This is a genomic window from Thermosynechococcus sp. PKX95 (assembly GCF_031583295.1).
In the GTDB taxonomy this organism is placed as follows: domain Bacteria; phylum Cyanobacteriota; class Cyanobacteriia; order Thermosynechococcales; family Thermosynechococcaceae; genus Thermosynechococcus.
The window spans coordinates 1426812-1538462 of the sequence record NZ_CP134171.1; the positions used below are offsets into that span (position 1 = coordinate 1426812).

Genomic DNA, 111651 nt, shown 5'->3' on the forward strand with positions numbered 1-111651 from the left:
GTGTACGGAGGGGGAGATTCGCATCCACAGTGTGCGCTTGCCGGGACTGATTGCCCATCAGGAGGTGATTTTTGGCGCACCGGGGCAAATTTATACGTTGCGCCATGACACCAGCGATCGCCAGTGCTATATGCCGGGGGTACTGCTGGCAATCCGCAAAGTACGGCAGCTCAAGCGCTTGATCTATGGCTTGGAGAAGCTGCTCTAATTTCGCTTTAACTTTAGACTTCGGGTGTTTGCTGCAACAACCAAAAGCCTTGCAGGGTCTCCTGTTCTGGTCTTTCCTTCACGGCAATGAAATGCAAGCCTTGGCTTTGGGTACAGGCGTCCCTAAAGGCGGCCAGTTCTTTCTGAATCTGGGGATTGCGGCCACTGATGAGTACCCAGCGATCGCTGGCTCCCGTTTCCAACACTAGCAACGGCTGAGGTTCTTCCTCAAAACTCAAATAGGCCGGCTCTAATCCCGACAGCCAACCCGCCAAGGGCAGTGCGCGCTGCGAATAGATAATTAACCCCGGCAGTAGCGTATCGTCACTGAGGGTCAAAAAGGGCAGTGGGGGTACCTCACCAAAGGGCAGTTCCCATTCACCAGCCGTTTTAATTTCCCCCAGAGGAAGACCACTGAATTGCCAGCGATCGCCCCTCAGGGCTGGTGGTAAAGGTTGAGGCGCAGGGAGGATCAACTGGGGTGGCGTTGCCAGATCGGCTTGGTAGTTGGGTAGGGTTGGATAGAGGTTTGTGGCGCGATCGCGCAGCCAATCATAGAGGGCAAACGTGCGCCGACTGGGCACCATCACTAATCCTGCCGCTTCTCCCCCCCGCGTAATAATGCTGGTCATGGCTCGGCGGAAAAAACGTACCCGATCGGGTTGAGCACTGTTTGCCAGTCCCAGTTGCTGCCGCCATTGATCCATGGCTTCTTTGAGGGCAGCTTCTAACCAGCGGGCATTGGCTTCAGCTCCGGCACAAGTTTTGCTGAACTGAAATTGTTGCTGGCGATCGCAAATCAGCAATTCCCAGATTTTTTTGTTGTTTTCATCCACAAGGGGACGGGAATAAAAATCCAACTCCCAGATCGTATCCATTCACACCTAGAGGAACGTTACCCGCAAACTTGAAGCTATTTGCCTTTCCTAGGATAGGCGGTTTTGGCCGTCAAGGTAAATGTATAACCCGATACAGATTTTCCACTGTGAGAACTGGTGCAATCAAAGGTTAATTGCGGGTCAATGCTTTGCTCAGCTCCAGCCAAACAACAGCCAGATCACTTTCTGGCGCGATGGTGCCGCAACTGCGATTTCTCCTCCGCTGAACTCATGTGCAACTCTACTCCATAATCGTTGAGAATGAAAGCGATGTCCAAGTTAAAACTGAAACGTGCGAGACGGCAAAAGCGCCCGTTACGCAACCTTGACCGGCAGCCCAATTTCCGCTGGCGATCGCCAGCCCTTGTCGCCTGCATTCCCCTAGCTTTAATCATTGTGGCTGTTTGGGGAGTGGCTGCTCAGGCACAGGATGAACCCCTCACCCCTGAAACAGTTCAAGGCGTACTCAACACCATTTGGGTACTCATTGCAGCCATTCTGGTGATTTTCATGAATGCTGGCTTCGGCATGTTGGAAACTGGCTTCTGCCGCCAGAAAAATGCTGTCAACATTCTTTCTAAGAACCTCATTGTTTTTGCCTTGGCCACCCTTGCCTACTGGGCGATCGGATTCTCTTTCATGTTTGGTACCGAGGGCAATGCTTTTATTGGCTTGGGGGGCTTTTTCCTCAGTAGTGAAAACCCCGAAACCTACGGTCTTGATCCCTTTCCGGAGGGCTTACCCATCGCTGTGGCCTTTCTGTTCCAAGCTGCCTTTGCAGGAACCGCAGCCACCATTGTTTCTGGGGCAGTGGCCGAGCGGATCAAGTTTGTTGACTTTTTGATTTTCAGCCTCCTGCTCACTGGTATCTCTTACCCCATTACGGGTCACTGGGTTTGGGGGGGTGGCCTTCTCAGCAACATTGGTTTCCTTGGCCCAGATATTGCCTTTAAGGATTTTGCCGGTTCAACGGTGGTTCATGCCGTAGGCGGTTGGTCGGCACTGATGGGCGCTGCGTTCCTAGGACCACGGCTTGGCAAGTATGCCGCAGATGGTACGCCTCGGGCGTTGCCCGGCCACAACATGGGCTTTGCCATGCTGGGGTGTTTGATCCTCTGGATCGGCTGGTTTGGTTTTAACCCTGGTTCTGAACTGGCCGCAAATGAAGCTGTACCCTACATCGCAGTCACAACAAACTTGGCGGCGGCAGCCGGTGGGGTTGCGGCAACAATTACCGCTTGGCTAGCCATTGGTAAACCTGACCTCTCCATGATTATCAACGGTATTCTGGCGGGATTAGTGTCCATTACAGCACCCTGTGCAGGTGTGTCTTACTGGAGTGCCGTGATCATTGGTGCCATTGGCGGTGTGATTGTGGTCTATTCTGTCCTTTTCTTTGACCGCATCAAAATTGATGACCCCGTTGGTGCCACCTCTGTCCACTTGGTCTGCGGCACTTGGGGTACCTTAGCTGTTGGCTTGTTTGACAAAGAGTTAGGCTTGCTCACCGGCCACGGAGTGACTCAGTTGATTGCTCAGATTATCGGTATTTTAACAGTCGGTGGCTTTACTGTACTGCTGACCAGTATCTTTTGGCTGGCTCTGAAACAAACGCTTGGCATTCGTGTTTCCGAAGAAGAGGAACTCAAAGGCTTGGACATCGGCGAGCATGGCATGGAAGCCTACAGCGGTTTCTTGAAGGAGTAACTCGCCTGCCAATAAGTTTGGGGTCGTACCACGCCGCTGAACGATCCCATTGCCCTAGGTGGTTTTTGCTGTCCTCAGCGTTTGAGGGCAGTTTTTTTCTAACTTTGCAGTGATATACGCTACGCTATAGCGGCAGTACATTAGGGAGTTTTGGATGAGCGATCGCGCCATGGCGGTACGGGTGCGACAACACGTTAACCCTCTCAGTCAAAAGTTCCAGCAGGACATTGCTGTTCCCGATTGGTCAACGATTTACGAGCAACCTTCGCAGCCTTTACATCTCGATATTGGCTGTGCCAAGGGCACGTTCTTGTTAGAAATGGCAGCACTGTATCCAGAGCAAAATTTTCTGGGTCTGGAAATTCGCTACCCGCTGGTGGTGGCAGCCAATGAGCGGCGCGATCGCCAGCAACTTCGGAACCTCCACTACCTTTGGGGCAATGCCAATGTCCACTTGGGCAAAATCCTCCGCGGACTCCCCCTGCACACCGTCACGATTCAGTTTCCAGATCCGTGGTTCAAGCGCCGTCACCATAAACGCCGCGTCGTCACCCCTGAACTGGTGGCCACCCTTGCCGAACTCCTGCCCGCTGGTGGGCGTGTTGTCCTTCAGTCAGATGTCTTTGAGGTGGCTGAATCAATGGTGCAACAGTTTCGTGCCCATGCCGCCTTTAGCTCAACCTGTACCGATTGGTTACCCCAGAGTCCTTGGCCCGTCGCGACAGAACGGGAAAAATGTGTCCTCAGTAAAGGATTACCCGTTTACCGCTGGCAATTTGAGCGGTGTGCCCTCTAACTGGCTTTCAAATACTGCTGCCAAGTAGCGACAATTGCTGGGGAGCCGTACCAAGGGGCATCGGGGCGATCGCGCAAGCGACTGCGAGGCGCATGGAGCACATCTTCATAGACCAGATTCTCTGCCCCCTCAAGGTGGGCTGCTGCCACCGGTGTCACCCCATCTCCCCAACAGGCACCCTCGCCACAGGTGAGTTTATAGCTTTGATACGTAAACCAATTGGCAAACGAACCGCGTGGTGTGCCATAGATGGCCTTGCCCGCCAGACAGACATAGCGAATTTTGGGGTAATAAGCGCCGGGGTAGGTGGTGTTCACAAAGTCAAGATTGCGGCGCGTCCAACGCTCCTGACTCCGATGGGGAGTACCCAACGTGATTAGCGTGTGCACCCATTTGTGACCCGCCCAAACTTGGCTCTCATAGGGTTGATCCCCTAGGTAAATGCGGCTAATCCAGCCCCCCGCTGAGTGGCCAATGAGATGCACGGCGGACGCCCCTGTTGCATTCAGAACATGCTGAATGGTGGTATCCAAGGCCTGTAAAATTGGCGCCACCGATCGCCCCCCCAACGTGGGAAACCACGAGCGTACCCTGAGGGGCACCACCTCCGCCACAAACCCCAATTGCCGCAGATAATCCCGCAGTGGGTAGTACTCAGGGGCAGCCGCTAAATATCCCGGCAAAATAACGACAGGCAACACAGGACTAACTTGCTTGAGGCGTCGCCGGGAAGTGTATCACATTTGGATAGACGGAAATCATTAGCCCCTCGCGAGCCAGCAGCGTCTGCGGAAATCGTGCCCGTGCCAACTCACCAATGCGATCTAGACAGTCATCATCATGGCTAGGGTCATGGTGAAACAAAATCAGTTGCTTGACCTGGGCGGCTTGGGCAAGCTTAACCGCCTCCTGCCATGTGGAATGCCCCCACCCCACCTTGCTCTGCTGCGGGTGATAGTATTCTTCATCGGTATAGGTGGCATCGTAGATCATCACATCGGCGCGATCGGCCAAGGCAAACGCCCCCGGATGCAGCTGATCAGGCAAATGCTCCGTGTCTGTGATATAGGCCACATGGATACCCTGCCAACTCACACGGTAGCCCACCCCCCCACCCGGATGATTCAGGGCTTCATTACTCACCACCACACCGCCGCCTAGGTGTACCTGTTCGCCCGCCTCCAAGTCATAAAAACGCAAATCTCCCCCCATAATCTGCAACGGGACAGGAAAGTTGGGGTGCAGCATTTGATCATTCAGTCGTCGTTCAATGCCCTGACCATTTTTCCCCGGCACTGCGTAGATATGGAACTGATTCCCCGGTACAAAGGCGGGCTGAAAGAAGGGAAAACCCTGAATATGATCCCAGTGGGTATGGGTAAAGAATAAATGTGCCGCCACCGGATGTTGACTCATTAAGTGCTCCCCCAGAACCCGTAAACCCGTACCGCCGTCAAAAATGATGCGTTGACCATTAGCTTGAATTTCCACGCAGGGAGTGTTACCGCCATAGCGGACAGTGTGGGAACCGGGACAGGGAATACTGCCGCGCACGCCCCAAAACCGAATGGTGAGTGGGTTGAACATGGGCATATCGCAAATCTTGATCGTAGTGTGCCACAGAAAACACGCTTGACTTGTGATATGGATCATCCTCCCCCTGTGACGCTAGGAGTTGATAGAGTGGGGGCTAGCCGCCACGAAGGTTGGTGAAAAATTTTTTCTAAAATCTGCAAGGTGAGTGCATATTTGTAAAAACGCCATTGGATAAATGAATAGAGGGTTGTAACAGGAGGATGGATGAATAATGAGGAGTGAATAAAACAGGCAGTCACGTTTCTTCGTACGGTTGTCCTTTGATTGATATCTAGTGAGAGCGATTGATGACACGCCAACCCTGCGATAAACTCATTGCTTTGCTCCGATTTGACGGTTCCGATCGCCCGCGCTGGTATCGAGATCGCCAACTACAGGCCTACTTCACAGCAGCGGGGTACAACCTCGAGGAGCCAGAGCCGACGGCTGTCTTCCTCCTCCAAAAATTACAGAGTCAGCCGAACCATGATGATGCCCAGTACTGGCAGCGGGGTCTATTTTGCTATCTCCAAGAAACTAGTTGGTCTGTAGCCATGACCCTGCGGGAGAAACTGGGCGGGATGCATCAGGTCAGTGACTGTTTTCAGCAGGCTTGCTGTCTCACTAATGATCCCCTCAAGTTATTGAGCAAATTTAAGCCCGAGCGGGGTACGCGGCTATCCACCTATGCCTATCTCCGTATCTATGACGGTGTGTATGCTGCGCTGGTGGGGGTTCGGAAATCAGATTGGGGTCTACTCAAACACAGTGGTCTGCGTTCTCTCTCCTCAGCCTTGGGGAACCAAGGATACACAGAAGATCGAGTTCGTCAAGTCTGTGCCCTTGTCGAATTGTGGCAGGAGTTGGCGGATCAGACCACTGCTCCCGATCAGGCACTGCTGGCTCAGGTGGCTAAAACCTATCGTCAATGTTGTCCTGATCTCCCCGCTGTAACCCCTAGCGAAGTTGAAACCCTGCTCCGCACAGCGATCGCTGCCTTGCGAGCTTATCGCCAACCACAGGTGGTGAATCCTGCTGAGCAAAGGTTTTGGGACACCCTAGAAGGAGGAAATACGCCTTGGGAAGCAACCCTGAAACAGGAAGAACAGGAAACCCTTAAACGGGTCTTTGAAATGATGAAAAATGCGATTGCAGCACTGGATGACACTAGTCGTCAGGTGTTTTGTCTGTACTATTGCGAGCAGGTCAGCCAACAAGCAATTGCCCAGCACTTAGGCTTTGCAAAACAATATCAAGTGTCTCGTGCCCTAGAGCGGATTCGTGGTCATTTGGTGAAAGCGCTACTCGCCGGCCTTAACCAACCTACGCATCCTCAACGCCTTAAGGAGGCAACAGTGGCTGTCAACCTGTGGTTGAAGGAGGGTTATAAGGTGTTAGCAGGGTCTTGTCAGCGGTGTGATCAGGTAGGTATGGCAGAACACTGTCGTTATGAGGGTGCATCTTGACTGTTTTGTAAACGGTATGAACTTTTGGGAGTTGTTGTACTTAGGTAAGGAACCATGACATCGCTATCACTTTCGTTTCTCACTGCCATAGATGCGCCACCGATGGCGCACACGGAACACGTTCACATTGATTTAGCAGATGCTGGCGATCGCCAGTGGATTGAGCAGATCACAGCGGCTGCCCGCGCTTACCGTCGTGGCAGTGTGCGAATAAATGCGATGGCCTATGTAGCCGTACGTAACTGGTTCGCAGCAATGGGCATTAGTGCCGACCCCTTCCTCTCCACCGTCGAACTGCCCATCTTCTGGGAGTTTGTCAACGGCACCCTCTTGACGACCGCCATTGGTCAAGTGTTGATTGTGCCTGATACTTCTATAGAGCTTGACGAGTGCCGCATTCCTCAGGAATGGTTGCACATTGCCGCTTGGAAACCCGATTACATCTTGGGCGTACAAGTCTTTGCCGAAGAAGCGCAGGTCAGACTCTGGGGCTATGCACCAAGCAGCAGTGTGAATCGTTCTGCCATTGATGCCTTGAGCCGTACCTACACCCTCGATCGCGAGGACATGATCGAAGATGTGCCCCTCCTCGCTGCCTTGCCGGCCTGCCATCACATCCCTGTTCCATCACCTGCCGCAACTGCGATTCCCACAGCCACGCTTCAGCAAATTGCCAGTGGTGAGATGCTCTTGCCCCGCTTGGTGTTGCCCCTAGAGGAATGGCTGCACATCATTGGGCAACCTCGCCATCGCCTTGATCTCTTTTTGGCCTGTCATCCGCAGCGGCTGAGTCTCTGGCTTTATGCCAAGACCAAGGGCGTGAGCAACCTGTTGGGTCAAGTGTGGCAAGACGTGCAGGAACTGCTTGAGGAGGGCGCGATGCTCAATCCCTATCTCAGTTGGAAGCTGGGCTGGACATCGCCAGAGTGGGCATTGCGCTCCAATGACACCTTAGAAGCCATGCAAGCTCAAGCTCAATTACGCCAAGCCTTGGAAACGGAGGATTGTCGCCAAGCGGTTGCCCTCCTCAAAGACCTGATTGCCACCACTGCCGATGAAGGATTGCGCTGGATGGCGGCAGAATATCTCCACGCTCAAGATGCCACTGCCCCAGAAGCAGGGGTGTGGAAAACTCGTACCGTGGACTTGGGTCTTGCCCTCGGCGGACAGTCCTTCGGCTTGGTCATGGCCGTACTGCCGCGAGATACGATGTCTGCCAATATTCTTGTGCGCGTCACTGCCCTCAAGGTAGGTGAAACGTTGCCCCCAGACTTGGTTTTGATGATTACTGAGGCCAATGGCAATACCTTTGCCCAAGTCACTAGTCGGCAGCAGGATCAAGCGGTGCAGTACAAGTTTTGGGGACAAATTGGCGAAACTTTTGGCATCACATTGGCCTATGGAGATGCTAAGATCACGGAAACTTTTGTTGTCTAGCTGCATTGGCTCTTTTTGATTGCCGCTGCGATGAAACACGTCTGTCTTGAAATCTACGGGGGTTGCCTTGAGCAGCATTCCTTCAAGGGTCGCCTATTATTGGGGACAGAAAGCCAAGTGGATGCCTATGGGGTGTATCCTGTAGAGTTTCCAGCAATGCCTCACCTTCCGCACCGGTATCGGCAGTGGCGCGACGCCTATCACGGCTATGCGAAGAATACTCGTCTGGGGGCTAGCGGTAACCAGATTACGAACATTGGTACTCAGCAACCCACCCTCCTTAAAGAGGTACGGCAAAACTACACTGACCTTGTGACTACCCTTGGCACGTGGTTGCACAATACGCGCATCAGTTATCTCTGCGAGGAACAGATCAATGAGCAAACTTCACTTTCTAAGGAGCAGACTTCATTTTTTGGCCTAGGCAACTTTATCTTGCCGCCGCCGATGAACGAGATTCACCGCATTTCTGTGCAGACAGATTTTGTTGAACTGTGGCACTATCCATGGCACGACTGGACACCGATTCGCCAACACAGCAATCTGGATGTGGTGTTTTCACCAATGGTGTATCAGTCCCTGAAGTCTTCGACAGCGCACCATGAGGGAGTACGGATTCTGGCAATTTTTGGCGCGAGTGGCGACCTTGATCTCAAGGGGGATCTTGAGGCTCTCAGGGCGTTACCCAATGTCGAACTCCACTGCCTGCGATCGCCCCAATTAAGTGAACTCTATTCCCTGTGGTGTCAGCCCTGGGACATTCTCTTTTTTGCTGGGCATAGTCAGGGTAATGGCATTATTATCAACAATGAAGAGGAACCATTACAGATTTACAGGCTTTATGAGACGCTTAAAACCGCAGTGAAGCAGGGGCTGCAACTGGCGATCTTTAATTCCTGCGACAGTATTCCCCTAGGACAGTTTTTGATTCAGTTGGGCTTGCCCCACGCGATCGTGATGCGCGAAGCGGTTCCGAATATTGCCGCTGAGTTGTTTTTGAAGTACTTTTTACAGAACTTTCACGGCGGTGCAGATCTCTATGCCGCTGTAGCTCAAGCGCGATCGCAATTACGCGAACTGAGTCGCTGTGATGAGTATCTGCCGGGAACGTCGGCCCTGCCCCTCATTTGCCGCCATCCCCAAGCGCGCTGCCCCCACTGGCACCATTTACGCCGATCAGAAGCCCCTGCTGTTACAGTTGGTGTGTCTGGGGGCGATCGCTCCTCCCCAAGGGTTTCTAAATTTCCCGCATTCCTCTACTGGTGTCGCTGGCAACTGGAACTGGCGCAACTCCTGCCCCACGCCCAAGATCCTAGTCGCTGGGTGACAGCAATTCCTGGGGGTTGCAGTCCCCAAAGGCCACAGCAAAACTACCAAGATGCCTTTGCGAATGTTGCCCACTGGGTCTGCGGCCTCGAGCGCACTATCGGTGGCTTTTCCCCTCAAGCGGAGTTGGCCTTTTTCTTTCCTGCCCTAGAGGCTGAGGCTCGGCAACTTCTACCGCGGATCTCTAGCCAACAGCTGCTGCCTTACTTGGAATCCTTGGTGGTGGAGCAGCGGGGTCTCCCCCGTGTCCGTGCCGCTTTTTTAATTGCGCAGCAATATCCCAATGTCAGCCACCTCAGTACAGCGTTTCAAGTTTTAGAGGATACCTTACGCCAAGACACCAAGCCCCAAGTGCGCGAAGAGCTATTAGCGGAGTGTCAGCAATTTCTCAAGGAGCTAGATGCCAAGCTGGTCAGGAGCGTTTGGGACAGCACCACGGGAGAGCGCCTACAGCAGTTTTTACAGCGGCTGCTCCATTATCCCCAACAGTCTAACCGCCTGAAACTGGCGATCGCCTCTGTTCTGATTACGGCAAAAGGCCGTTGGGCGGTTGAAGCTAGCAATGTTGCCCTAGAAATTTTTCGTAACTCCTCATACCTAGAGGATGTGATCCTTGCCAGTTGCTGTTTACACCAAGCGGGGGTGCGGCAGTGGGAGGTTGTTGGCCGACTAGAGCGCTATTTGGGCTTGGCCACGGTGCAGTCCCACCAGATTGCCCTTGCCGGCGCCCTTGGCATTGTTAGTCCGAATCATCCCCAAGCCATTGACACCCTTGAGTTAATCATTGAGCAGCAGGCCTACGATCTGGAAACATTGATGGCGGCGGTGCGGGCCCTTCACCGCATTTCCCCTGAGCATCCCCTTGTGTTGGCGACCCTGCGATCGCTCTTGGTCAAGGCGCAGGAAACCCAAGATATTCTCGGCTTTTACTATGGCCTAGCGGCTCTCGATGAATTGCAGCAGCCCCTAACTCCCTACATCTCAACTACAGTCATCCCGTGGGTTTGCCAGAAAATTGCGGTTTTTAAGGCGCAAGAAGAACCCTACCTGATGGCTCCCTATACCGTGCTGTGGTACTGTAGCCGCCATATTCCCTACCAAGAACTTGCAAATCTTTGGCAATAGTTAACTTCCCCGAAGGGGCGGGAGATCGAGCGCTTTCTGAGGATCAACCGTAGCGACTAAAGAAAAAATGGGGTCGTCGCAATGACTGACCCCGCCTGCCGATTCCTCAGAGAGGAGAACACTAAAACTTAGCCTAAGGCAGATGAGAAAAAATGTCAACAAGCTAGAAGAAAAAGTTTGCCCAAGATGCCGAGCACCCTCTTGCCCTGTCTCCCTCAGATTCCAAGCCATGGGCTTTCGCCCTAACCTCTGAGAAAAGTGACCACTGCTTTGGGGGGTGCTCAAGGTTGAAGAGTTGCTCAGCCCTCAACACCAATTGCGGGAGTAGCGTTGATCGAATTAGGGATTGTCCTTGCAATTCGGTGAGCTGATAAGATTGACCGACTACAACGCAAAGCACCACCTTTTGTTCTTCAGGGTCAACGATCCAATATTCAGGAATGCCCATTTCGGCATACTCTCGACGTTTTGTGTGATAGTCGCGATCGCGAAGCGCGCCCTTTGGGCGATCGCGATTCCCATTGCCCGGACTAACCACTTCTACCACTAAAAGCGGTGGGCGTTCGACGATCGCCGAAAGCGGATTTTGTTTGCGCAGAGCGTCCCATTCTTCGCGGTGCAAAATGCATAAGTCTGGTTCCCGTGATGTTCGCAAGCCAGTGCGCACGCCAATGCCACCGGGGAAAATTTCGAAGGGTAAATGATTCCCCTTAATTTCGTTTTCAAGCGTGGTGAATAAAAATCGGATAATTGCGATATGTAGGGGGCTACCGGTTGGCATGGTAATAATTTCGCCATTTTCTAATTCAATGCGATGATCTGCCGCATCATAATCAAGGAACTCCGCAAAGGTAACCTTTCTAACGGGAGTCTGAGTCATGGCTGAATCTCGCAAATTCAAACACAATTTTTAATGCCTAACTCCAGCCTAGCCTACCGGACTTGAGTCAAAGCTTAACTTCAGGCTAGGAGAGCAATTTCAGTTGCTGAATCACAGGTTCGGGCGTTCGCGCAGCGCGCCCTTCAGGCGATCGCGGCATCTCTGGAGTGTCTTGACTCTCTTCTTCAGAGTGGCCATTAAGGGTTTGGAGTGCCGCTAGCAGATCTTGGTGCAGCGGTTCAAGGTCAGGGTGATGATCCAGATAGAGTTGCAGGGCATGGCTGGGGTCAAGGCACTGTTCGAGGGCAACTTCTGGCAGGCGGGCAATGGGCTGGCTATTCACTAGTTGGGGCAGAAGGCTGACGCTGTGGGCACTCTCTAGTGCTTTTTGCAGCTCATGGAGGTTGATCAGGGGAATTTGATCGGGGCGCAGTTGATACATGACCCGCACCACAGCCCCGCTGATCTCCCCGCTGGCGATCGCCCCCAAGAGGGCGGCTTGGGGATCCAGTTCCAGCTCGGTTAAGTCCACACGAATGGTGCGGAAGGGGCGGGTGGGTAGGGGACAAAACTGAAATTCTGTTTTGCCCTTAGCAAGGTTCACTAAGACATAGCCCTTTTCTTCCCCCTCTTCACCAAAATCCACCCGCTCAATGCTGCCGGGATAGACCACGGGTGGATCGTGACACAGGACTTGATGGCGATGCACATGGCCAAGGGCAACATAGTCAAAACAGGGGCGCGCCAAAAAACTCAGGGGAATCGTAAAACCTTTGCCGGCACTCAAATAGCGTTCAGAGCCGTACTGGGCGGTGTCCACCATGGCATGAGCCAGTAAGACAGTGGGCAAGGCCGGATCAAGTTGGCGAATTTCCCCCTCAAGGGCAAGGCGCAGCCGCTCTAGGAGCAGTTGATGCACCTCCGCAAGGGAAAGGCCACTGGTTTCTGGCCGAGTGAGGAGCGTAGATCGCGTTAACCAAGGGAGGGTAATGACTTGAACACTACCCCGGCGAGTTTCAATGCGATGGGTAGCCAAGCGATCGCCCACGATAAAACCGGGCACCCCAAGGGTGCGATAAAGACTGAGGCTCGCGCCCCCCTGTCCTTGGGCGTGCTGATCGTGGTTGCCCACCAGCAAAACCGTGGGAATGCGGGCATCGGCCAAGCGGCGAAATTGGCTGGCAAAGGCTTCATGGACGAGAGGGGGTGGCGTGGCATCGGGAAAGGCATCACCGCCAAAGAGCACCAGATCAACGGGTTCACTGAGGGCACGGTCAATACAGGTGGCCAGAGCAGCAATAAAATCCTCAAGGCGCGTATTCAAGCCGGTGGCCGGGTTAATGTGGCCATGACTGAGGCCACTGCCCAGGTGAATATCGGACACATGGAGAATTTTCATAGCGATCAGGTGATGACCGTGGGGCGATCGCGCCCCGTTAAGCCTTGGATATTCGCCACTTCATTGGCCAGTTGAATTAAATCGGCGAGTGCTACTTGGGCATCGAGGTGCTGCTGGGCAGGATTGGGTTCAAAGCGCTCCAAATAGACCCGTAGTGTTGCCCCTTGGGTTCCCGTTCCCGATAGGCGATAGACAATGCGACTGCCATCCTCAAAAATCAGCCGAATCCCTTGATTTTGGCTGACGCTGTGATCCACTGGATCGGTGTAGCTAAAGTTATCGGCAGTGGCCACGGTGTAGGCACCCAAGGTCTGACCCACGAAGCTGGGCAGTTTTTGCTCCAGTTGGCTCATCAGGGTGTGGGCGCGATCGCTCTCAATGCCTTCGTAGTCATGGCGGGAGTAGTAGTTGCGGCCATAGGTTTGCCAATGGGCTTTGACAATCTCGGCCACGGAGGTTTGGCGGACAGCCAAGATATTCAACCAAAAAAGCACAGCCCAGAGGCCATCTTTCTCGCGCACGTGGTTGGAGCCAGTACCAAAACTTTCCTCACCGCAGAGAGTGGCTTTACCGGCATCGAGGAGGTTGCCAAAGAACTTCCAGCCCGTGGGGGTTTCATAACAGTCAATCCCCAGCTTGGCCGCAACGCGATCAGCCGCTTGACTCGTGGGCATCGAACGGGCAATCCCCGCTAAGCCGTCTTTATAGCCGGGCACCAGGGTGGCATTGGCGGCCAAAATCGCAAGGCTGTCGCTAGGGGTAACAAAACAATTAGCCCCTAAAATCATGTTGCGATCGCCATCACCATCGGAGGCCGCACCAAAATCAGGAGCCTGCTCGCCAAAGAGTTGCTGCACCAAGTCATGGGCATAGACCAAATTGGGGTCGGGATGACCACCACCAAAGTCCGGTAGCGGCACACCATTTTGCACCGTGCCTTGGGGTGCCCCTAGGCGTTTTTCAATGATCCGATGGGCATAAGGTCCCGTAACCGCGTGCATGGCATCAAAGACAAGGCGCAGCTTCCCGGTGCGAATGACCTCAGCAATACAATCAAAGTCAAAAAGAGTCTCCAGCAATGTTTGATAATCGGCGACGGGGTCAATGACTTCAACAATCATTTCACCCAAGGGAAACTCCCCAAGGGTGTGCAGATTCACATCGGGGGCTGTGTAGATTTTGTAGCTGGTGAGGGCAAGGCTCCGCTCATAGATCGCGTTGGTCACTTTCTCTGGCGCAGGCCCGCCATTGGCAATATTGAACTTAACGCCAAAATCTCCCTGTGGCCCTGCGGGGTTGTGACTGGCTGAGAGAATAATGCCACCGATCGCCCCATACTTGCGAATCACACAGGAGGCGGCTGGCGTTGAGAGAATGCCATTTTGCCCCACCTTGACCCGTGCAAAGCCATTGGCTGCAGCCATTTTGAGGATGACTTGGATCGCCTCAGCATTGAAGTAACGGCCATCACCCCCTAGGACAAGGGTTTGCCCCTGCGGTGCCTCAATGGTGTCAAAAATCGCTTGGATAAAGTTTTCCAGATAATGGGGCTGCTGGAAAACAGGTACCGCCTTACGCAACCCAGAGGTGCCGGGTTTTTGATCCTTGAAGGGAGTGGTGGCAACAACTTGAATACCCATTAGGAGGCTCCACAAGGGGACTGTCACTATAAGGGCAGCTTAGTCGGCTCCAGAATCGTGGTCAAGACCTTTCCATATAGTATGCGATAGTATGCCTTTGCCCTAATTGATTTTCTGAGAGACTTGTCATCGCACCTAGACGCTTGCTAGAATCATGAAGCACTTTCAAGCCGGGATAGCTCAGTTGGTAGAGCAGAGGACTGAAAATCCTCGTGTCGCCAGTTCAATTCTGGCTCCTGGCATCGCCGACAAGATGCGCCTCGTTTCGCTCCTACCGAGTGCCACAGAAATTGTTGCTGCCCTAGGATTGACACCGTTTCTTGTGGGGCGTAGCCATGAATGTGACTATCCGCCAGAGGTGAAGACATTGCCTGTTTGTACACGGGCAAGGTTAGATACACAGCAGTCAAGTTTAGCAATTGATCGGGCGGTTCAAGACCTCCTGCGATCGGCTCTGGGCATTTATGACTTGGAACTGGCGACCCTGCAAGCACTAAAACCGACCCACATCATTACCCAAGATCAATGCGATGTTTGTGCTGTAACCTTGGCAGAGGTGCAGGGGGCGATCGCCAGACTCTTTGAGCCACCACCGCAGTTAATTTCCCTCCAACCCCATTGCCTTGAGGATGTCTGGCAGGATATTCGGCGGGTGGGTCTTGCCCTCGGTGTCTCTCCCGACCCCCTACTGAATTCGCTACACACCAGAATTCATGCCTGTCAAGCAGGGGTGAGCGATCGCCCGCGGCAGCAAGTCGCGACCATTGAATGGATTGACCCCCTCATGGCCAGTGGCAATTGGGTACCGGAATTGATTGCCCTCGCGGGGGGTGAAAATGTCCTCGGTACAGCAGGAAAACATTCCCCCTACATTGAGTGGTCAACACTTCTGGCGATCGACCCGGAGGTGATCATTGTCATGCCCTGTGGCTTTGACCTCGAACGCAGCCGTCAAGAACTTGACCAAGCCTTGCACACTTATCCCCAGTGGCAGCAATTGCGTGCCCTGCAAACAGGTCAACTGTACATTGTTGATGGCAACGCCTATTTCAACCGCCCCGGCCCCCGCTTAGTGGATTCCCTTGAAATTCTTGTCGAGATTCTCCACCCACCCCAAGAACCAAAATTTCAAGGCATGGGTTGGCAACCCTACAGCCCTTTTCCCAAGGATGGCACACGCTCACAGCTGTAAAAGCCAGTGCCGGCAAGGATTTGATTTCCTATCCCCTATTTCAGCAAAGGGCGGCTGTACGCGCCATCAATCACAGGAGGATGGCACCAACGATAAATCTGAAGAAAAGATAAAAATTACCCGTTGCAGATTTGGCTATTTCGCCTAAGATGAGGGAAACTCAACTGATCTCATTGATCCCCTGCCGTTGTCCCAAATACATAAATAGGCAAGCTTCCTATGGCAATTGGTTATTTAGCGCTGGTTTTGCATGCTCACCTCCCCTTTGTCCGCCACCCCGAGAGTGACTACGTTTTAGAAGAAGAGTGGCTCTTTGAGGCAATTACCGAAACCTATGTGCCCCTGATCTGGATGTTTGAGGGGCTAAAGCGTGACGGCGTGGACTTCAAAATCACAATGAGTATGACGCCGCCATTAATTTCAATGCTGCGGGATCCGCTACTTCAGGAACGCTACGATCAGCACTTGGCAAAACTAGAGGAACTGGCAGAACTAGAGGTAGAGCGCAATACCTACAATGGCCACATCCGCTACCTTGCCGAGCACTATGCCCAAGAATTCAACCGCGTACGGCAGACATGGGAAAACTACGATCGCGACCTCGTCAAGGCCTTTAAGCAGTTTCAAGACACCAATAACCTTGAAATCATTACCTGTGGTGCCACCCACGGCTACCTACCCCTCATGAAAATGTATCCCCAAGCGGTGTGGGCACAACTGCAAGTGGCCTGTGAGCACTATGAACAAACCTTTGGCCGCCCGCCCAAGGGCATTTGGCTGCCAGAATGCGCCTATTACGAAGGCCTAGAGCGAATGCTGGCCGATGCGGGTTTGCGCTATTTCATTACTGATGGCCATGGTATTCTCTATGCCCGTCCGCGGCCTCGCTTTGGCACCTATGCGCCTATTTTCACCGAAACTGGGGTGGCTGCCTTTGGCCGTGATCATGAATCCTCACAGCAGGTGTGGTCGTCAGAGGTGGGCTATCCGGGGGCGCCTGAATACCGTGAGTTCTACAAGGACTTGGGGTGGGAAGCAGAGTACGAATACATTAAGCCCTACATCATGCCCAATGGCCAACGCAAAAATACGGGAATTAAGTACCACAAAATTACGGGTCGTGGCCTAGGACTGGGAGAGAAGCAGCTCTATGACCCCTACTGGGCTCGGGAAAAAGCAGCCGAGCACGCTGCCAATTTCATGTTTAACCGCGAAAATCAAATTCGCTACCTGCACCACCTAATGCAGCGTCCGCCAATTGTGGTCTCTCCCTACGATGCGGAACTTTATGGTCACTGGTGGTATGAAGGGCCTTGGTTCCTTGACTTTCTCTTCCGCAAGGTCTGGTTTGACCAAGACACCTTTGCCATGACCCACTTGGCAGACTATCTGCGCGCCCATCCCACCCAGCAGGTGTGCCGTCCGTCCCAGTCCAGTTGGGGCTACAAGGGGTTCCATGAATACTGGCTGAATGACACCAATGCTTGGATTTACCCCCACCTCCATAAGGCCGCTGAACGGATGATTGAACTGGCCAAGGGGGAGCCGTGGGATGAACTGAGTTGGCGTGCCCTCAACCAAGCGGCACGGGAATTACTCCTTGCCCAATCCTCAGACTGGGCTTTTATTATGCGGACGGGAACGATGGTACCCTATGCGGTTCGCCGCACCCGTAGCCACTTGATGCGCTTCCACAAGCTCTATGATGACATCAAGGCACAAAAAATTGATGCGGGTTGGCTGGAAAAAGTGGAAGCCATTGACAATATCTTTCCCCACATTAACTATCGGGTCTATCGCCCCTTGTAGTCGGGGCAGTGGTTAAAGAACGCCAAAGCCTTTGCGTTTCTTTTGCTTCTTGGGCTTTTTGGGAGCCTGAGCACGACCCCCTCGACCCATTGGGTTCATACCCGGCATACCCATTCCCGGAAAGCCCCCTTGACCCATCTGCTGCATCAGGGATCGCATCCGCTGGAAATCGCTGACCAACTTTGTTACATCGGCTACTTGATAACCAGAACCTTTGGCAACCCGTTCACGGCGACTGGGGGAGCTAGCGAGAAGTTCAGGATTGCGACGCTCTTCGCGGGTCATGGAGTTAATCATGGCTTCCGCCCGTTTGAGTTGTACTTCGCCCTGCTGGAGTTGCTCCGTTGAAATTTTATTCATGCCGGGGATGAGCTTCATAATTCCCGCAAGGGAACCCATATTTTTTAGTAGGCGCAGTTGCTTGAGGAAGTCATCAAAGTCAAACTGGGCTTCGAGGATTTTGCGGGACATTTTTTCGGCATCGGCCAAGTCCACTTCCTCTTGGGCTTTTTCGACAAGGGTGAGGACATCCCCCATCCCCAAGATGCGAGAGGCCAAGCGATCGGGATAGAAAGGTTGGAGAGCCTCGACTTTTTCACCAACACCAATAAACTTAATCGGTTGTCCGGAGACTTGACGCACCGAGAGAGCTGCACCGCCGCGTGTATCCCCATCCAGTTTGGTGAGAATGGCTCCCGTAATCCCCACCTGCTCATGGAAGGCACGGGTGAGGTTGGCCGCCTCTTGCCCCGTCATCGCATCTACTACTAAGAGGGTTTCGTGGGGTTGTACCGCATCTTTAATGGCCGCCAGTTCTGCCATCATCTCGGCATCAATTTGTAGGCGCCCCGCTGTGTCAATAATCACGGTATCCACACCGAGTTCCTTGGCTTTGGCCACCCCTTGGCGAGCAATTTCCACGGGGCTAACTTCTGTACCCATCTCAAACACGGGCACGTTAATTTGTTTGCCAAGGGTGACTAACTGATCAATCGCAGCGGGACGATAGACATCGGTGGCCACCAAGAGGGTGCTGCGGCGTTCTTTGCGCAGGTGCAGGGCGAGCTTTGCTGTGGCGGTGGTTTTCCCCGTTCCCTGTAAACCGGCCATGAGAATAATCGTGGGGGGTGGCTCCACGTGAGCAAGGGGACTGTGGGATTCCCCCATGACCTCAACAAGGGCATCGTAAACAATTTTGATAAATTGCTGATCGGGACGAACCCCGGCAATGACCTCAGCACCGATCGCCCGCTGACGCACATTTTCAATAAAGTCTTTAGCGACCTGGAGGTTGACATCGGCCTCTAACAGGGCACGGCGCACTTCCCTAAGAGCTTCTTGGATATTGTTTTCGGTAATTTTGTCTTGACCCCGTAGGGTTTTCCAAGCAGATTCAAGGCGTTCAGCAAGGGCGTCAAACATGGATTACAGCTCAAGGGGCAACAAGAATTTCATTGATCTTAGAGTATCTATCGTAGCAAACCGTCTTCCCCATACCGTCTTGGCTGCCGATTTAAGCAAGGGGCTGCGAGTTGCAATTTGTAGCAAAGTTAGCAGTGGTCGTCAACCGTATCCGCTAGGCTTTCACGGTAAGATAAAAACATTGGGGTTAGAGTCTTTATTTTTATCAGGTTCTATAAAGACGGCCTATTAAAGGCTCTGATCGGCGGGAGGTGTCCAATGCTTGTGATCCTCACCCAAAATCAGATTTTACCGTCACAGTCTGTGTGTCAATCCTGCTTGTTTGCTGATCGCCAAGGCAAACCCCGCTGGCAGGAGGGTCAGCTCCGTTGTGGGGCGCCTCTAGGGAGTACTGCTGAAGCGGGATGTCAACACTTTCGCTGTCAAATGGGGTTTCATTTAGTGGCGGTGTCAGATTTGCCGACTCCTCTCGAGCAAGACCATTGAGGGAAATCGCCACCAAGGAATATCAATGCTGGAATTTGAGAACTACGATCCGGAAGACTTTTACGACGAGTGGTTTCTAGCCAAAGGCCAACCACGACCTTTTATTGAACCGCTGTTACAACGGGTGCGATCGTTGCCAGCGGGAGAACTGCAACAGCGCCAAAAAACCGCCCAACAGGTGATGTTTAACATTGGCGCCACATTCACGGTCTATGGTGCTGCCGAGGGCACCGAGCGGATCATGCCCTTTGATATTCTGCCGCGGGTCATTCCCGCCCAAGAGTGGCAAGCCCTTGAACGGGGTCTCAAGCAACGGATTGCGGCGCTCAATACATTTATTGCTGATGTCTATGGTGAGCAAAAAATTATTAAGGATGGTGTCATCCCACGGGAAATCATTGAGTCGGCCAAGGGCTATCTGCGTCCCTGCCACGACCTGAAGCCGCCGGGGGGCATTTGGTGCCATATTACGGGTACCGACTTAGTGCGCGATCGCGATGGCACCTTCTATGTTCTAGAAGATAACCTGCGCTGCCCTTCGGGGGTCTCCTATGTGCTAGAAAACCGCCGCGTGATGAAAAGCACGTTTCCCCTTGTCTTCAAAGAACTGCACATTCAACCTGTGGACGAGTACCCCAGCCGTCTCCTAGAAACGCTGCTGAACCTTGCGCCCCCCGGCCTACCGGATGCGACCGTGGTGGTACTGACGCCGGGGATGTACAATTCCGCCTATTTTGAGCATTCCTTCCTTGCTCAGCAAATGGGGGTAACGCTCGTGGAAGGGCGGGATCTGGTGGTGGCTGATGGTTACCTACAAATGCGCACAACCAAGGGTCTGAAGCGCGTGGATGTGGTCTATCGCCGCATTGATGATGACTTCATTGATCCAGCGGTATTTCGTCCTGATTCGATGCTGGGGGTCAGGGGTCTGATGGAGGTTTATCGCCAAGGGCGGGTGGCGATCGCCAATGCCCTCGGAACTGGCGTGGCCGATGACAAGGTGATTTATGCCTATGTGCCGCAAATGATTCGCTATTATCTCGGTGAGGAACCCCTACTACCCAATGTGCCCACCTACCTGTGTTGGGAGCCACAACAGTTGGATCATGTGCTCAAGAACCTCGATTCCCTCGTGGTGAAATCTGCCAACGAGTCCGGCGGCTATGGCATGCTCATTGGTTGCCAAGCCACGACTGAGCAGCGGGCAGAATTTGCAGAGCGCATCAAAGCCAATCCCCGCAACTACATTGCCCAGCCCACCCTTTCGCTGTCGCGCGTGCCCACCCTGCTGGGGGATGAAATTGTCGGCTGCCATGTGGACTTACGCCCCTATATCCTGTACGGCAAGGAAATTTATGTCCATCCCGGTGGTCTGACGCGGGTGGCGATGAAGCGTGGCTCATTGGTGGTGAATTCTTCCCAAGGGGGCGGGAGCAAGGATACTTGGGTGCTTAATGATTAGAGCCGTCTTTTGGGGACAGGGGATGCTAGCGGTAAGGCACCACCTATGTTAAACAATTATTAGCTATTAGCCAACGCTGATCGGTGAACTTAGCCTAAACTTGCTGAGGTACTGAAGGAACTTAAGCACATGAATGAATTTGAGACATCCCCAACCACAGAAACTACCCATACGGAAAAGCCTATTTTTGAACCAACGCCGGCACCAGCACCCTTAGCGGAAGTAGAGTCTCAGCCAGCGCCGCCGAAAGTGGGCGGTCTCACGGATGAACAGTGGCAACAGGCTCGTGAAAAACTCTATTGGCTCCTCACGGTCTTCCCCGATCAGGTTAGTGCATTTGTGGGTGAATACAAGCAGCCCCTGCGCACCCTCCTCATCATTCTTGCCACCATTCCTTTTGTGGCACTAGCGGTCGCCATTTTGGAAGTAGTGAATGCCATTCCCCTCCTAGGCCCGACCTGTGAACTCGTAGGCTTTGGCTACACTTGTTGGTTTCTGTATCGCTATGTCCTCTTTGAGTCCGGTCGCCGTGAACTTGGCCAAAAGGTGAATGAGTATAAATCCCGTATCCTTGGGAATGAAGGCGCCAGTTCTTCTTAAGCGAGTTCATGCGCCTGCATTATCTCCAGCACGTGCCCTTTGAGACCCCTGCCTACATTGCCCAGTGGGCGATCGCCCGTGGTTTTGATTGGCAAGGCAGTCATCTCTATGCAGGCGAGCCGCTACCCGCATTGACGGAGGTGGATGCGCTGATTGTGATGGGCGGCCCTATGGGGGTACACGATGAGGCTGTTTATCCATGGTTAGGGTCTGAAAAGGCCTTTTTGCGCCAAGCGATCGCCAACGGGTTACCCATTTTCGGGATTTGTCTTGGTGCTCAGCTCTTGGCACAAGTCCTAGGGGCAGAGGTCACCCCAGCACCCACGAAGGAAATCGGCTGGTTTCCCATTGAACTGACAGCAGCCGCCCAAGCGCATCCTTGGTTTCAGGATTGGCCACCCCAACTGACGGTGCTGCATTGGCATGGGGAGATGTTTAGCCTCCCTCCGGATGCAATGCCCCTCGCCAAAAGTGCCACCTGTCCGCAACAAGGATTCTTGTGGGGCGATCGCGTTGTTGGTCTTCAGTTTCACTTAGAAGTGACCCCCGCTAGCCTTGGGGAGTTGATTCAGCACTGTCAGCATGAGCTAGTCCCCGGCCCTTACATTCAATCCGCCACAGAGATTCAAGCTCAAGCCGCGCAAACCGCACTCTTGACTCCCTATCTGGAACGTTTACTTGAGCGCTGGATTCAGTCGTGATCATTACCAGTCGGCAGAATCCCTTGGTGCGCTCGATCCGTAGGCTGCACCACCGCAAATATCGCCAAGGGCACTTGCTTTTAGAGGGGACTCATTTGCTCCAAGAGGCACTGGCAGCCGGCTATCGCTTATCAGTGGTTTGCTATACCAGCGCTTGGCAAGCAAAGCAATCGCCAACATTTTGGCAGCAGGTTGTCCATAGGAGCGATCGCACCGTTGAAGTCAGTGAAGAGGTACTGACTGCCCTCTGTACGACAACCACTCCCGATGGCGTTGTTGCTGTTGCCAACTATACACCCCTTCCTACCTTGCCACTCCAGCGTTTAGGTCTGTGCTTAGTCACGCTTCAGGATCCGGGCAACTTGGGAACGATTATTCGTACCGCTGCCGCCGTGGGTGTTGAGGGGCTATTGTTGACCCCCGATTGCGTGGACATGACCCATCCAAAAGTGTTGCGTGCCAGTGCCGGCCAGTGGTTTCGCCTACCGATGCAAACTGTTAGCGATGGTTTGGCCGCTCTCAAAGCCTACCAAGCCCAAGGATGGCAAATAGTCGTCACATTACCAACCGCGCCACTGATCTATTGGCAAGCGGATTTTCGTCAACCGACCTTACTGGTCATGGGAAATGAAGGCCAAGGGTTACCCCCGGCCTACCAAGATCTCACGTTTACGGCACTGCGGATTCCTCAGGAGCCAAATGTTGAATCCCTCAATGTGGCGATCGCCACAGCAGTGCTCTTGTACGAAGTCTATCGCCAACGCTGGCTGAACTAAACCACAAAAAAGTTGAGAACGCCTACCACTAGCACTAGGGCAATCCATAGCCCAGAGCCAAGGAAAATTAACTGCTTTGAGCGATCCCAATCTTGGGGAGAGGCGTAGGCCACTGGCACACCCACCACCATCACAAAGGAGAGGATGACAAGGGCAGCAAGAGCCAGTTGAAAGAGAATCGTCATTGTTGCTAACTCCCAAATCTTATCAGCGGCAATGGTAGCGAAGCGGCTACCTCTGAACTAGCATTATCCCCCATTTGTTGACCCTAAACTAGGCAGGAAAGCGAGTTCGTATCGCAACTATTGCCAGCCATGGGTCAGCCACGATCGCGGATCGACGCACTCACCATTGACATAGAGTCCCCAGTGCAAATGCGGCCCTGTGGAGGCACCCGTATTGCCAACGGTGCCAATGACTTGCCCTGCCTCAACCATTTGTCCCTCTTGGACGCGAATTTGATCGAGGTGCAGGTAAATCGTCAGCACCCCCTGCCCATGATCAATACCGATCGTGTTGCCATGGATGAGAAATCCTTGGGATTCTCGCCCCACTAAGGCCACTCGCCCCCGCTGCGCCGCTACTACGGGTGATCCCTTGGGGCCTGCATAGTCCAAACCACGATGGAAGTAGTCCTTGGCCAAAACCCCGTTGTAGTACCGCCGTACGCCGTAGGGTGTGGTCACAGGGCCACTGTTGGGGCGGCGAAAGGCACCTTGCCAGAGTCTTTCGGGGGTGACCAGTGCCTTAAAGGCATCCACGCGATCAAATTCCAAATCCGTTCCTGAGGCGTCTTTGCCCGGTGGGAGCCAAATCCTTTGCACAGGAAAGGAGCGATCGCCCACCCACAGAAGCATATTGCGGGTTTCATTTCCTGAGCGAACCACCAATGAACGGCGGCCGGGGGTCTGGAGTGGTGTTGTGGCCACAAAGGCACGCCATTGCTGTGGCCCAATGGAAAAGACCGGCAGCGCTTTGCCCGCCACCTCGACCGTGGGCTGTTCTGAAGCGTTGACCACAATGGCCAGCGTATCTCCCAAAACAGGGCGATCGGGACTGACGGTGACCGTAATTGGAATCGTAACTTGACTACTGGCGGGCAGAATGGTGGCAGTGATAATGGCAGGTACTAGCCACGGGAAAAGGCAATCGCGCATAGCGGCAAGAAACAATGAGCCTCTAGATTGGACACGCAAAAATGCACTGGGGTTCCAAGCAGGAACGAATGAGAAAAAGCCGCCAGTAAATTTACCGACGGCTGGATGATTAAAGCATCCTTGGGCGTAATTTAACGACGGCGGGGCACTTTGGCTAAGTAATCAATATCAGCGGCACGCAACTGCTGGGCATAGCGAGTCTTGGGCGCGATCGCTGCTGCCAAATCGCGGTATTTGCGGGGGTCGCCCTCCGGTAGCCGCCGCTCTTGGAACTTGCGATCGTAGAATTTCTCCAGCGTAAACCGCCAATCGGTGGTAGTGGTGCCCACTTTGTCGCGGTATTCAAAGCCATAGCGCGGCGTCACGAGGTTAAAGGGACGTCCCTCCATCCGCTTGCGCTGGTAGGGCACCGTAAAGTCACCAAAGGCATTGGTGTATTCCTCACTGTCGAGGAGGGCATCGACAAAGCCATAGAAGCCAAGGGTGCCGATTTTAATTGACCAAGCAATTTTTTCCTCTTCGTTGTAGGCACTGCGCCCCAAGAACCGCCGCAGGCACACATCCACCAAACGGTAGTTGTCGTTCACAGCCACCACCGTATTGTAGAAGCGCTCTGATTTGGCCAGACCGCGAATGAAGTCCCGCACCGTAATCACTCGGTTCACTAATTGGGATTCCAAGGTGATTTGACGGTTAAAGGCTAAGGTGGCATGCTCACTAAACACCTGCCGATAGCAGGCCCAGATCACCTCGCGGATTTCCGGGTAGGAGGCCGCATCCTCAAGACGATAGATATAGGGGCTATCTTCGTTTTGATCGGCAATGCCAAAGGTAGCGACGCGGTGGTTTTGAGTCGTCGGCTTGTAGGCGAGTAGAGGTAAGTCCATGGATCTCTCCCAAGTCAAAGAGTGAAACAATAGCTAGCGCAGCGGAAAGGTCGCCGTCGGGTTGATCGACGCCGGTACAGTCGGGCGATCGCGCCGCGTGGTATCGGGGATTTGCACATTGGCCGTGGACACTGGCTTGAATTGCACAGGTGTCACCTTGACCGATCGTGCCATCTCCAAGAAATTGCGAATGTCGCCCCACTTGTAGCGACTGTTCTCTAACTTATCGCGCCAGTAGTCACCATAGCGAGGGGTCACCAGATTAAAGGGGCGATCTTTATAGCGACGACGCTGGTAGGGCACAGTGTTATCGCCAAAGTTTTGTGTGTATTCGTCACTATCCACAAGGGTATCCACAAAGTTCTGCCAACCGTCGGTGGCAATGCGAATGGACCACGCCAGTTCTTCATCTTTGTTGTAGGGCGCACGCCCAAGGAGTCGCTTCAGGGCAATTTCCACCAAGCGATAGTTGGAGTTCGTCTCCACCACCAAGCGACGGAATGTCTCCGATTTGGCCAAGCCGCGAATAAAATCCCGTACCGAAATGGCACGATTGGCTAGTTGGGACTCCAAATGGGGCTGGCGGGTACTCTTGAGGACGACGTGCTCACTGAAGACTTGGCGATAGGCCGCCCAAATCAGTTCGTCAATATCTGACTGATCCACTACATCCTCAAGGGAATAGCGCCAAGGGGTGTCTTCATTGGGCACTTCATAGCCCGGTACCCGCTGATTTTGGGAGCTAGGGGCATAGCTCAGCAAGGGAATCGTCATGGCTTACACCTTTGGTTGAGAGGGCAAATAACGATAGGGCAACGCAACGGGCACAGGTTTGACCGGTGTCGGCGGTAGATCCCGCTCTTGGGCGGTGTTGGGAACCGTCACCAAACTGGAGGTGGCCCGTGCCACATGGCGTTGAGTATCGAGGGTAGGCACCACAATTGAACGCGCCATAGAGAGGAAGTTGGCTGGAATCGCGCCGCGGATAATTTGCTTGTCCAGTGGCCCTGCGGTGTAGTAGCGCACTTGATAGTAAGAACGACCACTGAGGGACATTTCCTTGTTGCGCCAGTAGTCGCTGTAGCGGGGATTAACGAGGTTAAAAGGACGCGCCATGCGCCGCCGCCGTTGGTAGGGGACAATATCGGCACCAAAGTTTTGCTGGTACTCGTCGCTGTCCACCAAGGCATCAATAAATCCTTCTAGGCCACGGGTGGCTAGAATAATCGACCAAGCAATCTGCTCCTGCTGGCCATAGGTGGGGCGGCCAAGGAATCGCTTGAAGGAGACATCCACGAGGCGGTAATTGGAATTGACGGCTGCCACTTGCTCGCGATAGACCTCGGACTTACCCAAGCCACGGATAAAATCCTGTACGGAAATGGCACGATTGCGCAGTTGGGATTCTAGGAAGGGCTGACGGTAGGAGTCCAAAATCAGGTGCTCGCTGAAAATTTGGCGATAGGCTGCCCAAATCAGGGCATCCACGTCTGCGGCATCGGTGGCATCGGTGAGGCGGTAGATGACGGGATCATCCTCGGCGGGGACTTCATAACTGACCACCCGCTGGTCAAGGGTTCTGGGCTTCACAGCCAGCAAGGGTAACGACATAACTTTCCAATCCTTTTAGGTGTGCATGGACAGAGAGTCCCTCTGGAGGGCAAGTTGACAACGGGAACGCACAACAATGTCGGGGTCGCGATCGCTCAAATGATTGAGGAGGAAACGCACCGCTTCCCGAAGGGCACGAGCAGCCGCCTGCTGATGCAGATGATCGAGGGCAACACCCACGGCATAGCGAACCGCCCAATCCGCTGCTTCACTGTTGCGTTGAAGAACTGTGAGTGCTTCCCTTAATTGAGCCTCTCTTGCCGTCTCTTCAGGGATTAACTGCCAGCGGAGCGTTCCTAAGGCCTTTGTGGCGGCGCGGCGAACACTGGGGGCAAAATCCGACTGCGCGGCAGCCAATAAGACCCGTAGGGCGGCAGGATGACCAATACTCCCCAAAACTCGCACCCCATAGGCACGGGCACCATAGTTGTATCCATCCAACTGTGCCAACAGCGGCTCCACAACAGCATCCCCAAGGGCAATGAGGCCTGCCACAGCGGCTTGGGCAGCAGCGGGGTTGTTGTACCCCAAAACCGCAATCAGCGTGGGAATAGCAGCGGTGTCTTTTTGCTGGGCAAGCTGAACCACCGCCTCGCATAGGGCAGGAGCAGAGGTGGCAGTCTCAACGGCATGGATATAGGGATGGAGATCACTCACAGCAGTTGATCCAATCCTTGAAAGAGGGAGAGGGTCTGTGCGGCTGGGGCGGCCTGCCGCAGTTGCTGGCTGAGGATGCCGTGGAGGGCAATGAGCTTGAAGCTCGCTTCAACACCCGCCTGCAAAATAGCCTCTGCTGCGGGTAGATAGCCCATCGCTCCCAAATCCAGAAGCGCTGTCCGTCGCAGTTGCACATCCTCACTGTTGAGAGCCGCTAGCAGGCGATCGCCATACTCGGCCGCTCCCGTGAGCTGAAAAAGTGCCCGCGCAGCGGCAAATTGGACTCGCGGCATTTCATGGGCCAAGAATGGCTCAATCAGGGCAATGGCTTCAGTGGCACCAAGGTGACCCAAGCTTTCAATCACGGCTTCCACTGGCTGCACCAGATGCGGGCGACCGGGGACGAGCCGCGCCATTGCCACACCCCCTTCTAGGAGCGATTGCAGGGGCGCGATCGCTTGGGGGTCTCCCAACTGACCAAGGGCAATGGCCGCCGCCTCACGGACATAAAAATCCTCGCAGCGCAAGCACTCAATTAATGCCGGTACGGCTTGGCGATCGCCCAACTTGCCCAAGGCACGGGCGGCATTCCGCCGCAGAGGGTAACCCCCCAATTCTGTGCGATCGGCCTCATCGGCCAAAGCAGCAATCAAGGCGGCCACAATCGCCTGCCGCTCCGCTGCCGTTGCTGTTTCTAGGCCAAACTTCCCCAGCCACCACGCCGCATAGTAGCGGAGACTGGTATCCGTCCCCTGAAGCTGCGCCAGCATTTGGGGAACCGTCAGTTGTACCGGTTCAGAGACCGCCGTCATTCCCTCTCCAGACATCAGCCAATTAGGAGGCGACCACGGGGGTAATGGAAACGATTTTGCCCCCCATGCGGGTAATGCGCTGCATCTCTTCATTCATGCGGTTGTAGGGCACCGTAATAAAGGTGCTACCGCTGCGCCGAATCGGAAACCCCATTTTGTCAGTTTCTTCGTTTTGACGCAGACCCACAACCTCGTAGCGGAAAACGCGAGCGCCGGAGGGGCTAAGGGCAGCACTTCCAGACGCAGTTTGACCAAACATGACACCTGACTCCCAATCTCAAAAGGACGCTAAACAAACATTCCTAGGCAGGATTGACACTGACAATGCGAGCACCCGTGCGCTGAAGCTGCTGCATTTTGCTCGACAGTTGCTCATAGGGCACCAAGAAGGCGGTACTGCTGCGGCGCACCCCCGGATAGCCCGGTTGGCGAATGCCCGCCACTTCAATGCGATAGACGCGGCCACTTTCACCAAAGGAACCACCCAAGCAAGCCCGTGGGGGAACATCGGCACTGGGGGTGTAGTAGGCAAAGGCCGTATCGCTACTCGAAGGCGGCACCACCGTATTGGGACTGTTGGTGGCCAGATCCCGCGCTAAACGGGACATGCTGCCTTCTGCTTGGGCGCGATCGCTATTGGCATAGCCACGATAGAGACGGAACATGCGGTTAAAGCCCACTGTTTTCTGACCCGGCTGGCTATTAAAGCCACGGTAATAGGGCACGACCCAATCCCCAAAGCTATCGGTGTATTCGGGGGAATCAATGTAGGAGTCAATGTCGGCATCAAAGCCCTCATTTTCGTAGAGATCCAAATGGAAGATTACTTCCGACTCGTCGTAGGGTGCCCGCCCCAACAAATGCTTATAGTTCAGTTCAATGACACGGGTTTGAAAATTGCCGTAGAGAAACTTCTCTTTGTATAGTTCCGACTTGGCCACTGCGCGCACAAACTCCCGCACGGTAATTTTGCCATTGCGCAACAGTGACTCCGCACTCACCAAACGCTCCGATGCCATGACATAGTCATTGCCCAAGACCTGACGGTAAACGGCACGGATGACAGTCTCTAGATCTTCCTCGCTCCAGTTGGCACGCAGCTCCACCCGCGGAGCATCACTGAAGGCGGAGGTACCCAAGCGCGAAGCAGCAGCAGTAATAGCCACGGTACAAACTCCTAAATATCGAGGGTACAAACAAGCCCGGTGCTGTAAACAAAGGGTCAGCCCAACGCCGACAACATCTGCTTACCTCACCGGGCAACGAAGGGAAACGCCTATTAGCTGAGGGCGTTAATGGCGTAGTCGATGTAGGCGTTGGCTTCCACCGCAGCTTGGCCCGTCAAGCCATGATTGGCTTTGATGTATTTCAGAGCTTCCACATACCAGCTTGGGGAGAGATCAAACGTGCTGTTGATTTCAGACAAGCCAGCGATGAGGTACTCATCCATCGGACCAGTGCCACCGGCAACGAGGCAGTAGGTCACCATCCGCAGGTAGTAGCCGATGTCACGGGCGCACTTGGCTTTGCCTTCGGGGGTCGAGGCATATTGAGAGCCTTGCATGGTGGTGGTGTAGGGGAATTTTTGGTACACCGCTTGGGCTGCGCCGTCAATCAGGCTCTGAGCATTGTTGGTCAGGGCGCGAGCAGCTTCCATGCTGGCCACAGCGCGCTTGAAGCGACCGTCAACCGCTTGCAGCTCGGTGTTGCTAAGGAAACGACCTTGGGTATCAGCGGCGGCAATAGCTTCAGTAATCGGCGTTTTCATGGATAAAATATCTCCCTAAAAAATGTGCGTGTTCAGAACGGTCAAAGTTACAAGACGGTAGCTGTGTCTTAGGCAACAGCGGCAGCGGCACGATCAAAGTAGCCAGCAATCTCAGACATCAGGGCGCTGCAATCGCCAGGAGTGATGCCATTGGGATCATTGGCGATCGCGATCGCGGCATCTTTCATTTTTTGGATAGCCACAGCCACGGAGGAGCCGGGGGTACCAAGGGCTTGGTAGGTTTCCCGCAGACCGTTCAAGCAGCGATCATCGAGCACGCTGGAGTCACCGGCCAAAATGGCGTAGGTCACATAGCGCAAGATGATTTCCATGTCGCGCAGGCAAGCAGCCATACGACGGTTGGTGTAAGCATTCCCACCGGGTTGGATCAGTTGGGGTTGCTCTGCAAAGAGGGCACGAGCAGCGTTAGCAACGATCGTGGAGGCATTGCTGGTGATGCGGTTGACGGCATCCAGACGCTTGTTGCCTTCTTTCACCAAGTTGGACAGGGCATCGAACTGGGCGTTGGTGAGGAATTCACCGCGGGCATCGGCCTGAGCGACAACTTTGGCAAATGCATCTAGCATGGATCAATTCTCCTTAAAGGTTGTTAAAGAAGTTAGAACTTCTTGACATTCCTGCCCCTAGCGGGATTGCAGGATTTTTATGGTGTTTTTGTGTCAACCCATAAAGGCTGTGTCAAGCAACCTTAGAGCGACCAAGCTGATCCTTGGTGTGGATATGTCAGGTCACGAACACCACAGTGGTGGGTGCCGGAAAGGTCGAATAACAGCCTGTGTTTCCCTAGGTGAGGTCAACAACCGTGCTGTTAAACCCTTCAGGTATTTCTTATACAATGCGGTGGGAAACCTGTTTCGCCGTAGTTATTAATTTGTAAAATACTTTTGTGAGATAAATTAAGCTTCCCGCGATCGCCATAAAATTGGTGCGATTTGTCCTAAGTTTTTCCTAAGTTTCGTGAAGTTTCTTTAACATTATTCTCAGGAAGTTACGATCCACATGAGTGAACCGTTGCAATTTAGCTTATTTGACACCCTCGCCCCCACCGAGGCCGAATCCCCGCCACCGACGCCTCTCGATGCTGCTACCTATGATCAAATTCCGCTGCGCGCTGAGGTGCCTATTCCCGCCGGTACCTACCGCGACTTGGAGGCGCTTGCGGCGCATTGTCAGCAGTGTCAACGCTGTGGCTTAGCGGCCACCCGTACCCATGTGGTGGTCAGCCGTGGTAATCCCGCCGCCAAGCTGATGATTATTGGTGAAGGACCGGGTCAAGCGGAGGATGAAACGGGTCGCCCCTTTGTTGGCAAGGCAGGGCAGCTCCTCGATAAAATTCTGGCTTCGGTCAATCTCGATAGTGAACGGGATGCCTATATCTGCAACATTGTGAAGTGCCGCCCTCCCGGCAATCGCGTCCCTGAACCCGCTGAAACAGCAGCCTGCCTGCCCTATCTGTTAGAGCAGATTCGCTTGGTCAATCCCCGCATTATTCTACTGGCGGGGGCAACGGCTGTGCGCGGCTTGCTCCAAGATCAGCGGGGGATTACAAAAATTCGCGGTCAGTGGATTGAATGGCAGGGACGCTGGTGTATGCCGATTTTTCATCCTGCTTATCTGTTGCGAAATAACTCGCGGGAGCCGGGCAGTCCCAAGTGGCTAACGTGGCAGGATATGCAAGCCGTGCGCGATCGCCTGCGCCAACTCGATGCTTAGATTACTCCTGACGGTGGGGATGTTCCTGCAAATAGCGTAGCCAAAGCTCCGAAAGTTCCCGCGCCTGTTGCTCCTTTTCGCCAACAATGTGGTACATTCGCCGCGGCCGACCGCGACCTTCCACCTTCTTCCAATAACCATCAATAATTCCCTCATCCTCGAGGAATTTGAGGGCGCTGTAGAGCACCGTATCGGAAAGGCGGTAAAGAGGATATTCGTTTTCAATGGCTTGAATCAGCGCCGTGCCATAGGAGTCCCCCTTTTCCACAAGGGTATAGAGCACATAGCACACCGCAACTTCCTTGCTCAGGTAAACGGGCGGTGGCTGGCGGAAAAAGGTGTAGATATCTTCCAGTTTCATAACCTTATCCTCAGCAATGGGCTACTGCTGATCCATTGACTCCCCAAAATTCCTCAGATCATGGAAGCGTCTGAATTCAACTCTGTTGCTCCAAACGATAGAAAACACAAATACTCCCCCCTTAATATCAGCACTTGCCTCTAGCCTTATATAGCGCATGAAAGTCACTAAGTATTTATCACTACCAAGACTACAATATTGTTTTACAACCCTTTCCTGAAATATAGGAGAAATAGTCTTCTCCCCTGTCGGCTTTCACGATTTTAAGCGTCTGCCGTCCTTGTAAAAAGGGCTGTACTTCTGATTTTAGGAAGTTTGAGAGAAAAGTGTTCCTTGCATCATAATTCCGCAGTTGGCAAAAATCAAGTCATTGACCTGTTGTAAATTGATTTCAAGGGTGATCAGCAGCAAAATTTCTTAACAAAAATTCACGATAAATCTGCCAGCGGCGGCCATTGTGCACCAGCAGTGTGAGGTGGGATACCCAACAGCGAGCCGCAAAGGATTGTGCTTGAAAGTCTGCCCAAGCGTGGCGAAAGTTGTCCTTGGTTAAATCACGAAAGGCGATCGTCATGTGGGGGGTAAAGGCATGGCGTTGCGTAGGGGGGAGGTGCAGGGGCTTCGCTACCGCTTTGACGAGATCTGCTTGTAGTGTCTTGAGGGCTGGGGTGGGTGCCACGTGAATATAAATGACTCGTGGGGGAAAGGCGGCAAAGCCATCGAGGATCAACTCCACTGGAGCGGCTTGCTGGGAAAAAGTTTCTAGAGCTTGCTCCAGATTTACGACCGCTGCATCTGGCCACCAAAAGGGGGGATAGAGGGTAACGTGGGGGGGAGAGCGCAGTGCCGCTTGGCTTTGGTAGCGATCGCAACAATACTGCTTGAGGCGGGTGACTTCCGCCTGAATGTCAGCATTGGGCAACAAAGCAATAAAGTAATGCCGCCGGTTCATTAGCGCTGTGCCACAACGGTCCAATGGCGATCGGAGGTGAGGGTGGCTTGCCACTGCTGCGGCGGCTGCGGCAAGGTTTTGAACAGATCCCCCATTTCCGTTAAGGTCAGTGCCGCATGGAGCGAATCGGCAAACAGTTGCCGTTGCTGGGGCGGGTCTTGACCCGCATATTGCTCAACCAAGGCTTGCAGTTCGGCCAATGTTTCTGGGCGATAAAGGTCACGGATAAACAACGTCCCTTGGGGACGCAGCACCCGCAGCATTTCGCCAAGGGCAGGCCGCGGATCCGCTAGGTGATGGATCAAGCTATTACTGATCACAACATCAAAACTCGCGTCGGCAAAGGGCAAGGCTTTGGCATCCCCTTGAATAAAGTTTAATTGCGGACTGTGGTGGCGGGCGATCGCCAGCATGGCTGGACTGAGGTCAATCCCTGTTAGTTGCCAATGGGGATAGCGTTGATGCAGCATTTGCAGAATCCGCCCGTTTCCTGTACCCACATCTAAAACTTTTAGAGGTTGCTCAACACTGGCTAAGACTGCGGCTAAATCTTCACAGAAGGCGGCATTAACAGCAGTAAAATCCATGGCGTCATAGGCGGCAGCCGTTTCTGGCGTCTCCATGACCTCAGGTTCAAGAATGCGTTGCAGCGGCATAGGCTATAGACCCGTCGCCGATCGCCCCTGCTTGGGTAAGCGCACAAACACAAAGTAGCTCAGATAGAGCATATAGATGACAAGGGCAACGGCGGCAAAGAAGCCAAGGGTACCGGCGCGGGCTTGGGCATGGAAAATATCTTTGAACATCAGGGGTGGCTCGAGCCAGACTTGGCAACTGGGGGTCTGAACGGCACCAGCGACAAACGCACAGGGCAAATAAAAGGCCTGACCAATGGCGGCAAGGATACAGTAGAGCGTGATTGCCCAGCGCCAGCTACTAAAGACCTGACCAATCAAATCTTGGCGATCGCTAATTTCCTCATTGAGATCCACCCAAAACCAGAGGCTAATGGGAATCAGCACCAAGGCCATAAATCCGGTGACGTAGGCCACTGGCCACTGCGGCATCATCAGGTACACCGTAATCGCCAATAGACTGGCCACCCGCCAATAGATAATCAGCAGTTGGGTAATCGCTGGCACATTTTTAACCGTTGACCACAGCAACAGGATCAAGGGAATAATTACAGTAAAGAGCACCGCAAGGCGGTAGTCCATCCACACGAGCGATCGCAGAAGTTCCAAGGACATGGCAGGCCACAGACCCAAGTGCAACGGTTCTATTATTAGGGATCGCCTTCCCAAGGCACAAGGCTAGAGCGATCGCACTCGCTCATACCAACGCATCAGAATGGCTGCTAACTTTTGCGAATCATGGCGCACGGTTGGCGTGGATTCGTCCATCACATCCGCAAGGATCAGTCGACAGTTTTGACGGGTCAGGGCTTCCCGATCAATAGCCACAGCGGTACTTCCCTGCTGCCCATAGCGTTCAAGGTGAGCGGCACTGGGGGGGTATTTTTGCACCAGCACCGCATCAAACAGGCGATCGCCCGTGACCGCATCAAGGGCACGCACATGATCACTCACAGCATAGCCATCGGTTTCCCCCGGCTGCGTCATAATGTTGCAGACGTAAACACAGGGGCACTGCCGCTCCGCTAGGGCTTGGGCAATCTCAGGCACTAAAAGATTGGGAATGATACTCGTGTAGAGACTGCCGGGGCCAAGGATAATGTAGTCGGCCTCATGAAGGGCTTGAATGGCGCGGGGCAGGGCTTTGGGGGCTGGGGGCGAGCAACCAATTTCGACAATTTTGCCGCGGGCGGCTGTAATGTTGGACTCCCCATGAATGAGGCGACCATCGGCAAGGCGTGCCCAAAGGGTCATATCTGTTAGGGTGGCTGGCAACACTTGACCACGAATGGCCAAGACCGCTGAACTGGTGGCGATCGCTCGCTCCAGATCCCCCGTGATATTTGTCATCGCCGTCAGAAACAAATTGCCAAAACTGTGCCCTGCTAAGCCATCCCCCGCTTCAAAGCGATATTGAAACAGTTCAGTGACGATTTTCTCCTCATCGGCAAGAGCCGCCAAGCAGTTGCGAATATCCCCCGGTGGCAACACCCCAATTTCCCGCCGCAGTCGTCCGGATGAGCCGCCATCATCGGCCATCGTCACAATGGCAGTGATATTGGAACTATAGAGCTTGAGTCCCCGCAAGAGGGTGGAGAGACCAGTTCCCCCCCCAATAGCAACAATTCTTGGCCCCCTGCCTAGCCGCCGATGGATGAGCAGCCGCTCCACCAAGGCCTTGTCGTCTTCTGGCAACAGGACTTCCGTAATCGAGCCAAGGGTGCGGGCATAGCCCCAAGCAATCAGTGCCAACCCCCCAAGCAGCAGTAAAGGGCCACTGATGTAGCTGGGCACAAAACGGGCAATACTTTGAACAAACTGCTCTAGAAATTGCAGGAAGTAAAAAATGGGGGTGAGGTTGATGCTAATGGCAAAGCCCAGACTAGCCAGCAAAACGCCAACTGCACTAATTAGGAGCCATCGTTTCACCAGTAGCCCAGGGAGCAACCATTGGGACCACAAACGGATTTTACGACGGGCTGGCCGTAGCTTCGCTGAGAGTGGTTGAGCCTTATTCGCTCTCCTCATCCGCACCAATACCCAAATAGGTTTTGCTCAGATAGCGGGCTAGGCGCTGCAGAGGATTGGCCACTTGTTTTTTGTGTTCGGCATGATTACTGTTAATGGGAACACCTAAAATCCCGGAAAATTCATCATCGCTAATTTCCCCTGCTTGGTGCTGAGCAAAGGAATCAACCACTTGAATGAGTTCATCGGTGGAAAATTCAAAACCATGTTGACTGGCAAAATCCACCACCTTAGGCGCCATCTCTCCTCGCAGGGCAGCGAGTTCCTCAGCATCTAGTTCGGCAGCGCCGCTGATATTGCCATCCCCTACCCCCAGAAGGTTCTCCAGTTCATCTCGTAGTTGGGTATCTTCAGCGGTCTTTTGCATGAACGCTAACACCTGTGCCGTCGCCATAGGCTTCCTTCCTTCGGTCAGTAAATTTTCTGCACGAACCGATTGGATTATAGCATTCTCTGCTGAGAGTATTTTTAGGCAACAGTTCTTAAGAAGGGCACCTCAACCACTTGAGCAATGATGCCCTCTGGGGTGTGCAAGGTTAACCCGGCACCGCCCACTTTAGTGCGCACATAGCCTAGACCAAAGGCACCCCCATTTAGGGGCGTACAACTGGTGAGCAGACCCACTTTTTCCCCTTCCAAAAGTAGGGGAGTTGGGGCGGGAACAACGGCACTCAATTCCAGTCCCCAGAGATGTTGTTTGACCCCTTGGTAGGTGTTGAGGCGGGCGATTGTCTCTTGGCCAATGTAGCAGCCCTTATTGAAAGAAATCGTATGCCCCAGTCGGGCTTCGAGGGGGTTATAGTCTTCGGTGAGTTCAGCGTCGGCAGCGGGTCGCCCTTGGCGGATGCGTAGGTGTTCCCAGTCGGTATCATTCAGTTGGAGATGGGCATTGAGGAGATCTGTGAGGGGGCGATCGCTCCAAAGGGTCAAGCCCGGAATCGCTAAGCCACTGGTGGCAGCAATGGTTATGGGAGCGTTTTCGTAGGTGAGAGTCACATGAGCGTAGGGCTGGGAAAACGGTTGCAGACCCAATTGGTCAGCGATCTGATCCGAAACGGCACCGAACACTCGGTAGCAGTAACTGTCAGAAGTGCGATCGCTCACCTGCACATCGTCGCCAAAGAAGATGTACTTATCGAGCCATTTCAAGAGAAACTCGCGGCGCTGCGGTGACACCAGTAGATCCACCCACTCCATATGAACAAGTAGGGTGACAAGATCAAGGGTGCGCGCCGTCGAGGTCAGAAAAACCGTATCTGCCCCTTGGCCGGGTTGCAAGACAAGACAGTTATTGGAGCTTTGATTGTGCAAAAACTTTAGGCGATCGCCCCCCCTGAGGCGTAGGCGCCCCCAATGACTGCAATCATAGACTGCACCACTGACAGAGACTGTTTCCAGTAGATCCGTCATTCTTTTACTCCTAAGAGAAGCAAGTCCCGCTCAAGGAGCGATCGCACCCCTGCAAGATTGAAGCCCGGTTGCTCAGCTAATAACTCAGCCACGTTTTTTTGACCCGTCGCAGCCGCCAAGAATTGCTGCTCAGCCTGATTGAGCTGAATCACATCATAGTGACAGTTAAAGACACAGACCCCCGGCCAACCCTCTAAGCAGGGGTGTCGCCACGGAATAGCCACCAGCAAAGCCGCATCCTCAGACCAATCGTGACGGGGCAGCGGCGGCTTGGCCAAAAAGAACTCAAAGTGGGTCATTGCCTCAGGGTCAAGGCATTCAATGAGTTGATATTGCTGGATCGGATCTAAGTGCTGTGCGCGGTGCAACAGTTCTGGCTGGCTGCCCAATAGCCGCTCCAACCGCCAAACTTGAGGGTTAGAAAAGCCAACGAATTCTAGGCCAGAGGCAGCAATGAGGTCAAAGAGGCTGGCGATCGTGTAGTCAATTTCTTGGGGATGCACGTACATGTCGGCAAAGCATTCATCCCGCTGATTTTCGAGGCTCCAGCGCTCCTGCTCACGCTTTTTCAGGCGATTGTTCTGGGGCAATGCGGCAAAGAGTTGCCGTCCAATGGCCACCCCCTCGCGATAGTTGTGGCGATCGCTCCCCTGAAGTAAGGCAATGGCCTGCTGCATCAGTTTAATTTCCCAGCGACCGTAGGCTCCATAAACAAAGATGTGCAAAATGCCGCCGGGAGCAAGAACATCGGCGAGAGCTTGAATGCCCCGCTGCGGATCCGGCAGATGGTGCAGCACGCCCACACAGTTAATCATCTGGAACCTTTGCCCCAGTTGTGCCACATCCTCTAGGCTCAGGTGGTGAAATTCGACATTGGTGGCGCCCGATCGCCGGCAGCGCTCGCGGGCAATCTCCAAAGCACCCTCACTGAGATCCAACGCAGTAATCTTTGCCTGCGGATTCAAATGGGCGAGATATTCCGTTCCTACACCAGTGCCACAGCCAGCATCGAGAATGGCAACGTCCAACTGGGAGGGATAGCGTCCTGTGCAAAAGCTATAGGCCGCCGGCCAAGACCAGCGCCAGTTGTACCCCGGTGGTGGCTCATCAAGGAGCGGCTCCGGCGGAAAAGGATAGGTATTGTACAGTTGCCGCACAGCAGCAGTAATCTCAGCCGCCGAGGTCATGATGGTTCCCCTTGAGATAAGCGTCGTAATAATTCTCGGGTGGTTGCCTCTGGGTCAGCCGCATCCATAATGGCGCGGACAACGGCCACCTGAGTCGCCCCGGCCTTGACCACCTCATCAATATTACTGAGATCAATGCCGCCAATGGCAAACTGCGGCATCGGGGCGTGTTTGCGGGCGTATTGGAGATAGTCAAAGCCCACAGCCGCTTTACCGGGTTTGGTAGGAGTCGCAAAAATCGGCCCAACACCCACATAATCGGCACCTTCAGCAATGGCACGCTCCAGTTCTTGGGGATTGGTGGTCGAGCGTCCCACGAGGCGATCGCGCCCTAAAATTTGCCGAGCCAGTTCCATGGGAATATCCGTCTGTCCGAGGTGGACACCATCGGCATTGGCACCCACGGCAATATCCACGCGATCGTTGACCAAAAACAGGGCGCCGTAGCGTTGGCAGAGCGCTTGTAACTGGCGAGCCGTGGTTAGACGGGTGTGATCATCACTGGTTTTGTCGCGGTATTGCACAAGGGGCAGTCCCCCCTTCAAAGCAGCTTCGACGGTTTCCAGCAGGCGATCGCTGGGGGCAGTCACCAGATAGAGCTTTGCCCCTTGCAGGCGTTGCGCTCGAGCGTGGCGCGGGTTGAGGATCAGGGCTTGCTCGAGAATGTAAACGCGATAGCGGAGGGCTTTGGCGGTGTCACTCAGCTCAGTATTGGTTAATTTCGCGTATTCTTCAATCACTCGTAGCGCTTCTTGGACACGGGCAAAGTTAGCGGTGAGCACCTCGCTGAGGGTCTGGCGATCGCGCTCTTGGGGATGACGCAAAGCAGTCCCCGGATCCTGATCCGTTTGTCGTGCCGCCCGCAACTCTGGGGTATGGTAGCGGCCAAGGGTTTGGCGCAAATCTTTACATTCTGCACTCAGGGCAGCATCTTCGCGGCCAAAGCGGCACCATTCCTCAATCACCCGCAGACCTTCGCGGGCACGGTCAAGGTTGGCATCGAGAATCCGCCGGATGCGTTGCCCCTCAAATCCGGGAGCTAAATTTTGCATAGCACGTCCGATCCCCACAGAAAAGAATCAACACAGTTCTGTTCACCGTTCATCGGCATTGTTGATAGCGCAATGAAGTTTTTGATGAGCCGTTTCAGCATTCACTCCCAGCCGTGGTTGAGTCACCTATGTTTGATCCTAATGGGTTGGGGGACGCCCGTATTGGCGGCAGAACCGATTCCCATCCCCGTGCCACCGCCAGAGGTGAATACCGTCATCCCGATTCCTGTGCCTCCCCCAGAGGTGAGTACGGCGCCAATTCCCACCCCACCGCCGCAGCAGCTTGACAACTCCCTCGAACGATTGCCGGTGCCTAGTGGCCCGATTCCGATGGGATTTGTGGGTCGCGATCGCGCGATGAATCAATTGCCGCCCCCACCAGACATTTCTGATGCAAACTTGGCAACACTCGCTCCCGTAGCCCCCAGAACGCGGTTTCGAGTCATTGTTTTGGATTTGCGGGAGGATGATCTGGCCAATCAAGAACGCCTGCGATCGCTCGTTCCCGAAGTGATACCCATTACCCTTGGCCAGCGCCGCGCCCTACAAGTGGGCAGTTTCCAAAACGAGGCCAATGCCAACGAAATGCGTACCTTTATGGAGGTCAATGGCTTCCGCGCTGAGATTCAACGTCTGCCCTAAACAACCTCAATTGGCTCAGGAACGACGCGAAGAGGCCTAAAGAGTGCCCGCTTTTTCAGCAGTGAAGTGAACCCCCTGCCCAAGCAATCAATTTTTCATAGACTTAGAGGATTAGGAGCAAATCGCCACAGGAGTTGAGTTGCTAAAACATTCTGAGGATACAACCGTTCCCAAAGACAATAGCAATATCAACAGGATAGATGAGCAAGACCGCGCCTTTCATGACTGGTATCGGTTTGTGCTCTCTTATCCGCCCCATCTTGTGAGGGACTACATAGAAGACTTTGGCTTGAATGCAGAGAGTGTCATCCTCGACCCTTTTTGCGGCACAGGCACAACGCTGGTTGAGTCGAAGCTGCGTGGAATCCCCTCATTGGGTACCGAAGCCAATCCATTTGCCCATTTTGCGACGTGTGTTAAGACGGATTGGGATGTTGATCCGGATTTACTCTACCGTCACTCCTGTGAGATCGCAGAATTTGCCCTTGACATCCTGCGGCAGCAAGGGATAGGGGACTCGGTGCCTTTTGAGGGGAATATTGCGGATCTACCGTTACGCCAACTCTCGCCAGAACAACATAAACTCATCCTTACGGGGTCGATCAGCCCGATTCCCTTGCACAAGATCTTGGTACTCCTTGACTGCTTAGAGAAATACAGAATAGAACAGGTCTATCGGCATCAACTGCTGGCGATCGCCAACATACTGGTTTTTGCCGTGAGTAATTTGCGCTTTGGCCCTGAAGTGGGTGTTGGCAAGCCTAAAGTTGATACACCAGTGATTAGTGCTTGGCTCGCCAAAATTGATGAAATGGTGGAGGATTTGCGGCAGGTCAAAAATCAAAATGATGCCCCTGCCCACGTCTATCTGGCGGATGCAAGATGTCCTGACCGAGTATTGCCGCCGCAGTCCGTTGATGCGGTGATCACCTCACCCCCGTATCCCAATGAAAAGGACTACACCAGAACAACCCGCCTCGAATCGGTGGTCTTGGGCTTTATCAAAACCAAGGCGGATTTACAAGCTTTCAAGAAGGGTCTGATCCGTTCCAACACGCGCAATGTGTACAAAACCGATGACGACGATCAGTGGATTCAAAACCATCCTGCAATTCAGGAGATAGCAGCTGAAATTGAACGCCGCAGAATTGAGCTGGGTAAAACGTCTGGCTTTGAGAGACGCTACAGCAGGGTAACAAAGCTCTATTTTGGTGGCATGGCACGTCACTTGGCTGCCCTGCGATCGCGCTTGCGTCCCAATGCTCAATTGGCCTACGTCGTGGGTGATCAAGCCTCCTATTTGCGGGTGATGATTCGCACAGGTCAGTTATTGGCTGACATTGCCCAAGCCCTTGGCTATGAGGTTGTGCGCACAGATCTCTTCCGAACACGGTTTGCCAGCGCCACGAAGGAGCAACTGCGCGAAGAAGTGGTGATCCTACGCTGGAAAGGATAGTCGAGTCAGTCCAGATGGGCTGTACCTTAAGAATTACTGTAAAATAAGGCATCAACTGGCAGTACACCCACCCTATGGTTACCTCTTGGGCGAAATGGTCATTGCCGCAACCTCAACGGCGCTCAACTCCGCTGCACCACAGGCGATTGGCCAAAGGGCACGCGACGCGATCGCAACGACTGCGCTGGAAATCTTTTGTGTTTAATCTGCTGTCTGAGCGTCTTTTGCTGGTCATCGGCGGATTGGGGGCAGGTCTTCTCCTGTGGCAAACCGATGGCCCCCTGATGGTGGCCACCCTGAGTGGCGTGGGTACGATTTTTCTCCTCAGTCGCTGGCAACGCCGACTGTTGACGCTATGGCAAGACCTGCGCCAACAGATGTCCCAATGGCTACACCATCCCTTCGCCTTTACGGTGGTCGGGGGTTTGCTGGCCTGTTTGGGTACCTATACCCTTTTGCATTTGGGTCAACACACCGCAGATCCATGGCTCGTGGTGGCGCTTGTGATCCTCGGCATCCTTTTAGTGGCCGTCATTGCCCTGCTTGGGACGCTCATGGGGCAACTGCAACAGCAGCATCAGACCCAACAGGTGTTCCAATGGTTTGCTGACCTCACCCATCCGCAACCGCTGCATCGGCTAGTGGCTATTCGCCAATTAGCTCGCATCTCTAAGGGGGCAGAGCGTCGCCAAGTGCAGGAAGCCCTATATCTGCTACTGGGACAGGAAACGGATGCAATCGTTCGCCGTGCTGCCCTTGAGGTGCTCGATCATCTTGATGATGCCGCCTGAGTCCCTCAATTGGCTGGAGCGATGGTGCTTGGCTCGGTTGATTCGAGCGATTGCTAGTGTCATTGGGGTTGAGCCACAGCGATTCGGCTACGTTGGCTTTGTTGAAATCACACGGCAAGTGAAGCAGGGGCGATCGCCCGCGCAGCAGCAGGCTATCGTGGCCACCGTCTTTGATCGGTTAGTTCCCCCCTTCATCAGCACCTTGGTACGCACACTCTTTCGCCCGACTCGCTGGGTTTGTGAGTGGAATGCGTGGTTTGCCACCCGCCTCACGGGCTGGTTAGTGGGAGCCAGCGATCGCTACTGGGTCGAGGTCATTCCCCCCGATCAACCCCGCCAATGGCAACACAGTGGCGTGCGCATTCAAAAATGCCGCTATCTTGCTGAATCTCAATGCGTGGCTCTGTGCATGAACCTGTGCAAAAAGCCCACGGAGCAATTCTTTCGGCAGCGATTTGGCATTCCCTTGACGATGACGCCCAACTTTAGCGACTACAGTTGCGAAATGGTTTTTGGTACCCCTGCCCAGCCGATTCCTGAGCCAACCATTCCCCACTGTTGGGACGATCCGAGTCAGACCCCCTGCCCCCACATTTAAGACCATTCTCTTGGCGAATCATTTTTGGCGATTGACAATTCAAGATTATTTGAAATAACGTAGGGATGTCCCGCTGGAGCAGCAACGATGGGCGTTGGCATCGGCATTAATGGCTTTGGCCGCATTGGTCGCTTGGTTTTGCGTGCCGCGTGGGGTTGGCCTGAACTGGAGTTTCGCCACATTAACGAGATTAAAGGAGGCACAACCGCTGCCGCCCATTTACTAGAGTTTGATTCGGTGCATGGCCGCTGGCCCCAAGCCATTCAGGCCAAAGAGGGGGCGATCGCCATCAACGATCAGATCATTAGCTTTTCGGAAGCAAAAACCCCAGCAGAGGTACCTTGGCAAGAACGAGGAGTCGAGATTGTTCTGGAATGCTCCGGTAAATTCCGTACCGCTGAGCAACTGGCGGCCTACTTTGCAGTTGGGGTGAAAAAAGTGATTGTTGCTGCCCCCGTCAAGGAACAGGCCCTCAACATTGTCATGGGCGTCAATGACCATCTCTACAATCCCCAAGAACACCACTTGCTCACCGCCGCCTCCTGTACGACAAATTGCCTTGCCCCCGTCGTTAAGGTCATTCACGAAACCCTTGGCATTCGCCACGGCTTGATCACCACGATCCACGATGTCACCAATACGCAAACAGTGGTGGATGCCCCCCACAAGGACTTGCGCCGTGCCCGCTCTAGTCTGATGTCTCTTGTGCCGACAACCACGGGTTCAGCCACTGCTATTGGGCTGATTTATCCTGAACTCCAAGGCAAACTCAATGGCTTGGCGGTACGGGTGCCCCTGTTGAATGCGTCGCTCACCGACTGTGTTTTTGAAGTGAGCCGCCCCACCAGTGTGGCCGAAGTGAATGCAGCTCTTAAAGCTGCCGCCGCCGGGGAACTCAACGGAATTCTCGGTTATGAGGAGCGCCCTCTTGTTTCCATTGACTATTGCAACGACCCCCGTTCCAGCATTGTCGATGCCCTCTCCACAATGGTTGTGGATGAAACGCAGGTGAAAATTCTCGCATGGTACGACAACGAATGGGGCTACAGCAATCGCATGGCCGAATTAGCTCGTCACGTCGCCACTACGTTGCCCTAAGGAGTCTGCTATGGCTGTGTCCACCAGTGTCCGCAACTATATGATTGTTACCCTCGCCTACTGGGGGTTCACGATTACCGATGGCGCACTGCGGATGCTAGTGCTGCTCTACTTTAACCAGATTGGCTACACACCGCTGCAAATTGCCTTCCTATTTCTCTTCTATGAAATTTTTGGCATTGTCACCAACTTTCTCGGTGGCTGGATTGGTTCCCGTTTAGGGCTGAATGTCACCCTCTACGCGGGCATTGGTTTACAGGTGATCTCGCTGATCATGCTCACGCCCCTAACGCCAGAATGGCCTTTGTGGTTTGCGGTGCCCTATGTGATGGCGGCACAGGCGATGTCGGGGGTGGCCAAAGACCTGACAAAGATGAGTTCTAAGAGCGCTATTCGCTTAGTGGTGCCCCAGGAGGCAGAGTCACAGCTCTTTAAGTGGGTGGCGATTCTGACGGGTTCTAAAAATGCCCTCAAGGGGGTGGGTTTCTTTGTTGGCAGTGTGTTGCTGACATTGGCGGGCTATAGAGCGTCTCTGTGGATCATGGCGATCGCGCTTATCTTGATCCTGTTCAGCGGTTTGTTATTGCCACGGGGGATGGGGCAGATCAAAAAGAAAATCAAATTTCGCCAACTCTTTTCCAAGAGCAAGGAGATCAATATTCTTTCTGCTGCTCGCTTTTTCCTCTTTGGGGCGCGGGATGTCTGGTTTGTGGTGGGTTTGCCCGTCTATCTCCAAAGTGTTCTCAACTGGTCATTTTATGAAGTGGGGGGCTTTCTCGCCCTGTGGGTCATTGGCTATGGAGGTGTCCAGTCCTCGGCACCCCTGCTGTTGAAATACATCAATCGCGGTCGCCCTCCCCAAGCCGCCACTATTCAGTTTTGGACGTTTACACTGACGATTGTGCCAGCAGTCATTGCCTTGGGCTTGATGAGCCACTGGAATCCCAATGCCGTCATTATTGGCGGCTTGCTCCTTTTTGGCTTGATTTTTGCCATGAATTCGGCAGTCCACTCCTACTTGGTGCTGGCCTACACCGATGATGAAAAGGTGGCCTTGAATGTTGGCTTCTACTACATGGCCAATTCCGGCGGGCGACTAGCGGGAACGGTTCTCTCTGGCCTCATCTATCAAATTTGGGGCATTGTCGGCTGTCTGTGGGTTTCGATGGTCTTTGTCCTCTGTGCTGGACTCATTTCCCTAAAGCTCGAGGATCCGAAACGGCAGCAGCCCTACCCCTCGTTGGTTGTGGGGGATGGTGAATAACTGCAACATTTTCCCCTAGGGGTTAGAACTGAATAAAATTGAGATATGGTGAGGTTCCCCGAGGAATTGCCCTTATGATGCTCCCCCAAGAAATCATCGGCCAAAAAGTGTGGTTGGAAGTGGAACCCGAAGATGCCTACTATGCGGGTGAGAAAATTCGAGTACAGGCGGAAATTAGCCAGCCCACTGCTCCCCCGTGGTACTATGCTCGCTACATTAACCCGCCCCGCTGGTTCCGCACCCAAGGCCAGTGGCTCACCCACCATGAGGCGGAGATGGCAGTGCTCTTGAATCCCGTCTTGGAGGATTTGGAGCTGGGGGAAGAGGATTACGACGGTGATGAACTGACGAATGGTGATTTTAGCGATCGCTAGGAGCGTCTCGGGTCTGTTGGTCAGGGTGGCGATCGCCCACTGTTAGCTGCTATACTAAGTGCTAGGAAGAGTGGTGTATTGGCAGCACCCATGAACGTTCTATTCTGAACGGTTCAAAAATCTCCTTCCCCTCGGGAAGTGAGGTTGTCACTTTTTGAGATTGTTTGGGTGTGGTGGGCAATGTCCCGCCTTTTTTATTTCCTATGCAGATACAGATGCTGTTGCCTGTGGTGCAAACCCTTGCCCAGCAGGTTGCCGACCAAGAACACCTTGATCTGGTGAGTGTGCAGTGGCTGACCCATCAATCGCCCCCAATTTTACGGGTGGAGGTGCGCCATCCTGAGAATGACACCAGCTTAGAGGATTGCGAACGGCTGAGTCGGGCACTGGAGATGGCTTTGGATGGGCTGCCAGAGTTGGAGTTTGCCTACGTTCTCGAGGTGTCGAGTCCGGGCCTGTCGGATTACTTGAGTAGCGATCGCGACTTTGATGCCTTTCGTGGCTTTCCTGTACGGGTCACGACCACCGCACCCCATCGGGGCAAAACCCTTTGGGAGGGCAACCTGATTCGCCGTGACGCGGTGAATGTCTATCTCAATCAACGGGGGCGATCGCTGGCGATTCCCCGCTCACTGATTGCCAGTGTCCAACTGTACAGCCCCAGCAGTGAGCCTTAGCAGCAGTTGATCTACTAAATGAACGAGGTTGTAACGGACGATGACCATCTATCGCTTACCCGGCCTACGGGCCATGATCAATGAAATCAGCCAAGAGCGGAATTTGCCCAAGCACGCGGTACATCAAGCCCTCAAGGAAGCACTGCTCAAGGGATACGAACGCTATCGCCGCAGTCTGCGCCCGGATCATAGTCACTTTGAAGAAGACCACTTTGCCAACTTTGAAGTGGAACTAGACACCGAGCAGGAGGGCTTCCGCGTTTTGGCCACCAAAACGATTACGGAAACAGTGGCGAACCCCGATCGCGAAATTGCCCTTGCCGATGTGATTGAGGTGGTGCAGGATGCCCGTGTCGGCGATACGGTGCTGTTGGATGTCACCCCTGACCATCAGGAATTTGGCCGCATGGCCGCCATGCAAACCAAGCAAGTGCTGGCGCAGAAATTGCGAGATCAACAGCGTCGCCTCGTCCAAGAGGAATTCAAAGACCTCGAGGGCACCGTACTCATGGGGCGCGTCCTGCGGTTTGAGCGGCGATCGGTGATTATGGCTGTGCGCAGCGATGCTAGCCAACCGGAAGTGGAGGCCGAACTGCCGAAACGGGAACAACTTCCCAACGACAACTACCGCGCCAACTCCACATTCAAGGTGTATCTCAAGCGCGTCAAAGAGGGACCTCAGCGCGGCCCCCAATTGGAGGTTTCCCGTGCTGATGCTGGCTTGGTGGTCTATCTCTTTGCCAATGAGGTGCCAGAAATTGAGGATGAAGTGGTGCGGATTGTGGCCATTGCTCGCGAAGCCAATCCCCCGAATCATAAAGTCGGCCCCCGCACCAAAATTGCCGTGGATACCTTAGAGCGGGATGTCGATCCGGTGGGTGCCTGTATTGGGGCACGGGGATCCCGCATTCAAGCAGTGGTGAATGAACTGCGGGGGGAAAAAATTGATGTGATCCGCTGGTCGCCGGATCCAGCCACCTATATTGCCAATTCCCTGAGTCCAGCGCCAGTGGAGGAGGTGCGGCTGATTAACCCCGAAGCCCGCATTGCCCATGTCCTTGTGGCACCGGATAAGGTCTCCCAAGCCATTGGTAAGGAAGGCCAAAATGTGCGCTTGGCAACTCGCCTAACGGGCTGGAAAATTGAGGTGCGCGATAGCTCCCAATACAACTACGAAGAGGAGGATCGCTTGGCCATGGCCGCCCTCGAAGAACAAGTTGCCAGTTAGGGATGATGGCTGTCCCCCAACGCCGCTGTGTGTCCTGTGGCCGCTTGGCCGATCGCTCGGAGTTTTGGCGAATCGTGCGCTGCTGGCCCGATCAAAAGGTGCAGTTGGATCGGGGGATGGGGCGATCGGCCTATCTGTGTCCCACTGCCGAGTGTCTCAAGGTGGCCAAACAAAAAAAACGCTTGGCGCGATCGCTCCGCTGTCCCATTCCCGAGGATATTTTTACGACCCTTGCTGCTCGCTTAGATGCCCATCGCAACTATGACTGACTCCCCCATTTGGCAGCCCTTTACACAAATGAAAACGGCGGCTCCGCCCCTGAAGGTGGTGCGTGCCCAAGGTGCTCGCCTTGAACTGAGCGATGGCCGTCAGATTATTGATGCCATTTCCAGTTGGTGGGTGACGCTCCATGGCCACAGCCATCCTGTGCTGGCTAAAGCGCTCTATGAGCAGGCACAAACCCTTGAGCACGTCATTTTTGCCGGCTTTACCCATGAGCCAGCGGAGCAGCTTGCCCAACTGCTGTGTGCCCACACGCCAGCGGGGTTACAACGGGTCTTTTTTTCCGACAATGGCTCAACCGCCGTGGAAGTGGCGCTGAAGATGGCCTACCAGTATTGGCAGCGGCGAGATCAACCCCAGCGATCGCGCTTCATTGGCTTTACCGGCGGGTACCATGGCGATACCCTTGGGGCAATGACTGTCGGCCAAAGTTCCCCGTGGTGGCAACCCTTTCAACCGCTGCTCCCCCCCTTAACAATCCTGCCCTACCCAGCAACCTATGCGGGGGATCCAGAGGTGGAGACCAAGGAAGCACAGGCGATCGCTCAACTGGAGGACACCCTGAAGGCAGACCCCGATGCCTATGCCGCTCTCTTCATTGAGCCACTCGTACAGGGGGCAGGGGGAATGCGCATGTGTCGTCCCTCGTTTTTGCAAGCCCTTTCTGCAATTGCCAAGGCCTATGGGGTGTTAGTCGTCTATGACGAGGTGATGACGGGGTTTGGCCGCACAGGTGCCCTCTTTGCCTGTGAGAAAGCGGGGACACAACCCGATCTCCTTTGTCTCTCTAAGGGGTTATCGGGAGGCTGCTTGCCCATTGCCGTCACATTGGCCACTGAGGACATTTACCAAGCCTTTTATGCCGATGATCCGGCGCGCGCCTTTTTCCACAGCCATTCCTATACCGGCAATCCCTTGGCCTGTGCCGCGAGTGTGGCTTCATTTCAATTGCTGCTTGCCAAACCTGAAGCCTACCAAGGTCTAGAGGCGCGCCATTGGCAGTGTTACCAGCAGTATCTTGCCGATGTCAGCAATCTCAAGCAATTTCGCACCTGTGGCACGATCGCGGCCATGGAATTGGCGACGGCGGCCTCCTACTTTAGTGACCTTGTGCCCCAACTGCGCCGCCGCTTTATTGAGTTGGGTGTGCTGCTGCGACCTTTGGGCAATACGCTCTATATCCTGCCCCCCTACTGCATTAGTGATCAAGAACTGGCCGCAGTCTATCGCGCCATCCGCCAAGTGGCGATCGAGGTGGCCGCAGGTTATTTCACCGCAGTCTCTGCTTGAGTGGCCATATAACTCAGGAGCCAATTGACCGCAGTGGCACGGCGCGTACGGCGGGGGTTGAGTTCCTTGATTTCATAGCCAGCAAAGCCCAACTGTTCCTTGAGAAGTTGCTTGTGGGCAGGGGGAATAGAGCGGGTGAGCTTGACGATGGCGGGGCGGCTGCCAATGAAGTCTGGCGGTTGGGGATAGTCTTGTCGCCATTCTGGCGGCACGCGATCGCTCTGCCAAGTTTGGCTGTGGGCGTCATAGCGATAGCCCAAGCAGTGCCACAGGAGCTGATTGACCGTAGCATCATCCAATTCATCATTGAGAATTTGCCACAACGTGGCTTCTGTGAGAGGGGGGAGTGGCGAATCAGAGCTATCCATTCACACTCTTTGTAATCAGTCGGTCTACTGAAACCGGTACCATAAAAAGGGTGGTTTCTCTAAATCTGCCCTTATATGTCTGCTTCGGCAACGAATTCCCCTTCCCGCTGGCGATCGCTACGCAATAATGCCCTCCTGATTGGGGTGGCTGTGCTGATCACGCTACTGATTCGTATTTTTGTGGCGGAGTCGCGCTTTATTCCCTCAGAGTCTATGGAGCCAACGCTTTGGCCAGGCGATCGCATTGTGGTGGAAAAGATCACCTATCGCCAGCGATCGCCTCAACCGGGGGATATTGTTGTCTTCTATACCCCACCCCTCTTGCAGGCCCTTGGTTATCGCGCCGATCAAGCCCTCATTAAACGAGTGATTGCCACCGCCGGGGACACGGTTGCCGTGCATGATGGTCAAGTTTGGGTCAACGATCGCCCCCTTGCAGAACCCTACATTGCTGAGCCACCCGTTTATACGCTCTCCCCAGTGACAGTGCCAGAGAATATGCTCTTTGTTATGGGAGATAACCGCAACCACAGCAATGACTCCCATATCTGGGGATTTTTGCCCCTTGAGAATGTCATTGGTCGGGCGATCGCCTGCTATTGGCCCCTCAACCATGCGGGTAAAATTTCGTCCCCGGCTGCCTAATAGGTGACTAGCCGCATCAGTGTGGGGTTAGCATCCTCCACCAGTCCCCATTCAACTGGTAACGGTACCACTTGTCCCACAGGAGTTGTTTGCGTTGCTTGGAGACAATCAGTCTGCAAACTGTAGTTGCCATTGCGCAGGCTTGGCGGTTGGGCAGGGCGGCTGACTTGACAGGTTTTAATGACCGTCGCTCCCACCTGTAGCGTGCTATGGGTTTGGCTGTGAGCCAAAGGTGTCCAAGAAAACACGGCTAACACACTCAAGGCGATCGTCGCGACAAGAGACTGCCGCCAAAACTGCATGCTGAACATAATTCCCCCGCCTTCTCTTTATCGAGAAGTCATTGATGAAATCACTCGTAACAGTTCCTTAGATTCCTTCCCCCGCTTTTAGAAACGTGAGGCTTTGAGTCTTGAACAGTGAATACTAAGGTATTAACTGCAAAAAAGTAATAAGAAAATGTGAGGAGCTGTTTAGAGTTGTAGGGGACTCAGTCGCCTTCCCTACACTTCTATTGTAGTCTTTATAGCCAAACCTAGTTACGATCCTGTACAAAAGTTCATGATTGAGTCTTATACCAATTCAATTTGAAGATATAGTCATTTCGAAAGGGAGTGAGATATTTTCAAGAGGGATAGGCTATACTCAAAGCGTCATGAATGTTACTCAAGAATATGAGCTATAGCTTGAACTGACGAGAGCGGTTTGTCTCCTACATCCAGCAAGGTGGCAAAATTAGTGAAGCAACTCAAATCTTTCAGGTGAGCCGCGCCACCATCCATCGCTGGCTGAAGCGAGAGGACTTAGCCCCTACGGTTGTCCCCCGTCGTCCTTGGAAACTGGATTGGGCGGCCTTAGAGACGGGGTTTGACTCTCGAGTGGAGTGTGAGTATGGGTGGTCAGCGCGAGGCCAACGAATTGATGGAGAGTGAGCTTTGTGGGCGGCTGTGGACAAGTCCTTGCTTCAGCCAGTAGAGCATCTGCAAGCGTTCCTGCTGTCGGGCATCGGTTTCATGGTTGCAAAGAGCTGGTATAGGATATCGCTTCTTGTCGCTTGAACTCTGTTCATCCAGCGAACTCAAACAATCTGCCATCTTCTACTGCTCAGCAAATAATGGTATAAACTCCCTTCCCTTCAAGGCAGTGGACTAAATGGGAACGCTAGCAAGGACTATCCTCTTTAGGGGTCAATTTGTGCCTGTGCCACTACTGGCATAGTTCCAACGAAAAACGGCTATTCACCTGTCAGGATCGAAGTATCAGCGTAACGACACCGCCCTTCGCTACGGTTGACGCTTCAAAACGCTGGTTTAGGCCACTTCGCGTTTCAGGTAGGGAAATAGAATGATTTCGTTGGCACGTTTGGGTTGGTTACTTTCAGTTGTATTGGGAGTTGTTACCCTTGGGTTCACCAATGGGCTGGCGATCGCTCAACCGCTCTTGGCACGACAAAATCAATCTCCATTGGTCAATGGCCTGTATCTCCTTGGCGAGTCGCCCCAACCCCAACAGGTGGGTCATAGCTATATTGTCTTTGAAGTCAAAGATCAGAAGGTCTATGGGGCGTTTTACATGCCCAATTCCTCCTTTGATTGTTTTCGGGGTACCGTGGGCGATCGCCAGTTGCAGGTGACGGTTCTACCCACCTATGAGGAGGAACCCTACCAAGCAGAAATTGATTTACCCAGTTTCTATAGTTTGCGTCGTATTAGTGCTAGCGATCGCGCCATTTTGGCTGCCTGCAAAGCTGAGCCGCTGCCCATTGCCACCCAAACCGGAAGCTAGGCAGAGGTGCTATCATCAGACGGTACCTTTTGCCGTTAACTTTTGGTTAAGTCTGAATGGTTAAGTTGACCCCGACGCCTGCCTATAGTCTGACGCTGCGATTGAAGACTTCCTTAGATCCAACGGAATTAGGAACCGTTCTCCAGATCATTGGTGGGCAACAGGGGCAAGTGGGTTCCATCACCCTGATCGAGAAAACCGCTAATAAAATCCTACGGGAACTGGTGGTGGTGGCTGCCAGCCGCGATCATGCTGCGGCCATTGTCAATGCTGTGAAATCTGACACCCAAGCCACGGTGCTAGAGGTGAGCGATCGCACCTTTCGGCTCCATGAGGGGGGCAAAATCACCGTTAGAAGCAAGCATCCCCTTCAGGAATACGACGATCTGGCGATGGCCTATACGCCGGGCGTCGGTCGGGTATCCCAAGCGATCGCTGACGATCCTCAATTGGTGCACAAACTGACGATCAAAAGCCATACGGTGGCCATTGTCAGTGATGGCAGTGCGGTCTTGGGATTGGGCAATATCGGCCCAGAGGCTGCTCTACCGGTGATGGAGGGCAAGGCCATGCTCTTTCAGGAATTTGCCGGTCTGGACGCCTTTCCCATCTGCTTGAGCACACAGGAGGTGGATGAAATCGTCGCCACCGTCAAGCGCATCGCCCCCGTCTTTGGTGGCATCAATCTAGAGGATATTAGCGCCCCCCGCTGCTTTGAAATCGAAGCCCGTCTGCAAGCGGAATTGGATATCCCTGTGTTTCACGATGACCAGCACGGCACGGCCATTGTCACCCTTGCCGCCCTTAAAAATGCCCTGCAACTAGTGGCTAAATCCTTAGATACGGTGCGCATTGTCATTAACGGGGCGGGGGCAGCCGGCATCGCCGTGGCCAAGCTCCTGCGCAAAGCCGGCGCCCACCATCTAACCCTCTGCAACCGCCAAGGCATCCTCTCAAAAGACAAAGCACAAACACCAGCACAGCAGGAATTTGCCGTCGCTGAAACAGGAACGCTGGCTGATGCTCTAGAGGGTGCCGATGTCTTTATTGGCTTGAGTGCCCCCGGCGTCCTGACATTGGAAATGGTGCAGCGCATGGCCCCAAAAGCGATTGTTTTTGCAATGGCCAATCCCGTGCCGGAAATCCAACCCGAACTCATTTATGACCATGTGGCGGTGGTGGCCACTGGCCGCAGTGACTATCCCAATCAAATCAACAATGTGCTCGCTTTTCCGGGGGTGTTTAAGGGTACCCTTGCCTGTCGGGCACCCCGCATGACGGAGGAGATGTTCCTCGCGGCAGCAGCAGCGATCGCGGCCTTGGTCAGTCCCTCGGAACTGCACTCAGCCTATATTATCCCCTCAGTGTTTGATCCACGGGTGGCACCGGCAGTGGCCAAGGCTGTCGAGGACTGCGCGCGATCGCTGGGGTTAGCGCGTGCCTAGTCGCTATTGCGAGACAGTAAAGGGTTGAGTCAGGGTCAAGCCCAAATCCGTATTGGCATCAATCACCACTAGTCGCTGCACGGCTGGATCAATCGCACCACCAATGGTGGCACCGGCGGCTGCACCGGTAATCACTTTTTCGGGCGTAATCTTGCGATCGCCAATCACTGCAGAAGCACCCGTGGCCAAAGCAGCACCAATCAGCGTATCGCGAATAATGGAGGTGGCAGGCCGTCCTTGGTTGGTTTCAATCGCTGCCCCCGTCACTGTCCCCGTGAGCACTTTTAGGGGCGTAATCCTGCGGTCTCCCGCCAAGCCAGAAATCCCCGCAGCCACCGCCGAACCAATGGCCGCATTGCGGAAGACATTGCCAATGTTGGGATCACGGGCATCGCGAATCGTACGAATTACTTGGGAATTAGCAGCGATCGGGAGTTGGCGATTATTGATCACCACCGTATTGGCCACAAATTGAGACCCCCCTTGGGCGGGCTGGATCTGGCCAAAAATTTCACTGCCCACGGGAATCACAACACGACCTTGGCTATCGCGGACATCGGCAGCCGTCACCAAGCGGATCGCAACACTTTCATTGGGGCTAAGGACAATCCGCTCTGCATCGGGGAAACGAGCCGGAATTTGCTGACCGGCTGGGAGCGCAATAGGCGAGGTGGTAGCCACACCCGCAATGTACTGCGTCGGCACAAGGGCTTGGGCACCGGGGGCACGGGTCGCCTGACAGAGGAATGCGGCAATATCGGCACGGGTGGCCAGTTGATTTGGCGCAAAGAACTGCACATTGGGATAGTTCACCACCACTTGTTTAGCGGTGGCAGCGGCCACACCCGCACGTCCATAAGCGGGAATTGCTGCCGCATCATTGAACTGGCCTAAGACCCCCTCCACAGAAGGCGGTGTGGGATATTGCAAGCCACTGGCTAGAGCCACGATCGCCTGAACACGCGGAATATTTTGATTGGGCTGAAACACATTGCCGGGGTAGCCACTCAAGAAGCCAGTACGGGTGGCATTTTGAATCGCACTCGCTGCCCAAAATGTGCTGGGGACATCGTTAAACATACTGGGGGCACGCACCACAGGCGCATTGGGAAACGCCTTCCCCAGCATGGCTGCATATTCAGCACGGGTGACGGGGGCAAAGGGGCGAAAGGTGCCATCGGGATAGCCGCTGATAATGTTGCGACTGGCCAAGTGGTCAATACAGGCCTGTGCCCAAATGCCTTGGGTATCGGTAAAACGGGATTGGGCTTGCACCGGAACAGCCGCTAGAAGGGCAAGGGTACCAGAACTCATTAAACCGCAGCTCAAAACGGCCAAGCTGCGCTGTGCGAGGCTCTGCATAGCAAATCTCTCCAAGTAAGAGGGTATTCAAGTTATCTGAGAGGGTTTTGGATTCCCCTCAGCAATTTTGATTGGGAAAACACGTCAATCGTTGACTCTGCTGATGCCTATGGACGCAGTGCCGGAGATTAGGTTCCCTTGGGGGTAGGGGCTTCACTGGGGACAAGAACCGATTCCACTTGGGTATTCATTTGCCAGCCCGAAATTAAGGCCGCCGGTAGGGTGTGGGGTTTGGGGCTGTGGAGCAGGTAAATCAGGCGATCGCCCACTTGCCACTCTTCATTGGCTCGCACCACCCGCAATCCCTCTGGCCGTTCCACAAGCAGGGGAAGCACTTTCCCAGAGCGGATCAAGGCGTCAAGGTGCTGGCGTTGCAATTGCGATTGCTCCTCCTCAATGACCAGTTGGCCAAGACGCACAGCATCGCTATTGATGTATTGGTTCCATTTTTTAATGGACAGTTGCCGAGCAAAGGCAGGACTCAGACCGAGGGGACAATCCTCTACCTCAAGGGCGGCCAAGACCCGTGGCGGGTGAAATTCTTCGAGGACGCGCTGTGCCAGCACCGCATTCACCTCAGTATTACTAGTCACAGCCAGATAGGTGCCCAATTGAGTAATGCCGGCCTCCTGCAAAATATTCAGGTCAAGGGCACTACTGAGATAGACGGGCAGATGTTCACGGCGGGCTTGTTCAACGGCCTCAGGATCGGTGTCAATCATCACCACCTCTTCGCCGCGATCGCGCAAGATCCGCGCCAACAAACGACCCAAGGGCGTACAGCCAGCAATCATCACCCCTGAAGCCCCTTGGGCACGCACATTCAGTTGGGTTGCCACCCAGCGCGCCGTTAGGCCTTGGCCGAAAACCGTCATCAAAATCGTCAGGAACACTTGTCCTTTAATGGCATCCCCCCCACTAATTCCCGCATTGGTGAGGGTAATCGAAAATAGCGAAGCCACTGAAGCCGCAACAATTCCCCGCGGCGCAATCCAACTGAGGAAGGCTTTTTGTTGCCAACTGAGATCACTGCCCCATGTACATAGGACAACGCCGAGGGGACGGATCAGGAACATTAAGCACAACACCGTGAACACCCCCGACCAACCTAGCTCCAATAGACCAGCGATCGAGAGATCCGCAGCCAGCAGGACAAACAAGACCGAGATCGAGAGCGTACTCAGTTGACCCTTGAAACGCCGCAGTAGCCGCCCCCCCGGCACATCCGACCAACGCAGTACCAGCCCCAGAACCACCGCCATCATCAAGCCGGATTCGCTCACCAGTTGATCCGAGAGCCAAAATAGCCCCCACAGCACTGCCAGCACCAACAGGTTCCGCAAATCTTCCGCCAAAAACCAAGCGCGGTGCAGGAAGCGATTGAGACACCAGCCACCAATACCACCAATCAAGACCCCCACCGCCAAGCGCTGAATAATCCCGAGGGCGATCGCCCCCATGCCGAGGTCTTGATTGAGAACTACGTTCAGCACCATCACCGCCAAAATGGCACCAATGGGGTCAATGAGCACGCCTTCTCCCTCGAGAATGACCGCCAATTTGTGCTCTACACCCACCTGACGCAGCAGCGGCCCTACCACCGTAGGCCCGGTCACCACCACCACGGACGCATAGAGAAAGGCCAGTTGCCACGGAAACTCGCCAATCCAATGGGCGGCCATGGCGCCAGCCACAAACGTCACCAATCCCCCCAGCGTCACTAACTTCCAGAGGCTACCCGTAATATCTTGGTCAGCGCGGCTCAGGTCTAAGCTCAAGCCCCCCTCAAAGAGAATCAAGGCCACACACAGGGGCACTAACACTTCTAGGCCTTCGCCTAAAACTTCCGGATGGACTAGCCCCAAGCCACTGGGGCCTGAAAGAATACCCGCCAGTAACAACAGGACAATACTCGGCAGCCGTAACCAATGGGCAGTCACTTGGGCACCAATGCCTAGGACAACGGTGATGACGAACAAGGCGGTGAGTTCGGCACTACTTTCCATCGCAGCCTCCACAGAGGTTTAGGCGTTTAGGGCTAGACTGACGGGCAAGCGTTCCTCCTTGTTCTACGTCAAAGTTCAGTATTGGACTGTTACATTTGTCACACCCTATTGCGGGGGAACCTGATTACAGGATACTGGAAGTCCTTGAGCATTGCCAATTTCAATCAATTTTGTAAAACTCTCCTAGAGAGGGGAAACAGGGCGCGATCGCCACCACAGCCATGCTGCTGCACCACAGAGGGTACAGTTGCCAATGAACGTGAGCAGCGCTTGCAGATCCACCAACCAAGCCAGTGTCACTGCATTATCGAAGTAATGCCACGTACAGGCACACATGGCACTCACCAACGCTGGTAGCATTGCCCACGCCAACCACCGCCATCCCTGCTCCGGACAGCGGCGATCCAGTTGTGCCACAAACCAAATGGCGGCCATCCACTCCAGCACACTGGAAATGTGCACTATCCATGTGGAAATTGACAGGGCGTGCATTCGGCCTCCGGATAGATGAGGATTTTGTAAGTCTCAGGCGTGGGATGTACTGCCTGTTCCACCGCCTCGGCAAGTTTGACCAAGGGATAGCGATCGCTGATCAGGGCTTTGACATCAATGCGGCGGTTAAAGATAATGTCGCAGGCTAAGGACTGTAAGCGGTAGGAGGAACTGTAGCTGCCCATGAGATCAATCTCACGGCGATAGAGAATGTTGGGATTGAGGGGAATCTCCACCTCATCGGGAAACTCGGCAAAGAAGAGAATTTTGCCCCCCTTGCGAGTACACTCTAGGGCTTGGAAAAAGGCCTTCTCACTGGGAACCGCCAAGAGACTGACATCCACCCCCAAGCCATGGGTCAGGGCTTGCACCTTGGCACTGAGATCGGGATCGCGGGCATCAAAGGCGGCAGCAGCGCCCACTTCTTTGGCTTTGGCAATTCGCGAGGGCAGTAAATCGGTGGCGATCGCCCGTGCCCCAAAGAGATTCACCAACATAATAAACATTAGGCCAATAGGCCCTGCCCCAGTGATCAGCACCGTTTGGCCGGGAGCAACACCTGCTTTCTTCACCGCCTTGAGGCAACAGTTGGTGGGTTCAACAAAGCTGGCTTCTTCATCACTAATGTGATCGGGAATGGGAATCAGACCGCCATGCTGCACAATGTGCCCCGGTACTTTCACATACTCAGCAAAACCACCGCCACTGGGAATAAAGCCCGCCGTGGTTGTAACGGTTTTATACACATGGCACATTGAATAGTTTTCATTCAAGCAGTAGGCGCAGTGCATACAGGGAATATGGTGCATGACCACCACCCGCTGACCCACCTGCCAACCCGTCACGGCCTCACCCACCGCCGCAATTTCACCCGCCGTTTCATGGCCAAAAATACGAGGCGGCTCATAGAGGGGATAGCGAATTTTTTTGATGTCCGATTGGCACAAGCCAACGACCTTAACGCGCACAAGGACTTCATCGGCAGCAATCTCAGGGATGGGAATGTCCTCGTAGCTGAGTTGGTTCACCCCTCGGAACACTTGGGCTTTCATTGAGACCTTTGCAAACTCGCCACCCCTAAGATAATTGTCCCTTGCACCGAGAGCAAGTCTGGATGATACCCCTTTGCAACTCAAGCAAAGGAAAACTCTAGTTGTTTTGCTGCTGACAGGCAAATCGTGGGCTGAGGTGATTGGATTTCAAGGGCATTCAATAGATTCACCAGCGATCGCCCCACCGCTGCCGCCAAATTCACGGGCACTGCATTGCCAATCTGCCGATACTGGCTTGAAAGAGAACCACAAAACTGCCAATCATCGGGGAACGTTTGGATACGCGCATATTCGCGCACGGTCAACGGTCGTGTTTCGGTGGGGTGGCAGCGTTCTGTTTGCTTTTGGGCAGGGGAGCAAGTCAATGTCAACGCAGGTTCATCCCATGCCAAGCGCCGTGCCATCCCCGTTTTGCCACCATCAAGACGAAAACTTCCCATCAGATAGGCCTGCTGCAGGTCTGGGGGCAAGTCGCGCCAACACCCCCCTTCGGGAACCTGTTGCAAAATCGCCGCTTTCTGCTCAGGGTAACGCTGACCCGCAGAGGGAGGCACATCGCTCTCATAGAGAACCCCAGCTTTGAGGGCATCCGCCAACGTCATAATTTGCGGACAAGGACTCGGCCAAGCAAATTGAGCATAGGGCACCAAATCATTGCGAATGCCCACCAAGAATAATCGCTGTCGCTTTTGGGGGACGCGATAAAACAGGGCATTGAGAACCTGTGGCGGCATTAGCGTATAACCAATTTCGGAAAGCACCGCTTCAATAGTTCTAATGGTGCGCTGGCGATCGTGGCTGAGTAAACCGCGCACATTTTCGCCTAAAAATACCTTCGGTTGGACTTCTTTGATGGCTCGCGCAAATTTAAAGAATAGCGTGCCACGGGTATCGGCAAAGCCCAACTTTTCCCCTGCATAGGAAAAGGCCTGACAGGGAAACCCACCCGTCAATAAATCAATTTCGGTTTCGATCAGATGTTCCCAGTTGAGGGTGCGAATATCCGCCTCAATCACTTGCCACTGGGGGCGATTTTGCCGCAGCGTTCCACAGGCATCTTTATCAATTTCATTCAGACAGACAACGTGCAACCCCGCCTGCTCGAGTCCCAAGGCCAGCCCTCCTGCCCCGGCAAACAATTCAAGGGTTTGGTAAGGCCGCAAAGGTTGGATGAATTGCTCTTGCTCCCAAGAACTAAAAACGAGTTCCCGAAATTTTGCAAACTGAAGCAGTTGTGCTACGGGATAGTAGCGTTTGCCCCGTTCATCCTCTTCACGACAGGTCAAAAAACCTTGGCGCTCCCACTTTTGTATGGTGGCTTTTGTCACACTGAGAATATCAGCGATGAGCTCAGCCGATAGAACATCATTGGTTTTGTGTAAAATCCTTAAATCCTTCATAGTTGGAAAATGCCAAATAATACAGAGCTGCTAAGAGATTGGGATGGACTTTCCTTAAACTTTCCCTGATATTTTTACTCTCAGATGAGAAACCAATTTCAACTCCTTCAGATTCAATAACATCTTGAATGATTTGTGGTAAGTGTTTGCACAATTTTGCAAATGCATCCTTGTCGCCTGTGGCAATCTCATAAAACTTATCAATTGAAATTATTCTTATTCTTTCATTTTTGACCACTTTATCATCTATTTTAACAGACCAAGGAAGGTTTTTAGATTCTTTTGAAATCACTTCAATCAAAAAACAAATTGCTTTTGAGTCACTATCAATAGTTTGTTGCATTTTGCGGAAAATATTTTCTTTCGCATTACTATTCATAGTATTAAACTTGTTTTTAATTTCCGCATAGTAAGATTTCTTGCGATTGACTATGTCATAACCTGATTCAAGAACTTCCCAGTCTTGAATATATCGAAAAATGTTTTGATGAAAATAGCCAATGTGATTATTGTTAGATTTGTCAATTTGTCTTATGATTTCTCTTTCAATAAATTCCTCATCACTGAGATGATAAACAGCAATATCGAAAGTTGCTTTTATTGGATCAATTTTGAGCTTCTTAAATTCTGTGAAATCAATTGATGAGCGATAGTTTAGAATTGTTTCTTTAACATGAGCACGAATATCTTCGTCGCTAATAAATCCCAGCTGACAGTAGGCACTGGAACAGGAGCATAACTCATACTCTAGAAAAGAAAAGAGTTATATTAAGATTTTTACTGCTTTTGACATCTTACGTAACAAAGTGGTGGTGAAAGAGACTCCCCTGAAATACTAGAGGAAGAGTCCTGAGTACTGGGGGCAAGTTTGTTGTGGCGTATCCCTTGCACGTTGCCTTCATTTGGCACCAGCACCAACCCCTCTACAAAAGTTGTCGCACCGGTCAATACCTGCTCCCTTGGGTACGGCTCCACGGCACGAAGGACTACTTAGATCTGATCTTAGTCCTCGCCAAATATCCCCGCCTCAAGCAAACCGTCAACCTTGTCCCCTCCCTGTTGCTGCAAATTCAGGATTATGTCAACGGTACGGCTCTTGATCCCTACCTCACAGCCACACTGACGCCGGTCGAGCAACTCACGGATCAACAGCGCTGGTTTATCATTGAGCATTTCTTTGATGCCCACCACCGCACAATGATTGACCCCCATCCCCGCTATCGCGAACTCTACGAGCAGCGGCAAACTCACGGCAAAACATGGTGTTGGCAAAATTGGCAGCCGCAAGATTATGGGGATTTGTTAGCGTGGCACAATTTAGCGTGGATTGATCCTCTCTATTGGGAGGAGCCAGAGATTGCCCAATGGCTATCCCAAGGGCGGGATTTTAGCCTCAGCGATCGCCAGCGGATCATTGCCAAACAGCGGGAAATTCTTGGCCAAATCATTCCCCAGCACCGCGCCCTTCAAGAGGCGGGTCAAATTGAAGTCACCACAACCCCCTATACCCACCCGATTTTGCCCCTCTTGGTGGATACCGATGCCGCCAAAGTAGCGGTTCCCAACATTGCCCTGCCCCAACAGCGGTTTCAATATCCCGAAGATGTTCCTCGGCATTTGCGGCGGGCGCGAGTTCTTTATGAACAATTCTTTGGGCGATCGCCCCGCGGACTGTGGCCGTCAGAGCAATCCGTGAGTCCAGCCATTCTTGAACCCATTGTCGAGCAGGGCTTTGAGTGGATTTGCTCCGATGAAGCCATCTTGGGCTGGACAACGGGAACCTATTTTTACCGCAACGAAGCAGGGGTTGTCCAACAGGCCAATGTTCTTTACCAACCCTACCGCCTGACCACGGCCAAAGGGGATCTCAACATTGTCTTTCGCGATCATCGCCTCTCGGATCTGATTGGTTTTACCTACAGTGCCATGGCTCCCGAAGCAGCGGCAGCGGATCTGCTCAAGCAGCTGGAGGGCATTCGCCAGCAACTCATTGCCCATGAAGGGACTGGTCAATCCAGTTTGGCGCAACCATGGCTTGTGACCATTGCCCTCGATGGTGAAAACTGCTGGGAGTACTATCCCCGCGACGGCCTGCCCTTCTTAGAAAGGCTTTACCAAGGCCTGAGCGAGAACGAGCACTTTGCCTGTGTTTCTGTGGCGGAGTATCTGCAACAATATCCCCCACGTGCGGTGATTTCGGGTTCTGCTCTTCACAGCGGCTCTTGGATTGATGGCAATTTCTGTACATGGATTGGCGATCCGGTAAAAAACAAAGCTTGGGACTATTTAGGGGCTGCCCGCCAAACCCTTGAACGCCACCCCGAAGCCACTGAAACGAAGAATCCGGCAGCATGGCAAGCTCTTTTGGCGGCTGAAGGCTCTGACTGGTTTTGGTGGTTTGGTGAAGGCCACTCCTCGAACCACGATGCCATGTTTGATCAGCTTTTCCGTGAGCATTTGATGGCGCTCTACACAGCATTGGGGGAGCCAATTCCTGAGGTTCTCAATGATCCCTTAGAAGTCCACGAAGCCAAGGATACCTACCCGCCCCAAGGCTTTATTCACCCTGAGATTGATGGGCGCGGTGATGAGCAGGACTGGAACTTTGCTGGCCGGATTCAAATCGGTGGCAGCCGCGGGACGATGCACCGCCAAACGCTGATCAGTCGCCTCTGGTATGGGGTGGATCACCTAAATATCTATCTGCGTCTTGATACTCCGAACCAGAAACAGCCCTTTGGGAATGACATCAGCACCCTGCACTTTTGCTGGTACTACCCCAACAGGGTGACGTACAATAGCCCCCTCTCTGATCTGCGAGATTGCCCCGACGCAGCCCCCCTCAACTACCTGTACCACCATCAATTGGTGATTGACTTTGAAAAGCAACAGATTGCTTTCAAAGAGGCGATCGCCAACTACCAGTGGGAAGAGCGACCCAGCCATGCCCGCTATGCCTTGGGCATCTGCCTAGAAGTGGCCATTCCTTGGGCAGATCTGCACCTGCATCCCGATTGTGGCCTGCATTTATTGATTGTGTTGGCACAGGATGGCTATTACTTGGATCATCTGCCCACAGAGCAACTGCTCTTTTTGACCACACCTTAGACCTTGAGGCGAAGCGTTAACAACAAGCGATCGCTCAGGCTTCGCAATGCAGCTACGGTTGAGGGCAAATAATTTGCAGCGAGAAATTATTTTCTGCGTACCAAAGTTCTGTAAGCTCAGATAGGAAACCTCTGCGGGATCAACTTGTGCAGTTAGGAGGGTTGTGTGGATAACGTCATCGGCTTAGAGATTATAGAAGTTGTCGAGCAAGCGGCGATCGCCTCAGCGCGGTGGATGGGCAAAGGTGACAAACACATGGCGGATCAGGTCGCCGTGGATGCCATGCGCAACCGCATGAATCAAATCCATATGCGCGGTCGTATTGTGATTGGCGAAGGGGAACGGGATGAAGCCCCAATGCTCTACATTGGCGAAGAAGTGGGCATTTGTACCCGTCCCGATGCTGCCCAATACTGTAACCCCGAAGAACTCATTGAAATTGACATTGCCGTTGACCCCTGTGAAGGGACAAACCTCTGCGCCTACGGCCAACCCGGCTCAATGGCAGTACTGGCCATTTCTGAAAAAGGGGGGTTGTTTGCGGCTCCCGACTTTTATATGAAGAAATTGGCGGCGCCCCCTGCTGCCAAGGGCAAAGTGGATATTCGCAACTCGGCGACAGAAAACCTGAAAATTCTCTCGGAATGCCTTGACCGCGCCATTGATGAACTGGTGGTGGTGGTGATGAAGCGCGATCGCCACAATGACTTGATTCAAGAAATTCGCAATGCGGGTGCCCGTGTTCAACTGATCTCCGATGGCGATGTCTCCGCTGCTCTCTCCTGTGCTTTCTCTGGTACCAACATTCATGCGCTCATGGGTATTGGTGCTGCGCCTGAAGGAGTGATTTCCGCTGCTGCCATGCGTGCCTTGGGTGGGCACTTCCAGGGGCAACTGGTCTATGATCCCGCTGTGGTCATGACCAAGGAATGGGCGAATCGCACCCGCGAAGGCAACCTCGAAGAACTCAAAAAAGCTGGCATCACTGATCCCGACAAGGTCTATGAAGCAGAGGAATTGGCCTCTGGGGAAACGGTTCTCTTTGCCGCCTGTGGTATTACCCCCGGTATCCTCATGAAAGGGGTGCGCTTCTTCAAAGGTGGCGCCCGTACCCAATCTTTGGTCATTTCCACGCAGTCGAAAACGGCTCGCTTTGTCGATACCATTCACATGTTCGATAAACAGTTGAAGTCGCTGCAGTTGTACTAAGCGCTGCTCGGTGAAAGAAAATTAGCTCCCTCCCGGTGAGGGGGTTTTCTTTTTATCTTCGGGAATAGCGATGCCCTTAACTCTACCCACAGCAATTACCCTTGCGCGCCTGTTGATCGTGCCCGTGATAGTGGGTCTGCTCTCGTTGAATCACAGTGCCGTGTACCGTTGGTGGGGGGTGGGTTTATTTTTGGTGGCAGCCCTCACGGATTGGCTGGATGGCTACATTGCTCGCCGTCTCAATCAGGTGACGGATTTGGGCAAGGTGCTGGATCCGCTCGTGGATAAGTTGCTAATCTTGGTGCCCCTGTTGCTGTGCATTGAATGGGGAGAGGTGCCCGCATGGTCTGTGGCGTTGATCCTCTTTCGGGAACTAGGCATTGCTAGTTGGCGGGTTCAGCAATCTCAAATTCAGGGCGCCAATCTCTGGGGTAAAGCAAAAACCCTTAGCCAGATTATGGCCGTGGCATTGCTTCTCGCTCCCTTACCGCCTAGTTGGCAGGGGGGAATCCTCATTGTTTATGGGGGGGCGATCGCCCTCACACTGATTTCTGGGGCACTTTATCTTCGTGGTTGAGTGCCAATGCGCCCCGCGAGCACCTCCTGCAACTGCTGGGGATTGATGCGATCCACCCAATAGGCTTGAAAAGTGGGCTGGGTCACCTGATTGACAAAGGTTTGACTCAGGAATGGACGCAAGGACTCGTTTTTTTGATTAAAGACGCCAAAGAAAGCCCCCGCCAGTCCCTTGAAAAAGGGCTGTGCCAACTGTGGGTTCGGGCCAATGAGATCATTGGGAACCGGTAATACTCCCGCTTCACTGACCCCCACTGCCGAGAAGTGGGTACCGGGCACGAGCATGGCAAGGTACTTGGGCTGCGCCTGTAACCATGTAAAAGGCCAGATCTGCTCCTCTAAGGGTGGCGCAAAGACATCCCGACTACTGGAAACAATGAGTGTGGGCACCTTGATATTGGCCATGCCCCGTTCGCCAATGAGGATACTACTCACTGGATTGACGGCAATCACAGACCTGACCCGTGGATCCGCCGGTGTAGAGGGCACAGCGGCAAGACCGAGACTACGACATTGCAGGGGCACTGAGATATTAAAGATAAAGAGATCACGAGCGGCTGCTAGACAGCGTTGTTTGACGGCATTCCAGTCAACAGTCCCCCCTGCTGCCGCCAACACGGTAAAGCCCCCCATCGAGTGGCCAAATAGCCCCACATTATTGGTGTCAATTTTTAGGGCTGGATTTTTCTGAACTAACGCCGCGACAGCATCCACACCAAATTTCAAATCCAAGGGGCGCTGTGCCCAATCCTTTGGCAAGTTCTCGTAGTCGAGGGGTGCCCCGGAGAGAAAACTATTAATTCGGCTGGCATCCGAACCGGGGTGAGTGACTGCCAAAACTGCCAATCCATGACTGGCCAAGTGCTCTGCTAAGTAGGCAAACGTCGTGCGGTCTGAGGCTAAACCGTGGGAAATGACGATGAGGGGGGCTGGTGCGATCATCCCTATGGGGACATAGAGATCTGCGGGAATGAGGCCTGTGGTGCGATTGGGATTGGTGAATTCAAGTTTTTGCTTTTGCCACTGGAAGGGTCCTTTTTGGGCAGGATTAAGGCCACTGGCAGGCAGTGGCGTTCTTGGTTGGAGTTGCGCCAAGCGTTCGATAAAGTCTTGCGCCCGCTGTTCTTGATTCACTGCACGGGTAAAGGCACCCACTGCCTTCAGACCGAGTTCACCATTGACTTTAACACTCTTGCCGGGAAAGGCTTGTAGTACTGAGAGCAGGGTAATGCCTGCGGGGGAACTGGCGGCGGTTTTCAGGGCTTCCCCAAGGGCTGGGCCTCCATTGACATCATTATCTGCCCGAATAACTTGGCCAATGCGCTCTAAAAAGCTTTGACCAATGGGACTTTTGACAAACTGGCTAACGGTTGTTGGTTCTAAGTCCATGCGTGTGGTCAAGCCTTCGCGCAAGTTGGATTCTTGAGCGTTGGGAAGTAGCCGAATTAAAAATCTTAGCTCCGAACTCGCATTCCCCGTTTTGGCAAATGTGGCAAGGTCACTCACTTGGATGTTGAATGTGCCGAAGGGCGGATAAACAAGGCTAATTTGCTCGGCAGCCAGTCCCGCCTGTGCCCAAACGGTTGCTGCTGCGCCCAACAGAGAGAACCACTGCCATTTTTTCCGCGTGCGCGCGATCGCCATCCCTGAGATACCCTCACTTAATCACTAGCATTATCGTTGTTTGCAACGTCACCTGCAACTCCAAGGACTGGCAGCCTGAGGGCTAGGTTCCGACTCTCTGAAAAGGGCTGTAAAGGGCGGCCGCTATGGTATTGTGCTTTTGGAAAAAATGAGGGAATTTGCCCATGAGTGAGGATGCAGTCAAGCAAATGAAGCAGGCCGTTGCCAAAGCTGCTGCCGATCGCGTGCAGTCTGGAATGATTGTTGGCTTGGGCACTGGGTCAACCACGGCCTTTGTCATTCAATTTTTGGGCGATCGCCTGCGCAATGGGGAACTGAGCAACATCGCTGGTGTGCCCACCTCGTTTCAAGCCTCTGTCCTCGCCAAAAAGTATGGCATTCCCCTAGTCACCCTTGATGATGTGGAGAAATTAGACATCGCCATTGACGGTGCCGATGAAGTGGATCCCGCCAAAAACTTGATCAAAGGGGGTGGGGCGGCTCACACCCGTGAAAAAATTGTTGATTCCCTTGCGGATCAGTTCTTGGTGGTGGTGGACAGCAGTAAACTGGTGCAGAAATTGGGTTCTACCTTCCCTGTGCCCGTGGAAGTGTTACCCTTTGCCGTGGCTCCGGTGACTCGTGCCCTGAAAGCTCTTGGGGGGCAGCCTGAACTGCGCATGGGGGTGAAAAAAGATGGCCCAGTGGTGACGGATCAAGGCAACCTTGTCCTTGATGTCAAATTTGATGACATTTCTAACCCCGCCGAACTAGAGAAAACGATGAACAACATCCCCGGCGTTGTCGAAAATGGCCTGTTTGTCAACGTGGCCGATGTCATCCTCATTGGTGAGATTGTGGATGGCCAGCCCCGTGTGCGTGAAATGGCCTAGCAGTTTTTCCATTTCCTGCGAGGAAGCAACAGTTACTTTCCGGTGATCAATCTCTCAACCCATCAGTGATTGAGGTCTCAGGCGGCGACAGGATTGCCATCAATAATTGGGGTATCCACTCCATAGGAGCCTCCAATGTCTCTCCACTCCTTCACCCGTCAGTTGATCACCCTAAGCAGTATTGTGGTTTCAGGTGTTGTGGTTGCTACTACGGCAGCACAGGCAAACCCACCGATTATCGTCAACTGCAACAGCAGTGGCCAAGTTTGCGATCAAATGGCGCATTACAACTTCCGCTCTGAAAGTCCGTATTGGGATTATGCCCTCCAAGTCACTGCGCCTGCTACCCACTGCTCGGAAGTGAAATATTTCACCACCAATCGTCAGGGACAGCGGGTCGAAACGGAGTTCCTTGGCCCCAACCGTTCAGCCTTTTTGCCCATTGGTGGCAACTGGGAGCGGGGGAATCACACGATTCAAATTGGGGCGATTGGACGGCAAGGTGGCTGTAATGTAGGCACGCTCAGTTCATGGGGCATCCAAGTGCAGCCTGCCGTTGTTCCCCGCTAATGAGGAATAAACTCCTAGAAACTTAACTCATCTTCATCTATTCAAGGGTCGGTGGCAACGACACTGACCTTTTTTTGTGCTTATTTTTAGCGCACTTTACCAATTTTCATTTATTTTACTTCCGCGTTAGTATAGCCTCTCCCTGAGCGGATTGCAGCCCCCTGTTCCGAGGGATCCCCTGCGAGGGGTGTCAAATTATTTTCTACAAAGCTACTAAAAATACTCAAAGCCTCCTATAGAGAGACTCCGAGGGATTCAACGCCAAAATCAGACTTTAGGAAATTTGAATAGATCCGTCGGCAGAGAAAACTTAATTGAACTCTTGGGGGCGATCGCTCGTCAAATTATTGGGAAACCTTCTACTTGAGGATTTGTGCCATGCAATTGCGTTGGTTGGTATTGGCATTAGTAGTGGCAGGAATGTTGAGCACAGGAGCGATCGCCAGCCGTGCTGGTAAGGAGGTGCCCGCCACGCTTACGGGTCGAATTACGGCGGTTGTTGATGAGGATGAAGTCTTACTTGAGGCCAATAACCAACGCTACAAGCTCGATCTACCGGATGCCTGCAAACCTGCCCTGCGCAATGGCGTTCTTAGGGTGGGCGGCGTTGTTACTGCCAGTGGCAAACTTGAACTTGATGATCGCGAGCTAGATGTTTCCGTTGTTCAGATGAATGGGCGTCGGGTCTGCCCATAATAAATGCCGCCAGCGTACTGCACTGCCAATAGCACTGCTTGGTGGTACGGGGAATTGCGGTCAAGTTCCGATAGCGATATTGGAAGCCTTCACGATACCCTTGGGTTAGGGAGGGAGAATGTCACAATTGCGCACACCAAAGGGGACATGCACTGAGGGAATCGAACCCGCTGCTGATTCTAGATGGGTCAGTTGATCATCAAAGAAGATATGCGGTTTGAGTTGCTTGAGAACCCGTATTTTCTCCATACCGCCAAGGAAAAAGGTTTCATCCGGCATGACGCCCCAACTGTTGAGGGTGGTCACCACCCGTTCACTAGCAAGGATATTGCGTGCGGTCACAATCGCAATCCGTAACAGCCGCTGATAGCTGGCATCCTGCTGCTCTTTTGCCATTTCCAATTGTTGAAAGGCTGCCAGTTTCTTAAAAAGATCACTCAAGGGTCCCGGATTATGGGGAATGTTGGCCTTTTGCAGTTCATGGGCTTGAAATTGCTCGAGATCCCCTTGGCGAAAGACGGCTTCCGCTTCATCATCCGCTAGCACACCATCAAAGTCAAAGGCAATCCGTAACTCAGCATCGTCTTCGTGATCGGTGATGGGCGATCGAATCACCATGCCCGCTGGATACCCAGCCGCGATCGCCTGCTGCACGTCCTTGGCATTTGCCGAGAGAAACAGAGACACATTAAAGGCAGGAATGTAGGGATGGGGGGATTTGCCGCCCAAAAATGCGGCGCGGGTAATGTTCAGACCGTAGTGCTGAATTGAATAGAAGACCCGCTGACCAGTATCGGGATCGTTTCTGGAAAGGAGCACGACCTCCACGGGTTCTTGTTCGGGATAGGCACGGTTGAGATTCAAGAAGCGGCGAATAAAGGGAAATGCCACCCCCTTCGGCAAGACATCGTATTTCCTTTCCCGCTGAAATTGGCGGTACTTTTCGGTCCCCTCATTGCGAAAGACATCATCCGCCTCCCCCAAATCAAAGAGGGCACTGGAGGCCACCGCAATCACTAATTTCTTCTCAATTGGATACCCCATTGCTGAGCATCCGATAGTGGGATTCAAGAGCAGTCCGCAATTGGGCGATCGCCCCTTGCCAATCTCCCCGCTGGGGCTGACGAATTAACTGCGCCGAAGGATACCAAGGCGATCGCGATCGCTGCCAGAGCCACCGCCAATCCGCCACAAAGGGCAACAGGATCCACAGGGGCTTCCCTAGGGCACCCGCCAAGTGTGCCACAGCCGTATCAATTGTTACCACAGCATCCAACTGCTGGATCAACAGCGCCGTATCCAGAAAATCCCCCATGTAGGGCTGGCAGTCAATCACTCCCGCCTGCTGCAATTGTTCACCCTCGAGGCGCGATCGCTCCTTTTGCAGGCTATACCATTGGACATCAAATTCCCGCAGGAGAGGCAGGAAGTACTCAAGGGGACAAGACCGCTGCGCCGTGGTGCGCGTTTGACTATGGCTAGCCCAGACCAAACCAATCCGCGGTTTGGACACATGAAAAATACTGCGGGGCAGGGGGGTGGGTAACTGAAAATAGGGACTGAACTTGGGAAAGTGGTCTTTATCAATACCTAGGTAGCGCGGCAGACTCAGCAGGGGGGTATGGTAATCAAAGGGGGGAGGCGTCTCCTCGGTGCTTATCACTTCAATCCCCGGCAGTGTTTGACAAAGACGCACCAAGGGCGGGTAAGCAGCAAAAATCACCCGTTGGGCACGCCGCGCCATCAAGGGCAGTAAGCGCACAAACTGAATGCAATCCCCTAGCCCCTGCTCACTATAGACAAAGAGGGTTTTCCCCTCTAGGGATTGACCTTGCCAACGGGGTTGCGGATAGGTGCGTAATCCTCCAGTGGGTTGCTGCCAGCGCCATTCATATTCTTCCCATCCCTCTGGGAAATGTCCCAGCAGCAGCAGCACAAGGGCAAAGTTGAGGCGCACATCCACTGCATCGGGGTCTAAGGCAACGGCCTGGCGAAAGTGATGGAGAGCTGCTTGCGGATCCCCCGTTTCCAAGAGCGCTGTGGCCAACCCGGCATGAGCCGCACCATTGAGGGAGTCAAGACTCAGACAGCGTTGGTAGTAGCTGATTGCTCCCGTAAAATCCGCTTCGCTGAGGCAAATTTGACCCAGTTGCAATAGCGCCTGTTGGTGCTTGTTATCCCGCAGGAGCACTTCTTGGTAGCGATCGCGCGCCGCCGCGAGGTTACCCTGTAGATGCAAAGCGTACCCCAGATTGTAGTGGGCTGCCAACAGTTCTGGATTAGCACTCAAGGCGGCCTGAAACTGGCGAATCGCTGCCTCATAATTTTTCAGTTCAAGATAGACACTGCCCAGATTGTTGTGGACATCGGCTTGACCCGCTTCAAGGTACAGTGACTGTTCGTAGCAAGCACTCGCTTCTGTGAGTTTGCCTTGGGCGTGTAGGCAGAGGCCTAAGTTATACAGCGTTGTGGGCAAGTCGGGATTCAAGGATAGGGCTTTTTGGTAGCAGGCGATCGCCCGTTCAGTGTCCCCCAAGTCCAGATAGGCATTTCCTAAGTTGCTATGGGCTTCCACCCACTCCGGCTTCACCTCAAGGGCGCGTTGGTAGTGGGGTAGCGCAGCCGCCGGTTGGTGCAGCAAATCATGGAGAACAACTGCCAAGCGATAATGGGAAGGGGCATGCCACGGCTCAAGGGCAATCGCCTGCTCATAGGCTGCCTGTGCCTCAAGGGGCTGTGCCAGTTGTTCAGCAATTAACCCCAATAGGTAATAGGCCTCTGGCTGCGGGGTCTCTTCAATAACTTGACGTGCGCACTGTTGTGCTCCGCTCCAGTGCTGTTGTTGATACAGTTGCCAAGCCTTTTTTAGCAGCGAGGCGGTTCGCCATCTAAAGATACCCACGGCTATTGTGATGAGCAGTTATTCAAATAATAGGCAACAGCGGTGGCGATCATAGAATTGCCATTGAGATCCAAGGGGGTGGGGTCTTGGGGCGGCTGGGGTTCTGCGTGCAAAAAGTGCCAGTGACCACCAAAAAATTCTTCATGGGTGAGAATTTGATGGAAATGATGTGCCTGCAATCCCGCCACCAAAACAGGCCCTTCAGCAAAATCATCACGACGAATCGTTGCCACCGGTACCCCCAAGCGACAGGCCTCCGCGTAGGTGCCATAGCCGGGCTTGGACACGACTCGACCACAGAGAGGCATCACATCCACCGGGCGCAATTGGCGGCCACAGAGCTTCCGTAGGTTCGGTAAGTCCTCAGGGGCACTGGTATCAAAGGTAAGGAACTGCCAATCGGGAAACCCCTTGAGGGTCTCATAGGGAATCGCTTGCAAGCTCAGGCCGCCAAAGGTTAAAAGAACTGTGCGATCGCGGGGAGTGGTGAGGCCAAGGCGCCGCCGCAACTCCTCTGGCTCAAAACGCGGTTCGGCTCCCGTCAGTCCCACGGATTCCTTGTGGGGAAAGGCATTGAGGGGTTCCGCAAAGGGCAGTTGAAACAAGCGATCGCACCCGCTATAAAGATTACTCACCCAATCCGCAATCTCGCTAAAGTCATCGCCAAAGGAGCGATAGATAAAATCCCAGCCAAAGTTACTAACCATCCAACAGGGCACCCCCGCTGCATGGGCGATCGCCACCGCCAAAGGGGGAATATCCGCTAGCACCAACTGTGCCCGATTTTGCTGAATAAACTCTGCCTCGGCGCGGATCAACTCAGGGGCTGCCGCCTGAAGTTCCAAGAGCTTGGCACGGGTTGCAGGCAAATCCATTTGCAAACTATCGGCTTGTACGACCCCCAGATCAAGGGCACGGGGACGATGAATAAACTCCCCCTCCAGATTCGCCTGCAACAACCAATAGGGAGCTGCCGTCACGATCAGTGGCAAGAGATCCGGCACTTGGCGGCGAATGGCATTCACCAGCGCCGTTGTCCGCGCCACATGACCAAAGCCATGGTTTGTGATTGCCACGTAGAGGGTCGGTCGAGCCACAGGTGTGTTCTTGCCAAAACCGATGCAATCTTAACATTTGTAACAACTCTCGATTGGTGTGCCAAACCGCTTTTTTCTGAAGAAGTGCGAACAGGCGGGGAACAGATGGCTCAAATCAGACCCGTCTCGCTCTGGGTGGCTATAATAGATTTATTTCATTCTATTCAAATGAAGCATAAGATAGATTTATTTTCGGTATTTATAAACTTGTGTTGCTTTTTATGAAGATATGTAACATACTGTTGACTAGGAGGCAGAGATAAGCATAGCAACACGCTAGACGTTCAACATCTCTGAAGCTGTATGACCTATACCACCGATACTCGTTTCACTCCCTCGACACTGGCCACAGCCGTTCAAGAGGTTACCACTCTTTTCAACTGCCTGAGTGTGGATGACAAACTAGGACTTCTGTGGTTCATCTACACCGAAACGGGTCGTTCGATTACAGCCGCCGCTCCCGGTACGGCTCGCCTACAACTGGCGGAAGGGCTGCTCAATCAGGTCAAAGCACTCAGTTTCGATGATCAACTTCAATTCATGCGCGACTTGGTGGCCAATGTGGACACCCCTCTCACCCGTGCCTACGGTGTCTTTAGCCCCAACACCAAGCTCGCCTTCTGGTATCAACTGGCAGAACTGATGAAACAGGGGTTTGTGGTACCTGTGCCCCCCGGTTATACCCTCAGCCGCGATGCCGATCGCGTGTTTGCAGCCATCAAAGCCCTTGACTTTGGTCAACAGATTACTGTCCTGCGGAATGCAGTGGTCGCCATGGGGGTGGATCCACTTGCCGTCTAATTAAGATGCCATGGGTTACGCAAGGGGGCAATGTGCTCCCTTTTTTTGTCCAGATACAAACCACTGAGGAACTGAAACCATGACCCATCCTGTTCAAGGAAGTCCCATTCTCGGCATTGATGAGCCAACTATAACTGCCTATTTTGCTGCCCTCAATGAGGAACGCTACGAGGCTGTGGCCGCTCTGTTTGCTGAAGAAGGAGTTCTCTATCCGCCCTTTGAGGATGCTGTGGTGGGTCGGGGGGCGATCGCCCATTATCTCCACCTTGAAGCCGTGGGTATGCGGGCAGAACCCCTTAAAGGAGAACTACTAAGCACAGAGGGCACAGAACGTCGCTACCGCCTTGTGGGTAAAGTTACACTCCGCCTTTTTAGCGTCAATGTGGCTTGGCAATTTGGCCTCAATGCTGAGGATCAAATCACATTTGTGAAAGTGGATTTGCTGGCAACCTTGGAGGAACTCCTCAACTATCAGCCTCTACGTCAGCAGCGCTAGGGCGACCGGAAAACACCTCGGACTCTAAGGCCTCCACGCGATCGCGCAAATTGTGGAGAATGCCCGAATGACTCAGACGCACCGCTGCCAACTGTTCCCGTAGGCGATCGTAGTTTTCGGGCAGTTGTTGGCGCAGATGAATCACTTCACGGCTAAGGGCATTCACCCGTCGCTCTAGATCCGCCAGCCGTTCAGGCAAATGCTCCGCTTGAATATAAAACTTGCAGACAATGTCAACAATTGCCGCTTCAAGGCTAGTAAATTGATGCTCCCGCTGATAGGCATACAGCCAACTGAGAACATCGGGCGGTAAATGCTCCGTAATTTCCGACTCAGAATTCACGATTCTATCCTGTGGCAGGCTGTACTTCTATTGTGTCGCTTTAGGGAGAGCAGTGGCGAGAGGGTCGAAGCATCGGAATGGACACCTGTAGTCAGGCAAGGCCACTGCCATTGAGTAAAAACTTGGGAGGCGTCAGCCAAAAGAGTTGACTATTACCAAGGGGATCGGTTTCTGGAATCTGCAGGCCAATAATGCCGGCTTTCTTGAGCTGGAGGTGTCCCAAGGCTTTGCCACAGATGAGCAGTTCTGCCCAGTGACTAAGATTGGGTTCATGACCCACGGCAATCAGGGCTCCCTCATGGTCTTGACGCCAGTGGTTCAGCCACTGCAGCCAATCTGGCAAACGACCGCTTGGCGCCAACAGGTCAGAAATCATCAGATCGGGGGCAACCCCCACTTCAAGGAGAATTTCTGCGGTTTGCCGTGCCCGCACTAGTGGGGAGGAGAGAATCAGTTCTGCTTCAATGCCTAGATCCAATAACCGCCGCGCAATCTGCTGGGTTTTCTTTTCGCCTTTGGCCGTCAGGGGGCGATCGCTATCACTGCCTTCAAACACTTCCCGTTCGACCGCGATTCCGTGGCGGAAAAAAAAGACTGTTAGCTCCGTCATAAAGACCTAAAACTTGATTACTACAAACAGTGCCTTACTCCGTACCGTGGAGGACATTGTTCTTCGGATTGACGAGGTGGAGGAGCTTCTGCTTAATCTGCGTATCGTAAACGCTCCACTTGAGTTTAGCGTATTCTGGATTTTCATTGAGACCCGACAAGAAGCCCACGGGAATTTCAAAACCGCCGGCCTGGGAGCGACCGCCACCAAAGAAGCGTCCTTGGCGATCCTTACCAAAGGCCTCTTTGATAAATTCGTCGGGGTCAAGGGTAATTTTTGTTGTGCGCAGCGAACCGATAATCAGTTCCACTTCTTCATCTTCGTCGTGGACGAGGCCATAGACAACGGCAGTGTGGACGTTCTCTTCAGTCACAAGGAAATCCGCCGCTTGGGGAATGGCATCGCGGTCTTCGTAGCGGATATAGCCCACGCCAGAAATTGAGAAATTGTTGTGAATGGAGCGGTTTTTCAGCGATCGCTCGATCACATCCATCACCTGCTTCGAGCGGTGGGACTGCAAAATGGTGTTCAGCAGTTGATAATCAATAAAACGACTCAGGAAGGCGGCTGCGAGAAAGTCCTCTTCTTTGGCTTGTTTGAGGCAATCGGTGTCAGAGCGCAGGCCATGCATCAGAGCCGTGGCACATTTCACGTGAACTGGGTTACTACTGTCGAGGGTGAGTAGCCCCGCTTGCAGGTATTGGGTAAAGATGGTAGCCGTGGCGCGGGTCGTGGGTCGAATGTCTGTAAACTCGGCTTGAATGACTTCTTGGAGACTGTGGTGATCAATGATGGCGATCGCGGGCAGGCCTGCCTCCTGTACCATGGGCAGCAATTGACTGGTGGTGCCTTGGTTGTCAATGAGAACGTAGCCTTGGTAACAGGTACAATCCCGCTGATCTTTATTTTTCGTACCTTGCACCGCCCAGCGCACAAGGGGCATCCCCGTCAGCCGCACTAGGGTGATATTCTCCTGATGGCTCAGGGCACCGGCGTAGGCAATATCGCACTGAATCTCAAACTGCTCAGCAATAAGCTTATAGGTCCATGCCGAAGAGAGGGCATCGGGGTCAGGAAAATCTTGGAGAATAATCAACTGCCGCGTACCGCGATGGCGTTCCAACATTTGCCGCAGCGCTTCGGCACGAGGGTCACTCAAGCGAACTTCCGCCTTGGCCAATTCTGTAGAGGTCGTCTCCGATTTCACCAGTGCGTTACCATTCAGTTCAGGATGAGTAGAACCGACGTCACTGGCAGCAGGGTCACTGAGTTCAAGTGGATAGGGAGATTGCATAGTTGTTTCAGCGTTGGATAACAGGGTTGAACCCAATGGGGAACGCGCAGAAGATAATTGTCGTCACCATACCGTCAACGACTCTATCTCGATCTTGGCAGATATTTTATCGTTTGGCATCCCCCCTTGGACAGCGGTTGCGCCAGTGGCGATCGTCCCCTGCTTGGCAGCCTTTAGCTTTTACTTTAGCGATCGCGCTGTTTTTGGCGGGAACCCACAGTGTGAAAGCGCAGCAGGTGTGGCGAGGCAGTGAATTGGTATCCTTGCAGCGAGCCTACGATGAGTGGCAGCAGAAACACATCCTCTATTTGGGTGAAACCCATGACAGCGCTGCTGACCATCAGGCGCAACTGTTGATTTTGCAGGAATTGCAACGGCGGGGTCGCCCCCTAGCGATCGCTCTTGAAATGATGCAGCGTCCCTTTCAAGCCGCCCTCGATGCCTACATTGGCGGTGAAATTACGGAAATGGAATTGCTGGAGCAAACCCAATATGCTCAGCGCTGGGGCTTCCCTTGGTCGCTCTATGCACCGATTTTTCGCTTTGCCAAGGAGCAGCAGATTCCCCTAATTGCCCTGAATACGCCCACCGAAGTCACCCGCCAAGTGGCACGCCAAGGTCTCGAGAGCTTAGGGGAAGATGATTTTCGCTATATTCCACCCCTATCAGATATTGACTTGAGCAACACTGCCTATCGCGATCGCCTGCAGGAGATTTTTGTTGCTGCCCATCAAGGGATGAGCCACAGTATGAATTTTGACTTCTTTTACCAAGCTCAAGTCCTTTGGGATGAAACCATGGCCAAAGTCATTGCTAAACAGCATCAGCGGCATCCCGATCGCCTGATTGTGGTGCTGACAGGGCGGGGTCATGTTTATTTTGGCGATGGCATTCCCCAACGGGTACAGCGACGGCTCTCCCCCAACCTCCGCCAAGCAATTATCCTCCTCAACCCGACAGCAACGGAAAAAGCCAAACCCCGCATTGCCGACTGGTTCTGGCAAAATGATCCCTCTCTCTAACCTAATCAGCCAAGCCATGTTCAAGGGCAAAGCGCACGAGTTCTGTGCGGCTACTGGTACCGGTTTTCACAAAGAGGCGACTGACATACTTTTCAATATTGCGAACACTGGTATTCAGTTGGCTGGCAATTTCCTTATTCATCAGACCCTTGACCACCAGTTGCAGCACACTGGCTTCGCGGGGGGTGAGATCCAGTTGAATTGGGGGAGCCGTGGGATTGCGTTTGCCCTGTTGGACGAGCATTGCCCGCAGTTCGGCAATTTGTTGGGCTAGATTGGCCAGATTGGGTTCGGCCTCATCGCGAGCAGCCGCTTGCCGCCGCAGCAGATTTTTAATGATGGCCACCAGTTCATCGGGGTCAAAGGGTTTGGCTAGGTAGGCATCACAGCCAGCATCATACCCTTGGATGCGATCGCGCTTCATGCCCCGCGCTGTGAGGAAGATAACGGGAATATGGTTGAGATGGGGCTGTTGGCGCACCGTTTCCAAAAAAGCATAGCCATCCATCTGCGGCATCATAATATCCGTAATAATCAGGTCGGGCACATTGGTTTCTAGATACTCCAGAGCCGCTTGACCATTGGCCACTGCTGTCACCTCAAAGCCACTGTCCTCTAAATAGGCCGTTACCGCCTCGCGCACCCCCGGCTCATCATCCACCAGCAATAATTTTGCTGTCATTGGCTCTCTCCTAAGATCAGTAGGACTTAATTTATCCATGCTCTACCATATTGGCTATTGGTAGTACTTGGGTGGAATATCGAATGGCGATTATTGCGCTGCGGGCATGGTACCTACCGCAGTATGAACCCCTCGAACACATCGAGCAACGTCCCCACGATCTACGGCTCAACAAAAGTAGCTTGCTGAAAACGGCATTGCGGGCAGATTTTCTCGATGACTTAGAAACGGTGCAGCGTTCGGAGTGGTTTCAACGCTATCGCCTTGGGGAAACGGTGGAATTTTATATTGAGGGCAGTGGCAGCTATACGATCGCCAACATTGATGTTCTCAGTCATGAAATCTATTTCATCAAGAGCGATCGCCTGAGTTACTTGGAACCAACCCTCTTTTTCAGTCCCGCCGATAGCCCCAGTAGTGACGAGATTCGCACCGCCCTCAAAGCATTTGTGACCAATACCCCTAGTCGCTTCCCCTTGGAACTGGTCGAAAGCCCACGCTCAGCCACGGCTCCTCTGCGTCTGGATAGTCCCGTGATCACCCAATTGCGTCGCTCACTGCTCTTTATTGCAGATGGGAGTGGGAATGAACAGTTGCATGCAATGGTTGCCCTCGAACTGGGCTATGCCCTAGCCAGTAAACGCCGCAATCAACTCCTTGTTATTCAGCAGGAGCACCCCAGCCAGCGGGCGCCTCTTCCCATTGAAGTTCCCAGTCGCCAGCGCCTCATCTATAGCCATTCCCAAGAGCTAGCCGAGAAGTTGCCCACCGTACTGCAAACGCTCCTAGAACCTTTTGATTTCCATTGATATTTGCATAGGGAAGCCCGTTTCGGGAATAACCTGACCGTTAACGAACGAGATCGTAGAGCAGGTGGGAAGGAACTCCTGCCGCCAAGAGAAGGCGCGGTAGAGTGGGCAGGACACGACAGCAATGCCGAATGAAATCATGGATCCACCGTTGCAAGGTTTCGACTTCATAGTTGGTTAAAAGTTGATCGTGGGGCGTGAAGTTACGGTTGTGGAACTGCTCCACTTGAATTTGCGCCAACCAGCTTTCACGGGGTCGTGTCAATAACCAATAGTTAGTGACAATCATTTTGCCAAGGTAGCGTACCGTTACTTCTGTAATTTGCCGACAGTATTCATAGTAATCAGCAAGGTTTGTCGATTCATGGTTTACCCTAGGCACAGGAATCTGCTCTTGAGTTTCCGCAACCTGACTAAAGAAAGACATCAAATCTGTTAAGGCACTGTGGGAGACAGGAAGTTGAATACCAATGAGGTCAAAAATTTTCTGCTCAATCTGTTGAAGCTGGTGAGTGTGATGTGGTTCGTTAACTTTTATTTTTTGATGTAACTCAATGAGAAATTCTAATTGATTCAGTTGTGGATAGGTTAAATGATCTAGATTAATGTAACGCTCTAGGTATTCTTCCTCAATGCCCAGTGGGTGTGTGTCACGGGCAACATAGGATTGAATGGCGGGATGCTCTGCCAGTAAGCGCCGCATATAGTAGCGAGTGACTGGAGAAATATTCATAGGGGGAACCCTCACAGTTAGGACAGGACATAGCTGCAAAAGGGAGAGAGGCACGTGACATGCACGTACTTTCAGATGTGTAAGAAGTTTGTGTAAGAAGTTAAGTCAATATAGTTATTCAAAAAACTAATCATCGTCATCAGGGAAACACCAATCACTTCAGATTTACAAGTAAATTTACGGTATTTAAGTTAAAAGAGAACTCTAACTGTGTTGAATGAAACATGTTTCTGTTATAAATGCTCAGATCTGAGATCGTCAAGTATTGATTGATACAAATAGTGTCAAGTATTAATTGATACAAATAGTTTTGCGTCACCATTCTGTAACATAGCCGCTACGTGACACTGCAAAATTTAAGAAATCGTTTACATTAGTTCATATTGAGCCTAAATTTGGTAGCCAAGGCTACAAATGTTGTCAATAAATGATTTGATTTTTTTATATTCTGATTACAACTCTTTACATTAATTTTTATTAATTGCAGCAGCTCCATTTCTATCCACAGACGGGGATCATTCATCCCCTTGGTTGTAGGGTTGATCGGCAAAGATACAGTCAGAAAATTTCTGGGGCGATCGCGAGTGATCTGCCAATGCAGCAATGGTATCCGCTGTTCCGAGAAATCAGCGATGATTGTCTTACCCTTGATGCTGTTTAACCTCTCATCTCGTTATTGAGCCGCCTATGCTTGCTGTTTATCCTGGAAGCTTTGATCCCATTACCCTAGGGCACTTGGACATTATTGAGCGGGGTGCTCGTCTCTTTAGTGAAGTGATTGTGGCGATCGCCCATAACCCTCAGAAAAAAGCCCTCTTTAGCGTGGCGCAGCGGATCAAACAAGTGCAGGCGGCAACTGTCCACTTAAAAAATGTGCGGGTGGATACCTTTGATGGCCTCACCGTTGAGTACGCGCGATCGCAACAGGCAACAGTTCTTCTGCGGGGGCTACGGGTTCTGTCGGACTTTGAATACGAGCTGCAGATGTCCCACACCAATAAAAGCCTCTGGCCAGAGATTGAGACCGTGTTCCTCACCACGTCCAATGAGTATAGTTTCTTAAGTAGTAGCTTAGTAAAAGAAATTGCCCGATTTGGCGGTAATGTTCGTCATCTAGTACCAGCCACTGTTGCAAAGGATTTAGAAGCATGCTTTACTCAAACGCCGATCGCATCTCAACGACCACTGGAGTAAATGAAGCGCTTGATGTCCCTTCCGTACCGCTGCAACTCCTGCAACAATTGGAAAAGCTGGAAGAACTCCTGATTCTCGAAGGGACGAAGATCCCGCTGACCGGCCGCAAACTCATTGATGAAGAGCAGATCCTAAACCAACTTGCCCACATTGAACAGGCGATCCCCGAATCAGTGAAGACAGCGCAGCGGATTCTCAATCAGCGGGATGAGATCATTAAACAGGCCCAGCACCGCGCCCAAGAAATTATCCGTGCCGCAGAGCAACGCGCTGCCCAAATTGCCGATGAACTGCGGATTCGCCAGCAGGCAGAACTCGAAGCCCAAAAAATTCGCCAGCAGGTGCAGCAAGAGGTGGAGTTTATGCGCCAGCGCGCGATCGAGGAAATCAATCTGCTACGGCAAAACACAGAAAAAGAACTAGCCCATCTGCGCCAAGTGACCCGCCATGAATGTCAAGAGCGGCAACAGGAAGCGGATGCCTATGCCGATCGCACCCTTGCGGAAATGGAACGCCAATTCAAGGAAATGCTAGCGGTGATTCAAAATGGGCGCCAATACCTCAAGCAGCACCAAGCCCACCGTCAACCCTAGGCAATACCCCAATTCAATTGTCACGCTAGCGGGCTTTCACAGGCTCTAGGGTAAAAAACGTTTGAAAAATTTGCGTATCCACCTCATTCATTTGCTGCTGCAAGTGATCGAGGAACTCGTGCATGCCTTGACCAATAATTTCATCAATCGTCAAATAGTCCAGTTGCGATCGCAGGCGTCCCAGTTGGCGTTCCACGGGCTGGTGCCAGCTCCCCAAGGGCGTCCCTGTAATTTTGTAGAGGGATTTTTCCACCTGCAACAGACAAAAGCGGATCGCGCGGGGAAACTCGGCATCGAGAATCAAAAACTCTGCGACCCCTGCGGGTGTAATCCGATGCGAACCCCGTTTACGATACATCTCATAGGCACTGGCGGACTTGAGGAGCGCAATCCAACCCAATTCATCAATGGGCGTGCCCACATCTTCCACTGAGGGCAACAGCAGATAGTATTTCACATCGAGAATCCGCGAGGTCTTATCGGCTCGCTCCAGTAGCCGCCCCATTTGACCAAAGTGCCACGCTTCATTGTGGCTCATCGTACTATCCATCACGCCGGCAAAAAGGTGACTGGCCTGTTTCACTTGCTCCAAAAAGCTAGCAATCTCCAATTGATCCGGGGCTTTAGCCGCCTCCCGCACCATTGTGTAGAAGGCATTCACCTGCTGCCACATTTCTGAGGAAATCACCTCGCGAATGGATGTGGCATTCTCCCGTGCCGTCCGCAGACAGGAGATGATCGAGTTGGGATAGGTGGTGTCAAAGGTGAGGAACTGAATCACATTTTCAGCCGTGGCCGTGCCATAGTGTTCCTGAAAAAAGGGCAAATCCCCCGTTGTTAGCACTAGGGGATCCCATTGACTTGAAAGACTCGTGGGCAGATCCAGCAGCATGTTCAAGTTGACATCAACAAAACGAGCAATATTCTCTGCCCGCTCAATGTAGCGATTTAACCAATAGACCGCATCGGCAACACGACTTAACATATACTGGCAAGCATTCACTCTCTGCCCACTCTAGCAACCTTTTCCCGTCCTGAGTATATGCAGCAAACCCGTCTTAATACCCTGCTTGATCGTTTAGGCGCCGGGATTCAGGAGCAGTTAAAAAATCCGTGGCGACGGCTAGCAACACTGAGTATTGCCTTTCTCTTTGGGGTGTTCTTGGGCTTAGCCATTTCCTCGAGTGCAGGTCAATTGGGCTATTTAGATATTGTGGCCTCGAGCATCGTAGCAATTATTGCTGAAGTGATTAGTGCTATGTTCTATAGCGATCGCTGGAAACTGCGGCAAACTCTCTTTGGCGAAATTCTCAATGCCTTGAAGTTCGGTCTCCTCTATGGTTTGTTCCTCGTTGCCTTCCTTCTGGGAAGTTAGTTGCTAATTCAATTGGAAACCTCATGAATGAGTATTGCGGCAATTTTAATCGCCATTCCCGACAATGAACCGCCAGCAGACCTTGAAGCACTCATCGCCGCCGCAGAGGAAGGAGACTTACCCAGTTGCATCCTAGAAACTGCATGGCACGGTCTGCAAACGACCCTAGCAAAACGTTTTGACCAGAGGCAATGGCTGCTGCCCACATCTATCCTGCTTCTCTTTTTAGCAAACCAGCAAGGGGCAGGAATACTCATTTACTGTGATTAGCCGAGGCTGGCATTCCCTTGTTACTCTCATATTTAAGAAAAGGGCTGTAATTTGAGTACAATAGTGTGATGCCAACGGCGGCTTGCCCTGTTGGTACGGCGTTTACCCTAAGTTGATCACTGCCTGCTATGGTTCAAGAGCGTAGTCTGCCCTCTTTGTCCATTCCCCAAACCACGATTACTCGTGAGCAGGGGTTAATGCTCTATGAAGATATGGTACTGGGGCGCACCTTTGAAGATAAGTGTGCCGAAATGTACTACCGGGGGCGGATGTTTGGCTTTGTCCACCTCTACAACGGTCAAGAGGCAGTCTCTACAGGTGTGATCAAGGCGATGCGTCCCGATGATTACGTGTGCAGTACCTATCGCGATCACGTTCATGCCCTGAGCGCCGGTGTTCCTGCCCGTGAAGTGATGGCTGAACTCTTTGGCAAGGCGACGGGGTGTAGCAAAGGCCGGGGCGGCTCAATGCACCTCTTTTCTGCTAAGCATAATCTCTTGGGGGGCTTTGCCTTTGTCGCTGAGGGGATTCCAGTCGCAACGGGGGCAGCATTTCAGACGATGTACCGCCGTCAGGTGATGGGCGATGCCAAGGCCGATCAGGTCACCGCTTGCTTCTTTGGTGATGGTGCCAGCAATAATGGCCAGTTCTTTGAGTGCTTGAATATGGCAGCCCTCTGGAAATTACCCATTCTTTTCGTGGTGGAAAATAACAAGTGGGCGATCGGTATGGCCCATGAGCGTGCCAGTTCCGAAACAGAAATCTACAAGAAGGCCAAGGTCTTTGGCATGGTGGGTGAGGAAGTGGATGGCATGGATGTGCTGGCGGTGCGTACAGTGGCTGAAGCAGCGATCGCCCGCGCCCGTGCCGGTGAAGGCCCCACCCTGATTGAAGCTTTGACCTACCGTTTCCGAGGGCACTCCCTTGCCGATCCCGATGAACTGCGCTCCAAAGAAGAGAAAGAATTTTGGCTGAAGCGCGATCCGATCAAAAAGCTGGGCGCCTACCTCGTGGAGCAGGAACTGGCCACTAGCGAAGACCTGCGTGCCATTGAGCAAAAAGTACAAGCGATTGTGGATGATGCTGTGGCCTTTGCCGAGGAAAGTCCTGAGCCTAAGCCCGAAGAACTCTACGACTACATCTTTGCGGATGAATAGGTTGGGCCGCTGCCAGCAACGGGGGCATTGCCCGAAAAATAGGACAATTTTGCAACAGGAGCAAACTCACGCGGTAAAACGGTTCGGACAATCTCGGACAAAGCAATATCCCACTGTTGGCCAAGTCCACTGAACACTAGGAAACAAATGCCTAAGAAGCAACCGCAAACACAAATAAGTGGAATTTGGCATGTTGCAGGGGGCTGGGGTGTTGTCTTTTGGTAAACACTCGTCTGGCGAAATGCGCTGAGGGGCATAGCTCACAACGACAGTTCTAGGGGAAACTCGTGTTTAAGAGAACATTATTTACAGATTAAGGGATTATAACCTAGCCCCACCTCCCTACAGCCCTTGGCTGATCCCAGTCTCAGCAACGTCAAGAATATATTTTTATCAATGAATAAACCATTGCTGGGTCTGTTGACTAGGATAGTCACTAGAATAAAAGGAGCTTTCCCTAGAACATTGGCATGTTGTTGACTCCTCCTTTGTTTGCCTGGCTGGATGGTCTCTGGGATGGGGTATTCTCCACCCAGGGGATCATGATCATGCTGCTGATGGGCTACGCAGGGGCGATGTGGCTCTTTTTGTCCAGTGCCCCCAAGGTCTATACGATCATGGTCTCGGATTTGGAGCACGCGCGGCAGTTCTACGAGCAGGAGTTGCATTTGCCGATCGCTGATGTACCGCTGCACTACTACTACAACTATGAGCAAACCCTTGGCGTGGCTTCGATGGATCCGCTCTATGTGCCCTCGGCCTTGAGCTACAGCAGCCCCAAGCGCCCCAGCCCTAGTGATGGGTTGTGGTACCAACTCAAGAAAAATACGCAACTGCATGTCATTAGTGGTGCCAGCAAGGGGGAACGCCACCGTCAGCGCCATGTCTGCTTTGACCGTGAGTGCCTCGAACTCCTATTGCTGCGGATTCAACGGCGGCAGTTGCGCTACAAAATGCGCAGCGATCGCCCCCTCAATTTCCTTGTCAAGGACTACGACGGCACCGTGATTGAAATGGCAGAAATTTCGGCGCGGCCATGACAGACCTCCAAGAACTCCCTAGTCGTGGTCATCTCTTGACGGAGCAGATCAATCCCGCCAGCCAGAATCTGGATCAGCTCACTCCCTTGGAACTAGTTGATCTGTTTAATCAGGAAGATGCCCAAACGCTGCGGGCGATCGCCCAAGCCCGCGAGGTCTTAGCCCAAACCATTACCGCCACAGCAGCCCGCCTCCGCCAAGGGGGACGCCTCTTCTACGTTGGTGCCGGCACCAGTGGTCGCTTGGGGGTTTTGGATGCTGCGGAATGTCCACCCACCTTTTGTACACCGCCCCATTTGGTTCAAGGCATTCTGGCCGGCGGTGAGGCTGCCCTTGTGCGCAGTTCCGAAGGCCTTGAGGATCGCTACGAAGATGGCGCCGCCGTGGTGGGCGATTGCCAGATTACTGCCCAAGATGTGGTGATGGGTATTACCGCTGGCGGAACCACTCCCTATGTTCATGGGGCACTGGATGCAGCGCAAGCAGTAGGGGCACTTACGGTCTTTATGGCCTGTGTTCCCTCGGATCAGGTACAGCGGGCTGCCGACATTGACATTCGCCTACTGGTGGGGCCTGAACTCCTTGCTGGATCCACCCGTTTGAAAGCCGGTACTGCCACAAAAATGGCACTGAATATCATTTCCACGGGGGTGATGGTGCAGTTGGGCAAAGTCTATGGCAACCGCATGGTGGATGTGGCGGTCACCAATCGTAAGCTCTTGGATCGTGCCCTGCGGATTCTCACGGATCTCACGGGGATTGATCGCGCAGCAGCAGCAGCTCTCCTCGAACGCAGTGGCTACCAAGTGAAGCGTGCCCTGCTCATGTACTGGACAGAACTGGATGCCCTTGCCGCTCAAGCTCTACTCGATCAACACAATGGCCAACTGCACGCGGCCAAAAGTGCTGCCCTGAACCCCTAAATGCCCACTTTGAAGCCAAGACCGCGATTATTGCGGGGTTCCTCAAACTGCCTGTACACCTTTGGATCGGGGCGAGTAGGCACAGGCGAAATCTCTAGGCTGTTTTCAATCTCTGCCATATTACTCGCAGGTGGGACAGCATTGGGGTTTGCCGCAGGATCGGGGGCTGATTGCAGTGCCGATCGCAACTCGGGGCTAACTTGAATCGTGCCAATGGCAGCGGAATTAGCAAAGACAGGTACAGCAGGCAGCATACTGGCAATTACTATCCAAGGGATTGAGGAGAAACGCATAGTAAAGAATCCTCAAGGGGGTTAGAAATTAAGCACTTAAGAACCCCTAACTGCGTTGGGAGTATTCTCTATGTTTTCTATTTTAGGGCAGCCACCTCTCCCTTGGTTGCAGCAAGGGATACCCCCTGTAGTGGCAAGATAACAATAGGACGGAGAGAGAGGGATTCGAACCCTCGGTGAGTTGCCCCACACAGCATTTCCAGTGCTGCGCCTTCGACCACTCGGCCATCTCTCCACGTTTAGGCAGTTCTACTATCCTATCAGAAGTCCTGTGTCTCTGCTGCATCCCATTGCCCAAGCCAGTTTTGCCATCATTGATCGCGAGATCGGTCCTCACCCCTTTGATGCCCCAAGCTATGCGATTTTGCGGCGAATTATCCACAGCACGGCAGATTTTGAGTTTAAGAACCTGCTGGAGATTTCGCCGGGGGCGATCGCCCACATGACACAAGCCCTGCGCTCAGGTGTGCCGATTATTACCGATGTGGCCATGGTCAGGGTCGGCATTCAAACCATGGTCAGCCGTACCTTTCAGAATCCAATTATTACCGCCCTTGACGATGGCAGCCACACCGCTCCCGATCAAACCCGCAGCGAAGCAGGGATGATCCGCGCTTGGCAACAGTGGCCCGATGCCCTGTTTGTGGTTGGGAATGCGCCAACGGCGCTCCTTGCCCTGTGCGATCGCCTGCAACAAACCCGTGTACCGCCGGCGGGCGTCATTGGTGTCCCGGTTGGCTTTGTCAATGTTGTAGAGTCAAAAGCAGCCCTTGCCCAACTGCCCGTGCCTCAAATTCGTGTTGCCGGTCGCAAGGGGGGATCGCCTGTGGCGGCAGCGATTGTGAATGCCCTGCTGGAGTTGGCCGATAGCAAGGAGTCAGTGTGACCCCGATTCATGTGGTGGGCATTGGCCTAGAGGGGCTGGCAGGGTTGGGGGAAACAGTTCAGGAAATTATTCGCACAGCGACGCTTTTGGTGGGGAGCGATCGCCATCTTCAGTTGATTCCCCATGGAGACGCCCGCCGCTTGTCTCTACGGGACTTTAACGCCAGTTTCAAGGCGATTCAAACCCACTTGGCAACAACCCCGAACCCCCAAGTGGTCATTCTCACCAGTGGCGATCCCCTGTTTTACGGGCTGGGACGCTGGCTGCTCGAAGTCTTTACTCCCGATCAGTTGACGTTTCATCCCCACCTCAGTGCGGTGCAGTTGGCCTTTAGTCGGCTCAAGCTCCCTTGGCAGGATGCCGTGATCTACAGTGCCCATGGTCGCGATTTAGCGGGGTTGGTGCCGCTGTTGCAGCGGGGGGTGGAGAAAATTGCCATCTATACCGATGGTGAGGCTAATATTGCTGCCATTAGCCGCTTATACCAAGCATTGCACCTGCCGGTGTCCTATCGGGCGTGGGTGTGTCAGGCCTTGGGTAGTGCAGACGAAGCCATTCTGCCGTGGGACTTAGCCCAACCAGTGACAATGCTTCCGCCGGTACATCCGCTGAATTTGGTGGTGCTCCTGCGTCAACCCCAGCACCTACCCCCTCGGGAACAGCCCGTTTTTGGCCTAGGGGATGATCAATTTTTCACCTTTGGCGATCGCCCCAGCTTGATGACAAAGCGGGAAGTGCGGGTATTGGCCTTGGCGGAACTTGCCCTCACCGGCACTATCGAAACCGTTTGGGATGTGGGCGCCGGCACCGGCAGTGTTGCTGTGGAAATCGCCCGCCTTGCCCCCCAAGCCACCATCTATGCGATCGAGAAAACGGCGATTGGCTTTCAACTGATTGAGCGCAACCGCAAGGCTTTTGGTTTGACCAATCTGATCCCAATCCAAGGAGCAGCACCCCAGAGCCTCAGTGGCTTGCCGCAACCGGATCGCGTGTTTATTGGCGGCAGTGGTGCCCAATTACTGGCCAATCTCGACTATTGTTGGTCACACTTGAAAGCTGGCGGCCGGTTGGTGCTGGCGATCGCCACCCTCGAACACCAAGGCCAAGTTCTCCACTGGTGTCAAACCCAGCAAATCAGCCCGCAAGTGCTACACGTGCAACTCAGCCGCTCCGTTCCCTTGGGTCAAGGCCACCGCCTCCATCCCCTCAATCCAGTCACCCTCATCACCCTGAGTCAGGGGTAAAAATAGCCATCGGGATAAACCGTGGTGCGATCGCACACCGCAGCCGACAGATCAACACCCGTTGCCCGAAAAAAATTACACCGCTGTACCTGGGCTGCCGTTAAATCTGCCTGCTCTAAATTGGCCTGTTGCAGGTTGGCCCCTTGGAGATTCGCTTGTCGCAAATTGGCATAGCGCAGATCCGCCCCCTGAAGATTAGCGCCTTGCAGGTTTGCCCGTTCCAAATTGGCCGATCGCAGGTTGGTGCGGACAAGGTTGGCTCCTTCAAGATCCGCTGCCGCAAGGTTCGCTTGATACAACTGAGCATCCCCTAATTCACTGTGGCGTAGATTGGTGGCAATCGCTTGAATTCGATTCAACTGGCAATAGGGCAAATAGGCATTTTCCAAATTACTCTCACTGAAATCGGCATCACTGAGATTGGTGTCAAAAAGGCTCAGACCCGTCAGATCGCTGCCCCGAAAATCTCGTTCCCCCGCTGCATAGGCTGCCAATAGTTCCTCATTGCTGAATTTGGCCATAATGGTATAAAGAGCGTTGTACTGTGACTAAGTATTTCTACCTAAACCTTTTTGACTGTAGGGGGATTTATTGAGGAAGTTCATTTTATTTAATGGTTTCTTAACTTGGTGAGGCACCACAATGGGGTTTCAACCGCTTTCCTTGGCACAGCATTACCACGAACGCACCAAGTACGCCCCTGAGACCTTAGCCCAACAGGCAGCACCGCTCGATTTTAGTCGGCAGCCCAGTCCCTGCAAAACCTATCCTCTTGGTCAGTCCTTCTCCCTCAAGCCGTTTTTAGAACCTGAGCAGGGGGCAGCCCACCCCCACTGGCAGCGACTCTCACGGTTGTTGTACTGTACCTATGGCATTACTGGGGTGGTTCCCTATCCCAATCAGCCCTTTTATATGCGGGCAGCACCTTCTGCCGGGGGGCTATATCCAGCGGAAATCTATCTCCTCACTCGCAACGACACCGCCGTTCCCGCTGGCATTTATAACTACCAAGTGAAAGACCATGCCCTTGTGCAGGTGTGGCAAAGCTATTCTTGGTCAGCCCTACAGGCCGCTTGTCTTTGGCATCCAGCGCTAGAAAGGACGCACATTGCGCTGATCGTGACAGCCGTCTTTTACCGTTCCGCTTGGCGTTATGGCGATCGCGCCTATCGCCGCATTTGCCTCGACATTGGGCACCTCTTGGGGAATGTGGAACTGGCCGCCAATATCAATGACTTTCGCGCTCACTTCATTGGTGGTTTTGTGGATGCCCAAATGAATGAACTGCTTTACCTTGATCCAGAACAGGAGGGGGTGTTGGCGGTGGTTGCCCTTGCCAATTTACTCGAAGTGGGCGAAAACTTGTCCACGTTCCCCGCAGTGTTGGCCTCTGCCACCTGCTATGACTATGGGGCGATCGCCAGTGGCGAGCTACTGAAAGCTTACCATTGTGCCAGTGCCCTCACCAATAGTGACATGATCTACGGCATGGCCAAAGAGACTCCCAGCCCCCCTGCCAAGGAGCCTACTGAACCCCCTGCTAGTAAATACAACTTTCCCTTTGGTCTGCGGGTGAGTCTCAGCAAAACCATCATTGACTGGGAAACCAATCTAGCCGCTCTCCAGCAAACCATTCTGCAGCGGCGCTCGACTCGTCAGTACAGTGGCCAAGGGATTGAAGTGGATCAACTGGCTGCCCTGCTCACCTTTGCCTACCATCCTCAGGACTACCGCGATCAAGGCCTAGATGAAGCCCCTAGTTTCTTTGACCCGACATTGGTGGAAACCTTTATTGCCGTGACGCGGGTCAAGGATCTAGAGGAGGGCTGCTACTACTATGCTGTGGCCGAGCATGAGTTACGCCAAATTCGCTTCAAGAACTTTCAAGAGCAGTTGCATTTCCTCTGCCTCAATCAAGACCTCGGTCGCGATGCCGCTGTGGTGATTTTCCATACCGCCAATCTGGAGCGGGCGATCGCTCGCTATGGGGAACGGGCTTATCGCTACCTCCACATGGATGCTGGCCACCTTGGACAGCGGATCAATTTGGCTGCCACCGCTTTGGGGCTAGGGGTCAGTGGCATTGGCGGTTTCTTTGATGATCAGGTCAACGATCTCTTGGGCATTCCCCCGCAAGAAGCGGTTCTGTACATTACCACCGTTGGCAAAGCAGCGTGACCCTCACCACCCGTGGCCACTACAGTATCAAGGCTCTATTGGACTTGAGTTTGTTACCCAACTATGGGCCTGCCTCCGTGCGCGCCATTGCTGAGCGGCAAAAGATTCCTGCCCCCTATCTGGAAAAACTCTTGATTGAATTGCGGCGGGCTGGCTTGGTGCGATCGCTGCGAGGCGTCTATGGGGGCTATCAACTGGCCCGTCCCCCGGCCGCCATTTCCCTGCGGGATATCCTTACTGCCGTTGGTGAATCGCCGACCCCCCTGTTTTTGCATCCTCCCCAACCGGAAGATGGCACAGCGGATTGGGTGACCTTGAGTCTCTGGCAACGACTCCACCAAAAACTTCAGGATGCCTTGGCCAGTATCTCCCTTGAGGATTTATACTTTGATGCCCGTAGTTGGCAAGCGGCTCAAGGGGATGGGGCAACGTTTGTCATCTAGGCGATCTAGGCTAAGGGCATCCCAGAGTGGGGGGAGACACCCATGTCAGCACCAACCTACCCCAAAGCATGGCTGATCATTCGCGAACGTGGTTTGCCGAAACGGGAAGTTATTCTCAGTCCCGATCGCCAGTGGACGATTGGTCGCCAACTGGATTGCAATATTCTCCTCAAAGATACCTACGTCTCGCGAGTGCATGCCGTCATCAACGCCTTTCTCTTTAAGGGGCAGCCCCTCTATTTCATTAGTGATTACCACAGTCGCAATGGCACGCTCCTCAATGGCCTGCCAATTCAGCACAGCACCCTCCTCCACCATGAAGATGTCATTTGTGTGGGTACCACCCTCATTGTTTTTTACTATCCAGACATGTTTAAGGACATCTCCCTCGATGAGCGCCCCAAACTGAGCAAACGTTCAACCGGCAGTCTGCCTTGGGTTGGCTAGGGGTTTGACAGCCACAGGGGATAAATTTTATGATGGAAAATTGTTGAGTTTGCACGGAACAGGTTTTCCAAGAGGCACGCATCCCCTCACCTGCACGGCAAGGAGTTTTTTAGTTTCTATGGCATACGCAATCATTGAGACCGGTGGCAAGCAACTGCGCGTTGAAGCCGGGCGCTTTTACGATGTGGAGCGGCTCCCCGTCGAGCCAGAGGGCACAATTGATCTAGAACGGGTGTTGCTGGTGCAAACCGATAGCCAAGTCCACGTGGGTCAACCCTACGTTAGTGGTGCGGTTGTCTCTGGTACGGTGATGGGGCACCGTCGCGGCCCCAAGGTGATTGTCTATAAGATGCGCCCGAAAAAGAAAACCCGCAAAAAACAAGGCCACCGCCAAGAACTGACCCGCATCATGATCAACGAGATTCGTCTTAACGGTGAATCCCTAGGAGGTTAACATGGCACACAAGAAAGGAACAGGTAGTACCCGCAACGGTCGTGACTCCAATGCCCAGCGTCTGGGTGTCAAGCGCTTTGGTGGTGAAGTGGTTAAGGCCGGTCACATTCTTGTACGGCAGCGGGGGACAAAGTTTCACCCCGGCGCCAATGTCGGTCGCGGCAGTGACGATACTCTTTTTGCAACGATCGCGGGTGTGGTCACCTTTGAGCGCTATGGCAAAAATCGCAAGCGCGTGAGTGTCTATCCCCTAGCCGAGGGCTAAAACCACTCCCCGATCAACATTCAAAAATCATCTAATTGGGTCAATCCTCGGGGTTGGCCTTTTTTGTTGTCTTAGTCAATGACTCTCCTAAGGAAGTGTTGACCCGATTATTGTAAATTTCTATGAACAGCTTGCTTTAAGGTCGAGAAATTGTTAAATTAGATACAGAAATAAATCGTTCATCTCTCGCAGGACATCAGTAAACGCTTTTCAGACCGAGTTTAATTGTCAGCGTTGTACCTTCGCGAGGGACGGAAGTAGGGAAACAGATCCCGAAGGAACGCGCCTCAGCCAGTCCACCTTGTAATAAAAATGGGGCGAAAATTATGACGACTCTTACTTATCGCGGCGTTCAATACAACTACGTTCCTCCAGCGATCAACACCCAAGCAACGGATGTCGTGGCCAAGTATCGCGGTAGCACCTATCGTGTGGCTGCTCCGACAAATCCACCGGAAGACTCCTTAAAAATCATGACCTATCGGGGTGTCAAGTATCAAAAAGGTAAACAGCCCGCTGGTGTTCCCGCTGCGCGCTTGGCCGATAATGTGGCTTCTGTGCCCATGACAGCAACGGTTAACGAAATGGCTCGCTCCTTGGCGATGGCACATCATGTGATGATTAAAAGCCGTGAACAAACCCTCCTTGCCCGGATGGCAGAAGCAATCGGCATGCCGGTGACGGCAGCCCACTACTGGAACCAAATCCAAGGGAAAATTAACCCCGTCTTTGGTGCCACCTACGATCGCTCCCCTGTGGCGCTGAGCTAAGGCAGCAATGACACTGGGTTGAAGTGTTGAGTTGAGTCAGTAGGAAAATAACGAGGGAGTCAGGTCATTCTTGGCTCCCTTTTGCTGTGGGCATTAACCCCGCCGATCCCAGGGCCCCCAAATGGCAAAGGTCATCCCCGGATGGTAGAGATTGACAAACATGGTTTGGCCGTCGGGTGAGAAGCAAACCCCCGCCAGTTCTTGATCATTGAGGGCATTGCGCGCAAAGGTGTATAGCTCTCCTTGGGGGGTGATACCAATGAGGCGATTAATGGCATCGTCGCCATCTTCGCAGCAAATGAGGTCTCCCCAAGGGGCCATCGTCAAGTTATCGGGATAATCAAGAACCTCTTTGCCGGGGGACTCGACAAACAGCTCAATCGTGCCACCATCTGCTGCGGTGCGACCGGGGCGGTATCGCCAGATTTGGCCTAGCCGCTTTTCACCACCACTGGTGGCTGTAAAGTAAAATTCGCCATTGTGGTAGCAGAGGCCTTCACCGCGTACAAATTGGGCTGCCCCTTTGTCGTAGCCCTCATAGCGCACGGTGTCGAGGGGGGGGTCAGGCTGGGTGATATTTACCCATTCCACTTCAAAGGGTTTGCGCAGGGGAAAATCCTGACCGGTGTTAATTTTCGGGTAGCGTTTGATTTTCAAGGCTTGGAGTTGGCCGCCAGCAGCAAGGTTGGTGGGTTCCTTGGGAATAAAGCGATAAAAGAGACTATCGCCGCGATCCTCTGTTTGATAGACGATATGCGTTTGCGGGTCGATGGCGATCGCCTCATGTTGAAAGCGCCCCATTGCCTTGAGGGGAACTGGCGTCACGGGGCCTTGGGCACTGATCGGTACTTCAAAGTTGTAGCCGTGGCGTTTTTGCACCGGACCGCGGTTGGCAGGATGTTCGGGCGTGGAAATGGTTTCCTCGCAGCTAATCCAACTGCCCCAAAGGGTTTTGCCGCCACCACAATTGCGCGAGGTACCGGCCAAAGAAACGTAATGCTTGAGGAGTTGCCGATCTTTGCTCACCACGAGTGTAGTGGTGCCGCCGGGGGCAATGGGGTCATACATCCGCTCCTTGGGAGCCACCACCCCCTGAAAGGCACGGGGTAGCCCCGGATACATCTCATGGTTGCGCACAAGGATGGTCGTGCCATCGGGGCCGGGGAAGGCGGCCATGCCATCATGGAGCGTCGGGACGGGGGTACCATCACTCAGGCGATCGCCCAGCTTGGAAAATACCCGATACTGAAAGCCTGCCGGCAAATCCAACAGGCCATTGGGATCCTGCACCAAGGGGCCAAATCCGCGTGTGGTCAGCAGTTCACCTTGGGCGGCCCGTTGATAGAGAAGCTGTAATCCTTGGGGAAACAGTGCTGCCCCCATACCGGCGGCGGCAAGGGTGAGGAAGCGACGACGTTGCAAACCCATAAAAAACCCATGTAAACTGCACAACCAACGGCTAAAAGCCGACCCCTATTGTCTTACTGCAAACTTAGGAAGTTATTCAAGGGCATTTTGTGGCCGATTGCAGATCGCTTGCTAAAATAAAGTCATAATGAGTTTGGATAAGTCAATGCGAGTGATCGATTTGCCCCTCAATGCCATTCGTCGTCCCCTGATGCGGCAAACGGATCCTGCAAAAGTCGCAGCGTTGATGGCCTCCATTGCGGAAATTGGCCAGCAGGAACCCATTGATGTCCTTGAAGTCGAAGGGCAGTACTATGGCTTTTCGGGGTGTCATCGCTACGAAGCCTGTCAACGCCTCGGACTGCCGACGATTCGGGCACGAGTCCGCCGGGCGCCCCGTTCGGTACTGAAGCTGCACCTTGCCTAGGCATCTTGTCAGATTCGCCTCAGTGTGGGATTCTAGCCAATTAGCCCCTCTAGGATAGCGATCGTGACCGGTGTACGCCTTGAACAACTGACCAAGGTCTATCGCGACCCCCAGCGCGGGCATGATGTCACGGTGCTGCAAGGGATTGATCTGAGGGTCGGTGCGGGCGAGTTTTTGGTGCTGGTGGGGCCTTCGGGGTGTGGCAAAAGTACCCTGCTGCGGCTCATTGCGGGTTTGGATGAACCAACCACGGGCACAATTTGGGTGGGCGATCGCGTGGTCAATGGTTTACCGCCCAAAGCGCGGGACATTGCCATGGTTTTTCAAAGCTATGCTCTTTATCCCCACTTGACGGTCTATGACAACTTGGCCTTTGGCTTGCGTCGTAACACCCAGATGAATGGCCTCCTCCCCGCCCCCATTGAAGCAACTTTGACGCGCTGGACGCGATCGCTCCCCAAGGGGATGCAACTGTCTTTTCCCCGCGAACGCATGATTCACCAGCGGGTGATGCAGATTGCGGCGATGTTGCAAATTGGTCACTTGCTCTATCGCTATCCCAAACAACTGTCCGGTGGTCAGAAGCAGCGGGTGGCCCTCGGACGAGCCATGGCCCGCAATCCCCAAGTGTTTTTGATGGATGAACCGCTTTCAAACCTTGATGCCAAGCTGCGCACCGAAACCCGCGCTCAAATTGTCCAACTGCAGCAGCAATTGGGCATCACAACCATTTATGTGACCCATGATCAAACGGAAGCAATGACGATGGGCGATCGCATTGTGGTGCTGCACCAAGGTCAAATCCAACAAATTGCCAGCCCCCTCGACCTGTATCAACGCCCTGCCAATCGCTTTGTCGCTGAGTTTATTGGCTCACCGCCAATGAATTTCTTAGCCGTGACCCTCAACCAAGGGAAGATTCAGTACCACCATTGGCAGTTGTCCTTGAACCCGCCCTTCCCCTCGACAGCGAAGGCATGGTTAGGGATTCGTCCAGAACATTTCGCGCTGGCCACAGCTGAAGAGACCGATGTCCTGCCCGTTCAAGTGGATCTCGTGGAAGCCCTTGGCCATGAAACGGGCTTGACGGTTCACCTCTGTGCGACAGGAGAAACGTTGCGGGTGCGCTTACCAGGACAACAGCCGATTCAGCGGGGCGATCGCCTGTATTTGCGTCCTGATCCCCAGCATTTCCACTTCTTTGATGAGCAAACGGGGCAGCGACTAGAACCATGAGCCAACGCCTGCAAGCCCGCCTCGCCATGGCCGGCATTACCCGCAAGAGTCAACTGCGCCGTAAAGGATTTACCCGCCACCAAGCCAATGCCATTTGGTCAGGGGAGCTGCGTCGCTTGCGCCTAGAGACCCTCGAACACCTTGCCCAGGTTCTGGGGGTGACGCCCTTGGAGTTTTGGCAGTGGTTTTATGGTGAAGCGTCCCCTGAGGCTGCCCTGCAACACCAAGCCCTTCAGATTCTGGAGCCGTTTCTGCGTTTCTGGCCCACTGCCGCCTACGCCGCTAGCCAAAACCCCACTGCCCCCGCCCAGAGAATTTTGCCCCTTGTGAAGCCGGTGTTTCAACTCCTCGAGCAGTGGGGGATTCGGTTGATTGGTGAGGTTGGAGCCTGTGTTCCCTTTGATCCGCACCAGCACCAAAGCGATCGCGTGCCCTTAGAGGAAGGCACCCCTGTGCGCATTAGCCATGCGGGCTATTGGTGGGGCGATCGCCTGCTCTTTCGGGCGGTGGTGACGCCAGTAGATACTCTTGGACAATCTGCCCCCTCAGCACATGCTCCTGAATCACCCGCTCAATAACTGCTGGCGTTGCCGAGTGATACCAGACGCCATCGGGATAGACCACTAAAATGGGGCCCTGTTGACACACCCGTAGGCAATTGGCCTTTGTGCGAAAAATACAGCCCTCTGGGCGCGGTTGATCCAAGCCCAATTCCTTGAGGCGTTTTTTCAAATACTCCCATGCTTCTAAACCCACTGCCTTGTCACAGCACAGGGGTTTGGTTTGATCAGCACATAGGAATAGATGCCGCTGAATGTGATCAATGCCGAGAGCTGCTACTTGCTGCGCTAACGAAGGAGATGTCATAGTTGGCTTTTTCTAATCTGCAACAAGGGTTTCTGGTGTTGGTAGCACCATTGAGGACGTGGGGGAGGGTTGACGCCGATTCCATTCAATGTCGGGCATTTCCTCAAAAGCTCGCCGCAGGGAGGCCTCCCAGAACTGCCGCACCTTCGACAAAAAAGGATCACCCAAGACAAATTCGGCGCGGTGACAGATCTGAAAGCTATCGGTGCGGTACATGATCAGGTCAAGGGGAGGGCCGACGGAGATATTGGATTTCATCGTTGAATCAAGGGAGAGCAGTGCATACTTTGCCGCCGCATCTACCGGCGTATCGAAGCGCAACGTGCGGTCTAAAATCGGCTTGCCATATTTTGTTTCACCAATTTGAAGAAAGGGAGTTTCGGGGGTCGCTTGCAGAAAGTTGCCCTGACTGTAGATCAGGTAGAGGTAGGGTTCCTCGCCACGAATTTGCCCCCCCACCAGAAAGGTGCATTGGTAGTCAATGTTATCTTTGGCCAACCAAGGGCGATGACTATCGGTGACCTCCCGCAGCTTACCACCGACATAGCGGGCTACCTCGTACATATTGGGCAGCGAGTTGAGACTGTGCTCCAACTGACCCTTGAGATCACGACGAATGAGCGTGAGCACTTCCTGAGTAATTGAAAGGTTACCAGCGGTACAAATGACAATCACCCGCTCCCCCGGCACCGAAAAATCAAAGAGTTTCTGATAGGTGGAAATGTAATCCACCCCCGCATTGGTGCGAGAGTCTGCCGCCATCACCAGACCCGACGTGGTGAGAATTCCCAAGCAATATGTCATTTTGCCTATGCTCCGCCAATAACCAAGCACTATAGAGTGTATAAGGGATTTGCAGCGATCGCTACGGACGCTGGGCATTGGAAATTGACCTGATCATCCGATAGGGTAGGGTTCGGTGTCACAGCGAAGTTTGCAGCGATGTCAGCCATTCTAGAAACCCTTGCCCTGATTCTCATGCTGGGATTCTTTGGGGGTCAGTTGGCACGGCGACTAGGGGCACCGGCCTTGATCGGCATGATTCTCGTGGGGATTGTCCTCGGGCCTGCGGCCTTGAATCTGTTGCAAACCGATGTCCTAACGGCAGCCCCCACCTTCCGTGCTGTTGCGGTGATGGTGATTTTGATGAAGGCGGGGCTGGGCTTGGATCGTCAGAAGTTGGCACAACAGGGCACGGTGGCGCTACGCCTCGGGGTATTACCCGCACTGTGTGAAATGGTCGTTGTGGCTGGGGTGGCGATGCTGCTACTGGGATTTGATTTGCGCCAAGGGCTATTGTTGGGGGCGATCGTGGCACCGGAGTCCCCGGCTGTCATTGTGCCGGGCATGCTACGGCTAAAAAGTTTGGGCTGGGGCGTGGACAAGGGGATTAGTGATGCGATTCTCTCGGGCAGTGCTATTTCCGATGTAGTCATACTGCTGCTGTTTAGTCTGCTGATGGGGTCTGAGCATGAGGGAGGATTCCTAGGGGCTTTGCCGCCCGCCTTGGGGGTGAGTGTGCAGGCACTCCTTGAAATTGGTGGTGGCTTGATCGTGGGCTATGGCTTGGCCTGGGCGCTGGTCTTTTTGTTGGTCAAGCAAAACTGGAGTCAAAATCGGGTGCAAACAACCCTCGTGGCAGCAGCAGTGGCCTTGGGAGCGGTGGGCTTGGCCGATCGCCTGCCGTTGTTTTCCGGCTACCTTGCGGTGATGAGTGCCGGCTTCTTCTTGATTGAGATGGATGCCCCCCTAGCGCGGCAATTGCGGGGCGGCTTTGATGTGCTGTGGCAGGTGGCAGAGATTTTTCTCTTCGTGCTGTTGGGTGCCAGTGTCCAGTTGGGGGTGTTGCAAAGTTCCCTCGGTGTGGGTTTGGTGATTTTGGCGGTGGGTACCTTGATTGGGCGGGGCATCGGTTGGTATCTTTCCACCCTTGGCAGTCATTGGACACTCTCCGAACGCCTCTTTTTGCTGCCGGGGAATTCCGCAAAGGCAACGGTGCAAGCGGCGATCGGTGCTTTACCCTTATCCGCTGGGGTGGCGGGGGGTGAAACGATGCTGGCGATCGCGGTTCTCTCGATCCTGATTACGGCTCCCTTGGGGGCATGGGCAATTCCCACGTTTGCACCAAAGCTCCTGCAAAAGGGCGAGGTGGATGCCACCAAAGTTCTGCTGCAACCACGGGTTGTGCTCTTAGCACCGGTGGATGTTTCGAGTGTCACCCCCTACGTTCTCCAAAAGACGGCGGAATTAGCGCGGCGTGCTGATGCGGAAGTGATTGTGCTCCATGTGCAGGATGTTCCTGATCCCAAGGCAGTGGCCACACTCCAAGCCCAAGTCAAGCAGTACCTCGCAGACATTCGCTATCGTTTCATTGTGACCGCTGGCCCAATTCCCCAAGCCATTTTGGATACGGCAACCCTCTACAACGTGACCGAAATTATCCTTGGCAAACATGGTCAAGGGGGTCTGAAGCGCGTGCTCATGGGATCTGTGTGCCAGAGTATTCTTGAGACCTCAACCCGACCCGTGCTGATTGTGGAGGAACCCCGCTCGTGATCCCTATGCATCCCCGATTGCGACCGGCCTTAGCTGTCAGTTTGGGTGCGATTCCGGGGGCCTTAAGCCGCTTTTTACTAGAGGCCTATTTGGAACCCTATCTTACGGGTAATGTGCCCTTTGCTACGCTCGTCGTCAATGTCACGGGTTGCTTTCTGCTGGGGGTGATTGCTCCCCTTGCCTTTGCCCGCACCTTTGTCCTGCATCCCGATTTGCGCTTGCTATTGACAACGGGGTTTATTGGTTCCTACACAACCTTTTCATCCTACGAGTTGGATAACGACAAGCTCTTGGGAATCACAGATGCGGCAGTCGAGGGTTTTTACTGGCTCGGCAGTACAGGGCTGGGATTATTAGCACTGGAGTTGGGCAGCCGCCTAACGCTGCGGAGTCTAGCCCATTGGGAGAAGTGGGATGATCGCACCTGAGAGTGTATTGGCCATTGCCATTGGAGCGGTGCCCGGTGCCTTGGCCAGATATTATGTGGGTCTGTGGAGCGATCGCCGCTTTGGCACCCTTGTCTTCGGTACCCTGAGCATGAATCTCATGGGTGCCTTTCTTATGGGCTTTTTGAGCCCTGTTTTAGCCCGTTGGGGGGCACCGCTGTGGCTCAGCCATGGCATCACTGTCGGTTTTTTGGGGTCTTTGACCACCTTTTCTACGTTTACCCTCGAGGTATCGAACCTGCGCCGTGAAGGCTACCCCCGCATTGCGTGGCTGTACTGGCTGAGTACGCCTATCCTCGGGTTTCTCTGTGTGGAAGCCGGCATTGGCCTCTCCCATTGGATGTAGATCAACGGCTAGCCGCCAATACTGGCCAGTAGCTTCGCTTCCTCCTCCTTGGAAATGAGGCGGCCTTGGTTTTCGTAGTCGGGAATTTGGTCAAAGTAGAGGTAGCGATAGAGATCCGCTGCAAAGGGATCAATTTTCCGCGTCACAATCTCTAGGTACTCCTCGCGGGTGGGAATGCGCCCCAGTAGGGCACAAACTGCTGCTAGCTCTGCGGATCCCAGATAGACCCGTGCCCCTTTGCCCATGCGGTTATTAAAGTTCCGTGTGGAGGTGGAGAAAACCGTGGTGTGATCAGCAACGCGGGCTTGGTTGCCCATGCACAGGGAGCAGCCCGGCATCTCCATGCGTGCCCCAGCAGCAGCAAAAATACCGTAGTAGCCCTCTTCGCGCAACTGCTGCTCATCCATACGGGTGGGGGGTGCAATCCAGAGGCGCACCTTCACCGCCCCCTCTCCTTCCAGTACCTTGGCAGCGGCACGGTAGTGGCCAATATTGGTCATGCAGGAGCCAATAAAGACCTCCTGCACTGGATCGCCGGCACATTCGGAGAGGGTTTTGATATTGTCGGGGTCATTGGGGGCAGCCACAAGGGGTTCCTTGATTTGATCTAGATCCACCTCAATCACATCGGCATACTCGGCATCCGCATCCGCCGAGAGGAGACTGGGATTGGCCAGCCATGCCTCCATCTTTTTCACCCGCCGTAGAATCGTACGCGCATCGCCGTAGCCACGGGCCACCATATTTTTCAGGAGGGCTACATTGGAGCGCAGGTATGTCGCCACAGTGTCTTCACTGAGTTTAATCGTGCACCCTGCGGCCGATCGCTCCGCTGTGGCATCGGTGAGTTCAAAGGCCTGCTCCAGTTGCAAGTGCGGCAGCCCCTCCATTTCCATGATCCGTCCGGAGAAAACATTCTTTTTATTCTCCTTGGCAACGGTGAGCTTACCCTGCTGAATGGCCACATAGGGAATGGCATTGACAATGTCCCGCAGCGTCACCCCCGGTTGCAACGCACCTTTGAAGCGCACGAGCACCGACTCCGGCATATCCAAAGGCATCACCCCCAAGGCCGCTGCAAAGGCGACCAAGCCAGAACCTGCTGGGAACGAAATGCCCAAGGGAAAACGGGTATGGGAATCGCCCCCCGTGCCCACGGTATCCGGCAGCAGCATGCGGTTGAGCCAAGAGTGAATAATGCCATCTCCCGGTCGTAGCGAGACGCCCCCTCGCGAGGTCATAAAGTCCGGCAGTTCTTTGTGGGTTTTGATGTCAACGGGCTTGGGATAAGCCGCCGTATGGCAGAAACTTTGCAAGACCAAATCCGCACCAAAGCCAAGGCAGGCCAGCTCCTTGAGTTCATCGCGGGTCATTGGGCCTGTCGTATCCTGGGAGCCAACCGTTGTCATGACCGGTTCACAGTAGGTGCCGGGGCGGACGCCGGGGAGACCACAGGCTTTACCGACAATCTTTTGCGCCAAGGTATAGCCCTTACTGCTCTCAACGGGGGGCTTGGGACGAGTAAAGAGGGGACTGGGTTCTCGGCCAAGGGCAGCCCGTGCTTTGTCGGTGAGGGTACGCCCAATGAGAAGGGGAATGCGCCCCCCCGCTCGCACTTCATCCAAGAGGGTCTCGGGTTTGAGGGTAAAGGTACTGATGACCTCCCCCGCTGCATTGGTGATTTCGCCGCGGTAGGGGTAGATCGTGATCACATCCCCCATATTCATGCGGGTAACATCGCACTCAATGGGCAGGGCGCCGGAGTCCTCCATGGTGTTGAAGAAAATGGGCGCAATTTTGCCACCAAGACAGACGCCCCCTGTGCGCTTATTGGGAACGTAGGGAATGTCGCGACCAATGTGCCAAATCACAGAGTTGGTGGCGGACTTGCGGGAGGAACCGGTGCCAACCACATCCCCCACATAGGCAAGGGGGTAGCCCTTTTGCTTCAGTTCGGCAATGATTTGCAGTGCCCCCGGCAAGCGGCTTTCCAGCATCACCGTAGCGTGCAGCGGAATATCGGGGCGGGTGGTGGCATGGGGGGCAGGGGAAAGATCATCGGTATTGGTTTCACCGGCGACCTTAAAAACGGTGACAGTAATGGCCTCCGGCAGCGGATCACGGCAGGTAAACCAATCCCCATTGGCCCAAGATTCCATCACCTGACGGGCGTAGGGGTTGCCTTGGTGCATCAGGTCTTGGACATCGTGAAAGGCGTCATAGACCAAGAGGGTATGGCTGAGGGCAGTGGCCGCCGCACGGGCAAGTTCTGGGTTTTCATGGCGCAGCAGCTCAATGAGGGATTGAACGTTGTAGCCCCCCAGCATTGTCCCTAGGAGTTCCACCGCTGCAACGGGAGTGATGAGGGGACTGGTGAGTTCTCCTTTGGCGATCGCCGTCAAAAAGCCGGCTTTAATGTAGGCCGCTTCATCGACACCGGGGGGCACGCGATCGCGAATCAGGTGCAGTAGGTAGTCTTCCTCTCCCGCTGGGGGGTGTTGCAGTAGATCACAAACCGCCGAGGTTTCTGCCGCCGTCAGGGGCAAGGGGGGAATGCCCAAGGCAGCACGTTCTTGGGTTTGCTGACGGTATTGGCTGAGTACGGTTGTGTCCACGCTCTGCTGACCTCAATTCGGATACAAGGGAGAACAAAATCATTTAAGTGCGGATCTAGATTTTAGAGTACAGATTCCCCTTTGGGGGTTTGGTTGCCTTTGCTACCCTTGCCCCTATCGCCAGTCCCGCTGTAACTCTTCAGCAACGCGGCGGTAATCCGCTTGAGCTTCCTTCGCCTGCTTGCCCTTCCATTGGGTAATGGGTACGCCGTCGAGAGCCGCCCGTTCGTGGGCTTTGTAGGCGCGGATAAAGGAGTGACAGGCTGCTACCCCCAACTGCAAGAGCGTATTTTGGGCTTCGAGGGCTTCATTGACACAGCGGGGATCAACGCGGGTGAGCAGGACGCGGTGGGGAACGTTAGACGGTTGCACCACTTGCTTCACTGTTTCAATGAGGGCGGCAAGGTCAATGGGGGCGGGGGGGGTGGGCAGCACCAGATAGTCAGCGATCGGTACCACCGCTGCTAGGGCACTGGAGGCTAAGGCCGGCGGCGTATCGACAACAATCAGGTCATAGCCAGAAAGCTGGCGTACCCTGCTGAGGAGTTTGGGGTTAAGCTCCTGGGCGAGATCGAAGCCCATGGATTGGCCACTGCGCTGAAACCACCACGTGGCTGAGGCTTGGGGATCCGTATCCACCAACAACACCCTGTACTGCTCGGCATAGGTGGCTGCTAGGTTGATTGCCGTTGTGGTTTTACCAACGCCTCCCTTGCCATTGAGGACCGCCAGCAGACGGGGTTCAGCCAAGGCCCTATCCTCCTAAAACTGCCGCAGAAAGCGCAAATCACTGGTGTAAAAGCGGCGAATATCATCAATTTGATGCAGCACCATGGCAAACCGCTCCACACCGAATCCGGCGGCAAAGCCCGTGTAGACCTCTGGATCGTAGCCGACATTTTTGAGCACAGCAGGATCCACCATGCCACAGCCCATCACCTCTAACCAGCGTCCCTGCCACTGCACATCCACCTCCGCCGAGGGTTCGGTAAAGGGGAAATAGCTGGCTCGGAAACGAATGGGAACATCACCAAAGAGTGCCGCCAGAAACGTCGTGACGGTACCCTTGAGGTCGGTAAAGGTCAGCCCCTCATCCACTGCCAAAATCTCAATCTGATGGAACACAGCCGCGTGGGTGGCATCCTCCGTATCCCGCCGATAACAACGGCCGGGAGCAACAATGCGAATGGGCGGATCATTGAGTTCCATGTAGCGAATCTGCACCGAGGAGGTGTGGGTGCGCAGCAGATTGCCATCGGGCAGGTAGAAGGTGTCCTGCATGTCGCGAGCCGGGTGATCTGCAGGTGTATTCAGCGCCTCAAAGTTGTAGTAGTCAGTTTCCATTTCGGGGCCATTGGCAACGGTATAGCCGAGACCCACAAAAATATCGAGGATGCGGTCAATGGTGCTATTGAGGGGATGAATGTGCCCTTGGGGACGATAGACGCCCGGCAGGGTGACATCAAGGCTTTCAGCCGCCAGTTGCGCAGCAATTTTTTCGGCTTGCAGGGTTTCGCGGCGGGCTTCTAGTTCTTGGAGCAGTTTTTCCTTGAGGGTGTTGGCGAGGGCACCAATGGTGGGGCGATCGCTAGGGGGCAGTTTGCCCATAAGGGCGAGAATTTGTGAGAGTTCGCCTTTTTTGCCCAAGTAGGCAACGCGCAGTTGCTCTAGGGTATCGAGGGTGCGGGCTGCAGCGATCGCCTGTAGGGCTTTGGCTTCTAAATCTTTGAGTTGTTGGCTGAGCCGATCACGATCAAGGGTGGGGGTCGTCATGGCAAAATGCAGTTGCGGGGTGCACAAATGGCAACAATTTCGGTCAAGATAAAGCATTCCCACCTGTTGGGAATAAGCCTTGATTATAACGCTATGCCCGCAGTTGCGATCGCGATGGTTCTCGAATGCCGATTCCCAACCTCACCAGCCAGCCTAAACAGACGGTCAGTCAGTGGCTAGCCAGCGCACCCCAAGCCTTTCTCCGTTCACCGCGGTTTTCTGCGAACCGCGAGCAACAGATGGCGATCGCTGCCTGTGGGCTGTGGTTTTGGGCACAACTCCTTTACCTGCACGATTTGTCTGCAACCCCTTGGCCGTGGCTCGAAAGTGTGGTGGAGGCCGCCGCCGTCGTCATCATTGGTGGTTTTCCAGTGCTATGGTGGGCAAGTGGCCAGCGGGATTTTAATAAGATGACCCAACGCTGGCCGGGGCGGTTACTCCTCAGTTTGGCACTGTACATTGCCATTGGCTTGATTCTCCCCCAAGCAGGCCGCTTTCCTTGGCAGCGGGTTCTCACCAATTTAATCTTTGCTGATCAGCCGTGGCTGAACTTGCTGATCTTTCTCGGAGGCGTCTGGGCCATGGTGCGCGTCCCTGTCCTCTTGCGGCAGCAAACCACACCGACACCAGTGTTGTGGGCTTGGATCAGTGGAGCAGCACTTTATTTGTTGCTCAGCCACAGTGGGTTGATTTCGCCAGCCTTCCCCAAAGCGTACACAGAAGGATTCATCATTACCCCTATCTATTTGCTCCTATGTGCTTGGGGCGATTGGCAGCGGCGACACCCGCCACGGGCGACCCCCACGGGATTGGGACTGCACGACATTCCCCTAATTGCGGTCTCGCTTTTTAGCCTCTACTGGTTCTCGACCCCCTACTTTCGCTTTGGCCCTTTTGTGGCACTGCAACTGTTTATTTTGGTGATCATTTTTGGCAGGGGGCTGGGGCGATCGCACTTTGGCTATAGTTTTGAACCCCGCTGGTGCGATGCTCGTTTATTGGCGGCAATGTTCTTGGCGGCTTTGGTAACCATGGTGCCCTTGGGGAGTCTATTGGGCTTTTTGCCCTTGGCGAAATTTAACTTGACGCCTTCGCCTTTGGCGGTGTTTGTCTATGTCAGCCTCTTTGCAATGCGGGTGGGCATTTTTGAGGAGGTGCTCTTTCGCAGTGGTTTGATGATTTTCGTGCGGGATCTGTGGCAGCACTATGGGGGCGATCGCCAGCGGCCGGTGGTCATTGCTTGGGGTGCCATTCTCATTTGTTCGCTGCTTTTTGGTATTCTCCATGTAGGCAATGAGCCGAATGCCGATATTCAACTGCCCCTCATGGCCTACCGAGCGGTGTATATCATCATGGCAACCTTGGCCTCCCTCTTTTACTGCCTCACCTTTGCCTGTACCCAGCGCCTCTGGGCGGGCGTTCTCCTGCATGGTCTGGTGGATGCGATCGCCGTCGTCTTTTTTGGCGCTGCCCTTGTTGCCCCTTTCTAGCGCACCACAATCACAGGCACACCCGGCTTGACTTTCTCAAAAAGCTCCTCAATGTCGCGGTTGTACATCCGCACGCAACCGTGGGAAACCGCATGACCAATGGAATCCGGATGGGGGGTACCGTGCAACCCAACCCAATTGGTGCCATCACTCCAAAAGCCAATCCAACGCCGCCCCAAGGGGTTGCGGGGATGTCCACCAGCAATCACTGCCCCGGTAAAGGGATTTTTCCAAGCGGGATCGCGAATCATCTCCCGCACTTGAAATTGACCTGTGGGGGTTTCCCACCCCGGACGACCTACGGCCACGGGATACCGGCGCAGGGGAGTTTGTCCTTGATAGAGGGTCAATTGGCGCCGTGATAGGCTGATTTCTAGACGTAGGGGAGCGGTGACCGCCGGTGGAGGAGCAGTAGCAAGGGCAAAGGGGAGACGACCCCAAAGACTCAAACTCACCCATCCAATAACCGCGATCGCTCGCTGGCCAGCTTTTAGGAAGCCTTGTGCTTTCATTCCGCAATTCACTCCTACCACTGTGAGATTGGCATTGGGGAATAATAGATAGTTACGTTGCTACTGAAAAATTTTTCAAAATTCTAGATGAATGACCAAGTTCTCCGCTATTTACCGCTTGCAACGGGGGTTTTGGGGGGCACACTTCTCCTCATCAATCGCCTCTTGACCCCCCTGCTGACCCCTTCCCAAGCCCGTGCCGATGTCGTGGGGGTGATCCTTGCGGCGGTCTTGATTTTGACGACGCTGATTTGGCAGCGGGTGCAGCCCCGTCCTGCGGAAGCGGTGATCCTTGAAGGGGAAGAGGGATTTGAACTTGCCGATGATCTGGATGCTGCCCTGAAAACAGAGCTGGCGTGGCTGTCCTATACCTTGCTGAAGAATACGCCGACAAAGTCCATTGTCATTTGGCGCGCCGATCGCCCCCTCCTGCGGCGCGGTATTCTGGGGCCCAAACCAATGACGGCCACGGGTGCCATTGTGCAGCGCGCCCTGCAAACCCAACGCCCCATCTATTTAGTGAATTTAGCCCTTTACCCCGGACGCATTGAATTTGACTATTTGCCCCCCAATACCCAAGGGGTGATCTGCCAACCGGTGGATGCGCAAACGGTGATGATTCTCGGCACTAATGCCCCCCGCCGCTATACCAAACAGGATGAACAGTGGGTAGCTGCCCTTGCCGCCAAGCTCGCCCAGGTGCTGGCAGAACAGTACAATAAAGCCTAGACACGCTTTGAAGCGACTTTTTTTTGACACTGAAGACCGTTTATTAGGATTTCGATATTTACTATGACTGTTGCCACTTCTGCTACCCCTGCTGTGCCCAGCGACTCGCGTCAACGGGCAGCGACTTTTTTGAAAGACCTCCAGGATCAGATTTGTCAGGCTCTAGAGGCAGCCGATGGCGGTGCCCAGTTTCAAGAGGACAGTTGGCAACGTCCCGAAGGGGGCGGTGGTCGCTCGCGGGTGATGAAAAATGGTCAGCTCTTAGAGCAGGGGGGCGTTAATTTCTCAGAGGTGTGGGGGGAGCAATTGCCGCCCTCAATCTTGGCGCAGCGGCCAGAGGCAGCGGGGCATGGCTTCTATGCCACGGGTACCTCCATGGTGCTCCATCCCCGCAATCCCTATGTGCCAACGGTGCATTTGAACTACCGCTACTTTGAAGCAGGTCCTGTGTGGTGGTTTGGCGGTGGCGCAGATTTGACCCCCTACTACCCCTTTGCTGAGGATGCGAAACACTTCCATCAGGTGCATAAGGCTGCCTGCGATCGCCACCACAGCGAGTACTACTCTGTGTTCAAACGCTGGTGTGATGAATACTTCTACCTCAAGCATCGTGGCGAGACCCGTGGCGTGGGCGGCATTTTCTTTGACTACCAAGATGGCAGCGATCGCGAGCTTTACCGCGGCCCTGATCCCCATGGCGAAGCTGCTCGCTACAGTCAAAAGGTTGGTTCCATCGGCAATCGTTCGTGGGAAGACCTGTTTGCCTTTATTCAAAGCTGTGGCCAAGCCTTTCTAGAAGCCTACCTACCGATTGTGGAACGGCGGCGTCACCTCGAGTATGGCGATCGCCAGCGGCAATTTCAGCTCTATCGGCGCGGCCGCTATGTGGAATTCAACCTAGTCTATGACCGCGGCACCATCTTCGGCCTACAAACCAATGGCCGCACCGAGTCTATTTTGATGTCTCTGCCCCCCCTTGTCCGCTGGGAATACGGCTATACCCCGGAACCCAACAGCCGCGAAGCGGAACTGTACACCACCTTTCTCAAGCCCCAAGACTGGGTGAATTGGCCAAGCTAAATGAGGATCAGTGCCCCTGTGTTGCGCCGTGTGCTTGCCCTCCTAGGTGATCTGCGCCTAGCGATTCTCCTGCTGCTGGTGATTGCGATCGCCAGTATCGCCGGCACTGTGATTGAGCAGGGGCAATCCCTCAGCTTCTACCAAGAAAACTATCCCGCAGACCCTGCCCTGTTTGGTTTTCTCAGTTGGCGGGTGCTGCTGGCCCTAGGGCTAGATCATGTCTATCGCACCCCTTGGTATCTCACTCTGTTGGTGCTCTTTGGGGCGAGTTTAACGGCCTGTACCTTCACTCGGCAGGTGCCTGCCCTCACCACCGCCCAACGCTGGCAGTACTACTCCCAACCGCGTCAATTCACCAAACTGGCCCTGAGCACCACGATTTCCCAAGGCTCCCTCAAGGAACTGGCCGCTGCCTTGAGCGCAAAGGGCTACCGCGTCTGGCAAACCGATAATCAACTCTATGCCCGCAAAGGCATTGTTGGTCGCATAGGCCCGATTGTGGTTCATGTCAGTATGATTCTGATTTTGCTGGGGGGGATTTTGGGGGCGCTGACGGGCTTTATGGCGCAGGAACTGATTCCCAGTGGTGAAACCTTTCATCTTCAGCACATTGTGCAGGCGGGGCCACTGGCGCGCATCCCCCAACACTGGTCGGTCAAGGTGAATCGCTTTTGGATTGATTACACTGATGCGGGTGACATTGACCAATTCTACTCGGATCTCTCGGTACTGGATGCCGACGGTCAGGAGGTGAAGCGGGGCACAATCCATGTCAACCAGCCCTTGAAGTATGGCGGGGTCACCCTCTATCAGGCGGACTGGAGTATTGCCGCCATTCGCTTTCGCCTAAACAACAGTCCCGTGCTGCAACTGCCAATGGCCCAGCTGGACACAGAAGGCAAAGGTCGTCTTTGGGGCACATGGCTGCCCACGAAACCGGATCTCTCGGAGGGGATTTCCCTGATTGCGCGGGATCTCCAAGGCACGGTGCTCATCTACAGCCCCAAGGGCGAGTTTCTCACCAGCTTGCGCACCGGCATGAGTACAGAGATTAACGGTGTGACGCTGACGTTGATTGAACTTGTGGGCAGTACAGGGCTACAAATTAAAGCCGATCCGGGGATTCCCCTGTTTTATGCGGGCTTTGCCCTGTTGATGGCGGGGGTGATCATGAGCTATGTGTCCCACTCCCAGGTGTGGGGGCTGCAGGAAACCGATCTCCTCTATGTGGGTGGCCGCACCAATCGCGCCCAGTTGGCCTTTGAGCAGGAATTGGTGGCGATCGCCAATGCCTTAAACCGCCAAGACCAGCCCCTAGCCGTTGAACAAAATTAGCCGGACTCCCCCTTGACTCTCTCGTTCACTGGAGACTTCACGATGAATCGCAGGAGTGTCAGGGGAAGATCACCATGGTTCTGCCCGACATGGCCTGTGGCGCCTGTCGTGATGCCATTATCCAAGCGATTCAAGCGGTTGACACCCGTGCGACTGTTACCGCCCATCTCGCAACCAAAGAGCTAGCCATTGACACCCAAGCCGCAGCGGCAGACATCCGCAGTGCCATTCGCCAAGCCGGTTATACGCCCCAATGATCACCCAGCTCAGCTTCAAGGTGCAGGGGATGCAGTGCGCCGCTTGCGCCAATGTCGTTGAAACTGCCCTGCGATCGCTACCGGGCGTCAGGGACTGTGAAATTTATTTTGCCGCCGCTCAGGCCACGGTCACCTACGATCCCCAGCAAGTGACCTGGTCAGATCTACAGGGGGCGATCGCCAAAGCCGGCTATCACGCAGAGCGACTGCCTGAAGAAGGCTTGGTAACTGACACCGCCACCGCAGAATTGACCTATCGGGCTGAGCTGCACCGTCTCAAACGCCGACTCCTCTTTGCGGGTGGCGCCACCCTACTACTGCTAGTGGGGAATCTACCCATGATGACGGGCTGGCATCTCCCTTGGATCCCCCCATGGCTGCACCATCCTTGGGTACAACTGTTGCTGACAGCGCCAATTCAGTTTTGGAGTGGCGAATCCTTTTATGAGGGCGCCTGGCGGGCACTGCGCTATCGCACAGCAACGATGGACACCCTAGTGGCTCTGGGCACCAGTGTCGCCTTTTTCTACTCGCTCTTTGGGACGCTCTTTCCCCAAGCCTTCCATGGCCACATGCCAGAGGTCTATTACGAAGTCTCAGCCGTCGTCATTACCCTGATTCTCTTGGGACGCTTTCTCGAAAGTCGCGCCAAACGGGAAACTGCTGCCGCTATTGGCAAACTCCTCGCCCTGCAACCGAAAACGGCACGGGTGATTCGTAACGGGGAAGCCGTGGAGGTGCCCCTGATTGAAGTGCAAGTGGGGGATCGATTGCTGGTGCGTCCCGGCGAGAAAATTCCCGTGGATGGTGAGATTGTGGCTGGGGCTTCGACGGTGGATGAATCCATGGTGACCGGGGAGAGCCTAGCGGTGGAAAAACGCGAGGGGGATGAGGTCATTGGTGCCACCCTCAATCAAACGGGCAGCCTACAAATGCGTGCTACACGGGTGGGACAGCAAACCTTTTTGGCACAAATGATTCGACTAGTGCAGCAGGCCCAGGCCTCAAAAGCCCCCATTCAAAAACTGGCCGATCGCATCACGGCTTGGTTTGTACCGACGGTGCTGGCGATCGCTCTCCTGACGGGGCTGCTGTGGCTGACCATTGGCCGCAATCCCACCCTAGCCCTGTTGACCACCATTGGCGTTTTGATCATTGCCTGTCCCTGTGCCCTTGGCTTGGCCACCCCCACCTCAATCATGGTGGCCACCGGCAAAGCAGCGGAGTATGGCATTTTGATTAAAGATGCCCGCAGTCTCCAGCTGGCCGATCGGGTGCAAACTGTGGTTCTCGACAAAACAGGCACCCTCACCCAAGGCCATCCCAGCGTCACCGATTTTTATCCTCAGGCGGATGCCACAACCCTTTTGCGGCTGGCCGCCAGTGTGGAATGGCACTCGGAACATCCCTTGGCTGCCGCTGTGGTCGAGTATGCCCAAGGGCAGGGGGTATCGCCGCAAGCGGTTCGCGACTTTGTGGCCACGATTGGTCAAGGGGTACAGGGCATGGTTGAGGATCAATGGGTGCTCATTGGTACGCCAGCCTTTCTAGCAGGCCACGGCATTGCCACCGCCCCTTGGCAGCCTCAAGCTCAAACCCTTGCACAGCAGGGGAAAACGGTCATCTGGATAGCGGTGGATGCCCAAGTCAGGGGGCTGATCGCCCTTGCCGACACGCTGAAACCCGAAGCCCCAGCGGTAGTGGCTGCCCTGAAGCGCATGGGATTAGAGGTGATTCTGCTGACGGGCGATCAGGCCGTAACGGCTGCGGCGATTGCCCAGCAAGTGGGAATTGAGCATTACGTTGCCAGTGTCCGCCCCGATCAAAAGGCAGCGATCATTGCTGAACTGCAACGGCAAGGGAAGTGCGTGGCCATGGTGGGGGATGGCATTAATGATGCCCCGGCCCTCGCTCAAGCCGATGTGGGCATTGCTCTGGGCACGGGTACCGATGTAGCGATCGCCAGCAGTGACATCACCCTCATTGCCGGTCATCTTCAGGGCATTGTCATCGCCCTACAACTCAGCCGCGCCACCATCCAAAATATTCGCCAGAATCTCTTTTTCGCCTTCATCTATAATGTGGCCGGCATTCCCATTGCCGCTGGTATCCTTTACCCCCTGAGCGGCTGGCTCCTCAATCCCATGGTGGCCGGTGCAGCAATGGCCTTTAGTTCCTTCTCCGTGGTG

The 111651-nt window shown here is 53.8% G+C and carries 120 protein-coding genes, 2 tRNA genes and 1 riboswitch (2 of these 123 running past the window's edge); of the genes, 67 read left to right on the top strand and 55 right to left on the bottom strand.

What is annotated here, in order from left to right:
• A protein-coding gene (gene dapB / locus RHH81_RS06890; protein WP_206199535.1) for a 4-hydroxy-tetrahydrodipicolinate reductase crosses the window boundary here: on the top strand, positions 1–208 show its end. The gene continues 608 nt to the left of window position 1, outside the view; the window shows 208 of its 816 coding nt (coding positions 609–816); its start codon lies off the left edge, out of view; its stop codon occupies positions 206–208.
• A 13-nt stretch (positions 209–221) separates the two neighbouring features.
• Here the strand turns inward: dapB and RHH81_RS06895 are convergent, their stop codons facing one another.
• On the bottom strand, positions 222–1085 hold the full coding sequence (locus RHH81_RS06895) for a Tab2/Atab2 family RNA-binding protein (protein WP_206199536.1): 864 nt from the start codon (positions 1083–1085) through the stop codon (positions 222–224).
• A 261-nt stretch (positions 1086–1346) separates the two neighbouring features.
• Between RHH81_RS06895 and RHH81_RS06900 the strand changes: the two genes are divergently transcribed.
• The gene (locus tag RHH81_RS06900) at positions 1347–2792 is read left to right on the top strand and encodes an ammonium transporter (protein ID WP_310742807.1); all 1446 of its coding nucleotides are present in this window, start codon (positions 1347–1349) and stop codon (positions 2790–2792) included.
• A gap of 154 nt (positions 2793–2946) precedes the next feature.
• Positions 2947–3588: a tRNA (guanosine(46)-N7)-methyltransferase TrmB gene (gene trmB / locus RHH81_RS06905; protein ID WP_255521432.1), complete on the top strand. Its 642-nt coding sequence runs from the start codon at positions 2947–2949 to the stop codon at positions 3586–3588.
• On the opposite strand, the gene RHH81_RS06910 is transcribed toward trmB, so the two are convergent.
• Positions 3585–4289, bottom strand: a complete 705-nt coding sequence (locus tag RHH81_RS06910; protein WP_206199538.1) for a triacylglycerol lipase — start codon at positions 4287–4289, stop codon at positions 3585–3587. The genes trmB and RHH81_RS06910 overlap by 4 nt on opposite strands.
• 4 nt (positions 4290–4293) lie before the next feature.
• On the bottom strand, positions 4294–5181 hold the full coding sequence (locus RHH81_RS06915) for an MBL fold metallo-hydrolase (RefSeq protein WP_206199539.1): 888 nt from the start codon (positions 5179–5181) through the stop codon (positions 4294–4296).
• Positions 5182–5471: 290 nt separating this feature from the next.
• On the opposite strand from RHH81_RS06915, the gene RHH81_RS06920 reads away from it, so the two are divergent.
• From RHH81_RS06920 to RHH81_RS06930, 3 genes are read left to right on the top strand one after another with little or no spacing between them, the layout of a single operon-like run.
• Positions 5472–6629, top strand: coding sequence for a sigma-70 family RNA polymerase sigma factor (locus RHH81_RS06920; RefSeq protein ID WP_310742808.1), 1158 nt, complete (start codon positions 5472–5474; stop codon positions 6627–6629).
• A 54-nt stretch (positions 6630–6683) separates the two neighbouring features.
• Positions 6684–8066 (top strand): DUF1822 family protein, encoded by a 1383-nt coding sequence (locus tag RHH81_RS06925; protein WP_310742809.1) that lies wholly within the window; start codon positions 6684–6686, stop codon positions 8064–8066.
• 30 nt (positions 8067–8096) lie between these two features.
• The gene (locus RHH81_RS06930) at positions 8097–10517 is read left to right on the top strand and encodes a CHAT domain-containing protein (protein ID WP_310742810.1); all 2421 of its coding nucleotides are present in this window, start codon (positions 8097–8099) and stop codon (positions 10515–10517) included.
• 163 nt (positions 10518–10680) lie between these two features.
• On the opposite strand, the gene RHH81_RS06935 is transcribed toward RHH81_RS06930, so the two are convergent.
• The 3 genes from RHH81_RS06935 to RHH81_RS06945 all read right to left on the bottom strand — a co-directional run bounded on the left by RHH81_RS06935 (position 10681) and on the right by RHH81_RS06945 (position 14436).
• Entirely contained in the window at positions 10681–11418 is a 738-nt protein-coding gene (locus tag RHH81_RS06935; RefSeq protein ID WP_310744274.1) for a Uma2 family endonuclease, read from the bottom strand.
• A 64-nt stretch (positions 11419–11482) separates the two neighbouring features.
• Positions 11483–12796: an exonuclease subunit SbcD gene (sbcD, locus tag RHH81_RS06940; RefSeq protein WP_206199544.1), complete on the bottom strand. Its 1314-nt coding sequence runs from the start codon at positions 12794–12796 to the stop codon at positions 11483–11485.
• Positions 12797–12801: 5 nt separating this feature from the next.
• The gene (locus RHH81_RS06945; protein WP_302677888.1) at positions 12802–14436 is read right to left on the bottom strand and encodes an alpha-D-glucose phosphate-specific phosphoglucomutase; all 1635 of its coding nucleotides are present in this window, start codon (positions 14434–14436) and stop codon (positions 12802–12804) included.
• Positions 14437–14605: 169 nt separating this feature from the next.
• Here RHH81_RS06945 and RHH81_RS06950 point away from each other — a divergent pair.
• The 3 genes from RHH81_RS06950 to RHH81_RS06960 all read left to right on the top strand — a co-directional run bounded on the left by RHH81_RS06950 (position 14606) and on the right by RHH81_RS06960 (position 17437).
• Positions 14606–14678, top strand: a tRNA-Phe gene (locus tag RHH81_RS06950).
• An 11-nt stretch (positions 14679–14689) separates the two neighbouring features.
• Positions 14690–15628: a cobalamin-binding protein gene (locus tag RHH81_RS06955; RefSeq protein WP_310742811.1), complete on the top strand. Its 939-nt coding sequence runs from the start codon at positions 14690–14692 to the stop codon at positions 15626–15628.
• 219 nt (positions 15629–15847) lie between these two features.
• The gene (locus RHH81_RS06960) at positions 15848–17437 is read left to right on the top strand and encodes a glycoside hydrolase family 57 protein (RefSeq protein WP_310453560.1); all 1590 of its coding nucleotides are present in this window, start codon (positions 15848–15850) and stop codon (positions 17435–17437) included.
• 12 nt (positions 17438–17449) lie between these two features.
• On the opposite strand, the gene ffh is transcribed toward RHH81_RS06960, so the two are convergent.
• Positions 17450–18859 (bottom strand): signal recognition particle protein, encoded by a 1410-nt coding sequence (gene ffh / locus RHH81_RS06965; protein ID WP_206199548.1) that lies wholly within the window; start codon positions 18857–18859, stop codon positions 17450–17452.
• 258 nt (positions 18860–19117) lie between these two features.
• Here ffh and RHH81_RS06970 point away from each other — a divergent pair, with 258 nt between their 5' ends.
• From RHH81_RS06970 to RHH81_RS06990, 5 genes are all read left to right on the top strand, one after another.
• Positions 19118–19345, top strand: a complete 228-nt coding sequence (locus RHH81_RS06970; protein ID WP_206199549.1) for a hypothetical protein — start codon at positions 19118–19120, stop codon at positions 19343–19345.
• A 25-nt stretch (positions 19346–19370) separates the two neighbouring features.
• Entirely contained in the window at positions 19371–20807 is a 1437-nt protein-coding gene (locus tag RHH81_RS06975) for a circularly permuted type 2 ATP-grasp protein (protein WP_399363684.1), read from the top strand.
• Between the two features lie 129 nt (positions 20808–20936).
• The gene (locus RHH81_RS06980) at positions 20937–21407 is read left to right on the top strand and encodes a CAAD domain-containing protein (protein WP_206199550.1); all 471 of its coding nucleotides are present in this window, start codon (positions 20937–20939) and stop codon (positions 21405–21407) included.
• 8 nt (positions 21408–21415) lie between these two features.
• Positions 21416–22108 (top strand): type 1 glutamine amidotransferase, encoded by a 693-nt coding sequence (locus RHH81_RS06985; protein WP_206199551.1) that lies wholly within the window; start codon positions 21416–21418, stop codon positions 22106–22108.
• Positions 22108–22884 carry an RNA methyltransferase gene (locus tag RHH81_RS06990; RefSeq protein ID WP_206201649.1) on the top strand — a complete coding sequence of 259 codons (777 nt, stop codon included), beginning with the start codon at positions 22108–22110 and terminating at the stop codon, positions 22882–22884. Before RHH81_RS06985 ends, RHH81_RS06990 begins: the two co-directional genes overlap by 1 nt.
• Here RHH81_RS06990 and psbZ read toward each other — a convergent pair.
• From psbZ to RHH81_RS07045, 11 genes are all read right to left on the bottom strand, one after another.
• Positions 22881–23069: a photosystem II reaction center protein PsbZ gene (gene psbZ, locus RHH81_RS06995; RefSeq protein ID WP_181496775.1), complete on the bottom strand. Its 189-nt coding sequence runs from the start codon at positions 23067–23069 to the stop codon at positions 22881–22883. The genes RHH81_RS06990 and psbZ overlap by 4 nt on opposite strands.
• A gap of 117 nt (positions 23070–23186) precedes the next feature.
• A complete protein-coding gene (locus RHH81_RS07000; protein WP_206199552.1) occupies positions 23187–24041 on the bottom strand; it encodes a M23 family metallopeptidase in 855 nt (284 codons plus the stop codon).
• Positions 24042–24172: 131 nt separating this feature from the next.
• Positions 24173–24928 (bottom strand): phycobilisome rod-core linker polypeptide, encoded by a 756-nt coding sequence (locus tag RHH81_RS07005; RefSeq protein WP_206199553.1) that lies wholly within the window; start codon positions 24926–24928, stop codon positions 24173–24175.
• 33 nt (positions 24929–24961) lie between these two features.
• Positions 24962–25702: a phycobilisome rod-core linker polypeptide gene (locus RHH81_RS07010; RefSeq protein ID WP_310742812.1), complete on the bottom strand. Its 741-nt coding sequence runs from the start codon at positions 25700–25702 to the stop codon at positions 24962–24964.
• 3 nt (positions 25703–25705) lie between these two features.
• A complete protein-coding gene (locus tag RHH81_RS07015; protein WP_206199555.1) occupies positions 25706–26539 on the bottom strand; it encodes a phycobilisome rod-core linker polypeptide in 834 nt (277 codons plus the stop codon).
• A 15-nt stretch (positions 26540–26554) separates the two neighbouring features.
• Complete coding sequence (locus tag RHH81_RS07020) at positions 26555–27196, bottom strand: HEAT repeat domain-containing protein (RefSeq protein WP_225901515.1); 642 nt, start codon at positions 27194–27196, stop codon at positions 26555–26557.
• The gene (locus tag RHH81_RS07025) at positions 27193–28023 is read right to left on the bottom strand and encodes a HEAT repeat domain-containing protein (protein WP_206199556.1); all 831 of its coding nucleotides are present in this window, start codon (positions 28021–28023) and stop codon (positions 27193–27195) included. Before RHH81_RS07025 ends, RHH81_RS07020 begins: the two co-directional genes overlap by 4 nt.
• Positions 28024–28030: 7 nt before the next feature.
• On the bottom strand, positions 28031–28267 hold the full coding sequence (locus RHH81_RS07030) for a phycobilisome linker polypeptide (RefSeq protein ID WP_149818199.1): 237 nt from the start codon (positions 28265–28267) through the stop codon (positions 28031–28033).
• A gap of 43 nt (positions 28268–28310) precedes the next feature.
• Positions 28311–29174, bottom strand: coding sequence for a phycobilisome linker polypeptide (locus tag RHH81_RS07035; protein WP_149818201.1), 864 nt, complete (start codon positions 29172–29174; stop codon positions 28311–28313).
• Between the two features lie 113 nt (positions 29175–29287).
• On the bottom strand, positions 29288–29776 hold the full coding sequence (cpcA, locus tag RHH81_RS07040) for a phycocyanin subunit alpha (protein WP_149818203.1): 489 nt from the start codon (positions 29774–29776) through the stop codon (positions 29288–29290).
• A 68-nt stretch (positions 29777–29844) separates the two neighbouring features.
• Positions 29845–30363: a phycocyanin subunit beta gene (locus RHH81_RS07045; RefSeq protein ID WP_011057792.1), complete on the bottom strand. Its 519-nt coding sequence runs from the start codon at positions 30361–30363 to the stop codon at positions 29845–29847.
• Positions 30364–30796: 433 nt separating this feature from the next.
• Between RHH81_RS07045 and RHH81_RS07050 the strand changes: the two genes are divergently transcribed.
• Entirely contained in the window at positions 30797–31510 is a 714-nt protein-coding gene (locus tag RHH81_RS07050; protein ID WP_206199557.1) for a uracil-DNA glycosylase family protein, read from the top strand.
• A 1-nt stretch (position 31511) separates the two neighbouring features.
• Here RHH81_RS07050 and RHH81_RS07055 read toward each other — a convergent pair whose 3' ends face one another.
• From RHH81_RS07055 to RHH81_RS07095, 9 genes are all read right to left on the bottom strand, one after another.
• Positions 31512–31871 carry a PadR family transcriptional regulator gene (locus tag RHH81_RS07055; RefSeq protein ID WP_149818207.1) on the bottom strand — a complete coding sequence of 120 codons (360 nt, stop codon included), beginning with the start codon at positions 31869–31871 and terminating at the stop codon, positions 31512–31514.
• A gap of 391 nt (positions 31872–32262) precedes the next feature.
• Positions 32263–32823, bottom strand: a complete 561-nt coding sequence (locus RHH81_RS07060) for a 2'-5' RNA ligase family protein (RefSeq protein ID WP_310742813.1) — start codon at positions 32821–32823, stop codon at positions 32263–32265.
• Positions 32823–33479: a class I SAM-dependent methyltransferase gene (locus RHH81_RS07065; RefSeq protein WP_286649878.1), complete on the bottom strand. Its 657-nt coding sequence runs from the start codon at positions 33477–33479 to the stop codon at positions 32823–32825. Before RHH81_RS07065 ends, RHH81_RS07060 begins: the two co-directional genes overlap by 1 nt.
• 3 nt (positions 33480–33482) lie before the next feature.
• On the bottom strand, positions 33483–34073 hold the full coding sequence (locus RHH81_RS07070) for a DUF3177 family protein (protein ID WP_206199560.1): 591 nt from the start codon (positions 34071–34073) through the stop codon (positions 33483–33485).
• 63 nt (positions 34074–34136) lie between these two features.
• On the bottom strand, positions 34137–35486 hold the full coding sequence (locus RHH81_RS07075) for a YvcK family protein (protein ID WP_315863385.1): 1350 nt from the start codon (positions 35484–35486) through the stop codon (positions 34137–34139).
• Positions 35470–35880, bottom strand: a complete 411-nt coding sequence (locus RHH81_RS07080) for a hypothetical protein (protein ID WP_286626602.1) — start codon at positions 35878–35880, stop codon at positions 35470–35472. The genes RHH81_RS07075 and RHH81_RS07080 overlap by 17 nt, the downstream gene beginning before the upstream one ends.
• A 74-nt stretch (positions 35881–35954) precedes the next feature.
• Positions 35955–36896, bottom strand: coding sequence for a folate-binding protein (locus tag RHH81_RS07085; protein WP_310742814.1), 942 nt, complete (start codon positions 36894–36896; stop codon positions 35955–35957).
• The gene (locus RHH81_RS07090) at positions 36893–38083 is read right to left on the bottom strand and encodes a class I SAM-dependent methyltransferase (RefSeq protein ID WP_310438311.1); all 1191 of its coding nucleotides are present in this window, start codon (positions 38081–38083) and stop codon (positions 36893–36895) included. Before RHH81_RS07090 ends, RHH81_RS07085 begins: the two co-directional genes overlap by 4 nt.
• Positions 38080–39135, bottom strand: a complete 1056-nt coding sequence (locus tag RHH81_RS07095; RefSeq protein ID WP_310742815.1) for a thiamine phosphate synthase — start codon at positions 39133–39135, stop codon at positions 38080–38082. Before RHH81_RS07095 ends, RHH81_RS07090 begins: the two co-directional genes overlap by 4 nt.
• 84 nt (positions 39136–39219) lie before the next feature.
• Between RHH81_RS07095 and RHH81_RS07100 the strand changes: the two genes are divergently transcribed.
• The 11 genes from RHH81_RS07100 to bioA all read left to right on the top strand — a co-directional run bounded on the left by RHH81_RS07100 (position 39220) and on the right by bioA (position 48835).
• Positions 39220–39777, top strand: a complete 558-nt coding sequence (locus RHH81_RS07100) for a hypothetical protein (protein WP_310742816.1) — start codon at positions 39220–39222, stop codon at positions 39775–39777.
• Positions 39778–39916: 139 nt separating this feature from the next.
• Positions 39917–41233 carry a DNA methyltransferase gene (locus RHH81_RS07105; protein ID WP_310742817.1) on the top strand — a complete coding sequence of 439 codons (1317 nt, stop codon included), beginning with the start codon at positions 39917–39919 and terminating at the stop codon, positions 41231–41233.
• 74 nt (positions 41234–41307) lie between these two features.
• Complete coding sequence (locus RHH81_RS07110) at positions 41308–42024, top strand: hypothetical protein (RefSeq protein WP_310742818.1); 717 nt, start codon at positions 41308–41310, stop codon at positions 42022–42024.
• Entirely contained in the window at positions 42011–42622 is a 612-nt protein-coding gene (locus RHH81_RS07115; protein ID WP_310742819.1) for a DUF4033 domain-containing protein, read from the top strand. Before RHH81_RS07110 ends, RHH81_RS07115 begins: the two co-directional genes overlap by 14 nt.
• Positions 42623–42709: 87 nt before the next feature.
• Positions 42710–43720: an ArsJ-associated glyceraldehyde-3-phosphate dehydrogenase gene (locus RHH81_RS07120; RefSeq protein WP_206199569.1), complete on the top strand. Its 1011-nt coding sequence runs from the start codon at positions 42710–42712 to the stop codon at positions 43718–43720.
• Positions 43721–43730: 10 nt separating this feature from the next.
• Positions 43731–44984: an organoarsenical effux MFS transporter ArsJ gene (gene arsJ, locus RHH81_RS07125; RefSeq protein ID WP_206199570.1), complete on the top strand. Its 1254-nt coding sequence runs from the start codon at positions 43731–43733 to the stop codon at positions 44982–44984.
• A 74-nt stretch (positions 44985–45058) separates the two neighbouring features.
• A complete protein-coding gene (locus RHH81_RS07130) occupies positions 45059–45358 on the top strand; it encodes a hypothetical protein (RefSeq protein ID WP_206199571.1) in 300 nt (99 codons plus the stop codon).
• A 215-nt stretch (positions 45359–45573) separates the two neighbouring features.
• The gene (gene rimP, locus RHH81_RS07135) at positions 45574–46035 is read left to right on the top strand and encodes a ribosome maturation factor RimP (RefSeq protein WP_206201652.1); all 462 of its coding nucleotides are present in this window, start codon (positions 45574–45576) and stop codon (positions 46033–46035) included.
• A 40-nt stretch (positions 46036–46075) separates the two neighbouring features.
• Positions 46076–47263 carry a transcription termination factor NusA gene (nusA, locus tag RHH81_RS07140; protein ID WP_206199572.1) on the top strand — a complete coding sequence of 396 codons (1188 nt, stop codon included), beginning with the start codon at positions 46076–46078 and terminating at the stop codon, positions 47261–47263.
• Positions 47264–47265: 2 nt separating this feature from the next.
• Positions 47266–47532, top strand: coding sequence for a YlxR family protein (locus RHH81_RS07145; protein WP_149818242.1), 267 nt, complete (start codon positions 47266–47268; stop codon positions 47530–47532).
• Complete coding sequence (gene bioA, locus RHH81_RS07150) at positions 47525–48835, top strand: adenosylmethionine--8-amino-7-oxononanoate transaminase (protein ID WP_310742820.1); 1311 nt, start codon at positions 47525–47527, stop codon at positions 48833–48835. Before RHH81_RS07145 ends, bioA begins: the two co-directional genes overlap by 8 nt.
• Here bioA and RHH81_RS07155 read toward each other — a convergent pair.
• Positions 48811–49203, bottom strand: coding sequence for a DUF1823 family protein (locus RHH81_RS07155; protein ID WP_206199574.1), 393 nt, complete (start codon positions 49201–49203; stop codon positions 48811–48813). The two genes, bioA and RHH81_RS07155, sit on opposite strands and share 25 nt — an antisense overlap.
• A 75-nt stretch (positions 49204–49278) precedes the next feature.
• On the opposite strand from RHH81_RS07155, the gene lepB reads away from it, so the two are divergent.
• Positions 49279–49848, top strand: a complete 570-nt coding sequence (lepB, locus tag RHH81_RS07160; protein ID WP_206199575.1) for a signal peptidase I — start codon at positions 49279–49281, stop codon at positions 49846–49848.
• Here the strand turns inward: lepB and RHH81_RS07165 are convergent.
• Positions 49845–50159: a hypothetical protein gene (locus tag RHH81_RS07165; protein ID WP_206199576.1), complete on the bottom strand. Its 315-nt coding sequence runs from the start codon at positions 50157–50159 to the stop codon at positions 49845–49847. The two genes, lepB and RHH81_RS07165, sit on opposite strands and share 4 nt — an antisense overlap.
• A gap of 423 nt (positions 50160–50582) precedes the next feature.
• On the opposite strand from RHH81_RS07165, the gene RHH81_RS13070 reads away from it, so the two are divergent.
• The 3 genes from RHH81_RS13070 to RHH81_RS07180 all read left to right on the top strand — a co-directional run bounded on the left by RHH81_RS13070 (position 50583) and on the right by RHH81_RS07180 (position 53078).
• The gene (locus tag RHH81_RS13070; RefSeq protein ID WP_399364981.1) at positions 50583–50780 is read left to right on the top strand and encodes an IS630 transposase-related protein; all 198 of its coding nucleotides are present in this window, start codon (positions 50583–50585) and stop codon (positions 50778–50780) included.
• A gap of 412 nt (positions 50781–51192) precedes the next feature.
• On the top strand, positions 51193–51633 hold the full coding sequence (locus RHH81_RS07175) for a hypothetical protein (protein ID WP_206199577.1): 441 nt from the start codon (positions 51193–51195) through the stop codon (positions 51631–51633).
• 56 nt (positions 51634–51689) lie between these two features.
• Entirely contained in the window at positions 51690–53078 is a 1389-nt protein-coding gene (locus RHH81_RS07180; RefSeq protein WP_206199578.1) for an NAD-dependent malic enzyme, read from the top strand.
• 3 nt (positions 53079–53081) lie between these two features.
• Here the strand turns inward: RHH81_RS07180 and RHH81_RS07185 are convergent, their stop codons facing one another.
• The 6 genes from RHH81_RS07185 to RHH81_RS07210 form a co-directional block, all read right to left on the bottom strand.
• Positions 53082–54440 carry an S-layer homology domain-containing protein gene (locus tag RHH81_RS07185; protein ID WP_206199579.1) on the bottom strand — a complete coding sequence of 453 codons (1359 nt, stop codon included), beginning with the start codon at positions 54438–54440 and terminating at the stop codon, positions 53082–53084.
• Between the two features lie 128 nt (positions 54441–54568).
• Positions 54569–56446 (bottom strand): cation:proton antiporter, encoded by a 1878-nt coding sequence (locus tag RHH81_RS07190; RefSeq protein ID WP_310742821.1) that lies wholly within the window; start codon positions 56444–56446, stop codon positions 54569–54571.
• Positions 56447–56629: 183 nt separating this feature from the next.
• The gene (locus RHH81_RS07195) at positions 56630–56938 is read right to left on the bottom strand and encodes a DUF2499 domain-containing protein (RefSeq protein ID WP_310742822.1); all 309 of its coding nucleotides are present in this window, start codon (positions 56936–56938) and stop codon (positions 56630–56632) included.
• A complete protein-coding gene (locus RHH81_RS07200; RefSeq protein WP_310742823.1) occupies positions 56908–57990 on the bottom strand; it encodes a zinc-dependent dehydrogenase in 1083 nt (360 codons plus the stop codon). The genes RHH81_RS07195 and RHH81_RS07200 overlap by 31 nt, the downstream gene beginning before the upstream one ends.
• A gap of 80 nt (positions 57991–58070) precedes the next feature.
• Positions 58071–59390: a DNA (cytosine-5-)-methyltransferase gene (dcm, locus tag RHH81_RS07205; protein ID WP_315863386.1), complete on the bottom strand. Its 1320-nt coding sequence runs from the start codon at positions 59388–59390 to the stop codon at positions 58071–58073.
• Positions 59356–60099, bottom strand: coding sequence for an Eco47II family restriction endonuclease (locus tag RHH81_RS07210; RefSeq protein WP_310743547.1), 744 nt, complete (start codon positions 60097–60099; stop codon positions 59356–59358). The genes dcm and RHH81_RS07210 overlap by 35 nt, the downstream gene beginning before the upstream one ends.
• Positions 60100–60263: 164 nt before the next feature.
• Between RHH81_RS07210 and RHH81_RS07215 the strand changes: the two genes are divergently transcribed.
• From RHH81_RS07215 to pgsA, 3 genes are all read left to right on the top strand, one after another.
• Entirely contained in the window at positions 60264–62498 is a 2235-nt protein-coding gene (locus tag RHH81_RS07215) for a glycoside hydrolase (RefSeq protein ID WP_310742825.1), read from the top strand.
• Between the two features lie 165 nt (positions 62499–62663).
• Positions 62664–63707: a class II fructose-bisphosphatase gene (gene glpX / locus RHH81_RS07220; RefSeq protein WP_310742826.1), complete on the top strand. Its 1044-nt coding sequence runs from the start codon at positions 62664–62666 to the stop codon at positions 63705–63707.
• Positions 63708–63777: 70 nt separating this feature from the next.
• A complete protein-coding gene (gene pgsA, locus RHH81_RS07225; protein WP_302677929.1) occupies positions 63778–64284 on the top strand; it encodes a CDP-diacylglycerol--glycerol-3-phosphate 3-phosphatidyltransferase in 507 nt (168 codons plus the stop codon).
• On the opposite strand, the gene RHH81_RS07230 is transcribed toward pgsA, so the two are convergent.
• Positions 64269–65927: an alpha/beta hydrolase gene (locus RHH81_RS07230; protein WP_206199587.1), complete on the bottom strand. Its 1659-nt coding sequence runs from the start codon at positions 65925–65927 to the stop codon at positions 64269–64271. The two genes, pgsA and RHH81_RS07230, sit on opposite strands and share 16 nt — an antisense overlap.
• A gap of 164 nt (positions 65928–66091) precedes the next feature.
• Between RHH81_RS07230 and rpiA the strand changes: the two genes are divergently transcribed.
• From rpiA to RHH81_RS07245, 3 genes are all read left to right on the top strand, one after another.
• The gene (rpiA, locus tag RHH81_RS07235; protein WP_206199588.1) at positions 66092–66799 is read left to right on the top strand and encodes a ribose-5-phosphate isomerase RpiA; all 708 of its coding nucleotides are present in this window, start codon (positions 66092–66094) and stop codon (positions 66797–66799) included.
• Between the two features lie 135 nt (positions 66800–66934).
• Positions 66935–67369: a hypothetical protein gene (locus RHH81_RS07240; RefSeq protein WP_206199589.1), complete on the top strand. Its 435-nt coding sequence runs from the start codon at positions 66935–66937 to the stop codon at positions 67367–67369.
• 378 nt (positions 67370–67747) lie between these two features.
• Entirely contained in the window at positions 67748–68065 is a 318-nt protein-coding gene (locus tag RHH81_RS07245) for a hypothetical protein (protein ID WP_310742827.1), read from the top strand.
• Positions 68066–68170: 105 nt separating this feature from the next.
• On the opposite strand, the gene RHH81_RS07250 is transcribed toward RHH81_RS07245, so the two are convergent.
• Genes RHH81_RS07250 through RHH81_RS07260 form a run of 3 tightly spaced genes read right to left on the bottom strand, consistent with a single transcriptional unit; the run spans position 68171 to position 72064 of the window.
• The gene (locus RHH81_RS07250; protein WP_225901520.1) at positions 68171–69109 is read right to left on the bottom strand and encodes a 5'-nucleotidase; all 939 of its coding nucleotides are present in this window, start codon (positions 69107–69109) and stop codon (positions 68171–68173) included.
• A complete protein-coding gene (locus tag RHH81_RS07255) occupies positions 69093–70967 on the bottom strand; it encodes a tetratricopeptide repeat protein (RefSeq protein ID WP_310742828.1) in 1875 nt (624 codons plus the stop codon). Before RHH81_RS07255 ends, RHH81_RS07250 begins: the two co-directional genes overlap by 17 nt.
• Before the next feature lie 2 nt (positions 70968–70969).
• Positions 70970–72064 carry a glycosyl transferase gene (locus RHH81_RS07260; RefSeq protein ID WP_206199592.1) on the bottom strand — a complete coding sequence of 365 codons (1095 nt, stop codon included), beginning with the start codon at positions 72062–72064 and terminating at the stop codon, positions 70970–70972.
• A 303-nt stretch (positions 72065–72367) separates the two neighbouring features.
• On the opposite strand from RHH81_RS07260, the gene RHH81_RS07265 reads away from it, so the two are divergent.
• Positions 72368–72865 (top strand): orange carotenoid protein N-terminal domain-containing protein, encoded by a 498-nt coding sequence (locus RHH81_RS07265; protein ID WP_206199593.1) that lies wholly within the window; start codon positions 72368–72370, stop codon positions 72863–72865.
• A 79-nt stretch (positions 72866–72944) separates the two neighbouring features.
• A complete protein-coding gene (locus RHH81_RS07270) occupies positions 72945–73361 on the top strand; it encodes a nuclear transport factor 2 family protein (protein ID WP_206199594.1) in 417 nt (138 codons plus the stop codon).
• Here the strand turns inward: RHH81_RS07270 and RHH81_RS07275 are convergent.
• From RHH81_RS07275 to RHH81_RS07285, 3 genes are all read right to left on the bottom strand, one after another.
• Positions 73330–73704 carry a hypothetical protein gene (locus RHH81_RS07275; RefSeq protein WP_206199595.1) on the bottom strand — a complete coding sequence of 125 codons (375 nt, stop codon included), beginning with the start codon at positions 73702–73704 and terminating at the stop codon, positions 73330–73332. The two genes, RHH81_RS07270 and RHH81_RS07275, sit on opposite strands and share 32 nt — an antisense overlap.
• Before the next feature lie 91 nt (positions 73705–73795).
• Positions 73796–74314 carry a phosphohistidine phosphatase SixA gene (sixA, locus tag RHH81_RS07280; protein WP_206199596.1) on the bottom strand — a complete coding sequence of 173 codons (519 nt, stop codon included), beginning with the start codon at positions 74312–74314 and terminating at the stop codon, positions 73796–73798.
• Positions 74315–74348: 34 nt separating this feature from the next.
• Entirely contained in the window at positions 74349–75608 is a 1260-nt protein-coding gene (locus RHH81_RS07285) for a bifunctional oligoribonuclease/PAP phosphatase NrnA (RefSeq protein ID WP_206199597.1), read from the bottom strand.
• 113 nt (positions 75609–75721) lie between these two features.
• Between RHH81_RS07285 and RHH81_RS07290 the strand changes: the two genes are divergently transcribed.
• On the top strand, positions 75722–76630 hold the full coding sequence (locus RHH81_RS07290; RefSeq protein WP_225901521.1) for a ChaN family lipoprotein: 909 nt from the start codon (positions 75722–75724) through the stop codon (positions 76628–76630).
• Position 76631: 1 nt separating this feature from the next.
• Here RHH81_RS07290 and RHH81_RS07295 read toward each other — a convergent pair whose 3' ends face one another.
• A complete protein-coding gene (locus RHH81_RS07295) occupies positions 76632–77312 on the bottom strand; it encodes a response regulator transcription factor (protein ID WP_206199599.1) in 681 nt (226 codons plus the stop codon).
• An 83-nt stretch (positions 77313–77395) separates the two neighbouring features.
• Here RHH81_RS07295 and RHH81_RS07300 point away from each other — a divergent pair, with 83 nt between their 5' ends.
• Positions 77396–78121 carry a hypothetical protein gene (locus RHH81_RS07300; RefSeq protein WP_310742829.1) on the top strand — a complete coding sequence of 242 codons (726 nt, stop codon included), beginning with the start codon at positions 77396–77398 and terminating at the stop codon, positions 78119–78121.
• A gap of 40 nt (positions 78122–78161) precedes the next feature.
• Here RHH81_RS07300 and RHH81_RS07305 read toward each other — a convergent pair whose 3' ends face one another.
• Complete coding sequence (locus tag RHH81_RS07305; protein WP_310742830.1) at positions 78162–78854, bottom strand: hypothetical protein; 693 nt, start codon at positions 78852–78854, stop codon at positions 78162–78164.
• A gap of 687 nt (positions 78855–79541) precedes the next feature.
• Here RHH81_RS07305 and coaD point away from each other — a divergent pair.
• Positions 79542–80048: a pantetheine-phosphate adenylyltransferase gene (gene coaD / locus RHH81_RS07310; protein WP_206199602.1), complete on the top strand. Its 507-nt coding sequence runs from the start codon at positions 79542–79544 to the stop codon at positions 80046–80048.
• Complete coding sequence (locus tag RHH81_RS07315) at positions 80003–80641, top strand: ATP synthase F0 subunit B (protein ID WP_206199603.1); 639 nt, start codon at positions 80003–80005, stop codon at positions 80639–80641. The genes coaD and RHH81_RS07315 overlap by 46 nt, the downstream gene beginning before the upstream one ends.
• A 25-nt stretch (positions 80642–80666) precedes the next feature.
• Here RHH81_RS07315 and RHH81_RS07320 read toward each other — a convergent pair whose 3' ends face one another.
• Complete coding sequence (locus tag RHH81_RS07320) at positions 80667–81626, bottom strand: alpha-E domain-containing protein (RefSeq protein WP_302677938.1); 960 nt, start codon at positions 81624–81626, stop codon at positions 80667–80669.
• 57 nt (positions 81627–81683) lie between these two features.
• On the opposite strand from RHH81_RS07320, the gene RHH81_RS07325 reads away from it, so the two are divergent.
• The 5 genes from RHH81_RS07325 (at position 81684) to murQ (ending at position 85406) form a co-directional block, all read left to right on the top strand.
• Entirely contained in the window at positions 81684–82016 is a 333-nt protein-coding gene (locus RHH81_RS07325) for a DUF565 domain-containing protein (RefSeq protein ID WP_206199605.1), read from the top strand.
• Positions 82017–82043: 27 nt separating this feature from the next.
• The gene (locus RHH81_RS07330; protein WP_302676312.1) at positions 82044–82286 is read left to right on the top strand and encodes a hypothetical protein; all 243 of its coding nucleotides are present in this window, start codon (positions 82044–82046) and stop codon (positions 82284–82286) included.
• Positions 82287–82414: 128 nt separating this feature from the next.
• Positions 82415–83443 (top strand): pyruvate dehydrogenase (acetyl-transferring) E1 component subunit alpha, encoded by a 1029-nt coding sequence (gene pdhA / locus RHH81_RS07335; protein ID WP_206199607.1) that lies wholly within the window; start codon positions 82415–82417, stop codon positions 83441–83443.
• A 470-nt stretch (positions 83444–83913) separates the two neighbouring features.
• Positions 83914–84483: a glyoxalase-like domain protein gene (locus RHH81_RS07340; RefSeq protein WP_206199608.1), complete on the top strand. Its 570-nt coding sequence runs from the start codon at positions 83914–83916 to the stop codon at positions 84481–84483.
• Positions 84480–85406, top strand: coding sequence for an N-acetylmuramic acid 6-phosphate etherase (gene murQ, locus RHH81_RS07345; protein WP_206199609.1), 927 nt, complete (start codon positions 84480–84482; stop codon positions 85404–85406). The genes RHH81_RS07340 and murQ overlap by 4 nt, the downstream gene beginning before the upstream one ends.
• Here murQ and RHH81_RS07350 read toward each other — a convergent pair.
• The gene (locus RHH81_RS07350; RefSeq protein ID WP_206199610.1) at positions 85403–85699 is read right to left on the bottom strand and encodes a hypothetical protein; all 297 of its coding nucleotides are present in this window, start codon (positions 85697–85699) and stop codon (positions 85403–85405) included. The two genes, murQ and RHH81_RS07350, sit on opposite strands and share 4 nt — an antisense overlap.
• Before the next feature lie 150 nt (positions 85700–85849).
• Positions 85850–85934: transfer RNA gene (locus RHH81_RS07355), tRNA-Ser, on the bottom strand.
• A 36-nt stretch (positions 85935–85970) separates the two neighbouring features.
• On the opposite strand from RHH81_RS07355, the gene RHH81_RS07360 reads away from it, so the two are divergent.
• Both RHH81_RS07360 and cbiE read left to right on the top strand, forming a co-directional pair.
• Positions 85971–86585, top strand: coding sequence for a cobalt-precorrin-8X methylmutase (locus RHH81_RS07360; RefSeq protein ID WP_310742831.1), 615 nt, complete (start codon positions 85971–85973; stop codon positions 86583–86585).
• On the top strand, positions 86582–87829 hold the full coding sequence (cbiE, locus tag RHH81_RS07365) for a precorrin-6y C5,15-methyltransferase (decarboxylating) subunit CbiE (protein ID WP_206199612.1): 1248 nt from the start codon (positions 86582–86584) through the stop codon (positions 87827–87829). Before RHH81_RS07360 ends, cbiE begins: the two co-directional genes overlap by 4 nt.
• Here cbiE and RHH81_RS07370 read toward each other — a convergent pair.
• Positions 87820–88350, bottom strand: coding sequence for a pentapeptide repeat-containing protein (locus RHH81_RS07370; protein ID WP_206199613.1), 531 nt, complete (start codon positions 88348–88350; stop codon positions 87820–87822). The two genes, cbiE and RHH81_RS07370, sit on opposite strands and share 10 nt — an antisense overlap.
• A 121-nt stretch (positions 88351–88471) precedes the next feature.
• Between RHH81_RS07370 and RHH81_RS07375 the strand changes: the two genes are divergently transcribed.
• The 6 genes from RHH81_RS07375 (at position 88472) to RHH81_RS07400 (ending at position 92386) form a co-directional block, all read left to right on the top strand.
• The gene (locus tag RHH81_RS07375) at positions 88472–90007 is read left to right on the top strand and encodes a SagB/ThcOx family dehydrogenase (RefSeq protein ID WP_206199614.1); all 1536 of its coding nucleotides are present in this window, start codon (positions 88472–88474) and stop codon (positions 90005–90007) included.
• A complete protein-coding gene (locus tag RHH81_RS07380; protein WP_206199615.1) occupies positions 90004–90450 on the top strand; it encodes an Rrf2 family transcriptional regulator in 447 nt (148 codons plus the stop codon). Before RHH81_RS07375 ends, RHH81_RS07380 begins: the two co-directional genes overlap by 4 nt.
• A gap of 42 nt (positions 90451–90492) precedes the next feature.
• Positions 90493–90897, top strand: a complete 405-nt coding sequence (locus tag RHH81_RS07385) for an FHA domain-containing protein (RefSeq protein ID WP_206199616.1) — start codon at positions 90493–90495, stop codon at positions 90895–90897.
• 118 nt (positions 90898–91015) lie between these two features.
• On the top strand, positions 91016–91351 hold the full coding sequence (gene rplU, locus RHH81_RS07390; protein ID WP_206199617.1) for a 50S ribosomal protein L21: 336 nt from the start codon (positions 91016–91018) through the stop codon (positions 91349–91351).
• A gap of 1 nt (position 91352) precedes the next feature.
• Positions 91353–91616, top strand: a complete 264-nt coding sequence (rpmA, locus tag RHH81_RS07395; RefSeq protein WP_206199618.1) for a 50S ribosomal protein L27 — start codon at positions 91353–91355, stop codon at positions 91614–91616.
• A gap of 174 nt (positions 91617–91790) precedes the next feature.
• Positions 91791–91903: riboswitch (Glutamine riboswitch) on the top strand.
• 39 nt (positions 91904–91942) lie between these two features.
• Complete coding sequence (locus RHH81_RS07400) at positions 91943–92386, top strand: DUF4278 domain-containing protein (RefSeq protein WP_206199619.1); 444 nt, start codon at positions 91943–91945, stop codon at positions 92384–92386.
• Positions 92387–92479: 93 nt separating this feature from the next.
• Here RHH81_RS07400 and RHH81_RS07405 read toward each other — a convergent pair whose 3' ends face one another.
• Complete coding sequence (locus tag RHH81_RS07405) at positions 92480–93814, bottom strand: alkaline phosphatase PhoX (RefSeq protein ID WP_206199620.1); 1335 nt, start codon at positions 93812–93814, stop codon at positions 92480–92482.
• Positions 93815–93959: 145 nt separating this feature from the next.
• On the opposite strand from RHH81_RS07405, the gene RHH81_RS07410 reads away from it, so the two are divergent.
• The 3 genes from RHH81_RS07410 (at position 93960) to RHH81_RS07420 (ending at position 96034) form a co-directional block, all read left to right on the top strand.
• A complete protein-coding gene (locus RHH81_RS07410) occupies positions 93960–94220 on the top strand; it encodes a sulfiredoxin (RefSeq protein WP_310742832.1) in 261 nt (86 codons plus the stop codon).
• Between the two features lie 63 nt (positions 94221–94283).
• Complete coding sequence (locus RHH81_RS07415) at positions 94284–95456, top strand: ABC transporter ATP-binding protein (RefSeq protein ID WP_310742833.1); 1173 nt, start codon at positions 94284–94286, stop codon at positions 95454–95456.
• A complete protein-coding gene (locus RHH81_RS07420) occupies positions 95453–96034 on the top strand; it encodes a helix-turn-helix domain-containing protein (RefSeq protein ID WP_310453581.1) in 582 nt (193 codons plus the stop codon). Before RHH81_RS07415 ends, RHH81_RS07420 begins: the two co-directional genes overlap by 4 nt.
• Here the strand turns inward: RHH81_RS07420 and RHH81_RS07425 are convergent.
• Both RHH81_RS07425 and RHH81_RS07430 read right to left on the bottom strand, forming a co-directional pair.
• Positions 95916–96323: a ferredoxin gene (locus tag RHH81_RS07425; protein WP_149820658.1), complete on the bottom strand. Its 408-nt coding sequence runs from the start codon at positions 96321–96323 to the stop codon at positions 95916–95918. The two genes, RHH81_RS07420 and RHH81_RS07425, sit on opposite strands and share 119 nt — an antisense overlap.
• A gap of 12 nt (positions 96324–96335) precedes the next feature.
• Entirely contained in the window at positions 96336–97127 is a 792-nt protein-coding gene (locus tag RHH81_RS07430) for a proteasome-type protease (RefSeq protein WP_190278070.1), read from the bottom strand.
• Positions 97128–97265: 138 nt separating this feature from the next.
• Here RHH81_RS07430 and RHH81_RS07435 point away from each other — a divergent pair, with 138 nt between their 5' ends.
• From RHH81_RS07435 to RHH81_RS07445, 3 genes are read left to right on the top strand one after another with little or no spacing between them, the layout of a single operon-like run.
• Entirely contained in the window at positions 97266–98879 is a 1614-nt protein-coding gene (locus tag RHH81_RS07435) for a cation:proton antiporter (protein ID WP_310742834.1), read from the top strand.
• A 5-nt stretch (positions 98880–98884) separates the two neighbouring features.
• Positions 98885–99307 (top strand): fluoride efflux transporter CrcB, encoded by a 423-nt coding sequence (gene crcB, locus RHH81_RS07440; protein WP_206199624.1) that lies wholly within the window; start codon positions 98885–98887, stop codon positions 99305–99307.
• Entirely contained in the window at positions 99294–99671 is a 378-nt protein-coding gene (locus tag RHH81_RS07445) for a CrcB family protein (RefSeq protein ID WP_206199625.1), read from the top strand. Before crcB ends, RHH81_RS07445 begins: the two co-directional genes overlap by 14 nt.
• A gap of 8 nt (positions 99672–99679) precedes the next feature.
• On the opposite strand, the gene acnB is transcribed toward RHH81_RS07445, so the two are convergent.
• The 3 genes from acnB to pheS form a co-directional block, all read right to left on the bottom strand.
• Entirely contained in the window at positions 99680–102286 is a 2607-nt protein-coding gene (gene acnB / locus RHH81_RS07450; protein WP_206199626.1) for a bifunctional aconitate hydratase 2/2-methylisocitrate dehydratase, read from the bottom strand.
• Between the two features lie 114 nt (positions 102287–102400).
• Positions 102401–103036 carry a ParA family protein gene (locus tag RHH81_RS07455; RefSeq protein ID WP_190278069.1) on the bottom strand — a complete coding sequence of 212 codons (636 nt, stop codon included), beginning with the start codon at positions 103034–103036 and terminating at the stop codon, positions 102401–102403.
• A gap of 12 nt (positions 103037–103048) precedes the next feature.
• Complete coding sequence (gene pheS, locus RHH81_RS07460) at positions 103049–104059, bottom strand: phenylalanine--tRNA ligase subunit alpha (RefSeq protein ID WP_206199627.1); 1011 nt, start codon at positions 104057–104059, stop codon at positions 103049–103051.
• 125 nt (positions 104060–104184) lie between these two features.
• Here pheS and RHH81_RS07465 point away from each other — a divergent pair, with 125 nt between their 5' ends.
• Positions 104185–105549 carry a CPBP family intramembrane glutamic endopeptidase gene (locus tag RHH81_RS07465; RefSeq protein ID WP_310742835.1) on the top strand — a complete coding sequence of 455 codons (1365 nt, stop codon included), beginning with the start codon at positions 104185–104187 and terminating at the stop codon, positions 105547–105549.
• On the opposite strand, the gene RHH81_RS07470 is transcribed toward RHH81_RS07465, so the two are convergent.
• Entirely contained in the window at positions 105546–106061 is a 516-nt protein-coding gene (locus RHH81_RS07470) for a L,D-transpeptidase (RefSeq protein ID WP_225901523.1), read from the bottom strand. The two genes, RHH81_RS07465 and RHH81_RS07470, sit on opposite strands and share 4 nt — an antisense overlap.
• A gap of 87 nt (positions 106062–106148) precedes the next feature.
• Here RHH81_RS07470 and RHH81_RS07475 point away from each other — a divergent pair, with 87 nt between their 5' ends.
• The 5 genes from RHH81_RS07475 to RHH81_RS07495 form a co-directional block, all read left to right on the top strand.
• Complete coding sequence (locus RHH81_RS07475; RefSeq protein ID WP_206199629.1) at positions 106149–106790, top strand: cofactor assembly of complex C subunit B; 642 nt, start codon at positions 106149–106151, stop codon at positions 106788–106790.
• 63 nt (positions 106791–106853) lie between these two features.
• On the top strand, positions 106854–107870 hold the full coding sequence (hemF, locus tag RHH81_RS07480; protein WP_310742836.1) for an oxygen-dependent coproporphyrinogen oxidase: 1017 nt from the start codon (positions 106854–106856) through the stop codon (positions 107868–107870).
• Positions 107871–109205 (top strand): cytochrome c biogenesis protein, encoded by a 1335-nt coding sequence (locus RHH81_RS07485; RefSeq protein ID WP_206199631.1) that lies wholly within the window; start codon positions 107871–107873, stop codon positions 109203–109205.
• A 74-nt stretch (positions 109206–109279) separates the two neighbouring features.
• On the top strand, positions 109280–109462 hold the full coding sequence (locus RHH81_RS07490) for a heavy-metal-associated domain-containing protein (protein ID WP_310742837.1): 183 nt from the start codon (positions 109280–109282) through the stop codon (positions 109460–109462).
• Positions 109459–111651 carry the 5' portion of a heavy metal translocating P-type ATPase gene (locus RHH81_RS07495; protein ID WP_310742838.1) on the top strand. It continues 39 nt past the right edge of the window, so only the first 2193 of its 2232 coding nucleotides appear in the window; it begins with the start codon at positions 109459–109461; its stop codon lies off the right edge, out of view. The genes RHH81_RS07490 and RHH81_RS07495 overlap by 4 nt, the downstream gene beginning before the upstream one ends.

Coding starts and splice junctions, on each gene's coding strand:
- RHH81_RS07385 (WP_206199616.1), top strand. CDS start 90,493: ATGTCAGCACCAACCTACCCCAAAGCATGGCTGATCATTCGCGAACGT.
- trmB (WP_255521432.1), top strand. CDS start 2,947: ATGAGCGATCGCGCCATGGCGGTACGGGTGCGACAACACGTTAACCCT.
- RHH81_RS07100 (WP_310742816.1), top strand. CDS start 39,220: ATGAGCCGTTTCAGCATTCACTCCCAGCCGTGGTTGAGTCACCTATGT.
- RHH81_RS07080 (WP_286626602.1), bottom strand. CDS start 35,880: ATGGCGACGGCACAGGTGTTAGCGTTCATGCAAAAGACCGCTGAAGAT.
- murQ (WP_206199609.1), top strand. CDS start 84,480: ATGACAGACCTCCAAGAACTCCCTAGTCGTGGTCATCTCTTGACGGAG.
- psbZ (WP_181496775.1), bottom strand. CDS start 23,069: ATGACGATTCTCTTTCAACTGGCTCTTGCTGCCCTTGTCATCCTCTCC.
- RHH81_RS07325 (WP_206199605.1), top strand. CDS start 81,684: ATGCAGCAAACCCGTCTTAATACCCTGCTTGATCGTTTAGGCGCCGGG.
- pgsA (WP_302677929.1), top strand. CDS start 63,778: ATGCCCTTAACTCTACCCACAGCAATTACCCTTGCGCGCCTGTTGATC.
- RHH81_RS07265 (WP_206199593.1), top strand. CDS start 72,368: ATGACCTATACCACCGATACTCGTTTCACTCCCTCGACACTGGCCACA.
- rpiA (WP_206199588.1), top strand. CDS start 66,092: ATGAGTGAGGATGCAGTCAAGCAAATGAAGCAGGCCGTTGCCAAAGCT.
- RHH81_RS06970 (WP_206199549.1), top strand. CDS start 19,118: ATGCTTGTGATCCTCACCCAAAATCAGATTTTACCGTCACAGTCTGTG.
- RHH81_RS07000 (WP_206199552.1), bottom strand. CDS start 24,041: ATGCGCGATTGCCTTTTCCCGTGGCTAGTACCTGCCATTATCACTGCC.
- RHH81_RS07315 (WP_206199603.1), top strand. CDS start 80,003: ATGCTTTACTCAAACGCCGATCGCATCTCAACGACCACTGGAGTAAAT.
- RHH81_RS07420 (WP_310453581.1), top strand. CDS start 95,453: ATGAGCCAACGCCTGCAAGCCCGCCTCGCCATGGCCGGCATTACCCGC.
- RHH81_RS07320 (WP_302677938.1), bottom strand. CDS start 81,626: ATGTTAAGTCGTGTTGCCGATGCGGTCTATTGGTTAAATCGCTACATT.
- RHH81_RS07370 (WP_206199613.1), bottom strand. CDS start 88,350: ATGGCCAAATTCAGCAATGAGGAACTATTGGCAGCCTATGCAGCGGGG.
- RHH81_RS07490 (WP_310742837.1), top strand. CDS start 109,280: ATGGTTCTGCCCGACATGGCCTGTGGCGCCTGTCGTGATGCCATTATC.
- arsJ (WP_206199570.1), top strand. CDS start 43,731: ATGGCTGTGTCCACCAGTGTCCGCAACTATATGATTGTTACCCTCGCC.
- RHH81_RS06920 (WP_310742808.1), top strand. CDS start 5,472: ATGACACGCCAACCCTGCGATAAACTCATTGCTTTGCTCCGATTTGAC.
- RHH81_RS06960 (WP_310453560.1), top strand. CDS start 15,848: ATGGCAATTGGTTATTTAGCGCTGGTTTTGCATGCTCACCTCCCCTTT.
- RHH81_RS07410 (WP_310742832.1), top strand. CDS start 93,960: ATGCGAGTGATCGATTTGCCCCTCAATGCCATTCGTCGTCCCCTGATG.
- lepB (WP_206199575.1), top strand. CDS start 49,279: ATGTCTGCTTCGGCAACGAATTCCCCTTCCCGCTGGCGATCGCTACGC.
- RHH81_RS07330 (WP_302676312.1), top strand. CDS start 82,044: ATGAGTATTGCGGCAATTTTAATCGCCATTCCCGACAATGAACCGCCA.
- RHH81_RS06980 (WP_206199550.1), top strand. CDS start 20,937: ATGAATGAATTTGAGACATCCCCAACCACAGAAACTACCCATACGGAA.
- ffh (WP_206199548.1), bottom strand. CDS start 18,859: ATGTTTGACGCCCTTGCTGAACGCCTTGAATCTGCTTGGAAAACCCTA.
- RHH81_RS06985 (WP_206199551.1), top strand. CDS start 21,416: ATGCGCCTGCATTATCTCCAGCACGTGCCCTTTGAGACCCCTGCCTAC.
- RHH81_RS07375 (WP_206199614.1), top strand. CDS start 88,472: ATGGGGTTTCAACCGCTTTCCTTGGCACAGCATTACCACGAACGCACC.
- dcm (WP_315863386.1), bottom strand. CDS start 59,390: ATGAAGGATTTAAGGATTTTACACAAAACCAATGATGTTCTATCGGCT.
- RHH81_RS06955 (WP_310742811.1), top strand. CDS start 14,690: ATGCGCCTCGTTTCGCTCCTACCGAGTGCCACAGAAATTGTTGCTGCC.
- RHH81_RS06900 (WP_310742807.1), top strand. CDS start 1,347: ATGAAAGCGATGTCCAAGTTAAAACTGAAACGTGCGAGACGGCAAAAG.
- RHH81_RS07340 (WP_206199608.1), top strand. CDS start 83,914: ATGTTGTTGACTCCTCCTTTGTTTGCCTGGCTGGATGGTCTCTGGGAT.
- RHH81_RS07155 (WP_206199574.1), bottom strand. CDS start 49,203: ATGGATAGCTCTGATTCGCCACTCCCCCCTCTCACAGAAGCCACGTTG.
- rimP (WP_206201652.1), top strand. CDS start 45,574: ATGCTGTTGCCTGTGGTGCAAACCCTTGCCCAGCAGGTTGCCGACCAA.
- RHH81_RS07050 (WP_206199557.1), top strand. CDS start 30,797: ATGAGTGAACCGTTGCAATTTAGCTTATTTGACACCCTCGCCCCCACC.
- RHH81_RS07425 (WP_149820658.1), bottom strand. CDS start 96,323: ATGACATCTCCTTCGTTAGCGCAGCAAGTAGCAGCTCTCGGCATTGAT.
- RHH81_RS07010 (WP_310742812.1), bottom strand. CDS start 25,702: ATGACGATTCCCTTGCTGAGCTATGCCCCTAGCTCCCAAAATCAGCGG.
- RHH81_RS07165 (WP_206199576.1), bottom strand. CDS start 50,159: ATGTTCAGCATGCAGTTTTGGCGGCAGTCTCTTGTCGCGACGATCGCC.
- coaD (WP_206199602.1), top strand. CDS start 79,542: ATGCTTGCTGTTTATCCTGGAAGCTTTGATCCCATTACCCTAGGGCAC.
- RHH81_RS07095 (WP_310742815.1), bottom strand. CDS start 39,135: ATGCAAAATTTAGCTCCCGGATTTGAGGGGCAACGCATCCGGCGGATT.
- RHH81_RS06930 (WP_310742810.1), top strand. CDS start 8,097: ATGAAACACGTCTGTCTTGAAATCTACGGGGGTTGCCTTGAGCAGCAT.
- RHH81_RS07005 (WP_206199553.1), bottom strand. CDS start 24,928: ATGGACTTACCTCTACTCGCCTACAAGCCGACGACTCAAAACCACCGC.
- RHH81_RS07400 (WP_206199619.1), top strand. CDS start 91,943: ATGACGACTCTTACTTATCGCGGCGTTCAATACAACTACGTTCCTCCA.
- RHH81_RS07130 (WP_206199571.1), top strand. CDS start 45,059: ATGATGCTCCCCCAAGAAATCATCGGCCAAAAAGTGTGGTTGGAAGTG.
- rpmA (WP_206199618.1), top strand. CDS start 91,353: ATGGCACACAAGAAAGGAACAGGTAGTACCCGCAACGGTCGTGACTCC.
- RHH81_RS07485 (WP_206199631.1), top strand. CDS start 107,871: ATGAGGATCAGTGCCCCTGTGTTGCGCCGTGTGCTTGCCCTCCTAGGT.
- RHH81_RS07180 (WP_206199578.1), top strand. CDS start 51,690: ATGGTTAAGTTGACCCCGACGCCTGCCTATAGTCTGACGCTGCGATTG.
- RHH81_RS06915 (WP_206199539.1), bottom strand. CDS start 5,181: ATGCCCATGTTCAACCCACTCACCATTCGGTTTTGGGGCGTGCGCGGC.
- RHH81_RS07075 (WP_315863385.1), bottom strand. CDS start 35,486: ATGAGGAGAGCGAATAAGGCTCAACCACTCTCAGCGAAGCTACGGCCA.
- RHH81_RS07465 (WP_310742835.1), top strand. CDS start 104,185: ATGCCGATTCCCAACCTCACCAGCCAGCCTAAACAGACGGTCAGTCAG.
- cpcA (WP_149818203.1), bottom strand. CDS start 29,776: ATGAAAACGCCGATTACTGAAGCTATTGCCGCCGCTGATACCCAAGGT.
- RHH81_RS07250 (WP_225901520.1), bottom strand. CDS start 69,109: ATGGGGTATCCAATTGAGAAGAAATTAGTGATTGCGGTGGCCTCCAGT.
- RHH81_RS06925 (WP_310742809.1), top strand. CDS start 6,684: ATGACATCGCTATCACTTTCGTTTCTCACTGCCATAGATGCGCCACCG.
- RHH81_RS07185 (WP_206199579.1), bottom strand. CDS start 54,440: ATGCAGAGCCTCGCACAGCGCAGCTTGGCCGTTTTGAGCTGCGGTTTA.
- hemF (WP_310742836.1), top strand. CDS start 106,854: ATGACTGTTGCCACTTCTGCTACCCCTGCTGTGCCCAGCGACTCGCGT.
- RHH81_RS07470 (WP_225901523.1), bottom strand. CDS start 106,061: ATGAAAGCACAAGGCTTCCTAAAAGCTGGCCAGCGAGCGATCGCGGTT.
- RHH81_RS07270 (WP_206199594.1), top strand. CDS start 72,945: ATGACCCATCCTGTTCAAGGAAGTCCCATTCTCGGCATTGATGAGCCA.
- RHH81_RS07065 (WP_286649878.1), bottom strand. CDS start 33,479: ATGCCGCTGCAACGCATTCTTGAACCTGAGGTCATGGAGACGCCAGAA.
- RHH81_RS07195 (WP_310742822.1), bottom strand. CDS start 56,938: ATGCACGCCCTGTCAATTTCCACATGGATAGTGCACATTTCCAGTGTG.
- RHH81_RS07475 (WP_206199629.1), top strand. CDS start 106,149: ATGAATGACCAAGTTCTCCGCTATTTACCGCTTGCAACGGGGGTTTTG.
- RHH81_RS07295 (WP_206199599.1), bottom strand. CDS start 77,312: ATGACAGCAAAATTATTGCTGGTGGATGATGAGCCGGGGGTGCGCGAG.
- RHH81_RS07120 (WP_206199569.1), top strand. CDS start 42,710: ATGGGCGTTGGCATCGGCATTAATGGCTTTGGCCGCATTGGTCGCTTG.
- RHH81_RS07285 (WP_206199597.1), bottom strand. CDS start 75,608: ATGCAATCTCCCTATCCACTTGAACTCAGTGACCCTGCTGCCAGTGAC.
- RHH81_RS07145 (WP_149818242.1), top strand. CDS start 47,266: ATGATGGCTGTCCCCCAACGCCGCTGTGTGTCCTGTGGCCGCTTGGCC.
- RHH81_RS06975 (WP_399363684.1), top strand. CDS start 19,371: ATGCTGGAATTTGAGAACTACGATCCGGAAGACTTTTACGACGAGTGG.
- RHH81_RS06945 (WP_302677888.1), bottom strand. CDS start 14,436: ATGGGTATTCAAGTTGTTGCCACCACTCCCTTCAAGGATCAAAAACCC.
- RHH81_RS07350 (WP_206199610.1), bottom strand. CDS start 85,699: ATGCGTTTCTCCTCAATCCCTTGGATAGTAATTGCCAGTATGCTGCCT.
- sbcD (WP_206199544.1), bottom strand. CDS start 12,796: ATGAAAATTCTCCATGTGTCCGATATTCACCTGGGCAGTGGCCTCAGT.
- RHH81_RS07445 (WP_206199625.1), top strand. CDS start 99,294: ATGATCGCACCTGAGAGTGTATTGGCCATTGCCATTGGAGCGGTGCCC.
- RHH81_RS07405 (WP_206199620.1), bottom strand. CDS start 93,814: ATGGGTTTGCAACGTCGTCGCTTCCTCACCCTTGCCGCCGCCGGTATG.
- RHH81_RS07015 (WP_206199555.1), bottom strand. CDS start 26,539: ATGTCGTTACCCTTGCTGGCTGTGAAGCCCAGAACCCTTGACCAGCGG.
- RHH81_RS07085 (WP_310742814.1), bottom strand. CDS start 36,896: ATGACGGATCTACTGGAAACAGTCTCTGTCAGTGGTGCAGTCTATGAT.
- RHH81_RS07200 (WP_310742823.1), bottom strand. CDS start 57,990: ATGAAAGCCCAAGTGTTCCGAGGGGTGAACCAACTCAGCTACGAGGAC.
- rplU (WP_206199617.1), top strand. CDS start 91,016: ATGGCATACGCAATCATTGAGACCGGTGGCAAGCAACTGCGCGTTGAA.
- pdhA (WP_206199607.1), top strand. CDS start 82,415: ATGGTTCAAGAGCGTAGTCTGCCCTCTTTGTCCATTCCCCAAACCACG.
- pheS (WP_206199627.1), bottom strand. CDS start 104,059: ATGACGACCCCCACCCTTGATCGTGATCGGCTCAGCCAACAACTCAAA.
- RHH81_RS07045 (WP_011057792.1), bottom strand. CDS start 30,363: ATGCTAGATGCATTTGCCAAAGTTGTCGCTCAGGCCGATGCCCGCGGT.
- sixA (WP_206199596.1), bottom strand. CDS start 74,314: ATGACGGAGCTAACAGTCTTTTTTTTCCGCCACGGAATCGCGGTCGAA.
- RHH81_RS07060 (WP_310742813.1), bottom strand. CDS start 32,823: ATGAACCGGCGGCATTACTTTATTGCTTTGTTGCCCAATGCTGACATT.
- RHH81_RS07300 (WP_310742829.1), top strand. CDS start 77,396: ATGGCGATTATTGCGCTGCGGGCATGGTACCTACCGCAGTATGAACCC.
- RHH81_RS07305 (WP_310742830.1), bottom strand. CDS start 78,854: ATGAATATTTCTCCAGTCACTCGCTACTATATGCGGCGCTTACTGGCA.
- RHH81_RS07055 (WP_149818207.1), bottom strand. CDS start 31,871: ATGAAACTGGAAGATATCTACACCTTTTTCCGCCAGCCACCGCCCGTT.
- RHH81_RS07090 (WP_310438311.1), bottom strand. CDS start 38,083: ATGACCTCGGCGGCTGAGATTACTGCTGCTGTGCGGCAACTGTACAAT.
- nusA (WP_206199572.1), top strand. CDS start 46,076: ATGACCATCTATCGCTTACCCGGCCTACGGGCCATGATCAATGAAATC.
- RHH81_RS07025 (WP_206199556.1), bottom strand. CDS start 28,023: ATGTCTGGAGAGGGAATGACGGCGGTCTCTGAACCGGTACAACTGACG.
- bioA (WP_310742820.1), top strand. CDS start 47,525: ATGACTGACTCCCCCATTTGGCAGCCCTTTACACAAATGAAAACGGCG.
- RHH81_RS07070 (WP_206199560.1), bottom strand. CDS start 34,073: ATGTCCTTGGAACTTCTGCGATCGCTCGTGTGGATGGACTACCGCCTT.
- RHH81_RS07175 (WP_206199577.1), top strand. CDS start 51,193: ATGATTTCGTTGGCACGTTTGGGTTGGTTACTTTCAGTTGTATTGGGA.
- RHH81_RS06895 (WP_206199536.1), bottom strand. CDS start 1,085: ATGGATACGATCTGGGAGTTGGATTTTTATTCCCGTCCCCTTGTGGAT.
- RHH81_RS07230 (WP_206199587.1), bottom strand. CDS start 65,927: ATGGCGATCGCGCGCACGCGGAAAAAATGGCAGTGGTTCTCTCTGTTG.
- RHH81_RS07430 (WP_190278070.1), bottom strand. CDS start 97,127: ATGACATATTGCTTGGGAATTCTCACCACGTCGGGTCTGGTGATGGCG.
- RHH81_RS07030 (WP_149818199.1), bottom strand. CDS start 28,267: ATGTTTGGTCAAACTGCGTCTGGAAGTGCTGCCCTTAGCCCCTCCGGC.
- RHH81_RS07110 (WP_310742818.1), top strand. CDS start 41,308: ATGGTTACCTCTTGGGCGAAATGGTCATTGCCGCAACCTCAACGGCGC.
- crcB (WP_206199624.1), top strand. CDS start 98,885: ATGCATCCCCGATTGCGACCGGCCTTAGCTGTCAGTTTGGGTGCGATT.
- RHH81_RS07245 (WP_310742827.1), top strand. CDS start 67,748: ATGCAATTGCGTTGGTTGGTATTGGCATTAGTAGTGGCAGGAATGTTG.
- RHH81_RS07115 (WP_310742819.1), top strand. CDS start 42,011: ATGATGCCGCCTGAGTCCCTCAATTGGCTGGAGCGATGGTGCTTGGCT.
- RHH81_RS07190 (WP_310742821.1), bottom strand. CDS start 56,446: ATGGAAAGTAGTGCCGAACTCACCGCCTTGTTCGTCATCACCGTTGTC.
- RHH81_RS07240 (WP_206199589.1), top strand. CDS start 66,935: ATGTCTCTCCACTCCTTCACCCGTCAGTTGATCACCCTAAGCAGTATT.
- RHH81_RS07435 (WP_310742834.1), top strand. CDS start 97,266: ATGTCAGCCATTCTAGAAACCCTTGCCCTGATTCTCATGCTGGGATTC.